Origin of the sequence: Empedobacter sp. UBA7248 (assembly GCF_002472945.1) — a bacterium.
Taxonomy (GTDB): domain Bacteria; phylum Bacteroidota; class Bacteroidia; order Flavobacteriales; family Weeksellaceae; genus Empedobacter; species Empedobacter falsenii_C.
Window position 1 is genome coordinate 25,903 of record NZ_DKSU01000015.1, and the last position, 115,343, is coordinate 141,245.

At 31.1% G+C, this 115,343-nt stretch carries 112 protein-coding genes (1 of these 112 running past the window's edge); 78 read left to right on the forward strand and 34 right to left on the reverse strand.

Annotation, left to right across the window (positions count from 1 at the left end; genetic code table 11):
- The first annotated feature begins 17 nt into the window (after window positions 1-17).
- From B4A23_RS14000 to B4A23_RS14060, 13 genes are all read left to right on the forward strand, one after another.
- The gene (locus B4A23_RS14000) at window positions 18-1,880 is read left to right on the forward strand and encodes a type VI secretion system Vgr family protein (protein ID WP_414647097.1); all 1,863 of its coding nucleotides are present in this window, start codon (window positions 18-20) and stop codon (window positions 1,878-1,880) included.
- Window positions 1,881-1,882: 2 nt separating this feature from the next.
- Window positions 1,883-3,436: a hypothetical protein gene (locus B4A23_RS14005; RefSeq protein ID WP_291120884.1), complete on the forward strand. Its 1,554-nt coding sequence runs from the start codon at window positions 1,883-1,885 to the stop codon at window positions 3,434-3,436.
- Window positions 3,433-3,942, forward strand: a complete 510-nt coding sequence (locus B4A23_RS14010) for a hypothetical protein (RefSeq protein ID WP_286486230.1) — start codon at window positions 3,433-3,435, stop codon at window positions 3,940-3,942. The genes B4A23_RS14005 and B4A23_RS14010 overlap by 4 nt, the downstream gene beginning before the upstream one ends.
- Window positions 3,942-4,451 carry a hypothetical protein gene (locus tag B4A23_RS14015; RefSeq protein WP_291120886.1) on the forward strand — a complete coding sequence of 170 codons (510 nt, stop codon included), beginning with the start codon at window positions 3,942-3,944 and terminating at the stop codon, window positions 4,449-4,451. Before B4A23_RS14010 ends, B4A23_RS14015 begins: the two co-directional genes overlap by 1 nt.
- Complete coding sequence (locus B4A23_RS14020; protein WP_291120888.1) at window positions 4,451-4,837, forward strand: hypothetical protein; 387 nt, start codon at window positions 4,451-4,453, stop codon at window positions 4,835-4,837. The genes B4A23_RS14015 and B4A23_RS14020 overlap by 1 nt, the downstream gene beginning before the upstream one ends.
- A 124-nt stretch (window positions 4,838-4,961) precedes the next feature.
- Entirely contained in the window at window positions 4,962-5,477 is a 516-nt protein-coding gene (locus tag B4A23_RS14025; protein WP_291120890.1) for a hypothetical protein, read from the forward strand.
- Between the two features lie 179 nt (window positions 5,478-5,656).
- On the forward strand, window positions 5,657-5,992 hold the full coding sequence (locus B4A23_RS14030) for a hypothetical protein (RefSeq protein WP_291120892.1): 336 nt from the start codon (window positions 5,657-5,659) through the stop codon (window positions 5,990-5,992).
- Window positions 5,992-6,507 carry a hypothetical protein gene (locus B4A23_RS14035; protein ID WP_291120894.1) on the forward strand — a complete coding sequence of 172 codons (516 nt, stop codon included), beginning with the start codon at window positions 5,992-5,994 and terminating at the stop codon, window positions 6,505-6,507. Before B4A23_RS14030 ends, B4A23_RS14035 begins: the two co-directional genes overlap by 1 nt.
- Window positions 6,508-6,565: 58 nt before the next feature.
- The gene (locus B4A23_RS14040) at window positions 6,566-6,766 is read left to right on the forward strand and encodes a hypothetical protein (RefSeq protein ID WP_280046056.1); all 201 of its coding nucleotides are present in this window, start codon (window positions 6,566-6,568) and stop codon (window positions 6,764-6,766) included.
- A 2-nt stretch (window positions 6,767-6,768) separates the two neighbouring features.
- Complete coding sequence (locus B4A23_RS14045) at window positions 6,769-7,353, forward strand: hypothetical protein (RefSeq protein ID WP_280046055.1); 585 nt, start codon at window positions 6,769-6,771, stop codon at window positions 7,351-7,353.
- A gap of 92 nt (window positions 7,354-7,445) precedes the next feature.
- Window positions 7,446-8,018, forward strand: coding sequence for a hypothetical protein (locus B4A23_RS14050; RefSeq protein WP_291120896.1), 573 nt, complete (start codon window positions 7,446-7,448; stop codon window positions 8,016-8,018).
- Window positions 8,019-8,021: 3 nt separating this feature from the next.
- A complete protein-coding gene (locus tag B4A23_RS14055) occupies window positions 8,022-8,597 on the forward strand; it encodes a hypothetical protein (RefSeq protein WP_291120898.1) in 576 nt (191 codons plus the stop codon).
- 123 nt (window positions 8,598-8,720) lie between these two features.
- Window positions 8,721-9,341, forward strand: a complete 621-nt coding sequence (locus tag B4A23_RS14060) for a methyltransferase domain-containing protein (RefSeq protein ID WP_291120900.1) — start codon at window positions 8,721-8,723, stop codon at window positions 9,339-9,341.
- Window positions 9,342-9,390: 49 nt separating this feature from the next.
- Here the strand turns inward: B4A23_RS14060 and B4A23_RS14065 are convergent, their stop codons facing one another.
- A complete protein-coding gene (locus B4A23_RS14065; protein WP_291120902.1) occupies window positions 9,391-9,825 on the reverse strand; it encodes a hypothetical protein in 435 nt (144 codons plus the stop codon).
- 145 nt (window positions 9,826-9,970) lie between these two features.
- Between B4A23_RS14065 and ccoG the strand changes: the two genes are divergently transcribed.
- On the forward strand, window positions 9,971-11,425 hold the full coding sequence (gene ccoG, locus B4A23_RS14070) for a cytochrome c oxidase accessory protein CcoG (RefSeq protein ID WP_407932835.1): 1,455 nt from the start codon (window positions 9,971-9,973) through the stop codon (window positions 11,423-11,425).
- A gap of 66 nt (window positions 11,426-11,491) precedes the next feature.
- On the opposite strand, the gene B4A23_RS14075 is transcribed toward ccoG, so the two are convergent.
- Window positions 11,492-11,815, reverse strand: a complete 324-nt coding sequence (locus tag B4A23_RS14075; protein WP_291120904.1) for a HopJ type III effector protein — start codon at window positions 11,813-11,815, stop codon at window positions 11,492-11,494.
- Between the two features lie 157 nt (window positions 11,816-11,972).
- On the opposite strand from B4A23_RS14075, the gene B4A23_RS14080 reads away from it, so the two are divergent.
- Window positions 11,973-12,293 (forward strand): hypothetical protein, encoded by a 321-nt coding sequence (locus B4A23_RS14080; RefSeq protein WP_180906118.1) that lies wholly within the window; start codon window positions 11,973-11,975, stop codon window positions 12,291-12,293.
- A gap of 327 nt (window positions 12,294-12,620) precedes the next feature.
- On the opposite strand, the gene B4A23_RS14085 is transcribed toward B4A23_RS14080, so the two are convergent.
- Entirely contained in the window at window positions 12,621-13,109 is a 489-nt protein-coding gene (locus tag B4A23_RS14085) for an SPOR domain-containing protein (RefSeq protein WP_286496029.1), read from the reverse strand.
- A 414-nt stretch (window positions 13,110-13,523) separates the two neighbouring features.
- Between B4A23_RS14085 and B4A23_RS14090 the strand changes: the two genes are divergently transcribed.
- From B4A23_RS14090 to B4A23_RS14115, 6 genes are read left to right on the forward strand one after another with little or no spacing between them, the layout of a single operon-like run.
- The gene (locus B4A23_RS14090; RefSeq protein WP_180906121.1) at window positions 13,524-14,942 is read left to right on the forward strand and encodes a c-type cytochrome; all 1,419 of its coding nucleotides are present in this window, start codon (window positions 13,524-13,526) and stop codon (window positions 14,940-14,942) included.
- A gap of 22 nt (window positions 14,943-14,964) precedes the next feature.
- Window positions 14,965-18,126 carry a TAT-variant-translocated molybdopterin oxidoreductase gene (locus tag B4A23_RS14095; RefSeq protein WP_291120907.1) on the forward strand — a complete coding sequence of 1,054 codons (3,162 nt, stop codon included), beginning with the start codon at window positions 14,965-14,967 and terminating at the stop codon, window positions 18,124-18,126.
- Between the two features lie 34 nt (window positions 18,127-18,160).
- Complete coding sequence (gene nrfD / locus B4A23_RS14100; protein WP_038336919.1) at window positions 18,161-19,564, forward strand: NrfD/PsrC family molybdoenzyme membrane anchor subunit; 1,404 nt, start codon at window positions 18,161-18,163, stop codon at window positions 19,562-19,564.
- Window positions 19,545-20,114 (forward strand): DUF3341 domain-containing protein, encoded by a 570-nt coding sequence (locus tag B4A23_RS14105; RefSeq protein WP_221627898.1) that lies wholly within the window; start codon window positions 19,545-19,547, stop codon window positions 20,112-20,114. The genes nrfD and B4A23_RS14105 overlap by 20 nt, the downstream gene beginning before the upstream one ends.
- Window positions 20,114-20,794 (forward strand): c-type cytochrome, encoded by a 681-nt coding sequence (locus B4A23_RS14110; RefSeq protein ID WP_286486256.1) that lies wholly within the window; start codon window positions 20,114-20,116, stop codon window positions 20,792-20,794. Before B4A23_RS14105 ends, B4A23_RS14110 begins: the two co-directional genes overlap by 1 nt.
- An 18-nt stretch (window positions 20,795-20,812) precedes the next feature.
- Window positions 20,813-22,150 (forward strand): hypothetical protein, encoded by a 1,338-nt coding sequence (locus B4A23_RS14115; protein WP_114999477.1) that lies wholly within the window; start codon window positions 20,813-20,815, stop codon window positions 22,148-22,150.
- Window positions 22,151-22,226: 76 nt separating this feature from the next.
- Here B4A23_RS14115 and B4A23_RS14120 read toward each other — a convergent pair whose 3' ends face one another.
- Window positions 22,227-22,538, reverse strand: coding sequence for a hypothetical protein (locus tag B4A23_RS14120; protein WP_291120909.1), 312 nt, complete (start codon window positions 22,536-22,538; stop codon window positions 22,227-22,229).
- Window positions 22,539-22,662: 124 nt separating this feature from the next.
- On the opposite strand from B4A23_RS14120, the gene B4A23_RS14125 reads away from it, so the two are divergent.
- A complete protein-coding gene (locus tag B4A23_RS14125) occupies window positions 22,663-22,968 on the forward strand; it encodes a hypothetical protein (RefSeq protein ID WP_291120912.1) in 306 nt (101 codons plus the stop codon).
- A gap of 57 nt (window positions 22,969-23,025) precedes the next feature.
- On the opposite strand, the gene B4A23_RS14130 is transcribed toward B4A23_RS14125, so the two are convergent.
- Both B4A23_RS14130 and dnaG read right to left on the reverse strand, forming a co-directional pair.
- Window positions 23,026-23,517, reverse strand: coding sequence for a septal ring lytic transglycosylase RlpA family protein (locus B4A23_RS14130; RefSeq protein WP_286479718.1), 492 nt, complete (start codon window positions 23,515-23,517; stop codon window positions 23,026-23,028).
- A 247-nt stretch (window positions 23,518-23,764) separates the two neighbouring features.
- On the reverse strand, window positions 23,765-25,711 hold the full coding sequence (gene dnaG / locus B4A23_RS14135; protein WP_291120914.1) for a DNA primase: 1,947 nt from the start codon (window positions 25,709-25,711) through the stop codon (window positions 23,765-23,767).
- 165 nt (window positions 25,712-25,876) lie between these two features.
- Between dnaG and B4A23_RS14140 the strand changes: the two genes are divergently transcribed.
- From B4A23_RS14140 to sucD, 3 genes are all read left to right on the forward strand, one after another.
- Entirely contained in the window at window positions 25,877-26,659 is a 783-nt protein-coding gene (locus tag B4A23_RS14140) for an META domain-containing protein (RefSeq protein ID WP_114999482.1), read from the forward strand.
- Window positions 26,660-26,747: 88 nt separating this feature from the next.
- Window positions 26,748-27,674 (forward strand): UDP-3-O-(3-hydroxymyristoyl)glucosamine N-acyltransferase, encoded by a 927-nt coding sequence (locus B4A23_RS14145; protein WP_114999484.1) that lies wholly within the window; start codon window positions 26,748-26,750, stop codon window positions 27,672-27,674.
- Window positions 27,675-27,840: 166 nt separating this feature from the next.
- A complete protein-coding gene (gene sucD, locus B4A23_RS14150; protein ID WP_038337297.1) occupies window positions 27,841-28,710 on the forward strand; it encodes a succinate--CoA ligase subunit alpha in 870 nt (289 codons plus the stop codon).
- A gap of 225 nt (window positions 28,711-28,935) precedes the next feature.
- Here sucD and B4A23_RS14155 read toward each other — a convergent pair whose 3' ends face one another.
- From B4A23_RS14155 to B4A23_RS14175, 5 genes are all read right to left on the reverse strand, one after another.
- On the reverse strand, window positions 28,936-29,595 hold the full coding sequence (locus tag B4A23_RS14155; RefSeq protein ID WP_286501943.1) for a DUF4240 domain-containing protein: 660 nt from the start codon (window positions 29,593-29,595) through the stop codon (window positions 28,936-28,938).
- 640 nt (window positions 29,596-30,235) lie between these two features.
- Window positions 30,236-31,372, reverse strand: a complete 1,137-nt coding sequence (locus B4A23_RS14160; protein WP_291120916.1) for a glutathionylspermidine synthase family protein — start codon at window positions 31,370-31,372, stop codon at window positions 30,236-30,238.
- Window positions 31,373-31,381: 9 nt separating this feature from the next.
- Window positions 31,382-31,771: a hypothetical protein gene (locus tag B4A23_RS14165; RefSeq protein WP_125349731.1), complete on the reverse strand. Its 390-nt coding sequence runs from the start codon at window positions 31,769-31,771 to the stop codon at window positions 31,382-31,384.
- 6 nt (window positions 31,772-31,777) lie between these two features.
- Window positions 31,778-32,056, reverse strand: a complete 279-nt coding sequence (locus tag B4A23_RS14170; RefSeq protein ID WP_038337307.1) for a hypothetical protein — start codon at window positions 32,054-32,056, stop codon at window positions 31,778-31,780.
- 104 nt (window positions 32,057-32,160) lie between these two features.
- Window positions 32,161-33,672 carry a succinate CoA transferase gene (locus B4A23_RS14175; protein WP_286513982.1) on the reverse strand — a complete coding sequence of 504 codons (1,512 nt, stop codon included), beginning with the start codon at window positions 33,670-33,672 and terminating at the stop codon, window positions 32,161-32,163.
- A 195-nt stretch (window positions 33,673-33,867) separates the two neighbouring features.
- Between B4A23_RS14175 and B4A23_RS14180 the strand changes: the two genes are divergently transcribed.
- Complete coding sequence (locus tag B4A23_RS14180) at window positions 33,868-34,689, forward strand: AraC family transcriptional regulator (protein ID WP_180906175.1); 822 nt, start codon at window positions 33,868-33,870, stop codon at window positions 34,687-34,689.
- 8 nt (window positions 34,690-34,697) lie between these two features.
- A complete protein-coding gene (locus tag B4A23_RS14185; RefSeq protein WP_291120918.1) occupies window positions 34,698-35,360 on the forward strand; it encodes an alpha/beta fold hydrolase in 663 nt (220 codons plus the stop codon).
- Between the two features lie 39 nt (window positions 35,361-35,399).
- On the opposite strand, the gene truB is transcribed toward B4A23_RS14185, so the two are convergent.
- The 4 genes from truB to B4A23_RS14205 are packed head-to-tail and all read right to left on the reverse strand — an operon-like array spanning window position 35,400 to window position 38,191.
- Window positions 35,400-36,110, reverse strand: a complete 711-nt coding sequence (gene truB, locus B4A23_RS14190; protein WP_291120920.1) for a tRNA pseudouridine(55) synthase TruB — start codon at window positions 36,108-36,110, stop codon at window positions 35,400-35,402.
- A gap of 1 nt (window position 36,111) precedes the next feature.
- Window positions 36,112-36,996 (reverse strand): undecaprenyl-diphosphate phosphatase, encoded by an 885-nt coding sequence (locus B4A23_RS14195; RefSeq protein ID WP_286501935.1) that lies wholly within the window; start codon window positions 36,994-36,996, stop codon window positions 36,112-36,114.
- Window positions 36,996-37,298 (reverse strand): DUF3098 domain-containing protein, encoded by a 303-nt coding sequence (locus tag B4A23_RS14200; protein ID WP_291120922.1) that lies wholly within the window; start codon window positions 37,296-37,298, stop codon window positions 36,996-36,998. The genes B4A23_RS14195 and B4A23_RS14200 overlap by 1 nt, the downstream gene beginning before the upstream one ends.
- On the reverse strand, window positions 37,298-38,191 hold the full coding sequence (locus tag B4A23_RS14205) for a cell division protein FtsX (RefSeq protein ID WP_221855311.1): 894 nt from the start codon (window positions 38,189-38,191) through the stop codon (window positions 37,298-37,300). The genes B4A23_RS14200 and B4A23_RS14205 overlap by 1 nt, the downstream gene beginning before the upstream one ends.
- Window positions 38,192-38,297: 106 nt before the next feature.
- On the opposite strand from B4A23_RS14205, the gene rsmA reads away from it, so the two are divergent.
- The 3 genes from rsmA to B4A23_RS14220 are packed head-to-tail and all read left to right on the forward strand — an operon-like array spanning window position 38,298 to window position 40,885.
- A complete protein-coding gene (gene rsmA, locus B4A23_RS14210) occupies window positions 38,298-39,065 on the forward strand; it encodes a 16S rRNA (adenine(1518)-N(6)/adenine(1519)-N(6))-dimethyltransferase RsmA (protein WP_291120924.1) in 768 nt (255 codons plus the stop codon).
- A 3-nt stretch (window positions 39,066-39,068) separates the two neighbouring features.
- A complete protein-coding gene (gene mgtE, locus B4A23_RS14215; protein ID WP_038332427.1) occupies window positions 39,069-40,424 on the forward strand; it encodes a magnesium transporter in 1,356 nt (451 codons plus the stop codon).
- Window positions 40,425-40,435: 11 nt separating this feature from the next.
- A complete protein-coding gene (locus tag B4A23_RS14220; protein WP_291120926.1) occupies window positions 40,436-40,885 on the forward strand; it encodes a GyrI-like domain-containing protein in 450 nt (149 codons plus the stop codon).
- Between the two features lie 189 nt (window positions 40,886-41,074).
- Here B4A23_RS14220 and B4A23_RS14225 read toward each other — a convergent pair whose 3' ends face one another.
- The 3 genes from B4A23_RS14225 to B4A23_RS14235 all read right to left on the reverse strand — a co-directional run bounded on the left by B4A23_RS14225 (window position 41,075) and on the right by B4A23_RS14235 (window position 42,732).
- The gene (locus B4A23_RS14225) at window positions 41,075-41,263 is read right to left on the reverse strand and encodes a type II toxin-antitoxin system RelE/ParE family toxin (RefSeq protein WP_291120928.1); all 189 of its coding nucleotides are present in this window, start codon (window positions 41,261-41,263) and stop codon (window positions 41,075-41,077) included.
- The gene (locus B4A23_RS14230) at window positions 41,253-41,489 is read right to left on the reverse strand and encodes a DUF2281 domain-containing protein (protein ID WP_286513965.1); all 237 of its coding nucleotides are present in this window, start codon (window positions 41,487-41,489) and stop codon (window positions 41,253-41,255) included. Before B4A23_RS14230 ends, B4A23_RS14225 begins: the two co-directional genes overlap by 11 nt.
- Before the next feature lie 91 nt (window positions 41,490-41,580).
- Window positions 41,581-42,732 (reverse strand): sensor histidine kinase, encoded by a 1,152-nt coding sequence (locus tag B4A23_RS14235; RefSeq protein ID WP_280046027.1) that lies wholly within the window; start codon window positions 42,730-42,732, stop codon window positions 41,581-41,583.
- 157 nt (window positions 42,733-42,889) lie between these two features.
- Between B4A23_RS14235 and B4A23_RS14240 the strand changes: the two genes are divergently transcribed.
- Window positions 42,890-45,679 carry a 2-oxoglutarate dehydrogenase E1 component gene (locus tag B4A23_RS14240; RefSeq protein ID WP_291120932.1) on the forward strand — a complete coding sequence of 930 codons (2,790 nt, stop codon included), beginning with the start codon at window positions 42,890-42,892 and terminating at the stop codon, window positions 45,677-45,679.
- Window positions 45,680-45,697: 18 nt separating this feature from the next.
- The gene (gene odhB / locus B4A23_RS14245) at window positions 45,698-46,930 is read left to right on the forward strand and encodes a 2-oxoglutarate dehydrogenase complex dihydrolipoyllysine-residue succinyltransferase (RefSeq protein ID WP_185096030.1); all 1,233 of its coding nucleotides are present in this window, start codon (window positions 45,698-45,700) and stop codon (window positions 46,928-46,930) included.
- A 77-nt stretch (window positions 46,931-47,007) separates the two neighbouring features.
- On the opposite strand, the gene B4A23_RS14250 is transcribed toward odhB, so the two are convergent.
- Window positions 47,008-49,320: an outer membrane beta-barrel family protein gene (locus B4A23_RS14250; protein ID WP_291120934.1), complete on the reverse strand. Its 2,313-nt coding sequence runs from the start codon at window positions 49,318-49,320 to the stop codon at window positions 47,008-47,010.
- A 229-nt stretch (window positions 49,321-49,549) separates the two neighbouring features.
- On the opposite strand from B4A23_RS14250, the gene B4A23_RS14255 reads away from it, so the two are divergent.
- The 3 genes from B4A23_RS14255 (at window position 49,550) to B4A23_RS14265 (ending at window position 53,785) form a co-directional block, all read left to right on the forward strand.
- Entirely contained in the window at window positions 49,550-51,019 is a 1,470-nt protein-coding gene (locus B4A23_RS14255) for a helix-turn-helix domain-containing protein (RefSeq protein WP_291120936.1), read from the forward strand.
- Between the two features lie 138 nt (window positions 51,020-51,157).
- Window positions 51,158-52,945: an alpha-1,3-galactosidase-related protein gene (locus B4A23_RS14260; RefSeq protein WP_291120937.1), complete on the forward strand. Its 1,788-nt coding sequence runs from the start codon at window positions 51,158-51,160 to the stop codon at window positions 52,943-52,945.
- A gap of 108 nt (window positions 52,946-53,053) precedes the next feature.
- Window positions 53,054-53,785, forward strand: coding sequence for a hypothetical protein (locus B4A23_RS14265; protein WP_286501926.1), 732 nt, complete (start codon window positions 53,054-53,056; stop codon window positions 53,783-53,785).
- A gap of 73 nt (window positions 53,786-53,858) precedes the next feature.
- On the opposite strand, the gene B4A23_RS14270 is transcribed toward B4A23_RS14265, so the two are convergent.
- Complete coding sequence (locus B4A23_RS14270) at window positions 53,859-55,442, reverse strand: FMN-binding glutamate synthase family protein (protein ID WP_221855006.1); 1,584 nt, start codon at window positions 55,440-55,442, stop codon at window positions 53,859-53,861.
- A 232-nt stretch (window positions 55,443-55,674) separates the two neighbouring features.
- Window positions 55,675-57,258 (reverse strand): ABC transporter substrate-binding protein, encoded by a 1,584-nt coding sequence (locus tag B4A23_RS14275; RefSeq protein ID WP_291120940.1) that lies wholly within the window; start codon window positions 57,256-57,258, stop codon window positions 55,675-55,677.
- 59 nt (window positions 57,259-57,317) lie between these two features.
- Between B4A23_RS14275 and mtaB the strand changes: the two genes are divergently transcribed.
- From mtaB to B4A23_RS14295, 4 genes are all read left to right on the forward strand, one after another.
- The gene (gene mtaB, locus B4A23_RS14280) at window positions 57,318-58,655 is read left to right on the forward strand and encodes a tRNA (N(6)-L-threonylcarbamoyladenosine(37)-C(2))-methylthiotransferase MtaB (RefSeq protein WP_291120942.1); all 1,338 of its coding nucleotides are present in this window, start codon (window positions 57,318-57,320) and stop codon (window positions 58,653-58,655) included.
- Between the two features lie 109 nt (window positions 58,656-58,764).
- Complete coding sequence (locus B4A23_RS14285) at window positions 58,765-59,295, forward strand: DUF4136 domain-containing protein (RefSeq protein ID WP_291120944.1); 531 nt, start codon at window positions 58,765-58,767, stop codon at window positions 59,293-59,295.
- Between the two features lie 105 nt (window positions 59,296-59,400).
- Window positions 59,401-60,003: a porin family protein gene (locus B4A23_RS14290; RefSeq protein WP_286501922.1), complete on the forward strand. Its 603-nt coding sequence runs from the start codon at window positions 59,401-59,403 to the stop codon at window positions 60,001-60,003.
- 54 nt (window positions 60,004-60,057) lie between these two features.
- Complete coding sequence (locus tag B4A23_RS14295) at window positions 60,058-61,188, forward strand: carboxypeptidase-like regulatory domain-containing protein (protein ID WP_291120947.1); 1,131 nt, start codon at window positions 60,058-60,060, stop codon at window positions 61,186-61,188.
- A 10-nt stretch (window positions 61,189-61,198) separates the two neighbouring features.
- Here B4A23_RS14295 and B4A23_RS14300 read toward each other — a convergent pair whose 3' ends face one another.
- Window positions 61,199-62,065 carry a cupin-like domain-containing protein gene (locus B4A23_RS14300; protein WP_291120949.1) on the reverse strand — a complete coding sequence of 289 codons (867 nt, stop codon included), beginning with the start codon at window positions 62,063-62,065 and terminating at the stop codon, window positions 61,199-61,201.
- 84 nt (window positions 62,066-62,149) lie between these two features.
- Entirely contained in the window at window positions 62,150-63,391 is a 1,242-nt protein-coding gene (locus tag B4A23_RS14305; RefSeq protein ID WP_291120951.1) for an NAD(P)/FAD-dependent oxidoreductase, read from the reverse strand.
- A gap of 88 nt (window positions 63,392-63,479) precedes the next feature.
- Between B4A23_RS14305 and B4A23_RS14310 the strand changes: the two genes are divergently transcribed.
- The 30 genes from B4A23_RS14310 to B4A23_RS14455 are packed head-to-tail and all read left to right on the forward strand — an operon-like array spanning window position 63,480 to window position 92,565.
- Window positions 63,480-64,994 carry an HAL/PAL/TAL family ammonia-lyase gene (locus tag B4A23_RS14310; protein WP_291120953.1) on the forward strand — a complete coding sequence of 505 codons (1,515 nt, stop codon included), beginning with the start codon at window positions 63,480-63,482 and terminating at the stop codon, window positions 64,992-64,994.
- Between the two features lie 3 nt (window positions 64,995-64,997).
- Window positions 64,998-65,729 (forward strand): 3-oxoacyl-ACP reductase FabG, encoded by a 732-nt coding sequence (gene fabG, locus B4A23_RS14315; RefSeq protein WP_291120955.1) that lies wholly within the window; start codon window positions 64,998-65,000, stop codon window positions 65,727-65,729.
- Window positions 65,730-65,734: 5 nt separating this feature from the next.
- Window positions 65,735-66,961, forward strand: a complete 1,227-nt coding sequence (locus tag B4A23_RS14320; protein ID WP_286486286.1) for a beta-ketoacyl-[acyl-carrier-protein] synthase family protein — start codon at window positions 65,735-65,737, stop codon at window positions 66,959-66,961.
- Window position 66,962: 1 nt separating this feature from the next.
- Window positions 66,963-67,211 (forward strand): phosphopantetheine-binding protein, encoded by a 249-nt coding sequence (locus tag B4A23_RS14325; RefSeq protein WP_114999643.1) that lies wholly within the window; start codon window positions 66,963-66,965, stop codon window positions 67,209-67,211.
- Window positions 67,212-67,216: 5 nt separating this feature from the next.
- Complete coding sequence (locus B4A23_RS14330) at window positions 67,217-68,086, forward strand: lipid A biosynthesis acyltransferase (protein WP_291120957.1); 870 nt, start codon at window positions 67,217-67,219, stop codon at window positions 68,084-68,086.
- 50 nt (window positions 68,087-68,136) lie between these two features.
- Window positions 68,137-69,048 (forward strand): dialkylrecorsinol condensing enzyme DarA, encoded by a 912-nt coding sequence (locus tag B4A23_RS14335; RefSeq protein WP_291120959.1) that lies wholly within the window; start codon window positions 68,137-68,139, stop codon window positions 69,046-69,048.
- Window position 69,049: 1 nt separating this feature from the next.
- Entirely contained in the window at window positions 69,050-70,189 is a 1,140-nt protein-coding gene (locus B4A23_RS14340; protein ID WP_291120961.1) for a beta-ketoacyl-ACP synthase III, read from the forward strand.
- Window positions 70,190-70,191: 2 nt separating this feature from the next.
- Window positions 70,192-70,632, forward strand: coding sequence for a hypothetical protein (locus tag B4A23_RS14345; RefSeq protein ID WP_291120963.1), 441 nt, complete (start codon window positions 70,192-70,194; stop codon window positions 70,630-70,632).
- A gap of 4 nt (window positions 70,633-70,636) precedes the next feature.
- Window positions 70,637-71,092, forward strand: a complete 456-nt coding sequence (locus B4A23_RS14350; RefSeq protein WP_291120965.1) for a hypothetical protein — start codon at window positions 70,637-70,639, stop codon at window positions 71,090-71,092.
- A complete protein-coding gene (locus B4A23_RS14355) occupies window positions 71,089-71,493 on the forward strand; it encodes a hypothetical protein (protein ID WP_180904822.1) in 405 nt (134 codons plus the stop codon). The genes B4A23_RS14350 and B4A23_RS14355 overlap by 4 nt, the downstream gene beginning before the upstream one ends.
- On the forward strand, window positions 71,477-72,478 hold the full coding sequence (locus B4A23_RS14360) for a BtrH N-terminal domain-containing protein (protein WP_291120967.1): 1,002 nt from the start codon (window positions 71,477-71,479) through the stop codon (window positions 72,476-72,478). Before B4A23_RS14355 ends, B4A23_RS14360 begins: the two co-directional genes overlap by 17 nt.
- A gap of 6 nt (window positions 72,479-72,484) precedes the next feature.
- The gene (locus B4A23_RS14365) at window positions 72,485-73,210 is read left to right on the forward strand and encodes an ABC transporter ATP-binding protein (protein WP_291120969.1); all 726 of its coding nucleotides are present in this window, start codon (window positions 72,485-72,487) and stop codon (window positions 73,208-73,210) included.
- Between the two features lies 1 nt (window position 73,211).
- Window positions 73,212-74,489 (forward strand): ABC transporter permease, encoded by a 1,278-nt coding sequence (locus tag B4A23_RS14370; RefSeq protein WP_291120970.1) that lies wholly within the window; start codon window positions 73,212-73,214, stop codon window positions 74,487-74,489.
- Entirely contained in the window at window positions 74,464-74,901 is a 438-nt protein-coding gene (locus B4A23_RS14375; RefSeq protein WP_286513906.1) for an acyl-CoA thioesterase, read from the forward strand. The genes B4A23_RS14370 and B4A23_RS14375 overlap by 26 nt, the downstream gene beginning before the upstream one ends.
- Complete coding sequence (locus B4A23_RS14380; protein WP_291120973.1) at window positions 74,901-76,022, forward strand: beta-ketoacyl-[acyl-carrier-protein] synthase family protein; 1,122 nt, start codon at window positions 74,901-74,903, stop codon at window positions 76,020-76,022. Before B4A23_RS14375 ends, B4A23_RS14380 begins: the two co-directional genes overlap by 1 nt.
- Window positions 76,015-76,554, forward strand: coding sequence for a 3-oxoacyl-ACP synthase (locus B4A23_RS14385; RefSeq protein WP_286486298.1), 540 nt, complete (start codon window positions 76,015-76,017; stop codon window positions 76,552-76,554). The genes B4A23_RS14380 and B4A23_RS14385 overlap by 8 nt, the downstream gene beginning before the upstream one ends.
- A 30-nt stretch (window positions 76,555-76,584) precedes the next feature.
- Entirely contained in the window at window positions 76,585-76,842 is a 258-nt protein-coding gene (locus B4A23_RS14390; RefSeq protein WP_019975316.1) for a phosphopantetheine-binding protein, read from the forward strand.
- On the forward strand, window positions 76,842-78,038 hold the full coding sequence (locus B4A23_RS14395; RefSeq protein WP_291120976.1) for a beta-ketoacyl-[acyl-carrier-protein] synthase family protein: 1,197 nt from the start codon (window positions 76,842-76,844) through the stop codon (window positions 78,036-78,038). The genes B4A23_RS14390 and B4A23_RS14395 overlap by 1 nt, the downstream gene beginning before the upstream one ends.
- On the forward strand, window positions 78,035-79,024 hold the full coding sequence (locus B4A23_RS14400; protein WP_291120978.1) for a beta-ketoacyl synthase chain length factor: 990 nt from the start codon (window positions 78,035-78,037) through the stop codon (window positions 79,022-79,024). Before B4A23_RS14395 ends, B4A23_RS14400 begins: the two co-directional genes overlap by 4 nt.
- Complete coding sequence (locus B4A23_RS14405; protein WP_291120980.1) at window positions 79,021-79,794, forward strand: polysaccharide deacetylase family protein; 774 nt, start codon at window positions 79,021-79,023, stop codon at window positions 79,792-79,794. The genes B4A23_RS14400 and B4A23_RS14405 overlap by 4 nt, the downstream gene beginning before the upstream one ends.
- Window positions 79,784-80,410: a LolA family protein gene (locus B4A23_RS14410; protein WP_414647095.1), complete on the forward strand. Its 627-nt coding sequence runs from the start codon at window positions 79,784-79,786 to the stop codon at window positions 80,408-80,410. The genes B4A23_RS14405 and B4A23_RS14410 overlap by 11 nt, the downstream gene beginning before the upstream one ends.
- Window positions 80,388-81,011 carry a hypothetical protein gene (locus B4A23_RS14415; RefSeq protein WP_291120982.1) on the forward strand — a complete coding sequence of 208 codons (624 nt, stop codon included), beginning with the start codon at window positions 80,388-80,390 and terminating at the stop codon, window positions 81,009-81,011. Before B4A23_RS14410 ends, B4A23_RS14415 begins: the two co-directional genes overlap by 23 nt.
- Window positions 81,012-81,066: 55 nt before the next feature.
- A complete protein-coding gene (locus B4A23_RS14420) occupies window positions 81,067-81,438 on the forward strand; it encodes a 3-hydroxyacyl-ACP dehydratase (protein WP_286486303.1) in 372 nt (123 codons plus the stop codon).
- Window positions 81,438-81,920 (forward strand): hypothetical protein, encoded by a 483-nt coding sequence (locus B4A23_RS14425; RefSeq protein ID WP_291120984.1) that lies wholly within the window; start codon window positions 81,438-81,440, stop codon window positions 81,918-81,920. Before B4A23_RS14420 ends, B4A23_RS14425 begins: the two co-directional genes overlap by 1 nt.
- Window positions 81,921-81,923: 3 nt before the next feature.
- Window positions 81,924-83,108 carry a DUF2062 domain-containing protein gene (locus B4A23_RS14430; protein ID WP_291120986.1) on the forward strand — a complete coding sequence of 395 codons (1,185 nt, stop codon included), beginning with the start codon at window positions 81,924-81,926 and terminating at the stop codon, window positions 83,106-83,108.
- Entirely contained in the window at window positions 83,101-86,760 is a 3,660-nt protein-coding gene (locus tag B4A23_RS14435; RefSeq protein WP_291120988.1) for a 1-acyl-sn-glycerol-3-phosphate acyltransferase, read from the forward strand. Before B4A23_RS14430 ends, B4A23_RS14435 begins: the two co-directional genes overlap by 8 nt.
- Window positions 86,735-88,306, forward strand: coding sequence for a phytoene desaturase family protein (locus tag B4A23_RS14440; RefSeq protein ID WP_291120990.1), 1,572 nt, complete (start codon window positions 86,735-86,737; stop codon window positions 88,304-88,306). Before B4A23_RS14435 ends, B4A23_RS14440 begins: the two co-directional genes overlap by 26 nt.
- Window positions 88,293-89,954, forward strand: a complete 1,662-nt coding sequence (locus B4A23_RS14445) for a C45 family autoproteolytic acyltransferase/hydolase (RefSeq protein WP_291120992.1) — start codon at window positions 88,293-88,295, stop codon at window positions 89,952-89,954. Before B4A23_RS14440 ends, B4A23_RS14445 begins: the two co-directional genes overlap by 14 nt.
- Complete coding sequence (locus B4A23_RS14450; protein WP_291120994.1) at window positions 89,933-91,237, forward strand: phenylacetate--CoA ligase family protein; 1,305 nt, start codon at window positions 89,933-89,935, stop codon at window positions 91,235-91,237. Before B4A23_RS14445 ends, B4A23_RS14450 begins: the two co-directional genes overlap by 22 nt.
- Before the next feature lie 41 nt (window positions 91,238-91,278).
- Complete coding sequence (locus B4A23_RS14455) at window positions 91,279-92,565, forward strand: Ig-like domain-containing protein (RefSeq protein WP_291120996.1); 1,287 nt, start codon at window positions 91,279-91,281, stop codon at window positions 92,563-92,565.
- Window positions 92,566-92,622: 57 nt separating this feature from the next.
- On the opposite strand, the gene B4A23_RS14460 is transcribed toward B4A23_RS14455, so the two are convergent.
- From B4A23_RS14460 to B4A23_RS14475, 4 genes are all read right to left on the reverse strand, one after another.
- Window positions 92,623-94,185 carry a M20/M25/M40 family metallo-hydrolase gene (locus B4A23_RS14460; protein WP_286486311.1) on the reverse strand — a complete coding sequence of 521 codons (1,563 nt, stop codon included), beginning with the start codon at window positions 94,183-94,185 and terminating at the stop codon, window positions 92,623-92,625.
- 128 nt (window positions 94,186-94,313) lie between these two features.
- Window positions 94,314-95,345 carry a hypothetical protein gene (locus B4A23_RS14465; RefSeq protein WP_291120999.1) on the reverse strand — a complete coding sequence of 344 codons (1,032 nt, stop codon included), beginning with the start codon at window positions 95,343-95,345 and terminating at the stop codon, window positions 94,314-94,316.
- Window positions 95,346-95,587: 242 nt separating this feature from the next.
- The gene (locus B4A23_RS14470) at window positions 95,588-96,013 is read right to left on the reverse strand and encodes an Hsp20/alpha crystallin family protein (protein ID WP_291121001.1); all 426 of its coding nucleotides are present in this window, start codon (window positions 96,011-96,013) and stop codon (window positions 95,588-95,590) included.
- A 205-nt stretch (window positions 96,014-96,218) separates the two neighbouring features.
- On the reverse strand, window positions 96,219-97,010 hold the full coding sequence (locus B4A23_RS14475; protein ID WP_286486313.1) for a S1/P1 nuclease: 792 nt from the start codon (window positions 97,008-97,010) through the stop codon (window positions 96,219-96,221).
- Between the two features lie 305 nt (window positions 97,011-97,315).
- Between B4A23_RS14475 and B4A23_RS14480 the strand changes: the two genes are divergently transcribed.
- The 5 genes from B4A23_RS14480 to B4A23_RS14500 all read left to right on the forward strand — a co-directional run bounded on the left by B4A23_RS14480 (window position 97,316) and on the right by B4A23_RS14500 (window position 101,599).
- Entirely contained in the window at window positions 97,316-97,657 is a 342-nt protein-coding gene (locus tag B4A23_RS14480) for a PadR family transcriptional regulator (RefSeq protein ID WP_038332243.1), read from the forward strand.
- Window positions 97,650-99,449 carry a PspC domain-containing protein gene (locus B4A23_RS14485; RefSeq protein ID WP_291121004.1) on the forward strand — a complete coding sequence of 600 codons (1,800 nt, stop codon included), beginning with the start codon at window positions 97,650-97,652 and terminating at the stop codon, window positions 99,447-99,449. Before B4A23_RS14480 ends, B4A23_RS14485 begins: the two co-directional genes overlap by 8 nt.
- A gap of 145 nt (window positions 99,450-99,594) precedes the next feature.
- A complete protein-coding gene (locus B4A23_RS14490) occupies window positions 99,595-100,155 on the forward strand; it encodes a 1-acyl-sn-glycerol-3-phosphate acyltransferase (protein WP_286474307.1) in 561 nt (186 codons plus the stop codon).
- A gap of 3 nt (window positions 100,156-100,158) precedes the next feature.
- Complete coding sequence (locus tag B4A23_RS14495; RefSeq protein WP_286501883.1) at window positions 100,159-100,581, forward strand: PaaI family thioesterase; 423 nt, start codon at window positions 100,159-100,161, stop codon at window positions 100,579-100,581.
- Window positions 100,574-101,599, forward strand: coding sequence for an isochorismate synthase (locus tag B4A23_RS14500; protein ID WP_291121007.1), 1,026 nt, complete (start codon window positions 100,574-100,576; stop codon window positions 101,597-101,599). The genes B4A23_RS14495 and B4A23_RS14500 overlap by 8 nt, the downstream gene beginning before the upstream one ends.
- Here the strand turns inward: B4A23_RS14500 and B4A23_RS14505 are convergent.
- The 4 genes from B4A23_RS14505 to B4A23_RS14520 form a co-directional block, all read right to left on the reverse strand.
- Window positions 101,596-101,943: an MmcQ/YjbR family DNA-binding protein gene (locus B4A23_RS14505; protein WP_286479778.1), complete on the reverse strand. Its 348-nt coding sequence runs from the start codon at window positions 101,941-101,943 to the stop codon at window positions 101,596-101,598. The genes B4A23_RS14500 and B4A23_RS14505 overlap by 4 nt on opposite strands.
- Window positions 101,944-102,028: 85 nt before the next feature.
- Window positions 102,029-103,480, reverse strand: coding sequence for a SusD/RagB family nutrient-binding outer membrane lipoprotein (locus tag B4A23_RS14510; protein WP_291121010.1), 1,452 nt, complete (start codon window positions 103,478-103,480; stop codon window positions 102,029-102,031).
- A 23-nt stretch (window positions 103,481-103,503) separates the two neighbouring features.
- The gene (locus tag B4A23_RS14515; RefSeq protein WP_291121012.1) at window positions 103,504-106,707 is read right to left on the reverse strand and encodes a SusC/RagA family TonB-linked outer membrane protein; all 3,204 of its coding nucleotides are present in this window, start codon (window positions 106,705-106,707) and stop codon (window positions 103,504-103,506) included.
- A 244-nt stretch (window positions 106,708-106,951) separates the two neighbouring features.
- Window positions 106,952-108,505 (reverse strand): calcineurin-like phosphoesterase C-terminal domain-containing protein, encoded by a 1,554-nt coding sequence (locus B4A23_RS14520; RefSeq protein ID WP_291121014.1) that lies wholly within the window; start codon window positions 108,503-108,505, stop codon window positions 106,952-106,954.
- Between the two features lie 202 nt (window positions 108,506-108,707).
- Here B4A23_RS14520 and B4A23_RS14525 point away from each other — a divergent pair, with 202 nt between their 5' ends.
- Entirely contained in the window at window positions 108,708-109,898 is a 1,191-nt protein-coding gene (locus tag B4A23_RS14525; protein ID WP_291121016.1) for an MFS transporter, read from the forward strand.
- Here B4A23_RS14525 and B4A23_RS14530 read toward each other — a convergent pair.
- Both B4A23_RS14530 and B4A23_RS14535 read right to left on the reverse strand, forming a co-directional pair.
- Window positions 109,879-110,460, reverse strand: coding sequence for a DUF5715 family protein (locus B4A23_RS14530; protein ID WP_180906330.1), 582 nt, complete (start codon window positions 110,458-110,460; stop codon window positions 109,879-109,881). The two genes, B4A23_RS14525 and B4A23_RS14530, sit on opposite strands and share 20 nt — an antisense overlap.
- Window positions 110,461-110,503: 43 nt before the next feature.
- Window positions 110,504-111,148, reverse strand: coding sequence for a DUF5715 family protein (locus B4A23_RS14535; RefSeq protein ID WP_125350533.1), 645 nt, complete (start codon window positions 111,146-111,148; stop codon window positions 110,504-110,506).
- 261 nt (window positions 111,149-111,409) lie between these two features.
- On the opposite strand from B4A23_RS14535, the gene B4A23_RS14540 reads away from it, so the two are divergent.
- The 3 genes from B4A23_RS14540 to B4A23_RS14550 are packed head-to-tail and all read left to right on the forward strand — an operon-like array spanning window position 111,410 to window position 114,056.
- Entirely contained in the window at window positions 111,410-112,285 is an 876-nt protein-coding gene (locus B4A23_RS14540; protein ID WP_291121018.1) for a carbon-nitrogen hydrolase, read from the forward strand.
- Window positions 112,285-112,992, forward strand: a complete 708-nt coding sequence (gene blaEBR, locus B4A23_RS14545) for an EBR family subclass B1 metallo-beta-lactamase (RefSeq protein ID WP_291121020.1) — start codon at window positions 112,285-112,287, stop codon at window positions 112,990-112,992. The genes B4A23_RS14540 and blaEBR overlap by 1 nt, the downstream gene beginning before the upstream one ends.
- 2 nt (window positions 112,993-112,994) lie before the next feature.
- On the forward strand, window positions 112,995-114,056 hold the full coding sequence (locus tag B4A23_RS14550; protein ID WP_291121022.1) for an agmatine deiminase family protein: 1,062 nt from the start codon (window positions 112,995-112,997) through the stop codon (window positions 114,054-114,056).
- 372 nt (window positions 114,057-114,428) lie between these two features.
- On the opposite strand, the gene dinB is transcribed toward B4A23_RS14550, so the two are convergent.
- A protein-coding gene (dinB, locus tag B4A23_RS14555) for a DNA polymerase IV (protein ID WP_291121024.1) crosses the window boundary here: on the reverse strand, window positions 114,429-115,343 show its 3' portion. 165 nt of this gene lie beyond the right edge of the window; the window shows 915 of its 1,080 coding nt (coding positions 166-1,080); its start codon lies beyond the right edge, outside the window — the gene reads right to left on this strand; it ends in the stop codon at window positions 114,429-114,431.

Genomic DNA, 115,343 nt, shown 5'->3' on the forward strand with positions numbered 1-115,343 from the left:
ATAGCCAAGTCGCTGGAATTAATCGTTTAGCCAAATTATTAATCGTAATTGATGGTAAAATTGTTCCGCATTACAAGCATTTTTCTTTAAAACAACATAGCCAAACCCATCATCAATTCGAGTTAGTTTTGGATCATGATACCTTTGGTAATTATGAAAATCACAAACTCGAAACTTCAAATAAATTTTTAGGAAATCGTCTAACAGTTGTTATTCGTTACAAAGATATTGAGGATAGTCCTGAAAGAACTTTTGTCGGAGTTATCACAAAAGTTGGGTATTTACAAGAGCATTCTAGTCTTGGAAATATCGTATTATCAGGGTTTAGTCCAACGATTTTATTGGATGGAGCACCACATACACAGAGTTTCGGAGGTGATAGATCAGTTAACATGAGTATTATTGCGAATAAACTGATTAAAGAAGGTCTTGGAGATTCTAAATTTGATATTCGGGTTGACGCAAAAGATGCTTCGGATATCGTTTACAGCACGCAATACAACGAAACGCATTACAATTATTTGGCTCGAATGGCTTCTGCTTATGGTGAACAATTTTTTTATGATGGTGAGGTCTTGCATTTTGGACAATTGCCACCGCAAAATAAACCGCTTAATTTGGTTTACGGACGAAATGTAAACGACATCAGTATTGAGCTGAATGCGGTGCATACTAAACCTCAATTTTATGGTTATAATAGTAGTGATAATGCAAAATTAACTTCTGGTCAAACACCGCTTAAACACAGAAGTGATTTGGCTCAAACAGCTTATAAAAACAACGAGAATATTTTTAAAACTAAAGCTTTACAAGTTGCACCAATCAAAGCAAATACGGATAAAGATGTAGTAAATGCGCAAGAAAGCGAATCGGGACAAAAAGGTGTTGAAGTCTTTACGGTAAGTGGTTCTACAACGATTCCATTTTTGTATCCTGGTTGTGTGGCTGACTTAGAAATGCGCAAACAAGATAGCAACAAAACATCGTACTTCACTCGAATTATGATTACGGATGTGGAGCATGATATTGATACTTTAGGACATTATACTGGACGTTTCAAGGCGATTGCTTCGGATACTGGATTTTTACCAAAACCTGAGTTTACAATCCCAAAAGCAGAACCACAGATTGCAACTGTTATTTCAAATACTGACCCTAAAGGACAAGGTCGTGTGACCGTAAAATTTGATTGGCAATTGCATGATACAACAAATTTTATCCGCATGATGTCGCCTGATGCTGGAGGTACAGATCAAGTGACGCAAAATCGTGGGTATGTTGCAATTCCTGAAGTTGGAGACCAAGTAATGGTTGGCTTTGTACACAATCATCCCGACAGACCTTTTGTGATGGGTGGTATGTTCCACGGAAAAGTTGGACTCGGTGGTGGTGCGAATAATAGTGTGAAATCTATACAGACAAGAAGTGGACATCGTATTGTTTTTACAGAAGACGAAAGCATCATCATCACTGACAAATCAGGTAATGAAATTCATCTCGATACTATTGGTAGTAATATCAATATTACCGCTCCTGAAACGATTAATATAAAATGTAAGAATTTTAATATCGATGTTCAAGAGAATATGAATACAAGTGTTGGGATTAACCAAATGAATTCTATAGGCATGAATTTTACAAATAGTGTAGGTGTAAATTATATAGCAACTGCTGGAGGAATGATGACTAATAATGCAATTTTAGATTATAGTTTGATGGCTGCTAATATTATGGAAATTGCCAATGGTAATAAAACGTCTAAATCAAAAGAAGTTTTAGACCAATCAAGTGATAAAAAGATTATTTCTGAAAATAAAAATGAAATACATAGTCAGGGTTCATTTGATAATAATGGAGGTGAAGGAACAAAAATGCATTAATTATGGCAGGAGGAAAAATTACACGAATTGTTAAAGGAACTAACTCTATAGAATGCGAAAAATGGGAAGTTTATACAAATGATTTTTCTGCATATGCTAATAACGGAAGTTACTTTACAGCAGATGGAGGTACTAATTTTGGAACTCCAAAAGATCCACCACCGCCAAATAAATATTTTGTAAAAGGTTGGTGGACAGATAAAGAAGATAAACCTATTAAAGAAGCTAAAATACTAAATGTAGTTCGTTTTCATGTACAAACACAAAATATAGAAAAACCTGAAGGAAAAAATATTACGATAGCCTTGTATGAACATGATTATTCTATTCCTATTCCTTTGACTTTTGGATTAGCTAATTATTCTACAGACGATCATATCCGAATAATGCGAGGAAACAATGAAATAACAACTATGCAGTTGGATAAAGAAGGAAAAGGATATATAGAAATTTCTTTAGATTGGGGTTTGAATAATTTGTTTAACGAAGAAACATTGTATTTTAATGAAGAAGGGGGTGATTTGGAATTACATTTTAAATGTGGTTACGATGACCAAGAGAATGTTCATTTACCTAATAGTTTTGGAGATTATCTGAAGGTAAAACGTTCTGAACAAAATTTGTTTATAAAACCATTTTCAGTGGAAAATCAATACAATTTTCCAGAAATATTTAATCATTTAGGCGAGTTTATACTTTTTGCAATTGATAAAGATGATATATCATTTAAAAAGTTTGCAGCTGTTAAAATAAAAACAACCACATTTTTTAATTCAATAGAAGGAGTTAATTTATTTAAGAAACAAGTATTTACAGAAGGAATAGACTTTAGTACAAGAGCACATAATTTTAAAAATTTCACAGTCAATGAAGTAGAACATTTTTATAAAACAACAAAGCCAATCAAAATGGTTTACATAGAAGAAACTTTAAAGACAATAAAACTTGATCAATCTTATAAAGGGATAATTTCATATAATTCTATCAATAAAGTTTTGAAATACGGAAGAGATGCTAATTTAGTATATGGCTCTTATCAATTGCTTACAGAAATGAAAGAAATGATACCTGTAATCAGTGAAAATGGAGAGTTCAATAAACCAAGCCTTTCTTCTTTTGTAGGCATGATTCCTATGGCTGCTCCTTTGGCATTTGGTTTTGCTGTACTAGAATGGATATCGATGGATATTGTAAAAGAGTTCGACGATATGTACGAAGAACTGAAAATAATAAAACTAGAAAATGCCAAAAGAAGTGGACTAACACAAGTAAGGAATTTGTTGCATTTTGGTAGAGAAACAGATTATAAAGATTATGAGTTTATAAAAGATGTTCCGCAGATAACTATTGATAAATTGTTGAAAGGAGAAATAAAGAATATTATTGATTTAGAAAAAATTAGAATAAATGATGACTATGCCATTTATGAAAAAAAAATTCAAGGTCAAGAAATTAACGAAACAAAGTATTCTCTAATCATAAGAAAACAAAGAGATGAATTAATTAATGATGATATTTTTATAATAGAAAGTATTATAATACAACCTGAAAAATGAAACAAATAGCATTACTCCTGATTTTAATTCTTTTTAGTTGTAAAGGGCAAAGTGTAGATACATTAGAAGAAGTAAAAAATTCAGAATTAATAAAGATAGAAGTAATAGGATTAAAACCTAAAACAGATAGTCTGTTTACATCCTTTACTATACCTAAAACATATTTATTAAAAAGTAGTAAAAAAATAAAATTTATTGATATTAATTATTATAATCATCCTCATAATAATAATCAAACAGGTTATATAATTTATGATAAAATTATTAATCCAGAGGACAGTATTAATATTAATCTTTTTTATTATAAATTAATATCTATTGAAGATTTTAAAAAAATAACGAATCAAACTGATTTTAAAAATAACGAAATTTATAAAGTAATTGATAATAAAGAAATTTATAACATTTTGGAAGGATATAAAAAAGACGATATTAGATTTAGATATTATCATAAAAATGATTTAAATAATACAATAGCAAAATCCATATCAGTTAACTTAGAATAATGAGACAAATAGTATTATTTCTGGTATTAATTCTTTTTAGTTGTAAAGGACAAAGTGTAGACACTTTAGAGGAAATCAAAAATGAAGAGCCTATTACGATAGAAGTGTTAGGGCAGAAACCTAATACAGATAGTTTATCAGTAATTATAGTTCTGCCGAAAAAATATATTTTAAAAAGTAATAAAAAATTAAAATTATTAAGTATAGATTATTATAAATTAATATATGATAAAAATAATAATGCAATTATTAATTTAAAAAATGATATCAATTTGAAGGATACTATTCAATTTAATATTGAATATTTTAAATTAATTCATCTTAATCAGCTTAATAGTATAAAGGATAATAATAATTTAAAAAAAAATATAGTATATAAAACATCAAATACAAAAGAAGTTTATAAACTATTAACTGAATTTAAAAAAGATGATATTAGATTTAGATATTATCATGAAAATGATTTGAAAAATATAATAGCAAAATCCATATCAGTTAACTTAGAATAATGAAACAAATAGCATTATTCCTCATGTTAATTCTTTTTAGTTGTAAAGGTCAAGATGTAGATGCTTTAATAGAAATAAAAAGAAATACTCCAAATCAGATAGAAATAGTAGCTAAAAAATTTAATTCAGAAGAATTAGCTGTTTTTTTTATTCTGCCAAAAAGATATAAAATAAAAAGTAATCAAAATCTAAAATTAGTTGATATTAATTATCATAAAAATCCGCAAACGACTTTTGGAACAAGTGGTCTTGTGATAGGAAAGGAATTTGTTAATTTAAATGATACAATACAATTTAATATTGTTTATGATGGAGTATTGAAGGTAAGAGATTTTAATAAAATAATTGATAATCAAGTTATTGTTGAAAAAAAACTTATACGATAACCAATAATCAGGCATTATATCAATTATTGAACGTATTTAAAAAAGATGAAATTTTATTTAAATACAGATATGAAGATAATCCGAAAGAGTTACAAGTATTGTCGATTCCTGTTAACTTAGAATAATGAAACAAATAGTATTATTTCTGGTATTAATCTTTATTAGTTGTAAAGGGCAATCAATAGATACTTTAGAAGAAATAAAAAATCAAGATCCTATTAAAATTGAAACAATAGGCTTAAAACCAAAAACAGATAGTTTATTTACTACTATTACTTTTCCAAAAAGATATGTATTAAAAAGTGATAAAACCTTAAAATTGGAGAGTGTAAGTTATCATAAACATCCAAATAATAATTTTGGGACAAGTGGTAGTATATTTAGAGAAGATGAACTTAACTTAAATGATACAATAAACTTTGATATTATATATATTACACGATTGATAGCAAAAGATTTTAGGCACTTAATTAATAATAATATTGCCATTAAAGAAAAAGAACGTTTTACTATAACCAATAATCAGGCATTATATCAATTATTGAACGTATTTAAAAATGATGAAATATTGTTTAAATATGAATATTTAGCTAATCCTAAAGAGTTACAAGTATTGTCGATTCCTGTTAACTTAGAATAATGAAACAAACACTCATTTTATATCTAATATCTTTAATATTTTTTAGTTGTAAAGGATAAGAAATAGACAAAGTTGAAATACTGAAGAGTTCTGAGCATAACACACTTGAAATATTACCTACAAAAAATAATTCAGATAGCTTAAGAGTCAAAATTAGCATTCCTAAAAAGAATATATTATTGATTAATAAAAAAAACGTACCTGTAAATATAGAATACTATAAGGATATTTTGAATCTAGATATTAGTGGACGAATACATTTTAATGACGATTTAAATTTTAATGATACAATAAAATATGACATCATTTATTTTACATTTATTCATAAAAAAACACTTGAAAATTTGATTAATAATGTAGAATTAGAAGAAAAGATAAATTTTAAAATATCAAATAATCACCAATTATATAAAGTTTTAAAGAATTACAAAAAAGATGAAATTTTATTTAAATATAGATATGTAGATGATCTAGAAGAATTGCATGTACTATCCATACCAGTTAACTTAGAATAATGAAACAAGTAGTATTATTTCTAGTATTAATTCTTTTTAGTTGTAAAGGACAAAGTGTAGACACTTTAGAGGAAATAAAAAATCAAGAACCTATTAAAATTGAAACAATAGGCTTAAAACCAAAAACAGATAGTTTATTTACTACTATTACTTTTCCAAAAAGATATGTATTAAAAAGTGATAAAACCTTAAAATTGGAGAGTGTAAGTTATCATAAACATCCAAATAATAATTTTGGGACAAGTGGTAGTATATTTAGAGAAGATGAACTTAACTTAAATGATACAATAAACTTTGATATTATATATATTACACGATTGATAGCAAAAGATTTTAGGCACTTAATTAATAATAATATTGCCATTAAAGAAAAAGAACGTTTTACTATAACCAATAATCAGGCATTATATCAATTATTGAACGTATTTAAAAAAGATGAAATATTATTTAAATATGAATATTTAGATAATCCAGAAGAATTACATATACTATCCATACCAGTTAACTTAGAATAATGATGATGAAAAGATTTATGATTTCATAGAAATAACTCAAGAAACATATAATAAATTGATGATGGGAGAATTTAAAACTATACTAGATTTGCAAAAATCAGAGTATAATGAAGAGAATATAAGAAGTCAAAAATTTCATTCTGGAGAAATCAAAATATTTAATAATGTCAAACCATTTACAATCCTATATAAAAAAGAATTTGATTCTTCAATAAAAGATGATATTATTTTAATAGAAACAATATTTACCAATTATTAATCATGAAAAAAATCATAATATATTTCGTATTTAGTTTATTAATTTTCATTTGCTGTGGTTCTAAATTTAATCAATCAAGAATAAATTATCATCAAGATTATTCAAATGAAAGAATATTTCTTTTATCTAATCCATATTATGAAGATAGTGTGAGAGTATATTTACCTAAGAATATAAAATTAGAGTTTGAAAAAGAAATTTCATCTGCAGATATACAGTATTTTGAGAACAAAAAAATTATAGGATTGTTAACAGATTATACTTTTTTTACTAAAGCAAATAAAGAATTTTTCCCTACATCAGGAATTAGATTTGAAAAAGATTCTGATTATAATTTAGATTTATTATTATATAAAAATATCAATATATCTTATAACGAATTAACTCAAGTTTTGAAAAAAATGAATATGGAATCAAAGCAAAAACGTTTTAGAGATACTGTATTTGTTGGAGGTATAAAAGATTTTAAAATTATTAAACCAGATTTATTTAATAAACTAAATTCAAAAAATGATACTCTTCTTATTTATTATTCAAAAAAAGGTGATAGAAAATTTAAATTTGAAAAGTTTAGAATTGATTGGTAAATTCTTTAGAAATGGCAAAATGATGATTCAATACAAGATGATATAGCTTTGATAGAAACAATATTTTTTCCTACAAATTAATGATTTTTTATATGAATAAATTTTTTATTGCAACACTTTTCTTAATTAGTTGCATACCTAATAAAGAAGTTATTTTTAATCAAGAAAACACAATTCAAAAAATTACAATTTCATGTAATATTCAAGGTGAATATAAAGATAGTGTTAGATTAAATATCCCTATAGAAATTAGAGTGAGTAATTTAAATGAAACTACATTTTTAGAATTTGATTTTAAATATGATAATAATATTTTGATATATCCAACAAATTATATTATATATAATGATGATTTCAAAACTAAATATTTAAGACCATTAAAACCTAAAAAAGATAATTATAATCAAATCAAATTATTATTGGTAAATAGAAAAATAAATATTTCGAATCTAAAAGCAAAAAATATTCTAGAAAAATATAATTATTCAAAAGAATTAGGGAATATTTTTAAAGATACTATTCAATTAACTACTTATCAGCAATTCAAGAAAGATTTTCCAGAAGTATTTAATGAATTAAACGCTGATGGAGATTCATTGATAATTACCACAAGAGAAGGAGATTCTAAAACATATCATTCAAAAGCTTATCCTATAAAATGGTAAAATATGAAAATTATTAATCTCCCAAGTAATATCAACTATGATGAAATAGAATATATAGAAGAACCTATCGAGCAATTAGAGACAAGAGATGTGTTTATTGTTTATAAAGTGCTAAGATGGATTGGTTATTTCTTTTTATCAATTATTTTATTTTTAGGTATTATGTTTATTGCTGTGGGAATTGGTGGAAAACATCGAAAATTAGAAATGAATCCTGGTTTTGCTTTATTAGGAGTTATCTTATGTTTGCCCTTTGTTTTATACGTTGTTATTAACAATTATATGGATAAAAGTCCTAAAATTGATAATCAAGTAACCTCTGTAAGGAAAAGTAGTCAGATAGCTTTAAAAGTCGATTTAAAAAATATTAAATTAGTTCAAAATTCTTTTAATTATATAGATGTAATTTTTATTATTCCATATCCTCAAAAAAATGCCGTAATTCATTATAAACAAAAAATTGAAATGGAGTACGATAATATTTTATTATGGTTTATTCAACAAAAAGAAACAATATTTTACATAAATCCAGAAGACATAAATCATCATTATCTTGATTTAAAATTTATGAATACCTAATCAATCTTAATGAAAATAACAAAACTTGTCATTCTATTCAATTACAAAAAAATCCTTTTAGGAGTAATCGTTTCAATTCTTCTATTTGTATTATCATTTTTTATAGTTTCTACATTTATCAAGATGCTATTTAATATTGTGGGAGGATTAATATTGCTAAATATTATTGCTTCAATTCTCGCGTCTTATATACTTTACGATAAATCAGATTTATATGAGATAAATAAATTGAATGAAATTGCTGATTTTAATAATGTTGAGAATGTCGTTTTAATTCACGCAAGTTTTGATCCTTTGTCTATAAATTTAGAAGAAAAATATCCGACTATCAATTTGACCGTCTGTGATATTTATGGAAATAGACATGAGCACGAAAGTGGAATTAAAATTTCGAAAAAAGTATTTCCACCCAATCCAAAAGAAATAATAATTCATACGAATAAATTACCTTTTGAAGATAATTCTCAAGATGTAATTCTTGCAATTACGGCTATTCATGAAGTTTTGGAGCATACAGAAAGAGTTTTGTTTTTTAAAGATGCCAAAAGGATTTTGAAAAAAGATGGAATAATTATCCTTTCAGAACAATTTCGTGATACAACTAACTTTTTGTTTTTTAATATTGGAGCATTTCATTTTCTAAGCGAAAAACAATGGAAAAAGGCAATTTCAGAAGCAGGATTAAAAATAGTTGATAATAAAAGAATCACGCCTTTTGCAAATATGTTGATTTTAAAAGGTTAATGATTTCCTTCTTCAGAAAACAATATTATTTTTAACTTTTGACATTCTTTTATTTGTTGGTATAGTGAACTGAAATATTAAAATACACTTTTACGGGATTTCCATTAACCAAAGCAGGTTTTATCTTTGTTGACTTTTCTTCTTGTTCTCTGTTTATTCTATAAAGGATTTGAGTAGAAATTCGAGCTAATGTTTCGTTTCCTTGGGACGTTATATTGGTAAAATATCCATTTTCGTCAATAACAATATTCAATTTTGCAAAATAATCACTAGATCCACGTAATATTTTATCCAATGTCATTTTTGATAATTTATCAGAAACCTCTTCGTTAAGTTTATTTTTAAAGCATTCTAAATAACTATCTGATTCATCTTTACAATCTGGATAAACAGCAAATTTATCTACATTATTAGAATTGTAGATGTTTTGAGAAAAAGTGAAAACAGTAATCAATAAAGCAAAGAAGGTTAATAATTTTTTCATAAGTAGGTAGTTTAGATGTATATTAGTAAATCTTTATGAATTAATGATTTATATCAATCCGTAAATACTACCATAAATACCATAAATAGTGCCAGATTCTAGAGGTGTTCTGGTGGTAAATTTGTATACTAATATCAAGAGTAATATGAACGAGTTGAACAAAACTGATTTTGAGAATAATTTAGCTGCCGAAAATGAGAAATTTAGAACTGAAGTAGCGACGTTTACAAAATCAGGAACCCGAAAATGGGTGTATGCAAAGAAACCATCGGGAAAATTTACAAATTATAGGACAGTTGTATACTCTATATTGCTGATTCTATTAGTTGTTATTCCTTTTATAAAACTACCAAATGGTAACCCCATCTTTAAATTTGATGTTTTTAATACAAATTTTATCTTATTTGGTTATCCATTTTTTACAACAGATTTTTTCTTGCTTGCTTTTGGTATGATTGTAAGTGTGGTTTTCGTCATACTTTTTACTTCTGTTTATGGACGGCTTTTCTGTGGATGGGTTTGTCCTCAAACTATTTTTTTAGAAGGAGTATTTAGAAGAATAGAATTTTGGATAGAAGGTGATCGAAATAAACAAATACGATTAGATAAACAAGATTGGAATGAAGAGAAAATTCTGAAAAGAGGAGGCAAATGGTTTGTCTTTTATATTGTTTCGTTTTTAGCAACAAACATTCTTTTTTCTTATATAATAGGAATGGATGTCTTGATACAAATGTATAAAGAAGGTCCTACTGAACATGGTGGAAAGTTTTTAGGATTATTTATTTTTAGTGTATTATTTTATTTCGTATTTGCGTGGTTTCGTGAACAAGTATGTACATTGGTTTGTCCTTATGGGCGTTTACAAGGTGTTTTACTTGATAAAAAAACAATGCAGGTCTCTTATGATTATCTTCGAGGAGAAGGAAAAAGTGGTCGAAGCAAATTTAGAAAAGGTGAAGATCGTGTTGCTGTTGGGAAAGGAGATTGTATCGACTGTGGACAATGTATCGCGGTTTGCCCTACAGGAATTGACATCAGAAATGGTTCTCAATTAGAATGTATCAATTGTACAGCTTGTATGGATGCTTGTGATGAAATAATGGTAAAAATTAATTTACCTACAGGTTTAATAAAATATGCATCAGAAGAAAATATTGCACAAGGAAAACCATTTAGAATAAACGGACGATCAATTGTTTTTTCACTCATTTTAGTCGCAATGATTTCTGCTATGACAATTTTTATGTTGAATAGAAGTGATGTTGAAGTGAAATTTCTACAAGTTCCAGGAAAAGATTATGTAGTAGAAGGAGATTATATCATCAATACAATGCAATATAGTTTGATGAATAAAACGAACAAGCCTTATAAATTGGTGGTGAACGTAAATGGTTTTAAAGGTGGAAAAACGGTGTTGTTGGTAGAACCTGATAAATTTATAAAGATAGACGAAGGTGAATTAAAACAAGGTTTAATCGATATTAAAATACCTAAAAGTGAACTTAAATCTTATAAAGTACCAGTTATTTTAGAATTGAAAGATTTAAATGGAGAAACCATCGATCATTATACGATTAGTTTTATGGCGCCTTTTTAGTTAAATAACAAAAAACGTCTTACATTATGTAAGACGTTTTTTTTATTCTAATTATTCTTTTCGAGATTATTTCTTTCTCAACACTTCGTTTTCAAATTTGACACCATTCCAACCGTTCTTCATAAATTGACGAATGTTGTTGTGGTCTGTTCCTTCTGGCGTATCTAAAACCGCTTGATAATGTTCGGCAAATAATTTTAATGTATCATCTCCAGAAAAATTATTCAATTTTGCGAATGCAAAAACTTTAGCACTTCCTTGATTTTGATCCGCAGCATTTTCCTGATTTCCATTTACAAAAGCAGAAGCGCTATAAGTATAATTTTCTTCAATATGCGCGATAACATCCGCAAAATTAGCTTCGTTTTGGTTTAATTTTTCTAAAATCATTGTATCTTTTTGTCAAAAATAAGAACTTATTTTGAATACAATAAATCATTAAGTATGTTAATTTTTTTATGCGCTCAAATACTTAACGAATGTTTAACAACTTTCTGTCTATTAATTAATTAGATTTATAATTATTAACCAAGTAAAAATAAATTTTATGTTTGAAAGAAGGCAATTTAATTATGAAACGTCAAGTGTTGCGCTACGTGAACTTGCGGAAAAAGGATATCAAGAAGATTTTAATTTATTAGAAAGCGATTTGATTGATCATCCGCACGATTTTAGAATTATTTATATCTATCGTTACGAAGGAAATTCGAATCCTGAAGATGAATCAAGTGTTTACGGAATCGAAAAAATATCGACAGGAGAAAAAGGAGTTTTAGTTGCAGGCAATTTGGGATTTGTACAAACAAATTTAGCATCGATACTTATCCAATTAGAAATTGAGGGCAGAGGTAGAATTCTGAACAACTAAAAACAAAAGCATGAATCAACTACTAAATATTACCATTAAAATATAAAAAAGCGTTACCAAGAAAATTGATAACGCTTTTTTTATTTTTTCGAATAAATTTTAACTTTCTAAAGAAAGTTAATCGTTTTCTATTTTTAGTAATAGTCTATATTCAGAAAAACGATGTTCGCGAATAGGTCTTATAAAAGGTTCTGTTTTGAAATATAAAACTAAACATGGAGAAATATTTTTATATTTTTCTACAAACTCAAACGAAACTAATTCACCATTCTTTATTCGCTGTTTTATTTTGTTGTGATAAGGATACATTTTCCTTTTTATAAAATATTACTTCGCTTTTCTACATAAAACCTTGAACGGAATAGAAAATGCACTATTATATTTTGATTTCAAACGACGAATATCTCTCGAAGCAGATGCTCTTGTAAAATAATCTCCAACTAAAACGCGATAGTCTGGTGAGAAATAAGCTGTTTGCGATGATAAGTCAGGATAAGAACGTGCAAATTCATTTCTTACCTTCTCTGCATCTTTTCTATCTTTCGAATAATAAATCTGAATTTTGAAACCATTAACCTGTGGTGTACCTGCGCAAGGATCATTAGATTGTATAACTGTTTTTTTCTCTGTCGGTTTCTTTACAGTAGTGGTATAACTACAAACAGCATCTTCTTTTGCTTTTAATACATTATTTATTCTACTATCAATTTCCATATTCAATGTACCATTATTGATGATTTGAACAGTATCAATTTTATCTTGAGCAAAAACACAAGAAGAAAAAGTAATAAGGAATAAAAAGATAAATTTTTTCATAAGATGAAATTAATTTGTGCAAATATACTTTTTACAATTAAGTTATTAAATTTTATAGACTTTTATTTTCTTACAACGAATATTGTTCCAATTTTTTTTAACAATCAAATATTTGATTGTTGTTTCGTAAAATCGATTGGCAGATTATAATAAAAACAATAATGATTATTTTTTAAATTATGTTAAATAGCAATTTTTCTTGTTCTAAATCTTTTCTATCAAATCAAATAGATAATATTTATACAGCAATATTTTTTAACAATTAATTTAGAAACGTTTTAAATTAAGCTCAATGACAAAGTTCAGTATGTAAACTTTATGATTTTATTAAGTATTGAAGCTATTTTTGCTGTTAGTTAAGTGTTCAAATAAAAACGAGTTAAAAGAAACAACGAACTGAGATTATTTAAGTAAATGAAGGCAAGATTTCTAAAAAGAATACGTTTATGGAGCTGCGCGATAATACTATCGACGTTCTCCTTAGCAAATGCCCAAGATGCAGGTAAAGGTTACGAATTATTCGAAGCCAACTGTACTGCATGTCACCAGATTGATGGTAAATTAATTGGGCCGGAATTACGTAATGTTGAGAAACGCGTACAAGAAGAAGCTGGACTTGGAAAAGAGTGGTTACACTCTTGGATTAAGGACAACAAAGCTTTACGTGCGTCTGGAGATGCGTATGCAAACAAAATTTTCGCTGAGTACAATAACACTGAAATGTTAGCTTTTCCTAACTTATCTGACGGTGATATTGATAATATTCTAGCGTATACTGCCGATCCTGATGGTGGTAAAAAGGCTTTTGATGATGCAAAAGCTGCAAAAAAGAAAGAAGCTGCTGCTGCTAAAGCTGCTGCTGCCGGAAACGGAGGTGGTGCTGGAACAGGAGTTATCGCAGTTGGATTTGTTGTATTAGCAGCATTATTATTGTGGATTTTGGTTCGCGTTAATGCATTAGTTAAAGCAACTGCAACTGATGATTTAGATTCTAAAGAAGAAAAAGCTGCTTTTTCTTTCGCAAACTTCTTCCAAAAATACCAAAAAGTTGGTGGTGTGTTAATCGCAGTATTAGCATTCTTTGCATTGTACAATGTGTATTGGGGATTAATGGGAATTGGTGTTGATAAAGGTTACGAGCCAGAACAACCAATCTATTTCTCTCACAAAGTTCACGCAGGTGTACAAGGTATCGATTGTCAGTACTGTCACAGTTCTGCTAAATACGGTAAAGTGTCTGGAATTCCTTCACCAAACGTATGTATGAACTGTCACAAAACAATCAAAGAATACAAAGGAGATTACTTCGAAGAAGAATTAATCACTTCTGGTAAATTCGCTGATGAGGAAGCTGTTAAGAACTTCTATACAGGAGAAATCCAAAAAATGTATAAAGCTATTGGATGGAATCCAGAAACGAACAAATACGATGGTCCACAAAAACCAATCGAATGGGTACGTATCCACAATATGCCAGATTTCGTATTCTTTAGCCACGCACAACACGTTGTAGCTGGAGAGAAAGCGATTAAGAAAGCAATTAAAGATGGAACTATTCCAAATGCTAAAGAATTGAACATTGGATCAGGAGACCAAGTTTGTTTCGCATGTCACGGACGTGTTGATGAAATGAACGAAGTAAAAATGGCGAATGATTTCACAATGGGATGGTGTATCGAGTGTCACAGAACTACTGAGGTAGATATGGACAACGAGTATAACAAAGAATATTACGCAGAACTACACGAAAAACTGAAAAAACAGTACGGTGACGCAACTAAGATTACAGTTGATGCTATCGGAGGTTTAGAGTGTGGTAAATGTCATTATTAATATAAAAAAGAGAGGAGTATAAATGGCTTCGAAGAAAAATTACTGGAAAAGTTTTGAGGAGTTAACTGACAATACATTAAATGAAAAGTTAACTACCAACGAATTTGCAGAAGAAATTCCTGTAGATAATTTCTTAGGGAATGATAACGCCATGGAGAATAGTCAAACTTCACGACGTGACTTTTTGAAGATTTTAGGGTTCAGTACAGCTGCTGTTACTTTAGCAGCCTGTGAAGCTCCAATCGTAAAATCTGTTCCTTATGTAGTGAAACCAGAAAACATTATGCCTGGTGTACCTACTTATTATGCATCTACAATTTTTGATGGATACGATTACGCGAACGTATTAGTACGTACAAGAGAAGGTCGTCCAATTAGAATTGATGCAAACAAAGGCGCAAAATATTATGGTTCTACAAATGCACGTGTTCAAGCATCTGTATTATCATTATACGATTCTGATAAAATAAAATCACCTTTAACAAACGCAGGTGAAAACTTCAAAGCAACATCTTGGAAAGAGCTTGATGCACGTGTAACAAAAGCATTAGCATCAGTAGGAGGGAAAAAAGTAGTTATTTTAACTTCTTCTTTACCTTCACCAACAACTAAAAAGTTGATTGCTGAGTTTGCAACAAAATATCCAACAACTCAACATGTTGTTTATGATGCAATTTCTTCTACGAATGCATTAGACGCAGCGCAAGAAGTTTACGGAAAAAGAGAAATCCCATTCTACGATCTTAAGAATGCTGAATTAGTTGTTTCTTTCAACGCAGATTTCTTAGGTGATTACAATGGTGGTGGAATGGAAGGTGATTATGGTGTTGCTCGTAAACCAGGAGCAAACATGATGCGTCACATCCAAGTAGAATCTGTTTTATCTTTAACAGGTGCAAATGCTGATACACGTTATCCATTAAAACCAACTGATACTGAAAAAGTATTGGCTGAAGTTTATAATAAATTAGCAGGTGGTTCAGCTTCTTCTAAAGAAGCGTTAGCTATTGCTGCTGAATTAACAGCAAAAGGTTCTAAAGCTGTTGTTATGGCAGATGGTTCGAAAGAAGCATACGCAATTGCATACGCAATTAACCAATTGTTAGGATCAGCTGCAGTTTCTGATAAAGCTGTTTTATTAAAAGAGTCTAACGATGCTGTATTTAATCAATTTGTTGCAGAAGCTAAAGCTGGACAAGTTGGGGTTTTATTAAACTTCCAAACAAATCCAATTTACAATGCTAAAAATGCAAAAGAAATTGAAGCAGCTTTCAAAAACATTGGACTTAAAGTTGGTTTAGTTGAAAAATTAGACGAAACTGCATCAGTAATGGACGTTATTGCTCCAGTTACTCACGGTTTAGAGTCTTGGAATGATTTCAACCCATTAACAGGTGTATATTCATTACAACAACCAACAATTCCACGTGTATTTGATTCTCGTCAATTCCAAGATTCATTAATCGCATGGATGACAGGAGTAACTAAAGTAACAGAAGTAGAAGATCCAAATGATCCAATTATGGTGATGGCGGTTTCTGCAACAAGACAAAAAGTTTCTCCATATTACTTATATGTAAAACAAAACTGGGAATCAGCTATTTTACCAAAATTAGGTGTAGATTTTAACAAAGCATTATACAATGGTTATAATGAAGCGACTGAAACATCTGCATTTACTGCTAACACTGGTGTTGCTGCAGCGGCTGCTACAAAATTAGCAGGAGCTAAAGCGACAGAATGGGAAATTCAATTCTATTCTAAAGCTGGTTTAGGAGATGGTACACAAGCAAACAATCCTTGGTTACAAGAATTACCAGATCCAATTACACGTAACTCTTGGGATAACTATTTAACAGTTAATCCAAATGATGCGGAAAAATTAGGAATCAAAATTCAAGATAACTACAACGTTACAAACGGAAGAATGCAATTTGACGGTGAGTATGTAAACTTAACTGTTAATGGAGTAGTTTTAGAAAACGTTCCTGTATTCATCCAACCAGGTCAAGCAATCGGAACTGTAGGTTTAGCTTTCGGTTACGGTCGTACAAAAGCTGGTAAAGTTGCAAACAATGTAGGGGTTAATGCTTTCGCATTATACACTGGTAATGTAGGTGCATCTAATGTTAAGATTGAAAAATCTTCTCGTTCAGATAAACACGAATTTGCTAACATGCAACAGCAACCAACATTGATGGGACGTTACGAAATTGCAAGAGAAGTTTCTTTAGCAGATTTCATCAACACAGATCGTCAAGAATGGAATCCAGTTGCGAAGATGCCAACATGGAGAGGAGATTCTCCAGTAGGTGAAGTTGACTTATGGGCTAGTTTTGATCGTTCTACAGGACCTCACTTCAATTTAACAATTGATATGAACTCTTGTACAGGATGTGGAGCGTGTGTGATTGCTTGTCAAGCAGAAAACAACGTACCAACTGTTGGTAAAGAGCAAATGCGTATGTCGAGAGATATGTATTGGTTAAGAATTGACCGTTACTACTCTGATGTTACTTACCAAGATAAAGACGGAAAATTAACTCAAAAAGTTGCGTTAGAATCTGATCCAGATAACGAACCACAACAATATACACGTTTAATTAAGCCAGAGGCTGAAAATCCAGATGTGATTTTCCAACCATTAATGTGTCAACACTGTAACCACGCTCCTTGTGAGACTGTGTGTCCAGTAGGTGCAACATCTCATGGTCGTCAAGGTCAAAACATGATGGCTTATAACCGTTGTGTTGGTACTCGTTACTGTGCAAATAACTGTCCTTACAAAGTACGTCGTTTCAACTGGTTTAACTGGGCGAACAATGACAAATACGACTTCCACATGAACAATGATTTAGGTCGTATGGTACTTAACCCAGACGTTGTTGTACGTACACGAGGAGTAATTGAGAAATGTTCATTCTGTATCCAACAAACTCAAGCTGCAATCTTAAAAGCTAAGAAAGAGAACAGAGTAGTTAAAGACGAAGAGTTTATGGCTGCTGCTGCTTGTGCTGCTGCTTGTGGAACAGGTGCGATGAAATTTGGTGATATCAATGATGATAAATCTGAAGTAAGAGCAGCATCGAAAGATAAACGTTCTTATGTTTTATTAGAAGAAATTGGTACAAAACCAAACGTTATCTATCAAGTAAAAGTTAGAAACAGAAAAGAACAAGCTTAATTAAATTAGTAAAGAATTAATAAGGTAAACAAATATGTCACATTACGAATCACAGGTAAGAGAACCCCTTATTTTAGGACATAAAACCTACCACGATATCACAGTAGACATTGCTCGTCCAATTGAGACGCCAGCAAGTAAATTGTGGTGGACATGTTTCAGTATAGCAATGGTTGCATTCATCTTTGGTGTTGGAGCAATTGCTTATACAGTAGGAACTGGTATTGGTGTATGGGGATTGAATAGAACGATTAACTGGGGTTGGGATATCACCAACTTCGTATGGTGGGTAGGTATCGGTCACGCTGGTACGTTAATCTCAGCCGTTTTATTATTATTCCGTCAAAAATGGAGAATGTCGGTTAACCGTTCTGCGGAAGCCATGACGATCTTCGCCGTTGTACAGGCAGCGTTATTCCCTGTAATTCACATGGGTCGTCCATGGTTAATGTACTGGGTATTCCCAATTCCTAACCAATTTGGATCTTTATGGCCTAACTTTAACTCACCATTATTATGGGACGTATTCGCGATTTCTACGTATTTCTCTGTATCAACAGTTTTCTGGTTGATGGGATTAATTCCTGACTTCGCTATGGTACGTGACCGTGCAACAAAACCATTCGCTAAGAAAATCTACGGAATCTTATCATTCGGATGGGGTGGTGGAGCAAAACACTGGCAACGTTTCGAAGAGTTATCTTTGGTATTAGCTGGTTTATGTACACCGTTAGTATTCTCGGTACACACGATTGTATCTTTTGACTTCGCAACGTCGGTAATCAAAGGATGGCATTCAACAGTATATCCTCCATATTTCGTTGCTGGAGCTATTTTCTCTGGTTTCGCGATGGTACAAACATTATTAAGTGTAATGCGTAAAGTTTTACACTACGAAGATTATATCACACGTAAACACATCGAGTACATGAACATTGTAATCGTTGTAACAGGTGGTATGGTTGCAGTAGCATACTTAACAGAGTTATGGATCGCTTGGTATTCAGGATCTCGTTACGAAGACTTTACATACTTCTCTCCAGGAGCAGCAACAGGACCTTATTGGTGGGCATTCTGGGCGTTAATTATCTGTAACGTTTTAGTACCAGGATTATTATGGATTCGTCCAATCAGAAGAAACTTCTTCTGGACATTCGTTATCTCTATCGTAGTTAACATCGGTATGTGGTTCGAGCGTTTTGATATTATCGTTATCAACTTATCTCGTGACTATTTACCATCGAGCTGGACAATGTTTATGCCTTCATGGGTAGACGTAGGTATCTTCTTAGGTACTATGGGATTCTTTTCTGTGTTATACTTATTGTACGCGCGTACATTCCCAGTTATTTCACAATCTGAATTAAAAACTATTTTGAAATCATCAGGCGAAAGCTATAAAAAACATCATACTGAAGATGAGCATCACGAACACTAAAATCGTTTATGGTCTTTACGGAGACGATGATGATTTATTAAAAGCAGTAAAATCTATTCGTAAACAAGGTATTACGATAGATGAAGTATATACACCTTTCCCTGTACACGGTTTAGATAAAGCCTTAGGATTAAAGAAAACTCGTATTTCTGACCTTGCTTTCTTCTACGGTGCATTTGGTACAACGTTAGCATCTTTGATGACATGGTTTATTATGAACCATGACTGGGCTCAAGATATTGGAGGGAAACCATCTTTTTCTTGGGGTGAGAATATGCCAGCTTTCGTTCCTATTATGTTCGAGTTGACAGTATTCTGTGCAGCGCACTTTATGTCATTAACATACTTAGTGCGTAACAAAATGTACCCAGGAGCTAAAGCTAAAAACCCAGATCCACGTACAACAGATGATAAATTCTTAATCGAAATCAGAACTGCTGATGTTGAGAAAATCAAAAATGTATTTGTAGAAACTGGTGCTGAAGAAGTAACTGTAAAAGGTGATGTAGTCGTAGAACCAAGTGTTAACAATTTAGTACAAGAAGCATAATGAAAAAGATAGCATTACTTATAGGATTAGGAAGTATTATTATCACTTCTTGTTCTGATAAAAAACGTCACGCAAGTATCGTATATATGCCAGATATGTATTATCCTACGGCATATGATCCTTACGAAAAGGCAACTTTTGGTTACCCTCATGACGAAGAAAACTCTGAAGTTCCTGTATTAAGTAAAAATCATAATATGTCTGCATTAGAATCTGTAGAAGGTGCTGTTGCAAGAACAGATGGTGATATTTTACCATGGACTTTCAAAAACAATAACGCTGGTTATGCACAAGCAAAAGCAGTAACTGTTTCTCCTTTGAATGCCGCTAACAAAGCTGCAGACTTAGAAAGAGGTAAGTTATTGTTTGGACAAAACTGTGCAGTTTGTCACGGTGACGCTGGTGATGGACAAGGATCAATCGTAAAATCTAAAGCTTATTCAGGTGTTCCTAATTATAGCGAAAGAGATGTTACAGTAGGTTCTGTTTATCATGTAATTATGTACGGAAAAAATGCGATGGGTTCTTACGCATCTCAATTGACTCCTGCAGACCGTTGGAGAGTTGCTGAATATGTAATGAGTTTGAAAGGTGCTACTACAGCTGCCGCTGCTCCAGCCGGAGAAGCAACTGCTGAAGCAAAACCTGCAACAGAAACTGAAACAGCAACTAATAAATAATAAAATAAGTTAATTATTATGCAATATACATTTTCCCCAAGATTAAAAAATGCATCACTTATCTTAGCTGTTATAGGTGTTGTACTTTACGGGATAGGATTTTTCTTACATCAACAAGATGTTGCTAATTCAACTGAATATATTAACGGTTTGATTGAAGCTCACCCAACTCAATTTTTTGGTGACTACATTTCAGATTCTTATGCATCTATGAACACAGATCATGCTGGACACATGGAGCATTTGACAAATTTATTGAAAAACAGACCTTGGGCTGCTTTCTATGTACCAGCTTATTTATCGTTTGGTATTGCGGCATCTGCGTTGTTTTTCTTATGTATTCAATTCGTAGCTAACGCTGGTTGGTCTATGGTAGTATCTCGTGTTATGGAGGCTATCGCATCATTTTTACCAGTTGGTTCTGTACTTGTAGCTATCATCGTTTTAGGATCTTATTTTCACATGAATCACTTATTCCACTGGATGGATGCTGATTTAATAAATCCTGATAGCGAGAAGTATGATATCTTCATGGCGAACAAAGCTCAACTTTGGTTAAGCCCTAACTTTTGGTTAGTACGTTGTGTTATTTACTTAGTAGTATTATCTTTAATGTTACCAGTAATTAAAAACGCAACACGTAAATTAGATGAGACAAACGGAGACTTAAAAGTGTACGCTCAATTGTACAAAAAATCAGTAATTTACTTAGTGATTTTCGCAATTTGTTCTGCAGCATTTGCTTGGGATTTCGTGATGTCTTTAGATCCACACTGGTTCTCTTCATTATTTATGTGGTACGGAATGGTTTCATACTTAGTTTCTGCGGTTTCTATTATGGCAATTATTTCTATCTACTTAAAAAGAAAGAACGCTTTACCATTATTTAATGATAACCACTTACATGATTTAACAAAATACATGTTCGGTTTCTCATTATTATGGTCATACTTATGGTTCTGTCAATTCATGTTACAATGGTACGCAAACATTCCTGAGGAAGCTCAATACTTCCAACAACGTATGGCGCAATACCCATTATATTTCTGGATGTTGATCATTAACTTAGTAGCTCCATTCTTGATTTTAATTTCATCAAGCATGAAACGTCGTTACCAAATCGTTTTCGCGATGGGATTCGTTATCATCTTTGGACACTACTGGGATTTCTACAACCAAATTATGCCTGCAGCTGTTGGACCATTCCACAACTTTGGTTTAATGGAAATTGGAGCATTAGTTGGAATCGGAGGATTATTTACATTCGTAGTTATGAATGCAGTTTCTAAATTAAACTTAGAAGCAAAAGGTCACCCTTACTTCCACGAATCAAAAATTTATGAATATCCTTTCTAATCAGAAAGATGTTATAAAACCTAAAAGCTCGATGCAAATGCATCGAGCTTTTTTTATTTGATTAATAATTGTTATTTTATTCTTGAATTGTTCTACGTTTTATTTCCAAATCAACCAAGAAATGATCGACATCGTCATCTGTTGATAGATTTCCAACCACGTAAACACCTTTTTCTCCGTTTTGATTATTAATTATACCATAAACTGAAGACTCATCATCAGGATCAGACATTCCTTCGTAACGATAAATGCATACGATATCAAAGATTTCAGGAGCTTGTTTTAATTGATCTTTTTCGATATTATAGTCAATAGTAAAACCATTTTCTTTTAGTTCGTCTAAAGCTTCGTTCGTTGTTTTGTAGCGGTATTGGATTTTTTCTTTCATAATTTTAATAGTTTAATTATTGATTCTCAAATACTATTCCAATCAGTATATTCATTAAAATATTGTAAAGTCTTTTTTGGTAAGGTTATTGTCTTATCTCAAAATGAATATAATGAATATGATTATGAAACTAACAGTATTAAAAAAAATCAACTTGATTGCCGTTTTTGCTTTCGCTGCTTTATTTTTGGTATCGTGTGATGGTTCTACAACTATATATGGGTTAGAGCATCAGCATAAACACAAAAAGAAGTATAAGAAATATCCGAAATACGAAGTGAGATATGACGACCATCGTAGCTTACCACCAGGTCAACACAAAAAAGTACATGGTGATAAATCTGCAAAACGATATGCACCAGGTCAACAAAAGAAAAATAATGGAAATTATTATAAAAAGAAAGGAAATCATAAACATTATGATGACTAAAATAAAAAAGGATTGAACATTGTTCAATCCTTTTCTTTTTAATATCTAAAAATTGTTTTACTCTACAACTTCCATTTCTACGTTCAATGTTCCCGCATTAGTAGAACCTATAGAAGTAAACGCTGCTTTACTCAAATCCAATAAACGAGATTTTGTATGTGGTCCTCTATCGTTTATTTTTACAACAACAGATTTTCCGTTATTTGTATTAGTTACTTTGACTTTTGTACCGAATGGTAAAGTTTTGTGTGCTGCAGTTAAATTGTTTTTGTTATATAACTCGCCACTAGAAGTTTTTTTACCGTGAAATTTATCAGCATACCATGATACAATTCCACTTACTTTTTTTCCAGCTTTTTCAACAATTTCCGAAATCGCAGTATTATCTGTTTTATTAAAATCTGAAAATTTATTGATTAAATTAAGTTTCAAATTTTTAGTTATAGCAACTGGTAACGGATTTTCTATTGAAAAGTTTGATTTTCCTTTAGCTTGAGCCATTGGGATAATCATCAGCATTACTAATAATGTTAAAATATTCTTTGTCATTCTTTAGTTCTTTCTGAATCTTTATCTAAAATAAGCATAATAGATTTTGTTTGTACATGCATAGTTTTTTCTAATGTTTTTTAGAAAAGAAAAGATACCTAAATGTCTATGTTTAGTAGCTTTAGAAAGAATTGTTAACTATAAGTTAAAAATATAGTTACTTATTAAAATTTTTAAGAATTATTTACAATTATTGCGTAAATATTTATTAATCAATCTATTAACATTTTAACAAGTAAATGTTAAATTAAATGACGCGATTAAGATGTTGATTTAAGATATTTTTTAATCCAGTAAAATGCATAATTTGTTGAAGAATTTGACTTGTTTCTTCGATTGATAATTCAGGATTTTTTGTTTGATGCATCAATTCTTTAATCATATTATCTATGTAAATAATTTTGAAGCGAAGTAAAACATCAAATAAATCTTTGTGCACAAATTCTTCTTTTTTCTTAATGTTGATGCCTTGCTTTACTGTCCAGTTTTCGCTTAAACTATGTTTTTCTAACATCATTTCTGAAGCAAGCTGTACAATTTCTGGATTGGTTAATCGAGAAAAATAAGTTCCTGTTCGCAATTCATCATTTCCCAAACCAACTTTCACTTCTTCTAGAATAGATTGATAAAGAGGATTACTTAAACTTAACTCGTTTTCATCAAATTGAGAAATGATTTCTTGGTTAACTGTTGTTTTATATAGCTCGTTGTTCTCATTCTTCAAATCAACTTCTAAATCACCAAATTGCATAATCAACTTAATGATTTCATTTTCTACAGTTTGCTGAACATTGATGACTTCTTTTGTAGACGGAACAACCGAAATAGCAGGTTTTTTAGTTCGCGCATTATCGGTAATATGAGAAGACGAAGAAGTCGATTTATCGCCAGAATTTTGCAATTGAGCCAATTCTTTGAACAAAACTTCTTCTCGAATTTCCATTATTTTAGAAGTTTCTGCAATGTAAACTTCTTGCTTGATAATATTCGGAATAAGTGAAATCGATTTTACAATTTCTCTGATTAATTCAGCTTTTTTGATAGGATCATTCTTCGCATCTTCCAACAAAACATTTGCTTTGAAACGAATAAAATCAGATGCGTTTTCTTTTATATACGCTTCGATTTCAGTTGTCGAATGTTTTTTCGCAAACGAATCTGGATCTTCGCCTTCTGGTAACAAAAGAATTTTGACATTCATTTCTTGTTCCAAGATCATATCAATTCCACGGAAAGACGCTTTGATACCAGCATTGTCACCATCGTACATCACAATGATGTTCTCTGTCAAACGTTTTATCAAACGAATTTGTTCATTTGTAAGTGCTGTTCCAGAACTCGCTACTACATTTTGAATTCCGGCTTGATGCAACGACAAAACATCTGTATAACCTTCGACCAAGAAACATTGATCAGCTTTTGTAATGTGTTGTTTCGCCTGAAATAATCCGTAAAGCGTTTTACTTTTATGGTAAATTTTATTTTCGGGAGAATTTAAATATTTAGCAGCTTTGGCATCATTTCGCAAAATTCGTCCACCAAAACCTAATGTTCTACCTGAAAAACTATAAATAGGAAACATAACACGCTCGCGAAACTTGTCATATTTCTTATTATCTTCTTTGAAAGTTGCTAAACCAGCTTCTTCAATCAATTCTTTCGAATAACCATTTTTTAAGGCATATTCAGCAAAAGCATCCCATTGTTTTGGCGAATAACCAAGTTCAAATATATCGATGGTTTCTTTGGTAAAGCCACGTTCGCGGAAATAACTTAATCCAATCAAATTCCCTTCTTCCGAATTATGCAATTGATTAGTGAAGAATTTCTTCGCAAAATCAGTCAAGATATATAAACTTTCGCGATCTTTTTCCTCTTGTTGTTGCTCAAAAGTGTATTCACCATCTTCTTCAATCTCGATGTTATAACGTTTTGCCAACCATCGCAAGGCTTCTGGATAAGTAAATTGTTCAACTTCCATCAAAAAAGTCACAACATTTCCACCTCTTCCAGAAGAAAAATCTTTCCAGATTTGTTTGGCAGGTGAAACAACAAAAGAAGGCGTTTTTTCGTTCCCAAAAGGCGAGAGTCCTTTTAAGCTAGAACCTGCACGTTTTAAGGTTACAAAATCACCAACAACTTCTTCTACACGAGCTGTTTCGAAAATTATATCTATCGTTCTTTGAGAAATCAAATTGAATTATTTTTTGAGAATTGTGTAAACAAATTATTTCTCAAAATTAAAACAAATTCTTTACTTGGCTTCATCTTTTCAAAACCTTTGTAGAAACGAATTTTAACATTTTTGAGATTTTGGTATGATATTCGTATATTAGACTGAAACTTGAAATTAAATTTTATGAAATCAACAATTTTAAAAATATCTTTTGCAGCAATTTTAGCAACAGGATTTTTAACATCTTGTTCTACTGTTAATAACGTGATAGGTAATACTGAAAACACAAATAACAACTCTATTTTAGGAAAATGGGAGTTGAGCCAAATCAATTTTATGAAGGCAGGTTCTATTGCAGAAGCTTATCCAATGGGAACTCCTTACCTTAATTTTATTTCGAATAGTATGTTAAATGCTTCGGATGGTTGTAACACTTTGAATGGAGGAGTTACAATTTCTGGAAATGAAATTACATTTGGTAATATGATGTCTACGATGAAAGCTTGTCAAAATGTAGAAGATTCTAATTTCAGTTCAAAATTAAATGGAAAATTAAAATACTCTATTTCAGATAATAAATTATTATTAATTCAAGGAGATATTGTCATCATGACTTTTGTTCGTCCTGGTACTTTAGCAGGTTCTTGGGAATTAGAAGAATTTATTGGTAAAGATAGAAGTGCAAAATCAGTAGACGATCGTTTCCCAAATCAAAAACCTACATTAACATTCCAAAATAACAAGGTTTCTGGTAATGATGGATGTAATAATTTGACAGGAGCTTATGTAGCAGTAGGCAATTCATTGACAGTAAAAAACATCGCAACAACGCGTATGGCTTGTCAAGGTGTAGATTCTGATGCTTTTGGAGAGCGTTTTAATAATGTAAATAAATACGAAATTGTAGACGGAAAATTAGTTTTGTTTGCAAATGATGTTAAAACAATGGTTTTCAAGAAAAAATAATGAAATTCAATTCATAAATCATTAAAGCTGTCATTTTTTGACAGCTTTTTTATTTTTATATTTGTATACTTTTTAAAAGGAGAGAAAGATGAAATTTCCACAAACACATCAATTAAAAGATATAGCATCAATTATCGATGCGAAATTTATTGGAGACGAAAATTTTCCAGTCGAAGGAATCAATGAAATTCACCGTGTAGAAGCGGGAGATATTGTTTTTGTTGATCATCCAAAATATTATGATAAAGCGCTACAATCGAATGCAACAATTGTTTTGATTAACAAAGAAGTTGATTGTCCAGAAGGAAAAGCTTTGTTGATTTCTGATGATCCTTTTCGTGATTTTGTAAAAATTGGACAACATTTTATGGCGTTTGAAGCTGCTACAAAACAAATTTCTGATTCTGCAGAAATAGGTGAAGGAACAATTATTCAGCCAGGGGCATTTATTGGAAATCATGTTAAAATTGGAAAAAATTGTGTGATTCATTCTAATGTATCAATCAATGATTATGCAATTATCGGAGATAATGTAATTATTCGTTCAGGAACAGTTTTAGGAGCTGATGCATTTTATTACAAAAACCGCGAAACAGGTTTTGATCGTTTAAAATCTGTCGGAAATGTTATCATCGAAAATAATGTAGAAATTGGTGCGAATTGTACGATAGATAGAGGAGTTTCTGCGTCTACAATTATTGGAGAAGGAACAATTATGGATAACTTAATTCAGATTGGTCATGATACAATTATTGGTAAAAAATGTTTGATTGCTTCGCAAGTCGGAATTGCTGGTTGTGTAAATGTAGAAGACGAAGTTTCTATTTGGGGACAAGTTGGGATTACAAGTGGTGTAACAATCGGTACAAAAGCGGTGTTATTAGCACAAGCAGGGGTTAGTAAATCTTTGGAAGGAGGAAAAACATATTTTGGTTATCCGGCAGAAGAGGCTCGTGGCTTGTATAAAAAAATGGCTGTCACAGAGATAATGGTTCGCGATTACAAGAGAAAATAAAATTCTTTATAGAATATATTTGCAGCCGACCGTTTGGTCGGCTTTTTTTATGATAAATATCTTATACTTTTTTGTCCTGTTCCAATAAAGACTTAGTGTATTTTTTACATTGAATATTTTTTAAAATGCAAAACTCCTTTTATATTTGTGTAAATTAAAAATCACAATGTCTGTATTAGTAAACAAAGATTCAAAAATAATCGTTCAAGGTTTCACAGGGAAAGAAGGAACTTTTCATGCTGAGCAAATGATTGAATATGGAACACAAGTAGTAGGTGGTGTAACTCCAGGAAAAGGAGGACAAACTCACTTAGGGTTACCAATTTTTAACACAGTAAAAGATGCTGTTGATCAAGCAGGAGCAGACGTTTCTATTATTTTCGTTCCACCAGCATTCGCTGCTGACGCTGTAATGGAAGCTGCAGAAGCAGGTATCAAAGTAATTATCTGTATTACAGAAGGTATTCCAGTAGAAGATATGGTAAAAGTACAAGCGTATGTTGACCAAAGAGATGTAACATTAATCGGACCTAACTGTCCTGGTGTTATCACTTCTGAGGAAGCTAAAGTTGGTATTATGCCAGGTTTCATTTTCAAAAAAGGTAAAGTTGGTATCGTTTCTAAATCAGGAACTTTAACTTACGAAGCTGCTGATCAAGTTGTAAAAGCTGGTTACGGAATTTCTACAGCAATCGGAATTGGTGGAGATCCAATTATTGGAACAACAACAAAAGAAGCTGTTGAATTATTTATGAATGATCCAGAAACTGAATGTATCGTAATGATTGGTGAAATTGGTGGACAATTAGAAGCTGAAGCTGCTCGTTGGATTAAAGCAAATGGAACTAAACCAGTTGTAGGATTTATCGCAGGTCAAACTGCACCGAAAGGTCGTACAATGGGACACGCTGGAGCTATCGTAGGTGGAGCTGATGATACAGCACAAGCTAAAATGGCAATTATGGAAGAATGTGGAATCCACGTTGTTGCATCTCCTGCTGATATCGGAGCTACAGTAGCAAAAGTTTTAGGATAAGAATTATTCTTAATCAAAATAGTAAAGGAACTCAAATTTGAGTTCCTTTTTTTATTTTAAAATATTTTTGAAGTATGTTCTTGAAACGAGTTCAGAATGACTGATTAGTTTACTGGTTGTTGTCATTCAGAATATAGCGTTAACGCAATGAAGAATCTTAGATTCCTCGACAAGCTCGGAATGACAATTATACCAAATTTAATAAGGCTTATATTCTAATAAAAACTACAAAAACTCGTCTTCATCATCAAAATCATCTTCCATTTCGTCGTCGTCTGGAGAATAATCTTCGATAAAAACTTTGAATAATCTTGGGCAAATGATTTGCAAATTGGTTAAATTTTCGTCATCCCAATCAAACTCAGGTTTTGGAGATTTTTCGGTATAAAATTTAAAACACTCTTTGTCTACAAAGTCAATAATCTTGTGTTCGAATTTTTCGTAGAAAACATCATCAGCGATTAAATGAAAATCTTCAAATTCATATAAATCATCTTCGTTAAAGCCTTCGTTAAAATAATCGGCTAAATTATCAGGATTCAAAATTGCTTTTTCAAACAATTCTTGTCCTTGAGAAATAATCCAATTTTTGAAATAATAGAAATGCGTAGGATCTGTATCGTCATTCATAATGCAAGCTGCACACCATATTTCAGGCGAATGCAACGAATACGAATAGAACTCTAATCGAAGTTGAAACCCAATAATGTCCTCGGCAGTTAGATCTTCTAATTCTTGCTCCAAAGCCTTTTCTTGATCTTGCAAATTATTGGCATTGAGCAAAGAATTTTCTATAATTTGCCAAAACAAATCTTCTTCGAGCATACGCGAAATGCGCTCTGTAGGAAGGGTTGAAGAGTTAAACAAATCATCTAAAAAATCCATATTTCTACTTTTTGGTTTGTATTTAGTTGGTTTTGATTCGTGAAAAAATTATCTAACGTTTTATTTCTTAAACCTTTAATTGATAAAAACATTTTAACAAAATCTTTTTATAATTTATAAAATAAATACGATGAAACCTACGAATTTTTAAACTATTTGCAATTTTAGAGCTAATTATTTGATTTTGTTTAAAGTAAAAAGTCTAATTCGGAGTGAAATTAGACTTTTTTGGTATTATTTATTCTTTTGAAAGTTTTACAAACTTTACCATAGAAAAATTATAATCAGTGAAAGAATTTGGACGAATAAATGTTATGATATTTTTTCCAAGAATTCCGTAAGAAGTTTTATTATTTATTTTAATAACAATATTTTCTTTTCGATTTTCTATTATTTCATAATACCATATTCCACTTGTTTTATTACCATTATTGATTATCTCGCAGTAATTCTCATCCGCAAGAAATATTATTGTGTTTTAATATTTTTCGCTTTGACTTTTTGAATTAATTTTATTGGTATTCAAAATAAACTTATCAATTTTATATTGACCATAATAATCCAAGTTATTCTCTTTACAATTGATTAATAGTAAAACTGAGGTAATAAATATGATAAATTTATTTTTCATAATTTATAACTACTCAATAATATGCGGGATAAAACGACTTTTATCAGTTGTAATAAATTGGTCACTTTCGCGGAACGTAATTCCGCATGATTCTTGTCCAATAATCCAACTTCCGATAATAGTATAACCCGTTTCTTCTTGGTGTAAATTAGCTAAAGCTTGATAAATAAAACCTTCTTCACCATATTCGCCCGAAGTTTGCTCCGAAATAGTTCCGTTTTTTATAACTTCTACATTTGCTCCTTCACGTGATAACAATGGTTTTTTGACATAATTCTTCATCTCTTTTGGCGAATCTGCATAAGCTTCTAACAACAACGGATGATTTGGATATAATTCCCATAAAATAGGCAAAATAGCTTTGTTTGAAAGAATCATTTTCCAAGCTGGTTCTATCCAATTTGCGTTGATTTCATCATTTTTGATGTTGTACGCAAACAACTCGTTCATCATCCATTCCCACGGATAAAGTTTGAAAATATCTGTAATTGGTTCTTCTTCTAAATCAACAAAATTGACATTATTCCAACCGATTTCATCGACATAAATTAATTTGGTATTAATTCCAGCTTGTATCGCGCAATCTCTGATATATTCGATATTTGTCAAATCTTCTAACGATTCTCTCACACAAGAAAAATGCAAGGTTTCACCTTTCAAATAAGGTTTTAACATTTTCCACGTTTCAATTAATTTATCATGAACAGAATTGAATTGATCTTTCGTTTCTCCAAAATAATTTTCCATCCAAAGCCATTGTACAACACCACATTCGAACAACGAAGTTGGCGTATCAGCATTGAATTCTAACATTTTTAATTGATCATTATCATAAGCAAAATCAAAACGTCCATAAATACTTGGCGCATCATTTTCCCATGTATCAATCAAATAAGGTTGAATAAATTTTGGAATTTTAAATTCGTCCAAACGATTATTTTGAATCACATGTTCGACAGCATTCAAACACATTTCCCACAATTCGTTTGTCGCTTCAAAGATTTTATCCGCTTCTTTTTCCGAAATCGAATAGTAATAATCTTCTACCCAATAGGTTTGTTTATTTTCGTCTGTATGATAGCCAAAGCCGATATTTTCTAACCTTTCTTGCCAGTTTTCGTCCGCTTTTATTCTTTTTAATTGCATAAAATTAGTTTAAGATGAAACTGAACGAGAAGAAGCAGATTTTCCGAATCCACCACGAACAGTTTGACTTTTATACGCTTGTGCTTTTGCCGCGTTTGTTCCGACATTAGATTGTTGATGCAAACCTTGACTTGCATAGCCCATTCCACCACCAGTTAAGCTCCGAAAAGCCATAAACCAAAGCAACGAACTCCCCATTCCGCCGTGATGTGAACCACCAGAATGCGACGAATAATTTGACGTAACATCTGTGTAAGGCGCAGTAGAATCTGCACGCATATATACCTTTTGCGCATTGTTCGTAACGGGTGCTTCTTCACGATTCATACATGAACTAAGAACCGAAGAAATTAACACTAAAGTCACAACTTTACTTGCTCTTTTTTCTCTTTTATTCATGATAGATTATTGAATGGTTACGTAAATAGGAATTTTGGTAGAATCGGTAGGTGTATATTGTTTGTGAGTAATCAACGTATCTACTTTTTCTGCAATCATCAAATCGTTTGACCAAATTTTTTGTTTAGTAATATGTAAAACAGAATCGCCTTTTGTTTCGGTTGTTAAAACAACTTCACGAGCCGATTTTTTATCAATTTGTTCTAAATTCTGATTTTCGTTTTGATTAGATTGACACGCAAAAAAAGTTGTCAATGGCAGTGTTATTAAAAGTATTTTTTTCATGTTTCTTAGACTTCTAACAAAGTTACATTATTTCACAAAAAAAGCACAATCCAGAAATTCTGAATTATGCTTTTTGAAAAAGTATAGTTTTATTATTTATTATTCTAATGATTCAAAACTAATAATTCTTCTTTTTTCATAGAACCTGTTTGTTTCAATCTTGTGTGCCAAGAGAACGCTTCTTCTAAGATATGTGGTGTTTGACCACCTCTTTCTGCACAAGCTCTTTCGAAGTAAGATAATAATTCTGCTTTATAATCTGGGTGAACACAGTTATTGATGATTTCGATGGCTCTTTCGCGTGGCGCTAAACCTCTCAAATCGGCTAAACCTTGCTCTGTTACAATAATATCTACATCATGTTCTGTGTGATCTGTGTGAGAAACCATAGGAACGATAGACGAAATATTACCACCTTTTGCGATAGAAGCTGTAACGAAGATTGAGATAAATGCATTACGAGCAAAATCTCCAGAACCTCCAATACCGTTCATCATGTGAGTACCAGAAACGTGAGTTGAGTTTACGTTACCATAAATATCACACTCTAAAGATGTATTGATTCCGATAATTCCTAAACGACGAATAACTTCGGCAGAGTTAGAAATAGATTGTGGACGTAAAACAATTTTATCTTTATAATTGTCGATGTTTCCAATTACACGATCGTAACATTCTTGTGAAACTGTCATAGAAGATGCTGAAGCAAATTTCATTTTTCCAGAATCGATTAAATCAAATGTAGAATCTTGTAAAACTTCTGAATACATGACTAAATCTTCGAAATCTGAATGCTCTAAACCACCTAAAACGGCGTTTGCAACTTTACCAATACCACATTGTAATGGCATTAATGATTTTGTAAGACGACCTTCTTCAACTTCATTTTCGAAGAATTTTACAATGTTTTGAGCGATTGCAGCAGTCGCTTCATCAGCTGGTTGAATGTCTCCAGGAGCATCTTGAATGTCGTGAAAAACAATTCCAACAATTTTAGAAGGATCTACTTTTATTGTTTCTGTTCCAATTTTTGTATCACAAGCAGTGATGTTAATTGGAGTACGTTTTCCATATTCTTCTACACTATAAATATCGTGAATACCTTTTATATTTGTAGGAATAGACGTGTTAATCTCGATGATTAATTTGTCTGCATTTGCAGCAATTTCTGCATTATTACCGATAGAAGTAGTAGGTACTAAAGAACCATCTTCTAAAATTTCAGCAACTTCTAAAACACCTAAATTAATTTTAAATTGTCCATCTAAAATATGTTCGGCAGTTTCTCCTAAATGTTGATCGATAAATAAAACATTACCTGCATTTATATTTTTACGCATTACAGTGTCTACTTGGAATGGTAAACGTTTTTTTAATGCTCCACTTTCTACTAAAGCCGCGTCTGTACCATGTCCTAATGAAGCTCCTGTTACTAAAGTGATTTTTAAATTTTCAGATTTGGCGCGCTCCGCAACAGCTTTTAATACAACTTTTGTATCGCCTCCTCTTGTAAAACCACTAGAACCAACAGTCATTCCATCTTCAAAAAATTTGGCAGACTCCTCTGCTGTCATTACTTTTGACTGTAAGTCAGTTAATTTTATTCTTTCCAACATAATGCAACTTTTTCTTTCTAATACTATTCAATAATTGTTCCCTTCTGAACGGAGGGAATTACAAATATTGGACTAATTAATAAAAAGTTAATATCAAAAATAGTCAAATAATTATTCATTTCAGACACTTTTATTTGTGTACATTATACATTATATCAAATAAATTATTATATTAGTTCGCAGATTAAAGAAACTATGAATATACATTTGGATAATAAGTTCGAAACACGATATTACCTAACCGAAATTGACAAATTACCAACCTCAATTTTCTGTTACCATAAGGAAATTTCGGAAGCATACGTGGTAGAACATAAACATAACAAAGCGCAATTTCTTTATTGTGAGGGAGGAATAGTTTATGTAAAAATAGGAAAAGATACCTTTTATTTACCTGCAAGACACTATATGTGGATACCGCCTCATGTGGAACATAGTATACACCCAAATACACCAGAGGTGATTATGAGAAATTTATATTTCCCTATTAATGAAAGTGATAATTCGTTTTATAAAAAAGTAGGAATCTATCCTGCTGATGGATTATTGTTAGAACTTTTATTATTTTCTAACCAATGGAAAGGAGACATTGTTCCAGAAAATAGAAGCGAATATGTAATTGCACAAGCTTTCAAAGAAATATTACCTAAAGTAAGCAAAAGTAGTTTACGATTGGCTTTACCACTTCCTCACGACGAACGTCTGAAAAAAATCGTTCAATTCTTAGATGATAATATGGATTCTTCGATTACAATGAAGAAAATTACGGCCGAATTCGGTTTCTCTGAACGATCATTATCACGATTATTTCAAAAAGATTTGAATATGACATTTGTTCAATATTTTACAATTTTGAGAATGTTACGCGCTTTACAATTGTTAATTGATAATACGTATTCAATCAGTGAAATTTCGACAATGGTTGGTTACAATAGTTTGCCAACGTTTAGTAATACATTCCAAAAAGTAATTGGGGTTCGTCCAACAGATTACTCAAAGAAAAAAGATATATTATAAATTAAGGTATGAAAATTTATCAAGTAAGTGGATTAGGTGCAAATGCGAATGCTTTTCGAAATCTACGCTTGGAACAAGATTTTGAGCAAGTTTATATTCCTTGGTTAGATCCAGAGAAGGATGAAACTTTGGCTCATTATACCGAAAGATTATTAGATAAAATAAATCCCACAGAAGATTTTCTTTTGATGGGATTATCTTTTGGTGGAATAATTGTGCAGGAAATGAATCGTTTTATCAATCCAAAACATACATTTCTGATTTCGACAGTGAAGAGTAGGGCAGAGCTTCCGAAGTTATTTCGATTTTCGGCTACTATTAATGCACATAAAATAATTCCGATGAGTTTTTTAACTTCAGATCGAACATTTTCGTACATGATGATGCGAAAATTGTATTATACGGATCGTGATAAAGATAATATTGACGATATTTTTGAGTTTCGAAACAAAGAATATTTAAGTTGGTCGATTCATAAGATTGTAAATTGGGAACATTCTACAGCTTATCACGAAGAAAATATTACACATATTCATGGTACAAAAGATATTGTTTTTCCGATTGAATATATTAAAGATGCAATACAAATAGAAGGCGGAACACATATTATGGTGATGCAAAAGCCAAAATTAGTGAGTGACGAAATAAATAAAGTATTAATCACTTTATAACTAAAAAAAGCTTGAACATTTGTCCAAGCTTTTCTAATTTTATACTTCTTCTGTTGTATTTTCTTCTTCGAAATAACTTTTTTCTAAAGCGAAATTTTCAGCATTGATGACATCAAATTCGCCAATTTTTGTACGACGAAGTGCTGTTAAATATCCTCCAGAATTGATTGCTTTTCCAAAATCAAAAGCCAAAGAACGAATATAGGTTCCTTTGCTACAATTCACTTCAAAATCAACAAAAGGTAAATTGATAGTTGTAATTTTAAAATCGTGAATGGTAATTTTACGTGCTTTACGTTCTATTTCTTGACCTTCGCGAGCCAGTTCATACAAACGTTTTCCATCCACTTTTACAGCTGAATGCATTGGTGGAAATTGTTCAATTTCTCCAATAAATTGCTTCGTTGCTTCGTGAATGATTTCTTTTGTGATATGTTCAGTAGGAAAAGTTTGATCTTCTTCCGATTCCAAATCATATGTTGGTGTTGTAACTCCTAATTTGATTGTACCAGTATAGGTCTTTTCTTGCGCCTGAAATTCATCAATGCGTTTTGTCCATTTTCCTGTACAAACCAATAAAAGTCCAGTCGCTTTAGGATCTAGAGTTCCAGCGTGCCCAACTTTTATTTTCTTTAAATTATATGCTTTTCTAATGTTCCACCGAATCTTGTTCACGACATCAAAAGACGTCCAATCAAGTGGTTTATCAATCAAAAAAACGTGACCTTCTTGTATTTTTTCTACGTTCATCTTATTTGTGCTGAATCATTGTAGTTTCTACTGAAGCGGCATTATCTTTTTCTGCTTGTGTTGGAGAATTGTAAGAGAAATAAATCAGTAAAATAATTCCGATGATAATTCTGTACCAACCCCAAAATTTGAAACCGTATTTTGTTAAAACTGCGATAAATGTTTTTACTGCGATTAACGCCACAATAAATGCGACAACATTTCCAATTACAAATAACATAATATGGTTTTGATCTTGCAAAATCATTTCGTAACCTTTCATAGGTGTTGCAGTATCTTCTCCCCAAGTTTTCACAAAAACAGAATAAACTGTAACCGCTAACATTGTCGGAACCGCTAAAAAGAATGAAAATTCTGCAGCTGCTTTACGTGATAAGCCTTGCGTCATACCACCAATAATAGAAGCGGCAGAACGAGACGTTCCAGGCATCATCGCCAAACATTGCCAAAAACCAATAATAATTGCTTGTTTTAATGTAATGTCTTTTTCATCATTAATTTTAGGATTTTTGAACCATTTGTCTACAAATAATAAAATGATTCCACCAAAAACTAACATTCCAGAAATAGCAACTTGATTTCCTAAAACAGCTTCGATTTTATCATCAAATAATTTTCCTAATATAAGGGCAGGAATAACCGCACAAGCTAATTTGATGTAAAAATTGAAATTGAAATTTTTGAAGTCAAAGAATTTTTTCCAATATAAAACGACGATTGATAAAATTGCTCCAAATTGTATCGAAACTTGAAACATTTTTAAGAATTCACTTTCTGGCATTCCCATCAAAGCTGCTGTGAATCCCATGTGTGCTGTAGAAGAAATTGGTAAATATTCGGTAAGACCTTCTATAATAGCAATAATTATTGCTTGTAAAGTATTCATTATTTTTCTTTATTCGGATTGATTGAAATGGCATAAATCTCGACGATGAAACCAACAACAACTAAAAATGGCGCTAATCTAATTCTACGAAAAGAATAGATTTCATCGTTCCAATAATTTGCATCCCACGTTCCATCTGGCCTTGTGTTGGCGTCGTGTCCCGTCATTAATAAAAATCCAAGACCAATTAGTGCAACACCAATTGCCATGAAAATGTAATTTCTTTTTCCGAATAAAAAAGTAAAACCAGCATCATTTGTAGATGCTGATTTTTTTGTTGTATCGATAGAATTTGATTTCATTAATAAAGTTGATCAGTTTTTAATCTTAAATAACGCCATGCAGCAAACAATGTACTGAAAACGGCAATGACAACTCCAATTCCAATTAAGATAATAATAAGTGGAGTGAAGCTTGGATTCCAAAGTACTAAACCAACTTTTGTTGCTAAAATGTACCATAAGAAACCTAATCCTACAGCTGCAATAAATGCTGCTAAGAAACCTAAAACTGCGGCTTCTATCAAGAAAGGTTTTACAATAAAACGTCTACGCGCACCAACTAATTGCATTGTTTTGATGCTGAAACGTTTTGCATAAATTTTCAGACGAATAGAGTTGTTGATTAATACAACAACGATTACTAAGAAGATAACAGCAAAAATCATAATCCAGAATGTAATTTTGTTGATGCTGTGGTAAATTGTTACCATCGCTTCTTTGTCACTTTTTACTTCGTCTACAATAGGATTTTTTGCCAATACCTTATTAATAGAATCAATTTGTTCAACTGATTGTATTAATGCAGGGTTCAATGTAATTTGAACTGATGCAGGGAAAATACTTTCTTCGAAGAAATCACTACCATCCGTACCCAAATCTTTTTTCGCAATTTTAGCTGCGTCCTCTTTGCTGATATACTGTGTAGCTTCAACAAAAGGATACTTCACTTTCAACGAATCGATATAAGATTTCTGTAAATCAAGCTCCTTATCTTTTAATTTTGGATCTTCGACATCTTTAAAATATGCCTCGATTTTTAACTCTCTTTTTAGATGTTCTGCGTAACTTTGTGCATTAATGACAATTAAGCCGAAAATACCTAATAGAAATAAAACAAGCGAAATACTAATCACAACAGTGATGTTTGAAGATCGCAGTCTTTTTTTCTCAAATTTATCGTTCGTTTTTGACATTTGGGTTAATTTTGGGGCTAAGATAAAAAAAACTTATTTCGCAAGAAAGATATTCCGTATATATTCTACGGTAAGTTGGTTAAAGAAAACTTAAAATTTAGAATTTTTGAAAGTAAAAGCTAAAAAACATTTAGGTCAGCATTTTTTGAATGACGAAAATATTGCACGAGACATCGCCGAAGGATTAACTTGGGAAGGCTATGATCGTGTCTTAGAAATTGGTCCAGGAATGGGCGTGTTGACAAAATATATTTTACAAGCAAAGAAAAATATAGAGGTTGTGGAGATTGATACAGAATCAGTCGAATATTTAAAAGAATATTATCAACCATTTTATCCAGGATTTAAAATTCATTCCGAAGATTTCTTGAAAATGGACTTTTCATCAAAGTTTGATGAACAAATTGCTATTTTAGGAAATTTTCCGTATAATATATCTTCGCAAATTATTTTTAAAGCTTTAGAAGAGCGTTACACTGTTCCCGAAGTTTGTGGAATGTTTCAGAAAGAAGTAGCCGAACGTATCGCTTCTAAAAAAGGAACAAAAGATTATGGTATACTTTCTGTATTAGCGCAAGCTTATTATCATTGCGAGTATTTGTTCACAGTTCCAGAGCACGTTTTTACACCACCACCAAAAGTAAAATCGGGCGTTATTATTATGAAACGCTACCGAACAGAAATTGAAGGAGTCGAACAAAAACGATTTTTTCAAGTGGTAAAAGCTGGTTTTGGACAAAGAAGAAAAACGCTTCGTAATTCGTTGAAAGCTATGGGGATTCCTGAGGATCTAAACGATCACGAGTTTTTAAACATGCGCGCAGAACAATTATCTGTCGAAGATTTTATTGAGTTAACGAAAAGAATGAAATAGATTATGGAGGTAAAAATTACAAAAGATTTTATTGAACATTTAAATGAAAGTATTAATCAGCAAAATGCTAAAGCGGTTAAGGAGATGTTGCAAGATTTGCACCCCGCTGATATTGCTGAATTGTTTGATGAGCTTTCGACCAAAGAACAATCTTTTGTAATTGATTTACTCGATAATGAAATTTCTGCAGATATCCTTCTTGAATTAGAGGAAGATGATCGACGCAAATTCCTGAAAACGCTTACTGCAAAAGAAATTGCTGAAGATGTCATCAATGAGATGGATACCGATGATGCTGTTGACGTCATTAATGAGCTTTCTGATGAAAAGAAAGATGAGGTAATTGCGCAATTAGAAGACCAAGAACACGCCCGCGAAATTGTAGATCTTTTACGCTACGACGAAGATACGGCTGGAGGGTTGATGGGAAAAGAGTTGATAAAAGTCAACAAAGATTGGTCGGTAATCACAGCAGTAAAACAAATGCGAAAACAAGCTGAGGATTTAGAAGAGGTTTTCTCAATTTATGTTGTTGATGAAGATGAAAAATTACTTGGAACATTGAGTTTGAAGCGTTTGTTGACGACTTCTGCAAATACAAAAGTTGCAGATGTTTACAATGAAAAGATTCAATATGTAAAGACCTATACAAAAGATATGGAGGTTGCGAAAGTAATCGAAAAATATGATTTGTACGAAGTGCCTGTTGTAGACGAATTAATGCGTTTGGTTGGTGTAATTACGGTGGATGATGTGATTGATGTGATTCGTGAAGAAGCTGAAGAAAATTATCAATTAGCAGCCGGGATTACGCAAAATGTCGACTCTGATGATAATATCTTGAAATTAACCCGCGCTCGTTTGCCCTGGCTTTTATTGGCTTTGGTAGGTAGTTTTGTGGCAGTTAATGTGTCGCAAAGTTTTAGTGATGCGATGAATTTGTATCCGCAATTATTCTTTTTTACGCCGCTTGTTGCTGCCATGGCAGGAAATGTAGGTGTGCAATCTTCCGCGATTATTGTGCAAGGTTTGGCGAATAGTAATATTTCGGGTTCTATTTGGAAAAGATTAGGAAAAGAAATGTTATTGGCTTTATTAAACAGTACATTATTAGCTTTTGTACTTTTATTGGCGACGCATTTTTTAATGAGTACGAGTTACGAAATTTCCTCAACCATTGTATTAGCTTTAGTTATTGTGATGATTTTAGCAAGTTTGATTGGGACATTTATTCCAATTATGTTGCATAAATATGGTGTTGATCCTGCGATTGCGACAGGTCCATTTATCACAACAAGTAATGATATATTTGGTTTGTTGATTTACTTTTCGATTGCGAAAATGATTTTAGGATTTTAAAAACTTAAAAAATGAATAAGTTAAAAATTATAGGAATAGCAACTCAAACGTCTAATAATGATAGTCAAGCGACTGAAGATTTAGGAAAATTGTGGCATCAATTTTTTGGCGAGAATATAATGACTAAAATTCCAAATGCAATTAGTTCTAATGTTTATTCTGTTTACACAGATTACGAAAGTGATTTTACAGGAAAATATACAACGATAATTGGTTTAGAAGTTTCTTCATTAGATGAAATTCCAGAAGGGATGGTTGGGCGTGAATTTGAGCCACAAACATTCAAAAAGTATATTACCAAAGGAGAATTGCACGAAGCAGTTGGTAAAACATGGACAGAAATTTGGAATGATGATGCAAACCTAAATCGCACGTATAAATATGATTACGAATTGTATACCGAAAAAGCTCAAAATCCTGCTGATGCAGAAATTGAGATTTATATTGGTGTGAAAGAATAGCAATTAGTACTGAGATGCTAGAATTTAGATATTAGAAAATGATATTTAAAAAATGAGTTGAAGTTTTACTTTCAGCTCATTTTTTATTTTGGATATTTTGTAGGATTTCTATGTGTATTAAAAACTGCATAAATAAAAACAGTTTTTTCTTCTTCATTAGTTTCAAATAAAACCAAATAAGGAAAAGATTTAAAAGGTTTTTGCACGCAAATTTCTATATTTTACTTGATAAAAAGGATTTATTTCCAAAGCTTCCAAAACTTTTGTCAATTCAGTTAAATATGATTTTGCAGTAGATGTAGAAAAGTTTGAATAATAAGAAATAGCTTGTTCAATATCTTGGGCAGCTTCGGAAGAAATTCTAATCTTATAAATCATATTTACCATGCAATTCTTTCAATACATCTTTTGCATTCAAGAAATTTTCTTTTGGTTCGTTAAGTCGATTATCCAAAATTTCCTTTTGTTCGTCACTTAACTCAAATTCAGTTTCTTGATTGTGTTTATAAGTCAAAAAATCAATATAACGCTCAACTTCTTCCAAAAGTGATTCAGGAAGTTGTTTCAATTTAGAATTCACTTGTTCAATAGTCGTTGCATTCATAATTATTAATTTTACAAAACAGTTGTCGTTCTAACAAAGTCACAAAAAGTATACCTTATTATATAATCAAGATTTTGTGTAATATTTCTGATTATTTTTTCAATAAAATCTTAAACTCAGTTCCGATTTCTTTGGATGATTTGGCAACAAATATTTTTCCTTTGTGATAATCTTCGATAATTCGTTTGGCTAATGATAATCCCAATCCCCAACCGCGTTTTTTGGTTGTAAAGCCAGGTTGAAAAATCTTTTTTTGCAATTTGGTCGGAATTCCAGAACCTGTATCAGCAATAGAAATTTCGACAAATTTACCCTTCGTTTTTATATCGATATCCAAAACGCCCTTATTTTGCATGGCGTCAGCTGCATTTTTCATCAAATTTTCGATAACCCAACTATATAAAGAAGAATTAAGATTAATATTAAATTCTTCTACATCTGTAACAAAATTTACTTCAATTCCTTTGGAAATGCGTTGAGAAATATAATCCACTGTTTGTTTGGAAGTTGAAATAATATCAGTTTGTTTGAGTTCAGAAGTTGAACCAATTTTCGAGAAACGTTCGGCAATATGTTTCAATCGATCCACATCTTTTTCAATTTCTATAACCGAAGTTTGATCGATTTCTTCCAATTTCAATAATTCGACCCAACCCATTAAAGAAGAAAGTGGAGTTCCAATTTGATGCGCTGTTTCTTTTGCCATTCCGGCCCATAAATAACTTTTTTCGGTGTCACGAATTGTTTTGAAATACCAATACGAAAATCCAAAAAACAATAAAATCAATAAAATAATGATGAGTGGATAATATTGTAATTGATTGAGAAGTTTTGAATTTTTGAAATAAACATAATTTTTAGTTCCGATTAATTCAACATCGATTGTTTGTTCGGACGATTTCATTTTGTTGACATATTTTTTTAATTGAACCGAATCTTTTACGATCGATTCATCAATATTTTTGGTGTCTACAATAATGCCTTTTTCGTCTACAAGTGCAACAGGAATTGATTTGTTGTCTTCAATTAATTTGAATAGAAAATCTTGCGTTTTCGGATCTAAAAATTCGGATGAGCTTATCAACTCTAACGATCGCGCATAATTCTCTACACGTTTGTGTTCTTCACGCTTTAGCTCTTGTACAATTTTGTTACTCGACCATATTGTAATAGCGAAAATCACAAATATTATAAAGAATCCAATCCAACGTTTGTTTATTTTTTTTGTTAGAAAATTTCTCATCTAAATGTAAAATCTTTCTTAAATTTATATCAAATGTAATGATTATTTGATTATAATATATTTTTATGGCGAGATAAGATAAATATGATGAAAGTAATTTTTTTTAAAGCCTTAAATAGTTTATTTTTGTAGCTAAATCTCATAGAGAGTAAAATTTATGGATCGTTTTTCGTTTTTAAATGCCGCTCATTTAGAGTTTATAGGCGACTTATATGATCAATACGTCCAATATCCGGATAGTATTGAACCAAGTTGGAAAGCTTTTTTCCAAGGGTATGACTTTGCGAATGCAACATATGATGGAGAGCCATTATTTGCACCAGCAACACAAACAGCTCCTAACAGAGCTAGTCAAACAACGCAAGCAGTAGTTAATCCTGCAGTAGTATCTCAAGTTCCAGACAACGTACAGAAAGAATTTAAAGTCATCAATTTGATTGATGCTTACCGTACGCGTGGACACTTATTTACAAAGACTAACCCGGTTAGAGCGCGTAGAACTTTTGAACCTACTTTAGACATCAAAAACTTTGGTTTATCTGATGCTGATTTAGATTTGACATTCAACGCTGGTGAAATTTTAGGTATTGGTGGACCAATCACTTTACGTGAAATCATTGGACACTTAGAAAACATGTACTGCGAATCTATCGGAATCGAGTATATGTATGTAAGAGAACCTCAAAGAATTAATTGGATTCAGAATTGGTTAAACCAAAACTTGAATCAACCAAAATTATCTAAGGAGGAGAAAGAACGTGTTTTAGAAAAGTTGAATGAAGCAACTGCTTTTGAAAACTTTATGCACACGAAATATGTTGGACAAAAACGTTTCTCGGTAGAAGGAAATGAATCTTTGATTCCTGCTTTGGATACATTGATTAATCGTTCTGCAGATCACGGCGTACAAGAGGTTATCGTAGGGATGGCTCACCGTGGACGTTTGAATGTTTTGGCTAACATTTTTGGAAAATCATATTCTCAAATCTTTTCAGAATTCGAAGGAAAAGCTTTTGATACAGATTTAATGGCTGGTGATGTTAAATATCACATGGGATCATCTAATCAAATCAAAGCATTGAATGGAAAAGATATCCGAATCAATTTAGCACCAAATCCATCTCACTTAGAGACTGTAGATGCAGTTGTAGAAGGGATTACACGTGCAAAAGTTGAGGAAGATTATAAAGATGATTATTCTAAAATTATTCCAATCTTAATTCATGGTGATGCTGCTGTAGCTGGACAAGGAATCGTTTACGAGGTTGTTCAAATGGCAGGATTAGACGGATACAAAACAGGTGGTACAGTACACGTTGTGGTAAATAACCAAATTGGGTTTACAACAAACTATTTAGATGCGCGTACATCTACATATTGTACAGATGTTGCAAAAGTAACATTGTCTCCTGTAATGCATGTAAATTCTGATGATGTAGAAGCGGTAGTTCACGCTTTCCGTTTTGCAGCAGATTATCGTGCAGAATTCGGTTCTGATGTATTCATCGATTTATTAGGATACCGTAAATATGGACATAACGAAGGTGATGAACCAAAATTCACTCAACCTAAATTATATAACTTAATCGCTAAACACCCAAATCCTCGTGAAATTTACAAGGATAAATTATTAAAAGAAGGTGTAATTGGTGAAGAAATCGTTAAACAAAAAGAAGCTGAATTTAAAGCTTTATTAGAAACGAATTTCGAAGCTTCTAAAGAAATTGAGCGTAATCACATTTTTCCTTTCATGCCAGAAGAGTGGGAAGGATTTGAAATTGCTGATGATGCAAAAGTTTTTGAACAAGCAAATACTGCTTACGATGAAGCAAAATTAAAAGAAATTGCAAAAGCTGTTTCTACCGTTCCAGAAGGTAAAAAATTAATCAAAAAAGTTTCTCGTTTAATTGAAGGACGAGGAAAAATGATTGAGGAAGATAAAATCGACTGGGGATTAGGAGAAGCTTTAGCTTTCGGTTCTATCTTAACAGACGGACGTAACGTGCGTGTTTCTGGTGAAGATGTAGAACGCGGAACGTTCTCTCACCGTCATGCAGTTGTAAAAACTGAAGACACAGAAGAAGAAATTATCTTATTAAACCATATTAATGATGAGCAAGGTCAATTAAGAATCTACAACTCATTATTATCTGAATATGCAGTTTTAGGTTTCGATTATGGATATGCTATGGCAAACCCTAAAGCGTTAACTATTTGGGAAGCTCAATTTGGAGATTTCGTGAATGGAGCACAAATCGTAATCGACCAATATATTTCTGCAGCAGAAGATAAATGGAAATTACAAAACGGTTTAGTAATGTTATTGCCTCATGGATACGAAGGGCAAGGAGCAGAGCACTCTTCAGCACGTTTAGAGCGTTTCTTACAAATGTGTGCTGGTAACAATATGTTTGTTGCTAATATCACAACTCCAGCTAACTTCTTCCACGCATTAAGAAGACAGGTTGTAACAGATTACCGCAAACCGTTGGTTGTAATGTCACCAAAATCATTATTACGTCATCCATCAGCAGTATCATCATTAGCAGATTTCACAAATGGAGGTTTCCAAGAAATCATTGAAGATGTAACAGTAGATGCGAAAAAAGTGAAAAAAGTAGTTTTCTGTTCAGGAAAAATCTACTACGATTTAGACAAAAAACGTCAAGAATTAGGAGATAAAGAAACTGCAATTATTCGTTTAGAGCAATTATATCCTTTAAATGAAGAAAAAGTAGATGCTATCATCTCTAAATTTGGTAATGCTAAATTGATTTGGGCACAAGAAGAACCAGAAAATATGGGAGCTTGGATGTACATTTTACGTAAATTAAGAAAATATCCATTCGACGTAGTTTCTCCAGCAGAAAGTGCTGCAACAGCGCCAGGTTCAAGCAAACGTTGGGCTGAAATTTACGAAGAGGTAATTAATAAAGTATTCAATTAAAAAATAAAGCTAATAGATATGTTAGAAATGAAAGTCCCATCACCAGGGGAATCAATCACAGAAGTAGAGATCGCTACGTGGTTAGTAAAAGACGGTGATTACGTAGAAAAAGACCAAGCAATTGCAGAGGTTGACTCAGATAAAGCAACATTAGAATTACCAGCAGAAGAAAGTGGAATTATCACTTTGAAAGCGGAAGAAGGTGATGTTGTAGAAGTAGGACAAGTTGTTTGTCTTATTGATACATCAGCTGCTAAACCAGAAGGAGGAAGCGCTCCAGCTGCAGAAGCACCAAAAGCTGAGGTTAAAGAAGAAGTAAAAGCTGCTCCAGCTCCAGTTGCTACACCAGCACCTGCTGCTCCAGCTGCAACTTACGCTACGGGAACTCCATCTCCAGCGGCTAAAAAAGTTTTAGACGAAAAAGGTATCGATGCTTCTCAAGTAAAAGGTTCAGGACGTGACGGACGTATCACTCAAGATGATGCAGCTCGTTTTACACCAGCAATGGGAACTTCTACTCAAGGAACTCGTGCTCAATCAGAGAAAAAATTATCATCATTACGTCGTAAAATTGCGCAACGTTTAGTTTCTGTTAAAAATGAAACTGCAATGTTAACTACATTCAACGAAGTTGATATGTCTGCAATTTTTGCTTTACGTAACCAATATAAAGACGAATTCAAAGCTAAACACGGTGTTGGTTTAGGATTTATGTCTTTCTTTACAAAAGCAGTTACACGTGCATTAGAGTTATACCCAGACGTAAACTCTATGATTGACGGTGACTACCAAGTAAAATTTGACTTTGCTGACGTTTCTGTTGCAGTATCAGGACCAAAAGGTTTGATGGTACCAGTAGTACGTAATGCAGAAAACTTAACTTTCCGTGGTGTTGAGCAATCTATCAAAGATTTAGCAATCAAAGTACGTGACGGAAAAATTTCTGTTGATGAAATGACAGGAGGTACATTTACAATCACTAACGGTGGTGTATTTGGATCTATGATGTCTACACCAATCATCAACCCACCTCAATCAGGTATCTTAGGAATGCACAATATTGTTGAGCGTCCAGTTGTTAAAAACGGACAAATCGTTATCGCTCCAATGATGTATGTTGCTTTATCTTATGACCACCGTATCATCGACGGACGCGAATCTGTAGGATTCTTAGTTGCAGTTAAAGAAGCGGTAGAAGATCCATTAAACGTATTAATGGGAGGTGACGCTAAGAGAGCTTTAGAATTGTAATACATAAAAACATTCTAACAATCCATAAATTGAAAGCCGTTCGTAAGAACGGCTTTTTTGGGTTTTATAAGTCGAGATTATCTAATTCTCCCTTCCTCTTCATTTACTTTATTCTCTTTTGAGATAGTTTTATTTAAACGACCAAAATTATATTTAACACCAACTGATAGTTCTTGATAGTCGACTAAAAATAGGTTTTTAGAACTAATTTTATCATAATTTAATGTTTCGCTAAATTTCATTTGCTTGAATAAATCATTGAAACGAATAGAAAAATCAAAGTTTTTGTATGACTTTGTCAATCCAAGATTGAAGATAATTTGAGAATTTCGATCATAAATTCCTTCTGTTCGTTTACTTAACCAATATCCATCAACCATAAAATTGAAATCTTTTCCCAATTTGAAATTGTGATTAGAGTATAAATAGATATACGGAACAGATTTTTTAAGAACAGCTTTTTCATCAATTATTTTACTATAAATCATAGCTAAACTAATTTGTGTTGACCAAAATTTATATTCGAACGGAACATCTAAACCAACAGAAAAATTCTTTTCTTTTTCGAAATTAACCGTTGTAAATGTTGAAATATTTCTCACATCATCATAAATTAATGTATAATTCATCGGATTTTTACTTTGATAATACGTCACATTCATGTTCCATTTTTTTAATGAATAATTCGCAGAAAACGTGTCTGTGTAAGTTGGTAAAATATCAAAATTTCCGCTGTATTCGATATAAGGACTTCCATACAAATTCCCAGAAGAAAGAGTGCTGTAATTCGGTCTATCAATCGTGCGTTTATAATAAATTGTCAATGCATTTTTATTCTCAAAAGTGTAATTAAATTCTGCATTTGGAAACCAATCAATGTATTTTTTATCAATATCCGAAAGTTGTTTTATTTCATCAAAACCTTTAGAATTGGTCGTTTCTGTTCTTAATCCAACTTTATAATTCCATTTTTCATAGTTTTTTATGTATTGTAAATAGGCTGCAAGATTCAGTTCTTTGAAGTTGTAAAGAAATTTTTCTGATGATTTTTGAGGAAAAAACGTTTGATTAGTTGTTTCTGATTTTGCATGCGTAAAGCGTCCTCCAAATTCAATTTTTTGATCAGATTCAAATTTTTTCTCTACATCAAATTTTCCAGCAAAAACCTTAAGACGATATTTTTGATAGCGCGATTGATTGTATTCGATATCATTTTCATTTATCTTATTGTAAAAATCGTATGTCGTTCCTGTATTATAAATCGTGTATTGCAAACCTGTTAAAATACTTACGTCAATTGATTGAATATTTTTATTGTAATTCACCAAAGTATTCACAAAATTTCGATGATTTTCATTATCATTTAACGTTAAAATAGATTGATTTTCATTATTTTCTGTATATTCTGTTTTGGTATCAATCAAACCTTTATCTTTTCTGAAATTCGAATTAATAGCAAATGAAAGATAATCTCCAGTTTCATTTAATTCCTGAAAAAAGCTTGTGTTTACAATAAAATGTGGACGTTTAGTTTGCGATTTTATGAAATAATTGGACTGAATATTTTTGTCTTTTACGCGATAATCAAATCCGTTTCCTTCCCAAGGATTTAGTTGATTATAAGATGCGTTCAGTTTAAATTCGCTTTTATTTTTTCGAATTTGAAAAGTTGAATTGAAATAATTATTAAACTTTCTTTTGAACGATAATGTTTCCTGTAAAGTGAATTTTAAACCCTCTTTTTTACTTTTTTTAAGGTTAATTTTTACAACAGATTTTCCATTTGCTTCATATTTAGCAGAAGGATTTTTAATAATTTCAATCGATTTTATGTCCTCAATTGCTAAACTCGAAATGGTAGAAAAATCAACTTGTTGATCGTCCAAATACAGCAAAGGATTTCCTTTTCCAATAATTGTCAATGTTTCTTGTTCTGCACCCAGCATGACGCTTGGTAATTTTGAAAATAATTCTTTGGTTGTAGCAAGTTTATTAAAATTTGAATTGGCTACATCAATATTATAATTGCCATTTTCTATTTTGAAAGTTTCCTTTTTTCCATTGATTACAACTTCATTAATTTGTACAGTTTCATCAATATTTAAGTGAAATGTTTTATTTTCGTTCAAATAAAAAGGTTCTTCATCTTGAATATTATTATCATAAATAACTGAAATTGAATATATTTTTTGTTCTAAATTTTCAAAGTTAAATTTAGAGTTTTCAGTTTCAATTGTTTGAATAACATTTTGAAATTCATCGTGTAAAATAACTTTTGCGTGAATTGTTTTTGACTCATTTTCTGATGAAATATATCCTGTAATCGAAAATTTTTCTTGTGCAAAAGCAAAAGAGCTAATCAAAATGAGCATTAATTGTAGAAGCTTCATAATAAAATTGTGTTGATTATTGTTTTACTTACATTTAGAGGAAGTAAAATTTTTGTTTGAACAATTTTAATTTATATTTTTAAATGTTTTTTATCAACTTGGTATCAAATGATAATTGTTTACAATGTTATTCAAATTAAAGAAATACAATATGTTACGTTTTATAATTTCGGGAAATAGGTTTCTTAAATTTATCACAGTTATTCTATTCATATTCAGTTCAATAAATATGTTTGGAAAAACGCAAAACGATAAAGCTGAATTTTTACGTCAAAAAAATAATGATTTGGTTGAAGAAAATCTTCGAATTATTGATTCTACAATTTCAACAGCTTATCGGTTGAATGATAAAGTTGTGTTGAGTGAAGCTTATATTGAAAAAGGAAATTATTTTTTGGAGCAACGTAATTACAATAATGCTTTGAAAAATTTTACCATTTCGAAACAACTCTCAACCGAAATAAAAGATGATTTTACATTTTATTCTTCGCTTGTCGGAATTGCAAAAACAAAAGAAAACTTGCATGAAATCAAGGAATCTATAGCGTTGTACGAAACTTCTTTACCTTATTTCGAAAAGCATAAACAGCAACCAAAATCGTTCAGCATTTATCTTTCTATTCTTGGGAAATTGTCTTATTTATATAGCAAAACAAATCATCTGAACAAAAGTGATTATTACAATAAAATTGAATTATCTGAAACGGTTGATACGGTAAATTATCAATATGCATTGAAGAACAAGGGAATTATTGATTTTTACAAAAAAGATTATAATTCGGCATTTAATACATTGAAAAAAGCACAACAAGTTTTCTGGAAGCAAAATGACATCAAATGGTATGTGATTTCGGAGCAATTTTTAGGTGAAATTTTATATCAACAAAACCGAAATAAAGAAGCAATCCAATATTTTGAAAATGTTGTCGAATTCTCAAAACAATATAAAATTCTTGATGAAGAATTACGACTTTCCTATGAACGAGTGGTTGAATATAATGAGAAGTATGGAAATAATCGAGATAAATTATTATCTGTAAATAATTTATTGTCTTTTGATAGTTTGTTTTATGTGGCTGATCATACTGTTTTGAAACCAAATCTCGAAAAATATGAAAATACATTCTTGAAAACAGAACGAAATTTATTGAAAGAAAAGAATCAATACTTTAAAAGAACTTCATTTCTTGGTTTAGTTGCAATTCTAATTTTTGGTGGAATTGTTTTTTATAAAATGAATCAAAAACATCAAAAAAAGAAGAATTATTTACAAAAATGTCTTGATGAAATTTCAATAATTGAAGCAGATATTAAGGAAGAAAATCAAGTAGAAAAAACAAAATTTGAAGTTGAAATTGATGAAGATTTCGAACAAAGTTTGCAATTGTTTGAAGAACAAAAGTTGTTTCTAAATCCAAAATTTTCGTTGAATGACTTGGTTCTAGAATTGAACGCTAATCGAACAATTGTGTCAAATTATATTAATCGTTCGAGATCGAAAAATTTTAATCAATATATCAACGAATTAAGAATTAATCATCTTTTGAAACGATTTGCAGATGAACCAAATCTCAAAAAATATACAATTGATGCTTTAGCAGAAGAAACAGGTTTTAATTCGAGAAAGACTTTTTCGGATGCATTCTTAGAACACACAGGTTTTCGACCTTCAAATTATATCAAGAAAAATACTTTTTAACAAATACATTGTTGTGTAATATAAATTATTGAAGTATTTTAGATTATTAATGATATGAATAATTCAGGAAATTCTCCTGACACTAAACTCTATTTATTAATGATTTTAAATTCTTTAAAAAAGCAAGCGTTTTTTCTTATGTTAACGCTTTTTTTTGTGCATGCTCATGCAAGTTCTTCCAAAGTTTATGATTTGTCCAACTATGGTATTCAGCCCAATACAGGTGAAAATATTAGTTTAACAATCAATCAAACGATTCAAAAAATTATTTCTGAAGTAGGGAAAGATATTCCTGTAACTATCAAGTTTAAGAAAGGACGTTATGATTTTCATACTGAAGGAACGCAATCCAAACAGTATTATATTTCGAATCACGATCAAGATAATCCGAAGAAAGTTGGTATTGCTTTAGAAGGTTATAACAATATTACCTTAGATGGTCAAGGTTCAGATTTTATTTTTCATGGGCGTATTTTACCGATTTCATTGATTAGTAATCGAAATTTAACCCTAAAAAATATCAATATAGATTTTGAGCAACCACAAATTTGTCAAGTCAAAATTTTAGAAAATGATGTAGAAGCAGGAACTATAACTTACCAAACAGCTCCTTGGGTGAATTATAAAATAAAAGATGGCACATTTTATAACACTGGGGAAGATTGGGAAATGCAGCCAACAGCGGGAATTGCTTTTGAAGCGGATACAAAACATATTGTTTACAATACAAGTGATATTGGAGTTGGAACTAAAAATGTTGAAGAAATTTCGAAAGGAATTATCAAAGCAAAAAATTGGAAGAATCCAAAGTTAATTCCGGGAACTGTGATTGCTATGCGCAGTTGGTATCGCCCAAATCCTGGGATTTTTGTACACAAAGGGAAGGATATTAGATTAGAAAATGTAACCGTTCATTATTCTGAAGGAATGGGTTTGTTGGCGCAGTTGACGGAGAATATTTATTTAGATAATTTCAATGTTTCCTTAAGAGGAAAAGATGATCCGAGATATTTTACGGCTCAAGCAGATGCTACGCATTTCTCGGGTTGTAAAGGAGTTATTGTTTCTAAAAATGGACTGTACGAAAATATGATGGATGACGCGATTAATATTCACGGAACTTATCTAAAAATCCTTAAAAAATTAGATGATAAAACGCTTATTGCGAAATATATGCATGAGCAAGCTTATGGATTTGATTGGGGTTACAAAGGAGATTTGGTTCAATTTATTCAAGCAAAAACGATGGAGCTTTGGAATGACAATAATTCAATAGAATCGATTGAAGTGATTCGTAATGATAATTCAGATCCAATTCGTGAGTTTAAAATTGTATTGACGAAACCATTGGATAAATCTATTGATCCAGCAACAATGGATATTGGAATAGAAAATTTGACTTGGACGCCAAAAGTTGAATTTAAAGGAAATACAATTCGAAATAATCGTGCAAGAGGAGCGTTATTCAGTACGCCGCAAAAGACTATTGTAGAAGATAATCTTTTTGATCATACCTCTGGTACAGCGATTCTTTTGTGTGGAGATAGTAATGGTTGGTACGAAACAGGTTCTACGAGAGATATTACGATTCGAAATAATAAATTTATCAATTCGCTTACCAATATGTTTCAGTTTACAAATGCTGTGATTTCCATTTATCCTGAAATTCCTGACTTGAAAAATCAAAAGAAATATTTTCATAGTGGAATTAAAATTGAGAAAAACTATTTCGAAACGTTTGATAAACCAATTTTATATGCAAAATCTGTAGACGGAATTATTTTTTCGAACAATAAAATAAAAACAAATTCAGATTATCCAGCTTTTCATTGGAATAAGAAAGAAATCTTGTTTGAACGAGTGATAAACGAAACGATCAAAAACAATACAATAGATGGAAAACCGATGGTTTATCCTTCAAAATAATCTCAAAAACCATTCGAAAGAGTGGTTTTTTTGTGTCTTACTTTAACAATTATTTAAAATTTTATTCTGGATTAAAATAATATCTTTAGAATACAATAATTATTAACTATGAAAAAGACATATACTCTCATAGCATTTACAGCGTTTCTTGTAAACTCTTATAGCCAAAAAGGACCGAATATATCTTCAGAAATTGAGAATTCAATATCGTTGAATGATTACAACGTGACGATTCAACAACGATTAAGAACTATAGAACTGAATCATCAAGAAGTTGTTTTTTCTGAAAAATTTATCAATTCTACGAATGGTAAAGAATATATTTTTACAATAAAAAGTGATAAAAATGATGAGTTGTATAACGAATTTACTAAGATTAATATAAGTAAATCTTTACAGAAAATAGATTATGCGCCATTTAATATCACAACTATTACAAAGAATGAGACGGAAAAGAAAAGAGTTTTTTATAACGAAGATTTAGAGAATTTTTTCAATAAAATTAAGAATCAATATTCACAAGATATTTACAATTTTATGACAGAACTTCCATCAGGAAAATATTCATTTGATTTTAAGATTAATCAACGAATAAAAGATGAATCTCAGAAGACAAATCTTGTAAAACAGGTTGAAAAAGTATTGGCAGAACAAAATGCTTTGAATGATAATCCATTTGAACAACCGCTAATATTAGTGAATAAGAAAGAAAAATTCTATAATCAGCTTGAAGAATTGGATGCTTCAATACAACCAACAATCAACTATCTTGATCAAAAAGCAGCTAAATCTACATATTTTGGCTATTTCAAAAACGGTGTTGTATTGATTACTTATTAATAAAATAGTTACAATTAAAGCATAAAAAAAGCAATCCAATTGGATTGCTTTTTTTATTATTATATGAAATTGATTAATTCACTTTACTTAATGTACGAACTCTAATTTCTTGTAAAACGTCTTCTACAGACATTCCTACATAAGCACCTTCTTCTACAATTGGGTACAATTGATCATAAGACATAATACGTGTATTGTCGATACGTAAATTTACGTGAGAACGATTGAAATCTCTGTGAGATTTAACACCTGTTGCAGAAATTAATTCAGATAATATATGCATTGTTTTCTTGTGGAAATTATACATACGAGTTGCTTTATCTTCTACATCTAATCCTTTCATCAATTCACGATCTTGCGTCGCAACACCAACTGGACATGTATTTGTATTACATTGTAAAGCTTGGATACATCCTACAGCCATCATCATTGCACGAGCCGAATAAACTAAATCTGCACCAATCGCCATTGCACGAGCAATGTGGAAAGAAGAAATAATTTTTCCAGAAGCTACAACACGAATATCTTTTTTAAGACCATAACCACGTAATGTATCAACAGCGAAAGCTAAACCATCTAATAAAGGCATACCCAAAGAGTTTGAGAACTCTACAGGAGCAGCTCCAGTCCCTCCTTCACCACCGTCAATTGCGATATAATCTGGTTTGATACCAGTTTTAATCATTGCTTCACAAATCTCAATAAACTCGCGTTTAATCCCAATACACAATTTGAAACCAACTGGTTTTCCACCTGATAATTCTCTTAATTGTTTGATGAAATGTAACATTCCTTCTGCATCAGAGAAAGCAGAGTGAGATGGAGGAGAATCAACAGTTGTATATGGTTCTACAGCACGAATCTTAGCGATTTCTGGAGTATTTTTATTTGCTGGTAAAATTCCTCCGTGACCTGGTTTTGCACCTTGAGAAATTTTTAACTCAATCATTTTTACATTTGGTAAAGTAGCGCGTTCAACGTACTTATCTGGATCGAAACCACCATCAGTAGCACGACAACCAAAATATCCTGTACCAATTTGCCAAATCAAATCTCCACCTGGCTGTAAGTGATATGGAGAAATTCCTCCTTCACCTGTATTGTGAGCAAAGTTTCCTAATTTAGCTCCTTTATTCATAGCTAATACAGCATTTTCACTTAACGAACCGAAAGACATTGCAGAAATGTTTAATAAACTTGCTAAATAAGGTTGTTTACATTCACTTCCACCAACTTTTACACGTGGATCATCAGCATGTTTGATTTTTCCAGCATACATCGAATGATTTAACCACTCATATCCTGGTTCATAAACATCTAATTGCGTCCCAAAAGGAACTGTGTCAATTACATTTTTTGCACGACGATACACCATACTACGCATCAAACGGTCAATAGGTTTTCCTTCAGTATCCGTTTCAACAAAGTATTGCATAATTTCTGGACGAATACTTTCTAACAAATAACGTCCATGTCCAATAATTGGAAAGTTTCTTCTGATAGCGTGTTTTGTTTGCGAGATATCTGCAAATCCTAAAGCAATCAAAGGAAGAATAATTATTAAAGACCATAAGATACCTGGCCAAAAATAAGAGATTACTCCAATTGCAACAAGAGTAACGATAGATCCTACTACGAAAAGTTGTCTTACTTTCATAAGTAAAAATTTAAATGATTTTGATTAAAAATTTGGTGTCAAATATATCTAAAAAAACTCGGTTTAACGCCTATATTTCTGAAATAATTTCTTTTAAATTGTTGATTTCAAACGTTAGAGAAAACCCATTATTTCAAATAAGTTAACAATTATCTAATGTCGTGAAATAAAATGAAATATTATTTAGATTTTTTTAAAAGATGTTCAAACTTTTTGAGAAATGTCAAAGGAATTATTCTTTGTAAACTCTCGTTAAATCTAATAATTTGATAGGTCCCATCGAAAAATTCTTAACTTTTTTATTCAAAAATAACGTTGTTTGATCATAAAATAAAGGCAAAATTGGAGCGTTTTGCATCATCAATGCATCCATTTTTTGATAAATTTTGGCACGTTCGTCTGGATTATTGGTCAAAAATGCTTGTTCGTACATTTTATCAAATTCACCATTTTTGTAATGTGAATAATTTGGACCTTCTGGCGCAAAGTTTTTCGAATAATATAAAGACAAAAAGTTTTCGGCATCTGGATAATCTGCTCCCCAATTTGCGCGGAACAACGTAAATTTTCCCGTTGCTTTTCCATCACGCATCGTTGGTCCAGGCACAACATTCACTTTTATTGGTAAACCTAATTTTACCATTTCTGCCGCAATATATTCGCAAACATCTACATATTCTTGCACAGTTGTCAGCTCGATTGGTACAATTTTTTCGTTCGTTTTTTTATAGCTATTGATTAGTTCACGTGCTTTTTCGGGAGAATATTTGTAACCACTTTCTGGCGAATAACCTGGTAAACCTTTCGGAATGAAACCTCCATCTGCTTCAAAAGCTTGACCTTTCATCATATATTTGATGATTTTGTTTTTATCAACTCCATAATTTAATGCTTGACGCAATTTCAAATCAACTGCATTAGGTGCATCAAGATAAAAACATAAATAAACGGTACTTAAATAAGGAACTTTTTGAATCGTTAAAATATTTGAATATTTTGGATTCAAATCTCCGATTGGATTTAAAATTTCATCTTTATAAGAAGGATCCAAATCTGCCATCATATCCAAATTACCTTTGATTAATTCTAAAAATTCTGAATTTTTCTCTGGTAAAAATGATAAATTAACCGCTTCTAAATATGGTAAACGTTGTCCTTTTTCATCAAACTCGAAATACTTTGGATTTTTTCTAAAAACCATTTTCACGTTATCTTCCCAAATCTTAAATTGAAAAGGACCTGTACCAATTGGATGTTTCAAGAATTCATCGTTTCCATTTTTGAATAATTCTTTCGGAACAACCGAAGCATATTTCATCGAAATTAATCCCAAAAATGCAGGATAAGCTTCTTTCAATTTAATTTCAAAAAGTGTATCATTTATTGCTTTATACGAATCAATATTATTCATAATCCAACCACCAGAACCGCCAGCTTTTGGATCTTTAAGACGATTAAAACTAAATTCAAAATCAGAAGCAGTTACAATTCGAGTCGAATCTTTTCCGAAAGCTTCATGTTTATGAAAAAAAACATCATTTCTCAAAGTAAAAGAATACGTTTTTCCATCTTCTGAAATTGTCCAAGATTTTGCAATATCGGGCTGAATTTCTAATTCATTATCAATCTTCACTAAACTGTTGTACATCAAATTACAAGCCCACGTATTGGCTTGTGTTCGCGCATTAATCGGATCTAAAGAAGAAATATTATCGTAACGATTTAGTTTAAATACTTTGTTTTCATCGATTTCAATTTTCTTAGAACACGAAAATATTGAAACGAATAACATAATGTAGATAAAGTATTTAGTCATTTTGAATAGCTGATTTATTTATGTTTCAAAACTATGGATAATTTCTTAAATTTGCAGCTATGAATAATCAAACTAAAACAGTTGCATTTCATACATTGGGATGTAAACTTAATTTTTCTGAAACTTCGACGATCGCAAGAAACTTGAAAGATAATGGATATCAGAAGGTTGAGTTTACAGATTCTGCGAATGTGTACGTAATCAATACATGTTCGGTAACCGCAAATGCAGACAAAGAGTGCAGAACGATTGTGAAAAATGCAATGAAAGCAAATCCAGAAGGTTTTGTTGTCGTTGTAGGTTGTTATGCGCAGTTGAAACCGCAAGAAATTGCGGAAATGGAAGGTGTTGATTTGGTTTTAGGAGCTGCAGAGAAATTCAATATTGCTGAATATTTAGACGATATCAATAAAAAAGAAGAAACAATTGTACATTCTTGTGAGATTGAAGAAGCCGACTTTTACGTTGGTTCTTATTCAATTGGTGATCGTACGCGTGCTTTTTTGAAAGTGCAAGATGGTTGCGATTATAAATGTACGTATTGTACAATTCCTTTGGCTCGTGGAATTTCGCGTTCGGATACAGTTGAAAATGTTATCAAAAATGCGAATGAGATTGCACAAAAAGGAATCAAAGAAATCGTGTTAACGGGTGTAAATATTGGTGATTACGGGAAAGGTGAATTCGGGAATAAAAAACACGAACATACTTTCTTGGAATTGGTGCAAGAATTGGATCAAGTTGATGCGATAGAACGAATCAGAATTTCTTCGATTGAACCAAATTTATTGAAAAATGAAACAATCGATTTTGTTTCAAAAAGCAATCGATTTGTTCCACATTTCCATATTCCATTACAATCTGGTAGCGATGAGATTTTGAAAAAAATGAAACGTCGTTACTTATCTAATCTTTATTTAGATCGTGTAACAAAAATTCGCGAAGTGATGCCAAATGCATGTATTGGTGTAGATGTAATTGTTGGTTTTCCTGGAGAAACAGAAGAATTGTTTATGGAAACATATAATTTCTTAAACGAATTACAAATTAGCTATTTACATGTATTTACTTATTCGGAAAGAGATAATACAGAAGCAATCGAATTTGAAGGAGTTGTTGATCAAGGAGAACGTAAACGTCGTAATAAAATGTTACGTATTTTATCGGAGAAAAAACGTCAAGCTTTTTATCAATCTCAATTAAATTCGACTCAGAAAGTATTGTGGGAACATGATAATAAAGACGGAAAAATGTTTGGTTTTACAGAGAATTATGTGAAAGTTCAGACAGATTTTAATCCTGAATTAGTCAACGAAACACAAATTGTAGATTTGGTTAGAATCAATCACAATGGAATTGTTGAAGTAAAAATTCAAGAGTTAGAATTAGCAAAATAAAATTGTAAATATTAGTTAAAAAGAAGTTCAAGTATTTTGAGCTTCTTTTTTTTGATTTACCTTTACATTTAGGAATAATAATTGTAGTTTTAAATAAAAAATCAAGGTCATGAAAATTATACACTTTACTTTTATAATTTTGTTGTCATTATTTGTAACAAGCTGTGGAACAGTTCAAGTAAGTACAGATTACGACAGATCAACAAATTTTGCTTCATATAATACTTATACTTTTCACCAAAAAGGATTAGATAAGTTAAAGGTTAACGATTTGGACAAGAACCGATTAATTAAAGCAATTGACGCACAAATGGCTACAAAAGGATTTACAAAAGTAAGTTCTGATGCAGACTTAGTCATTAACTTATTGACAAGTTCTAAAGAACAAGTTTCTGTAAATAATAACAATTGGGGTTACGGTCCTTATGGTTACTATGGCGGATATTACGGCGGAAATAGCGTTTCTTCTTATCAAGCGGGAACAATTGTAATAGACATTATTGATGATAAACGTAATATATTGGTTTGGCAAGGTGTTGGTTCTGATCTTAATTTGAGTAATATCAGTGCTAAAGCAGAAAGAATCCCGAAAGCAATTGAAGAAATTCTAGCTAAATTTCCTCCTCAACCAAAGAAATAAATTTTCGAAAATAATATAATAAGCTCTTCATTTGAAGAGCTTATTTTATGAAATGAAGTTTGTATTAAAAAAAGCTTTAATTTTGTTAAAATTATACAATAACTTATGAAAAATTTAAAAACCAATCTATTAAGTTTATTTCTTTTAAGTTTATCTACTTTTTCTTTTGCTCAAATCGAATTTGGAGTTAAAGGTGGTGTTGGACTTAGTAACACAACTATTGTTCATGGAGTTTCTAAAGAGAGAGTTGGATTTTTAGCTGGGGGAGTTGCGAAATATCAATTAACTACTCGAAACGAGAATCATTATTTACAAGCAGAAGTTTTATATACTACTCAAGGTGAATATTCGTTATATAAAGAAGGCGGAGAGAAATACAAAGCGTTCTTAAATTACATCAATATTCCAATTATGTACAAATACTATTTTGATGATCAAGGAAAAGATTTCTTTGTAGAAGGTGGTCCTCAATTGGGTTTCAAAGTATCAGAAAAATTTGATGAAGATGAGCCAGAAAGAGAAAATAATGTTCCAAAATCATTTGATTTAGCATTTAATATTGGTGGTGGATATTCTATTGATAGAAAATACGAAATTAATTTAAGATATCAATATGGATTAATAGATACCTACGACTATAAACGTTGGGATAATGGAACAAATCGTTCATCATTTTTAACTTTAGGAATTACATATTTCTTCAAATAAATTCAAAACCGCTTTATAGCGGTTTTTTTATTATCTTGTTTTAAAATTTAGTCAATGAATTTTAAACAATTTTTTATTTTAGGTTTTCTATTGATTAGTAGTAATCTATTTGCTCAGAATATGATAAAAGGAAAAGTGATTGATGAAAAATCGCTTCCAATTATTAATGCTGAAATCTATGTCGATAATTCTACGATTAAATCAAAAACAAACGAAAAAGGTGAATTTGAACTAAATCTTCCTAATGGACAATATAATTTAATCGTTCGTGCAAGTTTGTTTGAGAATTATATTTTGAATGTCAATACAAATCAAACCAATTTTTATAAAGTTATATTAGAGCCTGAAGTGGTTGCATTACAAGAAACAGTTGTTCAAGCAATATCTAAAGAAGATTGGTTGTATTATTATCAGACTTTTCTGAGATTGTTTTTAGGAAGTAATGAAGCTGCTAAAAAATGTAAAATCGAAAATTCGAAAGATTTAAGGTTTAAATATGATAAAAATACACGACAATTATCTGCTACTTCCCGAAATCCTTTAATCATTACAAACAATTACTTAGGTTATAAAATAGAATATGATTTGGTTGATTTTAATATTAATTTCAAGTCAAATTATGTTTTAACACTTGGAACAGCTCTTTTTACTGAATTAAAATCCTCTGCCTCAATAGAGAAAAAATGGCAAGAAAATCGTCGTAAATCTTATTTAGGAAGTGTGACTCATTTTATGAAAGCAGTATATGAGAATAGAATTAATGAAGAAGGATATGATATAAAACGATTGGTTCGTAAGGATGATGAAGAATATTATAGATTGAAAGAGAGAAAACTTTTAGGAGATAGGGTTGATATTAATGTTCCAATAAAAACTATTACATATATAGTTAATCAAAAAGTACCGTATGATAGTTTAAAAATGGTTGAAAGTGATAGGCAATACCTTAATTTTAAAGGTTTGTATTCTGTAGAATATAAAAATGAAAAAGAGGATTTAGATTACGCCAAACAAAATGGATTAAATTATGTTACAACTCAAAGATCTATTTTTACATTAAAAGATGATGTATTAAAAATTGAAGAAAATGGAACGTATTATCATCCTACTAATTTGGTTGTTGAAGGATATTGGAGCTGGGAAAAAATAGCAAACATGGTTCCTATGGATTATAAAATTGAGTAATATTTAAATCCTATTCCTCAATTCCATAATAACGATGACTTTTCTTTATTGCCCATTTTTCTTTAAAATTAATCCATTTTGATTGAAATAATTTACGCATTAATTTATCGGTATAACGCATAATAAAAACATGATAAACGGTATTCATCACTTGAAAAAACTCATTAGGGAAAGCGCGTAAAGACATTGAAAATCCTGCTTCTAAATAGCGATTATAATGCCAATAACCTCGCGGAATAAATAGCGCATCACCATGATTCATGACAAAATCAAAACCTTTTGCGTGTTTCAAAGCTGGGAATTTTTCGTAATCGGGATGATCGTAATCGATTTCGTAAATCGTATGTACCGAAAGAGGGACTTTATATAAAGCTTTGGATTGTTTTGGATCAAACAACAAAATTCGTTTATCTCCTTGAAATTGAAAATGAATAAAATCCGTCATATCGACATCATAATGCATCAAAACTTTAGCTTCACTTCCTCCAAAAAATAAGGTAGGTAAACGTTCAAAATATTTTAAACCAAGATCAGGGTAAGTAAAATTTTTGAGTAATTCGGGAATTTTATCTTTGATAATAAAAAAGAAAATTCTCAAATCAGAGGGCTCTTTTTTGATCAAATCCACATACTCATTAAACTTCATGTGCGTTGCAGGAGTGTCCGAACTTTTATTAGCATCAGCAGGTTTGCTATCGTATAAAGGCACAATTTGTTCGCCAGCTTTTTCTTTGATATAATCGAGATTCCATTTGTTAAAATCCTTCCAATTCTTTGCATAACCTTTCAATAATAAAGGTTTTCTTTTTTTGAGATAATTTTTGATAAAATCTTCTTTCGAAATTGATTCAATTGTATCAATAGCTTGAAATTGCATACGTTTTAAAGTATTGGATTACTCAAAAATAGAGAATCTATCTGAATTAAAAACAAAAAAGCCAACATATTGTTGACTTTTCATTTATTCTGTTTCTTTAACCATTCGAATCAGATGCGCCATATTCCGGATGACGCTATAATGTTTTTTAACAAATGGATTTTCTTTGTTCCAAACATATCCTGCTAAAACAGCACAAATTTTTTCTTTGACATCAGGATTTTCAGGTTGATGGAAAAATAATTCTTGCAAATTTCCGGTATACCATTCTTGTACATAAGTGGTGAAAACATCGATTCCTTCTTTCATATAATCTTCGTAATCGGTTTGCCAATCAACTTTTTCACCATTTATTTCTTTAATAGCAAGTTTCGCAGCTTTCAAACCACTTTCTGTTGCGAAACAAACGCCAGAAGAGAAAACAGGATCTAAAAACTCGGTACTATTTCCTGTCAAAACATAACCATCACCAAACATTTTAGTTACCGCAGCAGAATAATTTTTTAACCAAATTGGATTAAATTCAAATGGTAAATTACCAAAACGATTGACGTAAAAATCGGATTTTTGAATTGCATTTTGCAAAGCTTCCGTTGTATCTTGATTGGTTGATAATTGATTAATATAATCTGTTGGGCCAACGATTCCGACACTTGTTTTTCCATTCGAAAAAGGAATTACCCACAACCAAACTTTTGTTTCGATAATATCAAATGAAATCTGCGTTCCCTCTCGACCTTCAGGGCGACGAACATCATCAATATGCGTGAAAATTGCTGAATGAGGATTTAGTTTTGATGGGCTATCAATATTTAATAATCGTGGTAAAACACGACCATATCCACTCGCATCAATTAAAAATTTTGCATTGATTTGATAAGTTTCTCTATTTTGTTTTTTAACGGTTGTAATCGAATTTTTTCCTTCAAATTGAACATTAATTACCTCTTCATTAAAACGTAAATCTGCGCCTTTGTCTATAATTGCATCAGCTAAAGTCATGTCAAAATCAGCGCGTGGAACTTGCCAAGTCCAATCTTTTCCTTTACCAAATTTTTTACTGAAATCGAAAATACAAATCTGTTCACCTCGAATAAATCTCGCACCAGGTTTTACTTCGAAATTTTGTTTCTCTAAATATGGTAACAATCCAGCTTCTTCGAAATGATCCATAGAGCGAGGGATTAAACTTTCACCTACAACAATTCTCGGAAATTGAGTTTTTTCTAAAACAATAACTTTAATGTTTTTTTCTCTTAAATAGGCTGCTGTAACCGATCCCGAAGGTCCTGCACCGATGATTAAAACATCTGTATTTTCAATCATGACTTTTTGTATAGTTTTTTAATTATTTTTGCAACTGATTGAGGGAGTAAATAACCAAAATCGATAAATCTTTTACCTAATCAATAACATGACAAAATTAACAATTGACACTATAGAAAACATACTTTTTGAGAATAAAAAATTATTGCTCGATAAATCAACATTTGATCGTGTAGAGAATAGTTTTAAATTCCTGAAAGAATTTTCAAAAAATAAAATAATTTACGGCGTAAATACAGGTTTTGGACCAATGGCACAATATCGTATTGAGGATGAAAATACAATTCAGCTTCAATATAATTTAATCAGAAGTCACTGTACAGGAATTGGAGAACCGTTGACGTTAGATCAAACAAAAGCTGCGGTTATTGCACGTTTTAATACGCTTTCGTTGGGATATTCTGGGATACATCCTTCAGTTTTAGTATTGATGCAAGAATTAGTGAACCGTGATATTTTACCTGTCATTTATCAACATGGAAGTGTAGGAGCGAGTGGAGATTTGGTTCAATTGGCGCATTTAGCTTTGACATTAATTGGAGAAGGTGAAGTTTTTTATAAAGGTGAAATCAAATCGACGAAAGAAGTTTTTGAACTTGAAAATCTTCAACCAATAGAAGTTCATATTCGCGAAGGTTTATCAATTATGAATGGAACTTCGGTAATGACGGGAATTGGAATGGTAAATTTGATAAAGGTTAATCAATTAATCAATCTTTCGATTACGTTAAGCTCGATGATGAATGAGATTGTACAATCTTTTGATGATCATTATTCAAAACCATTGAATGAAGCTAAACAACATGCTGGTCAACGTTATGTGGCGAATAAAATGATCGATTTTTTGAATGATAGCAAATTAGTCAAAAAACGTGCAGATGAACTATATCAAGAACGTACCGAGAAAATTTTTGAAGAAAAAGTACAAGAATATTATTCTCTGCGTTGTGTTCCTCAGATTTTAGGACCAATTTATGATACGTGGAATGCTGCGAAAGAAGTGTTAGAAAATGAAATAAATTCGGCAAGTGATAATCCAATTATCGATGTAGAAAATCAAACTGTTCATCATGGTGGAAATTTTCATGGTGATTATGTTTCCTTGGAATTGGATAAATTAAAATTAGCTGTAACACGTCTATCAATGCTGAGTGAACGTCAATTGAATTATTTAGTCAATCCAAAAATCAATAATATTTTACCTCCTTTCGTTAATTTGGGAACGCTTGGTTTTAACTTTGGTTTGCAAGCTGCTCAATTTACAGCGACTTCTACAACGGCTGAAAATCAAACACTTTCTACGTCGATGTATGTGCATAGTATTCCAAACAATAATGATAATCAAGATATTGTGAGTATGGGGACAAACGCAGCGACGATTTGTGCAAAAGTGATTGATAATACGTTCGAAGTGTTGACGGTTCAGAGTTTGGCTGTAACGCAAGCGATAGAATTTTTACAAATACAAGATAAACTATCTTCGAAAGGAAAAGCTTTTTATGATTCGATTCGTAAAATTGTTCCTGCGTTTAAAGAAGATGAGGTGATTTATCCTTATCTTAAGGAAGTGAAAAATTATTTACTAAATAATAAAGTAAACTAAAGCATGAAATGTGCAATTGTAACAGGTGGTTCTCGTGGAATTGGAAAAGCAATTTGTCTTAAAATTGCCGAAGAACACGATTATCATCTTTTAATAAATTATAATTCGAATGAAGCTGCTGCGTTAGAGACTTTGAAAGAAGTGGAAGCATTAGGTGGTACAGGAGAAATTTTAAAATTTGATGTGGCTGATGCAAATCAAACACAACAAGTTTTAACAGAATGGACAGAAAAAAATACAGATGCAATTGTAGAAGTTATTGTTAACAATGCAGGGATTACGAAAGACAATTTGTTTATGTGGATTTCGCAAGATGATTGGTCGAATGTGATTAATACAAGCTTGAATGGTTTTTACAACGTAACTCACTTTTTTATTAATCCATTATTGAGAAATAGATTCGGAAGAGTTGTCAATATAGTTTCTGTTTCTGGTTTGAAAGGAACGCCAGGACAAACCAATTATTCTGCTGCAAAAGCTGCTGTGATAGGAGCAACGAAAGCATTGGCACAAGAAATAGCAAAACGTAATGTAACTGTGAATGCTGTTGCACCAGGTTTTATCGAAACGGATATGACAGATGAATTGGATCAACAAGAATTAAAAAAGCTGATTCCAGCAAATCGTTTTGGAAAAGCCGAAGAAGTTGCCGATTTGGTAAGCTTTTTGGTTTCTAAAAAATCGAGTTATATCACAGGAGAAGTTATTAATATAAATGGAGGAATTTATTCTTAGATAAAATGAGCCAAAGAGTCGTAATAACAGGAATGGGCATCTATTCTTGCTTAGGAACATCATTAGAAGAAGTAACAGAATCTTTGCGTCAAGGAAAATCAGGGATTATTTTTGATGAAGAACGCAAAGAATTTGGCTTTAAATCTGCTTTGACGGGAACTGTTTCAGCACCAGATTTGAAACCTTTTTTGAATCGTAGACAACGAATTACAATTGGTCAAGAAACAGAGTTTGCTTATATGGCAACTTTAGAAGCATTGAAAAATGCTAATTTGACGGAAGAATATATCAAGACTAACGAGGTCGGAATTATATATGGAAACGATAGTGTTTCGAAAGCAATTATTGATGCAATAGATATTGTTCGCGAGAAAAAAGATACTGAATTAATTGGTTCTGGAGCTATTTTCAAATCAATGAATTCTACTGTAACGATGAATCTTGCAACGATTTTTGAGTTGACTGGAATCAATTTTACAATCAGTGCAGCTTGTGCGAGTGGTTCGCATTCGATTGGTTTAGGTTATATGATGATCAAAGATGGTCTGCAAGATATGATTATTTGTGGAGGAGCGCAGGAAATTAATAAATATGCAATGGCAAGTTTTGATGGTTTAGGTGTCTTTTCAGAAAATGAAGAGCATCCTGAAAAAGCTTGTCGTCCTTTCGACAAAAACCGTGATGGTTTGGTACCGAGCGGAGGTGGAGCAACATTGATTTTAGAAAGTTATGAATCTGCTGTAAAACGTGGTGCGCCAATTATTGCTGAGGTTTTGGGTTATGGTTTTTCATCTAACGGTGGACACATTTCTACGCCAAATGTAGATGGACCAGCAATTGCGATGAACAGAGCGCTGAAACAAGCAAAAATTTCGGCTGATGAAATTCAGTATATCAATGCACATGCGACTTCTACGCCAGTTGGTGATGCAAACGAAGCAAAAGCGATTGACCAAGTTTTTGGAAAAACGAAACCTTTTGTAAGTTCTACAAAATCGATGACAGGACATGAATGTTGGATGGCAGGAGCGAGTGAGATTATTTATTCTAACTTAATGATGATGAATAACTTTATTGCGCCAAATATTAATTTCGAAGAAGCAGACGAAGATTCAGCTAAATTAAACATTGTTAAAGAAACCTTAAATAAAGAATTTGATGTATATTTGTCGAATTCTTTTGGATTTGGTGGAACAAATTCTGCCTTAGTAATTAAAAAATTTAACTCCTAATATGGTGAAAAGTCAAATCGCTGAAAAATTAAACGCTATCTTAATTGATGAATTTGAGGTTGATCCTTCTGTGATTTCAGAGGAAAAAAATATTAAAGAATCTTTAGATTTAGATAGTTTAGACTATGTTGATTTAGTGGTAATCATTGAATCTAATTTCGGTGTGAAATTAATTAAAGAAGATTTTCAAAATATGATAACTTTTGAAGATTTCTACGCAATTGTAGAACAAAAGTTAGAAAATAAATAACAGATATGAAACAATGGGATGGTCGCTCTAAAGGAACGGTCCTGGGATACAAAATATTTGTCAATGTTATGAAAAAGCTCGGAATTAAGGCTGCTTACTCAGTCTTAATTTTTGTAGCTTTTTATTATTTTATAACGGCTTATAGCAGTAATAAATCTATTTACGAATACTTTCGTTATCGACTAAATTTTTCGGTTTTCAAATCAATTTTAAGTGTTTACAAAAGTTACTATACTTTTGGACAAACTTTGATTGATAAAACAGCAATTAATGCAGGTTTGCGTAACAAATATTCGTACGAATTTGATGGAATAGAATTATTGAAAAATCTATTGGATCAAAAACAAGGTGGAATCTTAATTAGTGCGCATGTTGGTAATTTCGAAGTTGCTGAACATTTTTTTGCTGATATTGATTTTGATTGTCAAATTAATTTAGTTACAACAGATTTAGAACGAAATGTTATTAAAGAATATTTAGAAAGTATTTCGATGAAACCTTCGGTAAATTTTATCTTGATTCAAGAAGATTTATCACATATTTTCGAAATTAATAATGCGCTTAGTCGAAACGAATTAATTTGTTTTACAGGAGATCGTTATTTTGAAGGAAATAAAACGATGTCAGAAGTGCTTCTTGGAAAAGAAGCAAATTTTCCTGCAGGACCATTTTCTATTGCTTCTCGCTTGAAAGTGCCCGTTGCTTTTGTGTATGTAATGAAGGAAAAGAATCTACATTATCATTTATATGCACGTCAAGCAAATTTCGAACATCGTGATGCAAATGCACTTTTGAAAGAATTTTGCGTCAATCTCGAAACTATTGTAAAAAAATATCCTTACCAATGGTTTAATTATTTCGATTTTTGGAAGTAAATTAGACCACAATATGAATTTTCAAACCACTAAAAAACCTATACTTTTACATGAAATGCAACGTATTAGTTGTTTATTACTCGCAGTCAGGACAGTTAAAAGAGATTGTTGATCAAACAACTTATGATTTAGTTCAAAACCAAGATATTAATTTAACGAAATGCAAGATAGAAATGGAAGAGGAATTTCCTTTTCCGTGGGATTTTTATTCTTTTTTCAATGCTTTTCCAGATAGTTTTCTTCAAAAAGAAAAAAAGATTAAACCAATTTCGACAGAAATCTTGAATCAGGAATATGATTTGATTTTACTGTATTATCAAGTTTGGTTTTTATCGCCATCTATTCCAATCAATTCTTTTTTAAAGGATAAACAAACGCAGCGACTTTTAGAAAATTCTAAAATAATTACAATTAGTGGTTCGCGAAATATATGGTTCTTGGCACAAGAAAAAATCAAAACAATCTTGAAAGAACGCAAAGCAAATTTAGTTGGAAACATCGCATTGGTCGATCATACCCCAAATTTAGTAAGTGCCATGACAATTGTAAATTGGATGTTTTCGGGCGTTAAAAAACGAATGTTTAATTTGTTGCCTTTGCCAGGAATTAGTGAAAAAACTATTCAGGAAAGTAGAAGATTTGGTAAAATTATTCTAAATTCAATCCAAAATAATAATTACTCTAATCTACAAGAAAACTTAATTCAATCTGGAGCCGTTGAGGTTAAACCTTTTTTAGTTTCTGTGGATACAAAAGGGAATCGAATGTTTAAAGTTTGGTCTAAAATTATTGATTCTAAACAAGGTAAACAGCGAGAAAAGTATTTGAAATTCTTTTATTATTATTTAATTTTAGCTATTTGGATAATATCTCCACTAGTAAATTTGTTATATATTATATTTTATCCGTTCAACTATTTTAAATACAAAAAACAGGTAAAATATTTTCAAGGAATAGAATAATATGCAAAATGTATATATAACGAAAACGTCGAAGTTTTTGCCAAATCAACCAATTTCGAATGATGAAATGGAAGATTTTTTAGGAAAAATTAATCAAATTCCTTCAAAAGCTCGAAGAATCGTTTTAAGAAATAATGGAATCAAAACGCGTTATTACGCTCTCGATAAAACTGGAAATGTCACACATTCTAATGCCGAATTGACGAATAATGCAATTACAAATTTATTTGATGCACAGTTCACAAAAAATGAGGTAGAAGTGTTGTCGTGTGGGACTTCAACGCCAGATTTGTTGTTGCCTTCTCATGCCGCGATGGTACATGGTTTATTGCAAAATAATGTTTCGGTGGAGTTAAATTCTTCTTCGGGAGTTTGTAATTCGGGAATGAATGCGTTGAAATTTGGCTATCTTTCGGTAAAGTCAGGAAATTCTAAAAATGCAGTTTGTTCAGGATCTGAGCGAGTTTCGACGTGGATGAAAGCAGAAAAATTTGAGCATGAAGTTGACAATTTAAAAGAATTAGAAGAACAACCAATTATAGCATTCAAAAAAGATTTTTTACGTTGGATGTTATCGGATGGTGCTGCAGCTTTTTTATTGCAAAATCAACCAAACGAAAATGCAATTTCGCTTAAAATAGAGTGGATGGAATCTTATTCTTACGCACATGAATTGGAAACGTGTATGTATGCCGGAGGCGATAAATTATCGAATGGAGAAATGAAACCTTGGAGCGATTTTTCTTCGGAAGAATGGTTAAAAGAATCCGTTTTTTCATTGAAACAAGATGTCAAAATTCTGAATGATAATATTTTGATAAAAGGTGTAGAAAGCATGAAAGCTGCAATGGATAAATATCAATTATCGTCAAATGAAATAGATTATTTGTTGCCACATGTGTCGTCAAATTATTTTGTTCAAGGTTTATATGACGAATTTTGTAAGAAAGACATTCATATTCCGTTAGAAAAATGGTTTATGAATTTAAGCAAAGTTGGAAATGTGGGTTCAGCGTCTGTTTTTTTGATGCTTGACGAACTTTTTCAAGACGGAAACCTTAAAAAAGGAGATCGTATTATGCTTTGTGTACCAGAAAGTGGGCGTTTTTCGTATTCGTACGCTTATTTAACAGTCGTTTAAAAATGAATAAAATACAATTACCCAATCATACGATAGAATTTATCAAACAATTGATTCCACAACGCGAACCAATTATAATGGTAAATGCTATTTTTGAATATGAAGAGGGAAAAGTTGTTGGAGGCTTAACAGTCAAAAACGATTCAATTTTTGTCGAAAATAATCAATTGAAAGAATCTGGAATATTAGAACACATGGCTCAAACAGTTGCTTTGTATACAGGTTATCAATTTTATATTCGAAATGAATCGGCTCCAACTGGATATATTGGCTCGATGAAATCAATAGAGATTAATCGTTTGCCAAAAGTGAATGAAAATTTAACAACAACAGCAACTATTTTGCACGAAGTAATGGGAGTGACTTTGGTTTCGATTGAAACAAAGATAGAAGGAGAAGTAATTGCAAAAGGAGAGATGAAAACAGTGATTGCAGAAACATAATTTTATGAAAGTAAATCAGCAAATTGATATTCAACAATTTCTTCCGCATCGTGAACCAATGCTTTTTGTAGACACGATTTCTTGGATTGAGAAAACCTATGTTGAAGCTTTATTTACGATAAAATCGGATCAATTATTTATTCAGAACGAATATTTTACTGAAGTCGGTTTATTGGAAAATATGGCGCAAGTTTGTTCGACAATTATCGGACAAAACTATTTTATCAATTTTTCTGATGTACACAAAGGCGATGTAATCGGCTTTATTAGCACGATTAAACAAGCAGAAATTATGCAATTGCCGAAAGTTAATCAAACCATTACAACAAAAGCAACGTTGTTAGAAGTTTTTGATTACGATGAATTTACAATTAGTTTGATGCAAGCAAAAGTTATCTTGAATGACGAAATAATTGCGATAGCTACAATGAATTTGATGCTTCAAAACCATAAAAAATGAAACAATCAGAAGTACCGCAAGATAAAGGACATCTCAAGGATTTCAACGAAGTTTATTATGCAATTGATGAACAAGGAGAATTTTCTCAAACATTGAGTGCAGGTTGGGAAGCGAAAAATATTGTTCAATCCGAAACTTTAAAAATTTTGGATGAACGCACAGAGGAAGCAAGACAAAAAGTAATGGATGGAAAAGCAAGTCCAATTTTATATTTCATGGAATTGAAACGTATGGATTGGGAAATTTTGTCTAATTATGTCGGAATTTGGAAGATTTTTGTCAAAAGACATGCAAAACCAACTGTTTTCTCAAAATTAAAAGAATCAACACTAAAAAAATATGCCGAAGCTTTTGAAATTTCGGTTGATGAATTAAAAAACTTTGATGGAAACCATAACTGATTTTAAACATTTTCAATCAGCACATTGCGAAAATGGAGTTGCCTCCAACTTATTAAAAAATAAAGGAATTGATATTTCAGAACCGATGATTTTTGGGATTGGTTCTGGTCTTTTTTTTGTGTTTTTACCTTTCTTAAAAGTTAATCATGCACCAGCAATTAGTTATCGTCCAATGCCAGGAATGATTTTTAATCGTGCAGCGAAGAATCTTGGTATAAAGGTGAAACGTCATAAATTTCGCTCTACAAAATCAGCTCAGACTTTCTTAGATGAGCAACTTTTAGTCAATCGACCTTGCGGTTTACAAGTTGGTGTGTACAATTTAACATACTTTCCCGAAGAATATAAGTTTCATTTTAACGGACATAATTTAGTTGTTTTCGGAAAGCAAGATCAATCGTATTTAATCAGCGATCCTGTGATGCAAGAAACGACAAAATTGACTGAAAATGAGTTAGAAAAAGTTCGTTTTTCGAAAGGAGTTTTAGCTCCAAAAGGGCATTTGTATTATCCTGAATTTATTCCAGAAAATATTGATTTTGAGAAAGCAATCAAAAAAGGAATTAAGAAAACGTGTCGTGAAATGTTAGCGCCAGTTCCGATTGTTGGTGTTCGTGGAATTAGAATGGTAGCGAAACGAATCAAAAAAATGCCAAAGAAAATTGGGAACGCAAAGACAAATTATTTTTTGGCGCAAATGATTCGAATGCAAGAAGAAATTGGAACTGGTGGTGGTGGTTTTCGATATATTTATGCTGCTTTTTTACAAGAAGCTTCACAAAAGTTGAATCAATCAAATTTGAATGATTTTGCCATAGAAATTTCTGAAATAGGAGATAAATGGCGAGATTTTGCTCTAAATGCATCAAGAGTTTATAAAAAACGAAATAATTCGCAAGATATTTACGATGTGATTTCGGATCAATTATTGGAATTAGCAGATTTGGAAGAATCGTTTTTTAAACGTTTAAGAAAAGAAATTTAGTCACAGATGATTGAAATTGAAAAACTATATAAAAAATATAAAAATTCTGATGTTTTTGCGTTAGAAGATTTTTTTTTGACGATAAAACAGAACGAAATTCACGGTTTACTTGGTCCAAACGGAGCAGGAAAAACAACCTTGATGTCGATACTTTCTGGATTGATTAAACCAACTTCTGGTAATGTTGTGATTCAGAATTTAAATCAAAAAACAAATTTAAAAAAGATTCAGAAAATCATTGGAATTGTTCCGCAAGAATATGCATTGTATCCAACTTTGACGGCAAGAGAAAATTTAGAATTTTTTGGGAAAATTTATAAAGTTCCTTCAAAAGAATTACACGAAAAGATTCATCTTTTGACTGAAAAAGTAGGAATGAGTAAGTTTTTAGATAAAAAAATTGATTCTTTTTCGGGAGGAATGAAACGCCGTATTAATTTATTGGCAGGAATTCTTCATCAGCCAGAAATTCTCTTTTTAGATGAACCAACTGTTGGCGTTGATATTCAATCAAAAATTGCGTTATTGGATTATTTACAAGAATTGCATCAGCAAGGAATGTCGATCGTTTATACATCTCATCATATGGCAGAAGCCGAAGATTTTTGTACACAAGTTACGATTATGAATCAAGGAAAATCGATTGTAACAGCCGAACCGAAAGAATTAATCAAGCAAGTAAATGCGTACAATTTGGAGGAAGCTTTTGTTAATCTAACTAAATTATCGTGATATGTTGAGTCAACTTTTAGCATGCATTAAGAAAGAAATTTTATTACTCATTCGCGATATTGGCGGATTGGTGATTCTTTTTATTATGCCTTTGATTTTGGTTATTACGGTGACTAAAATTCAGAAAAGTACTTACGATTCTTTTGCAGAAGCGAGTATTCCGGTGCTATTTATTGATCATGATCAAGATAGTATTTCCGCACTTGTAAAAAAACATATTTCACATTCAGGAAATTTAAAAATTGTAACTGAATTAAATGGAAAAAAATTAACGGAAGATGAACTGAAATCCGAAGTTTTTAAAGGTAAATACCAAGTTGGAATTGTAATTCCTGCGAAATTATCAAAGGATTTGAATTATAAAATCAATCAAAATGTTGAGAAAATTCTGAACGAATTTGCTTTTGATAGCACGCAAGTGAAATATAATCAACAAGTCAATCCAAAGACGATTAAATTATACTTTGATCCTGCTACTTCGCTGGCTTTCAAAGAAAATGTGTCGAATGTTTTGGATAAATTAATTACTGATACTGAGAATAAAAGTATTTACAAAGCATTTCAACAAGAAATGGGATCAGATGATTTAGGATTTCAAAATGAGAAGTTTATTCATTTTCAAGAGATTGTTCCTGAGGACTCTAAATCAGTTTTGAAACCAAATGTAACACAACATAATGTGCCTGCATGGACATTATTTGCGATATTTTTTATCGTAGTTCCGCTGTCAATCAATATTGTAAAAGAGAAAAGTTTAGGCACACATATTCGATTATTAACAAGTCCAATGCCTTATTCTGTTCAAATTATCGGTAAAACGATTACGTATTTAATTATAAGTTTACTACAATTTACTATGATTTTATGTATCGCTAAATTAGTTTTTCCATTAATTGATTTACCAGGTTTCAAAACGGATGGCATATTATTTTCGATTTACGGATTAACTGTATTCGCTTCTTTAGCAGCAATTGGATTAGGACTTTTAATTGGTACAATTGCGAAAACTCAAGAACAATCTGCACCTTTTGGAGCGACTTTGGTGGTTATTTTAGCTGCAATAGGCGGTGTTTGGATTCCAGTTTTTGCGATGTCAGATTTTATGCAACATTTCGCGAAAATATCACCGATGAATTGGGCACTTGATGGCTATTATAGTTTAATCCTGAGAAATCAATCTTTTCTTCAGATAGTTCCGAATATTATTTTGTTAACTTTGTTCTATATTATTACCTTGTTTGCCGCTATATATTATGATAAGTTCAGAAGAGAAGATTAAAACATTAGTACATAATTCCAATTTCGCAGTACGATTTAATGAAACCGATCCGTTGGGAATCGTGTGGCATGGGAATTATATTACGTATTTTGAAGATGGAAGGGAAGCTTTTGGGCGTCATTTTGGGATTAGTTATTTGGATATTCAGAAAAGTGGATTTGTAACACCAATTATTAAGTCGGTTTGTGAACACAAATTTCCGTTGAAATATGGTGATATATGTAGAATAGAAACGACTTTTGAAGATACTTTGGCAGCAAAAATGATTTTTAAATTCAAGATTTTTAATCAAGATGAAAAGTTAGTTTGTATTGGAGAAACAATTCAAGTTTTTTTAGACAACGAAGGAGATTTAATGTTAACATTACCACCATTTTTTGAAGAATGGAAGAAAAAAGTAGGATTGTTGTAATGGAAAAAGTTTACATTAATCGTGCGAATATTTTAACGCCTTTCGGAAATTCTATTCAAGCGAATTGGAATGAATTAGTGAAAGGAAATTCTGCTGTTTCTAAAATTGATTCTTTTGGACATTTAAAGAATTTTTATGCTGGAAAAATTGATGATGAAATTTTCTTAAATTTAAAAGATCAAGTTGAAGATAATCAGATTTATACGCGATTAGAATTATTTGGGATTTTAGCTCTTCAATCTATTATTGATAAATCGAAAATTTCACAACGAACTGCTTTTATAATTTCAACAACAAAAGGTAATATAGATCAACTTTCTGATTCGTTAGAAAAAGTGTCTATTCCAAATTTTGCCAAGAAAATTGCAGATTATTATGGATTTAAAACTGAACCAATTATCATTTCAAATGCTTGTGTTTCTGGAGTTTTAGTAGTTAATGTTGCAAAACGTTTCATTGAAATTGATGAGTTTGATGACGTGTATGTTTTGGCTTTGGATGAGTTGACAGATTTTGTTTTGACTGGTTTCAATTCATTTCAAGCAATGGATTTCGAGTTGTGTAAACCATTTGACAAAGATAGAATAGGTGTGAATTTAGGTGAAGCTGCCGCTTGCGTTTATCTTTCTAAAAATCAAGAAAAGAATAGTTTTCAGATTTTGGGTGAAGCTTCAATCAACGATGCAAATCATATTTCTGGACCATCTCGCACGGGTGAAGGCTTGGTGTTGAGTATAGAATCGGCGATGAAAGAAGCCAATATTTCATCAAATGAAATAGATTATATTTCGGCTCATGGAACGGCAACATTGTATAATGATGAAATGGAAGCAATTGCTTTTAATCGTTTACAAATGGAATCGATTCCGACAAATAGTTTAAAAGCTTTTTACGGACATACATTGGGTGCTTCTGGATTGTTAGAATTGATTATTTCGATGAAGCAAGCACAAGAAAATTTGATTTTGAAAAGTCATAATTTCAATGAATTAGGAGTTTCAGTTCCATTAAATATTTTAAAAGAAAATCTTCAAAAAGAAGTCAATATTATTTTGAAAACTTCATCTGGTTTTGGAGGAAGTAATGCTGTAATTATTTTAAAAAAAGTTCAGAATGACTAAAGTTGAGATTAAAAACGAACAAGTTTGGTTGAATGATGAACTTTATTTTGAAGATTCTTCAGGAGATTTTGGTATATTTTCGAAAAATTTCTTCAAATCTTTCGAGATTGATTATCCAAAATTTTATAAAATGGATCATCAGAGTAAATTAGCTTTTTTAGCTGCCGAAATTTTATTGAAAGATGAAAATACATTGAACGAAAATCAAGATATTGCATTGGTTTTTGCAAATCGAAATTCGAGTTTAGAATCAGATTTGAAACATCAACAAAGTATTCAATCTACGGATGAAATTTTTCCGAGTCCAGCAGTTTTTGTTTACACATTAGCAAATATTTGTTTGGGTGAGGTGAGTATTCGTCATCGATTGAAAACCGAAAATGCTTTTTTTATTTCGGAAAATTTTAATGAAGAACAATTAAAAAAGTATGCGAATTATTTAATTCAAAAAAATAAAGCAAAGAAAGTTGTTTTGGCTTGGATAGATTATTTACAAGGTGATTACGAAGCGAAAATGTACTTAATAGATTAAAAACAATATTAGTTAACAATAAAAAATACTATGGAAAATTTAATTAACGATTTGAAAGTTAAAATCATTGAAATTTTAAATCTTGAAGATGTATCAGTAGAGGATATCAAAAATGATGATCCTTTATTTGGTGATGGTTTGGGATTAGATTCAATCGATGCTTTGGAGTTGATTGTTTTATTGGATAAAGAATATGGAATCAAAATTACAGATCCAAAAGAAGGAAAAACGATCTTTCAATCGGTAGAAGTAATGGCAGATTATATTGAGAAAAATAGAACAAAATAATGCATAAAAAAGTTGCAATAACAGGAATGGGAATTATTTCGGCAATTGGTAAAAATGTCGAAGAGAATTTCGATTCATTAATTCATCAAAAGCATGGCTTATCACGCCTCGAAAATTTTGATTCTATTCATAAAAATGAAATTTTTGTAGGTGAAATTAAATTATCGAACGATGAATTGGCAACTTTTTTAAATTTATCTCCAGAGAATAATTTCTCTCGAACAGCGATGTTAGGACTAATTGCTGTGAAAGAAGCTCTGCAAAATGCAGGAATCGAAAACGTAAATGAAGTCAGAACTGGACTGATTTCTTCGACAAGTGTGGGAGGAATGGACAGGACGGAAAATTACTTTTTGCATTATGAAAATTTGCCTGAAAAACAAAAGTACATTTCGAGTCATGATGCTGGCGCTTCTTCCAATCAAATTTCAAATGAAATCGGTTTGAAAGGCTTTGTTTCGACAATTAGTACTGCTTGTTCTTCGGCTGCGAATGCGATTATGTATGGCGCGCGCTTGATTAATTCAGGAAAATTGGATCGAGTAATTGTTGGTGGAACGGATGCATTGTCAAAGTTTACCATTAATGGATTCAAAAGTTTGATGATTTTGAGTGATGAATTTAATCAACCTTTTGATGAAAATAGAAAAGGTTTGAATCTTGGTGAAGCAGCTGCTTATTTGGTTTTAGAATCAGAAGAATCTGTTCAAAGATCAAATAAAAAAATCCTTGCTTATATAGTTGGAGCGGGAAATGCAAACGATGCGTTTCATCAAACAGCTTCGTCTGAAAATGGACAAGGAGCGTATTTGGCGATGAAAAAAGCTTTTGATGTTGCAGCTATTCAGCCATCAGAAATCGATTATATTAATGTCCACGGAACTGCTACGAACAATAATGATTTAACAGAAGGACGAGCGTTGAAGAGAATTTACGGAGAAAATGTTTCAAATTTTAGTTCAACAAAACCATTTACAGGTCATACGTTGGCTGCTGCTGCGAGTGTAGAAGCGGTATTCAGTTTGTTGAGTCTTCAACATAATCTTGTTTATCCAAATCTTAATTTTCAATCTCCGATTGAAGAGTTGAAAATCTTTCCGACCACAAAACTGGTAAAGAAAAATATTAAATATGTGTTATCAAATTCGTTTGGTTTTGGAGGAAATTGTTCAACTTTAATTTTTTCTAAATCATGAAAGAAGTATTTGTAAACGGATTAGGTTTTGTAAATGCACAATTTATAGATGAGATTACGAATGATTTTTTTCCTTTAGAAACATCCATTACTAAGGCAAAATCTCCTTCTCTTAAAGATATTATTTCTCCTGCGATGAGCCGTAGAATGGCTTCTGGAGTTAAAATGGGAATTTATTCTTCTCTAAAAGCATTGAATGAAGCAGAAATTCAACAACCAGAAGCGATAATTACAGGAACAGCGCTAGGTTGTTTGGTTGATTCTGAAAAGTTTTTGACAAATATTATTCAAAATAAAGAAGAGTTTTTAACACCAACGGCTTTTATTCAATCTACACATAATACGGTTGGCTCTCAAATTGCTCTGCATCTTGGTTGTAATGCATACAATTTTACATATACAAATGGTTTTAATTCCTTTGAAAATACGCTTTTAGATGGTTTTTTACAAGTAGAAAATCAAGAAGTAAATAATGTTTTGGTTGGTGGAATTGATGAAATTGGAGAAAGAACATATCAATTGTTACAATTAATTGGTGAAATAGAATCAAAAGATAATCAAGGAATTAAATATAGTGAAGGCGCACATTTTTGTGTTTTATCTAATAAGAGAAATGAAAACTCTTATGCGAAAGTTTTAGATGTTTTTATTTTAAATCAATATGAAGATTTGTATTCCGAAATTCTAAAATTTATTCAATTGAATCATATGAATTTAACCGATATTGATGCGATTTTTTCTGGTGTAAATTTATTGAATATTAATGATTTAAATAAAATAGAGTTATTTGAATACAAAGAATTTATAGGAGAATTTGGAACTTCTTCTGCTTTCGGATTTGTGTTAGGATGTGAATTGCTGAAAAATCAAACTTTACCAAATCAATTCAAAATGAATGATGTAAAAGCTGAAAGTTATAAAAATGTACTTTTGGTGAATGGGCATAAAGCCCAGGATTTAAGTTTAGTATTGCTTCAATCAATATGAAATTCAGAGTTGCTACAATCCTTTTTGTAATTATACTAATCTGTTTATCAATTGGTTGTTTTACAAAAGGTTTGTCTTTTTTTTATTTATTGATACCTTTTTTTGTTTGGTTAACATTGACAATTTTTGGTGCTTTTGAAATTCGATTCAACTATTTTTTGAAAGCTTATCATCGAGGGAATAATCATACAGAGAAAATAATTTCTCTAACTTTTGATGATGGACCAACTGAATTCACGCCAAGAATTCTTGAGATTTTAGAAAAAAATAATGCAAAAGCAACTTTTTTTTGCATTGGAAAACAAATCGAAAATTATCCTGAAATTCTTCAAAAAACTCATCAGTCAGGGCATTTGATAGGAAATCATACATTTCATCATTCTTCTAAAAACGGTTTTTATTCAACAGAAAAAATCATTGATGAAATCGTTTCCGCCAATCAACTTATTAAAGAAAAAATAAACGTTACAACGAAAATTTTTAGACCACCTTTTGGTGTAACGAATCCACATATAGCAAAGGCTTTAAATAAAACACAACATAATGTAATTGGTTGGAATATTCGTTCTTTGGATACGGTTATCAATGATGAAAAAAAATTATTGAACCGAATTACTCGTCAAATAAAGCCTGGTTCGATTATTTTGATGCATGATACTTCGGACAAAACGACGAATGTTTTAGAGCAATTATTTGTATTTTTACAAAAGGAAAATTATAAAGTAGTTCCGTTAAATGAACTCTTGAAAATTGATGTATATGAAAACTAAAATCTTTATTTTATTTACTTTTTTTCACTTGACAATTTTTGCGCAAGAAAGTAAAATGAGTAATGCTGAAATTGAAAATTTCAAAAAAGATATTATAGCTGATTCTAAGAAAATACAGACGTTGACGGCTGATTTTACACAATATAAAGTGATGAGTTTCTTGGATAAACCAATCGTTTCGAAAGGAAAATTGTATTTACAAAATCCGAAAGCGATGCGTTGGAATTATACTCAACCAATTGATTATAATGTGATTTTTAACAATGGAAAAATCTATATTAATGACGAAGGAAAAAAATCGAGTGTAGATTTGCAAGGAAATAAAAAATTTGAAAAATTAAATCAATTAATCGTAGGAAGTGTAAGTGGAAATTTGTTTGATACAAACGATTTCATCATAACTTTTGCGAAAACTGATAAATCTCGAATTGCGAAATTACAACCGAAAATAAAGGATGTAAAAAAGTACATTAAAGAAATTCAGTTGACGTTTTATTCGGGTCAATCAACTGTTACAGAAGTCAAATTAATTGAACCTTCGGATGATTACACAAAAATTTTATTTACCAACAAATCTTTAAATAAAACAATCAATGCGTCTGTTTTTAATCCTTAGTTTTTTCATTTTAACTTCTTGTGGTACGGCTTACAAAATTGCTGATATACAAGAACAACAAAAGGATGAAAGGGAGTTTTTGAACCCATATTTTAGTTCAATTGATAAAGAATATAGTTACCGTTTCAAGATTACGTTCATGAAAAAGGAAATGAAAGGTAATTTTGTTGTGAAAAAATTGGGTTATAATTCGCATCGTGTGGTAATGACGTCTGATTTTGGGAATACGTTATTTGATTTGTCAGTCACAGACCACGATTATACCTTGAATTATGCGATGCCAGATTTGAATAAAAAAGTGGTTATAAAAACTCTTGCAGAAGATTTACAAGCGATTTTTAAAAATGATTTTCAAGTTGATGAGCGTATAAAAACGACAAATCAAACGATTTTAAAATCAAAAGAAGTGAGTTTAATTTTTGCTAAGAATGAATCAAATTATTTTCAAGAATTGGTTCATTTAAAGAATAATAAAATAAAAACAATTAACCAATTTTTGACAGATTTAACAGATTTTCCAGACAAAATTCTAATCAAACATAATAACTTTAATTTGAGTATAGAGCTTTCAAAAGTAAATATGCAATTAGAGGAAGAGTAAACAAAACTATAATCATCTTTTTTTAGATTATATTTGTAACTCAAAACTATTACAAATGCTTATTCCTAATCTATATACCATTAAAAATACTGAAAAAATTGATGAAAATAATTTTAAAGTTCAAATTGAATTGAATCCAAATCATCAAGTTTTCGAAGGTCATTTTCCAAATAATCCAATTACACCTGGTGTTTGCATGATGCAGATTATAAAGGAGATAACAGAAGGTTTTGTTTTAAAAGATTTGTTTTTGTCCAAAGTTTCGAATGTGAAATTTATGGCGACAATAAATCCGTTTATCAATCCTATTTTGGATTTGAGTTTGAATGTTGTTTGTGAAAATAATGAAGTGAAAGTGAAAAATTCTTCATTTTTTGAAACGACAAATGCGTTGAAATTTAGTGCAATTTATAAAGTTCTGGATTAATGAAAACTCTATTATCTATCTTTTTATCGGTTTCATTTTTCTTTGGATTAACCTTACCCGAATTGAGAATAGATTTTGAAAACGCTTCGAAATCATCAAATAATGTATCTATTTTGTATAATAAATTAGATGATTATTCAGGTGATAATCAAACAATTATTGCGTATAAAGGAGCGTCTAAAATTCTGAAAGCAAGGTATATAAAAGATAAGGAAACTAAGAAACAATATTTTACAGATGGTGCAACTTTGATCAATAATTCGATAAAAAAAGACTCGAAAGATGTTGAAAATCGTTTAATTCGATTGATTGTGCAAGAGAATATTCCAAAATTTATCAAGTACAATCAAAATATACAAGAAGATAAAGCATTTATTGTCGAAAATTATAGTTCTGCGCCAAAAGAAGTAAAAACTTTGGTGAAATCTTACGCTAAAAAATACAATACTTTTACAGCGCAGCAGCTGAAAAAACTAAATTAATCAATGGATTTTTCGATTATTCGACATAAAATAGACGAACAAAAAGTTTGTGTACTTATTCCGACTTACAACAATCATAAAACATTGAAACGTGTGATTGATGGAGTTTTGGAGTACACGAATCAAATTATTGTTATAAATGATGGATCGACGGATTCTACTTCCGAAATTTTAAAAGATTATCAGAATCAGTTTATTGTAGTTGAACTTCCAGAGAACAAAGGAAAAGGAAATGCACTACGTATTGGTTTTAAAACTGCACGAGAAAAAGGCTACCATTATGCATTGACAATCGATTCGGATGGTCAACATTTTCCGCATGATATTCCAAATTTTATTACAGAATTAGAGCAAAAAAATAAGCCTGTTTTAATTATTGGAAGTCGTCAAATGGAGCAAGATGGCATTCCGAAGAAAAGTAGTTTTGGAAATAAGTTTTCTAATTTTTGGTTTTGGTTTGAGACAGGAATTAAGCTGAATGATACACAATCTGGTTATCGTTTGTATCCATTGAAATTTATTCCGAAAAAGTTTTGGACAAATAAATTCGAATTCGAAATTGAAATCATTGTACGAACAGCTTGGAAAGGAATTGAGGTAACGAATATTCCGATTGATATTTTGTATGATCCAAATGAACGCGTTTCGCATTTTCGTCCATTTCAAGATTTTACGCGAATTAGTATTTTGAATACTTTTCTGGTTTTTTTGACAATTTTTTACATCAAACCACGTAATTTTTTCTTCAGTTTCAAAAAAAAAAATATACGAACATTCATTAAAGAAGATATCCTAGGAAGTAATGATAGCAATAAAGTAAAAGCGCTTTCAATTGCTTTGGGGATTTTTCTTGGAATCGCGCCATTTTGGGGCTTTCAAACTTTTTTATCCATTTTTTTAGCGTCGATGTTTCGTCTAAATAAAGTCATCAGTTTCTTTTGTTCCAATATTAGTATTCCGCCAATGATTCCGATAATTATTTATCTTTCTTTGTTGACAGGTGGATTTATTTTGCAGGACAATTTTCATTTAGATTTGAGTTTGGTTTCTTTCGAAATTATCAAAAAAAATCTGCTTCATTATATTGTCGGAAGCTTTGTTTTAGCAACTTTTTGTAGTATTGTTAGTGGAATTGTAAGTTATTTTTTATTAACTTATTTCAGTCAAAAGAAGGTTAAGAATGCATAAATTTTTCTATAACATATTTTTACAAATCAAAGCGAATAAATGGTTGAGTGTATTCTTTTTTGTTCTCTTTTTAGTTGGTTGTGCATTTTTTGCAAATCGACTAAAATTTGAAGAAGATATTACGCGAATCATTCCGAAAGATGAGAAAAATGATGCAATGGCAAAGGTTATTGCTCAATTGAAATTTACGGATAAAGTTGCGGTGATTATCGAAAAAGAAAAAGCTGGAACATTGGATGATATGACGGCTCAGGCAACTGATTTTTTAGATAGTATTCAACCGTTAAATAACTATTATAATGATATTCAAGGGCAATATGATTTAGATAATTTTGCTTCAACTTTTGATTTTGTTCATCAAAATTTACCGCTTTTTTTAGAGAAAGAAGATTATAAAACGTTAGAGCAAAAATTGTCTAAAGATTCGATAGCTTCTATTGTTGAAAGTAATTACAAAAGCTTGATTACCCCGACTGGAATTGTTTCGAAAGAGTTTATGTTGAAAGATCCGCTTGGATTGACTTTTGTTGCGTTAAATCGTTTAAAAGAAAAGAATTTGACGGATGATTTCGAGGTTTACAATGGATTTATTGTAACGAAAGATCATTCGAAATTATTTCTTTTTATCAATCCTAAATTTTCAGGAAGTGAAACAGAACATAATACTGAATTTGTCAATCGATTAGAGGAAATTCAACAACATTTAAATCCTGAATATAGCGGAAAATCAATATTAAGTTATTTTGGTTCAAGCTTTATTGCAGTTGCGAATGCAAAGCAAATTAAGCAAGATATTATTACAACTGTTTTGATTTCGATGATTACATTAATGGTGATTTTAATGGTTTTTTATCGAAAAATTTACATTCCAATAATTATTTTTATTCCTTCCGTTTTTGGTTTTTTCTTTGCTTTGGCACTTTTGTATTTTATTCAAGGTACAATTTCTGCAATTTCATTGAGTATTGGAGCAGTTTTATTAGGAATAACGATTGATTATTCGCTACATATCATGACGCATTATAAGCACAATAGTGATTCTAAAACATTGTTTAAGGAGATTACAAAACCGCTTATAATGAGTTGTACAACTACAGCGATTGCATTTTTGTGTTTACTTTTTGTGAAATCGGATGTGTTGAAAGATTTAGGGATTTTTGCTGGAATAACAGTTATTGTTTCTGGTGTTTTTTCTTTATTGATTATTCCACATTTATATCATCCAAAACAAGATGCTGTTGAAAATAATTCTTCAATAATAGAGAAGTTAGCGTTCTTTTCATTTCATAATAACAAGATATTGATTGGTGCTTGTGTTCTTTTGATTATAGTGAGTTGTTTTACGTTTAATAATGTCAATTTTGACAAAGATTTATCTAAATTAAATTACGTTCCAACCGATCAAAAAATAGCGGAACAAAAGTTAGAGACTTCGTCTAATTCTATCTCAAAATCGTTGTATGTAGTTAATTATGGAAATAATGTAGAAGATGTTTTAAATCAAAATATTGCGTTAACAAATAAGCTTGAGCAAGCAGAAAATAAGAATCAGATTTTAAGTTATAATTCCATTCAATCGTTAGTTTTGCCAACTTCTGTTCAACAAGAAAAAATAAAAGACTGGGAAAATTTCTGGAATTCAGAGAAAGTGAATTTTGTGAAGAATGAATTTATCAAGGATGGAAAAAAATATGGTTTCAAAGAAGAAATTTATAATCAATTTTTCTCAATTTTTGATAAAGCATATCAACCTTTAAAATTAGAAGATTATCGCGCGTTTAATCCATCGCTTTTTGAAGAATTTGTTTCGCAAAAAAATGGTTTTTATACGATTTCTACTTTAGTCAAATTAAAGGAAGAAAGCCGAGAAAATTTCATCAAACAATATCATAATAAAGAAACAATTGTAATTGATCGTAAACAGTTAAACGAAAACTTTTTAGGAAACCTAGTAACAGATTTTAATAATCTTGTCAACTATTCGTTTATTGCTGTTTTATTAATATTGTGGTATTTTTTCCGACGTATCGAATTGGTGATTATTAGTGCGATTCCTATCGCATTATCAGGTTTGGTTACAGCTGGATTGATGGGACTTTTTGATATTAAACTTAATATTTTTAGTAGTATTGTTTGTACGTTGGTTTTTGGTCATGGTGTCGATTTTAGTATTTTTATGACGAGTGCTTTACAAAAAGAATATACGACTGGAAAAGATGAAATGCCTACTTATCGAACTTCGATTTTGTTAGCAGTTATCACGACAATTTTAGCAATTGGAGCGTTAATTTTTGCTAAACATCCAGCTTTAAAATCAATCGCATCAGTTTCTTTGGTTGGAGTTGTAGCAGCACTAGTGATTACATTTATTTTCTACCCAATTTTATTTCGATTTTTTATTTCGAATCGACCAAAACAAGGTAAAAGTCCAATGACGTTGTGGTTGGCAATACAAAGTGGAATTTTCTTTATTTATTTTGGATTATTTGGTACAATAACGTCTTTGATCCTTCGATTTTTGATGCTTATTTTACCAATCACGAAAGAAAAAAAATATAAACTTTTTGGTTGGGGAATGTCAACTTTTATGAAATCTGTGTTGATGTTAAAACCAACGGTTGTCAAGAAAATTATTAATCCAAATCAAGAAGATTTTAAGAAACAGTCAATCATAATTGCGAATCACACTTCGTTCTTGGATACGTTGGCGATTGGAATGTGTACGCCTAAAATTGTTTTTTTGGTAAATGATTGGGTTTATAAATCGCCGATTTTTGGTGAAGCTGTGAAAATGGCTGGTTTTTATCCCGTTTCAAATGGTGTTGAAAATAATATTGAAGAGATTAAAACTCGAATTGGGAATGAGTTTTCGTTGATGATTTTTCCTGAAGGAACGCGTTCTCGAACAAATAATATCAATCGTTTTCACAAAGGTGCATTTTATTTGGCGGAGAAATTGCAACTTGATATTTTACCAATTTATATTCATGGGAATTCTGAGATTATTCCGAAAGGAGAATTTTTAATTTTTGATGGACATATTTATTCAATAATTGGTAAAAGAATTGCTTGGAATGATGAAAATTATGGATCAAATTATTCGGAGCGAACGAAAAAAATCAGTAAAGAATTTAAAGTTAATTTTCAAGAAATTCGAAATCAACATGAAGATGAAAATTATTGGAAACAGAAATTATTTTTAAGTTTTTTGTACAAAGAATCTGAAATAATTCAAGTTGTAAAAAAGGATTTTAGTTTGAGTAAATCTGTTTATCATCAACTGAATAATACATTTACGAAAGATGAAAAAATAGTTCATTTTTCGAATGATTTTGGACAAATTGATTTTCTATTATTGATGCAACAAGCCAACCGAAAAATAATAACGTTTGTAAAAGAGGAAGAAAAGCGAGAGGTTGCTGCAACAAATTATATTACAAAAATCCGTTCGTTAGAATATCGTTCTAATTTTAACGTTATAGATGAATATACGACGCTTTTAATTTCAACTGATATTGAGAATATTTATCAAGAAACAATAAATCAATTTGAGAAAATTGTTGTTTTAAAGAATAGAAATATTGACGAATCACTTTTTACAAGTTTTGTCCAACAAACAGAAACAAATGAATACACAGTTTACACAAAATAATTTTGAACCTCATTACGATGTAGTAGTGATTGGTAGTGGTTTGGGTGGACTTGTTTCTGCGCTTATTTTGGCAAAAGAAGGGAAGAAAGTTGTGGTATTGGAAAAGAATAATCAGTTTGGAGGAAATTTGCAAACTTTTGTTCGAAATAAAACAATTTTTGATACTGGCGTTCATTATATTGGAGGTTTAGATAAAGGAGAAAACTTGTATAACTATTTCAGTTATTTGAATATATCCGACAAATTGAAACTACGTCAGTTGGATAAAAATGGTTTTGATATGATTTCGTTTGATGATGATTCTCAAGAATATCCAATAGCGCAAACGTATCAGAATTTTGTTGATCAATTAGCTCATCTTTTTCCTAAAGAACAAGAAAATTTAATCCAATATAGTAATAAATTAGAAGAAATATGTTCTGCTTTTCCAATGTATAATTTGAATATCGGAACCTTTGCTGATGAAGAAGATTTTTTGTCGATTAATGCGAAAGAATATATTGATTCTGTTTTTACAGATGAGCGTTTGAAAGCGGTTTTAGTAGGAAATAATTTTCTTTATGTAGGACAAGCAGAGAAAACGCCTTTGTACATACATGCGCTTTCGGTTAACTCTTATATACATTCAGCTTGGCGATGTGTAAATGGAGGAAGTCAAATTGCGAAACTTTTGATCAAAGAATTGAAGAAATATGGCGGTGAAATTTATAAATACCAAGAAATAAAATCATTTGTTCAGAACGAAAATGAAGAAGTAATTGGTTGTGAAACAACAAAAGGAAAACGTTTCTTTGGCGATTTATTCATTTCGAATATTGACATTAAAAAAACAATAGACATGTTAGGCGAGCGTAAGTTTGGTAAACCATTTTCTCGACGTGTCAAAAGCTTGGAAGTAACGCCATCTGCATTTACTATTTATATTGTTTTTAAGCCTAAAAGTTTTTCCTATATCAATCATAATATTTATCATTTTAACTCAATAAATGATGTATGGGATAGCTACGAAAAATCTACAAACGATTGGCCAAATACATACATTGCAACATTTAGTATGGATCAAAAAGATGAAGAATATTCGGAAAGTATGACGGTTATGACATATATGACGTTTGATGAAGTACAAAAATGGGAAGAATCGTATAATGTTGAGACTAACGATAATTATGGGAAAAGAGGAGAAGAATATGAAGAATTTAAACGTCAGAAAACGGAATTAATCATTCGTAAATTAGAGAAAAAATTTCCTGATATTAGAGAAAAAATTTCTTCAATTCATACTTCTACGCCTTTATCTTATCGCGATTTTATTGGTTCTGAAAAAGGAAATATGTATGGGTATTTGAAAGATAGTAATCATCCGATGAAAACATTTATTTCACCAAGATCTAAAGTGAAAAATGTGTTTTTTACTGGCCAAAATGTCCGTGTTCATGGAGTTTTGGGTGTAACGGTTGGTGCATTTGTAACCTGTTGCGAAATCCTTGGTGCTGATTATTTAATGAACAAAGTTCATCGTGAAATAAAATTAAATGCGAATGAATAAAACCATTTACTTTTTTACGTTTATTTTTTTTACGCTTATATCTTGTGGTGTTAGAAAAAGTTTAGAAAATCGTCCTGATTTTTCTACTTTTCAATCAAAGGAATACAGTAGAAATGAAATCAATGATTCACTTTTTTATATTGATAATAATTTTTTAAAGAAAAATAAAACGCAGAATTGGGAACTTTTTGTTTCCGGAGATCCGTTAGAAATTGGTCAAAAAACAGGCGTTTTAACGAAAGAATTATATGCTTTTCAAGAGCAATCTTTTATGAATTTGATAACTGATTTTATTCCTTCTGAAAAACGCAGAAAATTTCTTTTTAAAGTACTCAAATATTATAATCGAGATTTACATAAATATGTCAACAATGAATATAAAGCACAAATTTATGGACTTTCTGAGTCTGCAAATAGCCGCTACGATTCGTTAATAGACAAATATAATCGTAATCTTTTTTTACATGGGGCGCACGATATAGGACATGCTATGCATGATTTGATGTTGGTTGGTTGTTCATCTTTGGCTGTTTGGGATAATAAATCTGAAGATGGAGGCTTGTTGATTGGTCGCAATTTTGATTTTTATGCAAATGATGATTTTGCGAAGAATAAAATAGTTTCGTTTGTCAAGCCAAATTCTGGTTATCCCTATATGTCGGTGACTTGGGGCGGAATGATAGGTGTTTCGTCTGGAATGAATTTGGAAGGGCTTACAGTAACGATAAATGCTGGAAAATCTTCTATTCCACTTAAAGCAAAAACGCCCATTTCTCTCGTTGCTTTAGAAGTTTTACAATATGCCTCAACGATTGATGAAGCGGTTGAAATAGCAAAAACTAAAAAGGTTTTCGTCTCTGAAAGTATGATGATTGGTAGTGCAAAAGATCATCGTGTGGTGTTGATAGAAATTTCTCCTAAAAAGTTTGGTGTTTATGAAGTCTCAAATCAGCCTTATTTAGCTTGTACGAATCATTTTCAGAGTGATGTTTATTCGGATGATAAGCGAAATAATACGCAGAAAGAGGAAAGTCATTCGGTTTATCGTTTTGAAAAAATTGAAGAGCATCTTTCGAATGAAAATAAACTGAATCCAACTAAAATGGTTGGATTATTGCGTGATACAAATGGTTTGAAAAACACCAAATTAGGTTATGGAAATGAAAAGGCTTTGAATCAATTATTAGCGCATCACGCAGTTGTTTTTCAGCCAGATAAACGATTGGTTTGGGTTTCATCAAATCCATATCAATTAGGCGAATTTACAGCTTATGATTTGAATAAAATTTTTAATGATTCTATTTCAAATTATACGTTAAATGTAGATAGTTTGAGAATTGAAAAAGATACGTTTGTCTTATCTGATGATTATTCTAATTATGAAAAATATCGTAAGCAAACACATGAAATTAACAAGTTGATAAAAGAAAATAAGAAGATTGATGAAACTTTTTTAACAAGTTACATTCAGAATAATCCTGATTTTTGGTTGGTTTATGACAAAGTTGGTGATTATTATTTTCAGCAGAAAGATTATCAACAAGCGAGTTTTTATTATAAATTAGCATTGACAAAGGAGGTGACTACAGTTCCTGATCGAAATAAAATTCAGAAAAAATTATCCAAATGTTCTCGAAAAACGCGTTAACATCCATAGAACTTCAATCTATAGAAGAGATTAAAGAATTTCAAAATCAGAAACTTCAAGAACAGATTAAATATCTTGCGACGCATTCCAAATTTTATCAAGATTTATTCAAAAAACATCAAATCGATTGGCAATCTATTCAAACAACAGAAGATTTAAAATTAATTCCTGTTACAACAAAGAATGATTTGCAACAATATAATTTTGATTTTTTATGTGTTCCGTCAACTGAAATCATTGATTATTCCACTACTTCTGGAACGTTAGGTGATCCTGTAACCTTTGGTTTGACGGATAAGGATTTGGATCGTTTAGCAACAAATGAAATGAATTCTTTTCAACGAATTGGTGTTCAAAAAGGTGATGTTGTACAGTTGATGACAACGATTGATCGTCGTTTTATGGCTGGTTTGGCGTATTTTCTTGGTTTGAGAAAAATAGGTGCGGGCGTTATTCGTGTTGGCGCTGGTGTTCCGCAATTGCAATGGGATTCTATTCTAAAATATCAACCCAAATTTTTGGTTGCTGTTCCATCTTTTTTGCTGAAAATGTTAGATTACGCAGAGAAAAATAACATCGATTATCAAAATTCATCCGTAAAATCGGTTTTGTGTATTGGTGAATCGTTACGTGATAAAGATTTGAATCCGTCTTTGTTAACTCAAAAAATAAATTCGAAATGGGATATTCAACTTTTTTCGACTTATGCTTCAACTGAGATGGGAACTGCGTTTACAGAATGTAATGAATCGGTAGGAGGACATCATCAGCCAGATTTGATTATCACAGAAATTTTAGATGAAAATAATGAAGTTGTACAAGATGGTGAATTAGGCGAATTGACAATTACAACTTTAGGAATAGAAGGAATGCCTTTATTACGTTTCAAAACAGGTGATTTGTTACGAAAACATTCCGATAAATGTAAATGCGGGAGTAATTCGTATCGATTAGGACCAGTTGAAGGTAGAAAACAACATATGATAAAGTACAAAGGGACAACTTTGTATCCACCAGCTTTACATGATATTTTAAATCATTTTGATGAAATCAAATTACATTTAATCGAAATTTACTCGAACGAATTCGGAACTGATGAAATCTTAATTCGTTTAGTTTCGACAGACGAAACCGATGATTTTTTAGCAAAAATAAAAGATTATTTCAGAGCAAAATTACGCGTAACGCCTTCAATTAAATTTGAAACTTTTGAAGAATTACAATCAATTGTTTTCAAACCAGAAAGTAGAAAGCCAATTACATTTGTTGATTATAGAGAGTAATTATTTTAATATATTTCTCTTCCTTAATAATTAAAACATACATGAATAAATTACTAAAAATAACTTTGTTGATTGTTTTATCGATAAAGATAAATGCTCAACAAATTATTACAACTGATATTGATAATTTTTGGAAAGCTTATGATAGCATCAATAAAATGAGTAATGAAAAAGCTTCAACGTTTAAAAAAATGTATTTAGATAATGGTACAATAGGATTGAAAGATTTTGCGAAAAACAAAGATTTTAATGAAACTAATTATGTAACAGCTTTTGAGAAATATCCTGAATTTTGGAAAAGTATTCGAAAAAATACACTTGTTTCAAGTGAACAAATTCAAAAAACGAAGAAAGCTCTAAAAGAATTTAGAAAACTTTATCCTAACCAATCGAAAGGAAATATTTATTATACAATTGGAGCTTTACGTTCTGGAGGAATGCCAAATGGAGCGGATTTAATTGTAGGTTTAGAGAAAGTCGTTGGAGATAAAACAACTAATACATCTGAGTTTGAGAATAAGACTTTACAGAATATGTTTCAGTTTTCTAATCCTTCGTTATTAGGTTTTGTAAGTGTACACGAGTTTATCCATACTTTTCAGAAAGGTAGTGAAGTAAATGTGCTTGCGAAAGCTATAAAAGAAGGTTCGGCAGATTTTATAGCAGAATTAGCTCTTAAAGAAAAGTATAATTCACATTATTTAGATTATGGTTTTAAGAATTATGATTTAGTAAGAAATCAATTCAAAAATCAACTATTTAGTCAAAATTTTCAAAATTGGTTTTATAATAGCGAAACAAACGAACATCCTGATTTGGGATATTTTGTAGGTTATGCAATTTCTAAGAATTATTATGCAAACTCGAAGAATAAAAAGCAAGCAATAAAAGACTTGATTGAACTGAATTATGAAGATGAAAAAGCTGTATTTGAAGTATTAAATCAATCAAAATATTATTCAGAAGTATTGAATATAGAAGAATTGAAATTAAACTATGAAAAGAATCAACCTCGTGTAGTAAAAATTATTGAGTTTGAAAATGGAGCGCAAAATGTTGATACAATATTAAAGCAAATACAAATTGTTTTCTCAAAGCCTTTGAATGATAAAGTTTCAATCAATTTTTCTAAAAATGGTAAGGATCATTTTCCATTAAATAAAATTGTTGGTTTAAATGCTGATAAGACAGTTTTATTATTAGAAACAGCAAATTTACAAGCAAATACTTTGTATGATTTTTATATCACTAATCGTTCGACTAGATCATTAGATGGTTATCCTTTTATAGAAGAAGAATATAAAATTGAGTTTAAAACAAAAGAATAAGTTTAGAATAAAATCAAAAAAGTCCACTGAAAAGTGGACTTTTTATTTGAAAATATCTTATTTTAAATAAGTGTCAGAATTTCTTGCAGGGCTTTTAACCTCTGGCCATTCTTGTTGTTTTCCATCTCTACCAGTAGGTAAAACACGACGCTCACGACTTACTAAATCTTTTTCTTGATCTGCCATCATTGTTAAAGTTGCACTCAAAATTGCATTTGTTTGTACTTCTTCAAAAACGATTTTATCATACGTATCTTTGTTTGTGTGCCAAGTATACGTACCGTAACCCCAATTTAACGAACTAAGTCCGAAAGCTGGCGCTCCTGCAGCGATAAAAGATGCATGATCCGATCCACCACCACTTGGCATTCCAGGGAAATCTGTCTTGATTTCTTTTGTAATAAAATTAGGAACAGCTTGTAACCAACGCGTCATGTATTCATATGATTTTTCGAAACCAGATCCATTGATATTTACTACACGCCCTGTTCCGTTATCTTGGTTAAATACAGCTTGAGTGTTTTTAATAATTTCTGGATGATCTTCCACAAAAGCACGAGAACCATTCAATCCTTGCTCTTCACTTCCCCATAAACAAATCAAAATTGTACGTTTGTTATTTGGGTATAATTTTTTAATTGTACGAATCGTTTCCATCATCGTAATAGTTCCAGTTCCGTTATCTGTAGCACCTTGCGCACCATCCCAAGAATCGAAGTGAGCAGAAAGAATAATGTACTCGTTTGGTTTTTCTTTTCCTTTAATTTCTCCAATAATATTGAATGTTTTCGCAACTCCATTGTGTTTAGATTGAGCATTAACAGTCAATTTTGGAGCAGTTCCATTTTCGGCTAAACGATATAACATTCCGTAATCTTCATTAGAAATATCCAACATTGGGATAGTTTTCGTTTTTGCACCAAAAATTCTATTTGCACCCATAATTCCTGTCCAATAAGAAATTGCAACTGCTGCAGCTCCATTTTTCTCAAAAACTTCTGGTAGTGTATTGTTGTTGTAACCTGTCACTTTGATAGAATTTGCCCAAGCTTCAGCTTCAGCTTTTCTTGTTTCAGTAACTTTTTTATACAAATCCTCTAAACCAAAATCTTTGTATTGATAATCAGAACGTCCATATGATTGGTTTTGTGACATCAAAACAACTTTTCCTTTTACAGAAGGTAACCACGCATCAAACTCAGCTTTTGTTTTGAAAACTGGCATTGCAATAGCATCTGCATTCACAGCTTTTTTAGTTGCTGGTGACCATGCTAATTGCGTAGCTTCGATAGATTTTGCTCTTGGATACGTCATATCAACATGCGTTATTCCACGCTCCCATGCTTTCCATGTCCCATAATCTTCACGGCGTGCATCAATTCCCCAAGATTTCAACGTTTTAATTGCCCATTCTCCTGCTTGGTCCATTTGTGGAGTTCCTACTAAACGAGGTCCGATTCCGTCTAATAATTCGTGCGAAATTTTCTTCAACTGCGAATTATTTTGAATTTCGGTTACAAAACTTTGTACAGTTGGATCTAATTTCTCTTGTGCTTGCGCATGCACTGCAATAGACGATAATACGATTGTAGAGTAGGTTAATGTGTTAATCAATTTCATAATTAAAGTAATTTCGTGTGATAAATTTTACAAATTAGGTCTAAAATAGAATATTTTGTGAAATAAAAAAAGACATCTGTAGATGTCTTTCATGTATTTATGTTTTTTTGAAAATATAATATTGTTTTTTAATTATCTTTCATCTTAATGAATCGATTATTTTGCAGTACAAATATTTTATCAGGGTTATACGCATGACTCTTTTTTGACTCTTCATTTAATGGAAAAACCGTAATTGCTAAAACAGGAAAATCATTGAAACTAAATATTTGTAAATTAATATTTTTATACAAATATTCGTCCTGAGAGAAATTTGCATCAAGTAAATTGTAATAATTAATTAATTCGACATCGCTCATAATACTTTCGGTTAAATTTTCTGGATGATAACCAATAAATAGTAAACCTCCCTGACCATGCAGCATTGCATAAATATTTTTTTCAATTTCTTTCGGACAATTTTTTTCTAAAAACTGAACATAATCAAAATCTTGATAATGAAAAAGATGATCGTAAAGACAATCTAGAATAAATTCGCGGTTCGAAATATTATTTATAAAAAATTGTCTTGTTGGGTTATTCCACAAAAAAGGTGTGTCTAAAATTTCAAAATGATCAGCATTAATATCAAAATTTGAGAATAGATTTTTATTTAATTTTATTGCATTTATTTGTTCTTCAAAACCTAAGTTTTTCAGTAATTTATATTCATTTATTAAACTGTTGAGTTGTTCAGAATAATTAATTTGTTCATAATTTTTTAAAGAATAAATCTCATATTCGTTATCTTTTTTTAAAGTATCGAAATCTTCATTTAAAACAAAAGACAAACTAATTCCGTAAGGAAAAATAGTTTCATTTGGAGTGATAAAAATAGCTTCTTGATTAATTAGTTTTAAACGTTTGTAATTATTTCCGTTAGGAAAATTGATTTCAGTATTTATTCGATCAATTGCTTTTGGTTGAATGAAGTTACTTTCAATTTGTAGTAAACCTTCATTTGAAATAATCTCGATGTAATTTTCAAGAAAACTAAAAGCATCCAACCTGTTTTTTAATCCATTATCCGAATTAAATTCAGTTGTTTGAAATTCTTTTGAGCTTGTGCAAAAACGTGTTTTTACAACATAAGTTATTGTAGATAAAATGTTTTTGTGCATAGTTAAGTTTTAGTCTTTTGTAAATGTAAAAGATTAGTTTTTAATAATTTTCACTAAAAAGCACTTTTTTCTAAAAATTATTAAGTGTTTTTGTTAAGAACTTTTTCATTCCGTTTTCGATAAAATAGTTACTTTTTTGAACATTGTTTTTGAGGAAATGATAAAATTATAAATTTGATTTAAACAAAAATCCTCAACTCCGAAGAATTGAGGATTTAATAACCAACTAAAATTAACTATATCTATGAAATTTGTATGCTACGTTTTTCTTTTGGTAAAGCTTCTTTTTTTTTAGGTAAAACTAATTGTAAAATTCCGTTTACATAAGAAGCTTCTATTTTGTCTTCGTTTATGGTTTCTGGCAATGTAAATGCTCTTTTGAAACTTGAAAAATTAAATTCTCTTCTCGAAAATTTTTCATCTTTTACTTCTTCATTTTGTTTAAATTCTGATGAAATTTTCAAAATATTTTCATCAATTTCAATTGAGAAGTCTTCTTTGTTTAAACCTGGTGCAGCTAATAAAATCTCGAAACTATCTTCGTTTTCTTTTATATTTACTGCAGGAAATTGATTTTGAGAATTTACAAAAGTTTCAAATTTTGGACGCATTGCATTTTCAAATCCAAAAGGAAAATAATTTGCTCTGTTTTTTCTAACTGTATTCATGTCTTGTATGTTTAAATTTTTGATTTCATTGTTCATGTTTATTTCTTTTCAAATTACATGCAAAATGATTTTTCAAGACAAAATGACTTGTTTTGTAAAATTAATTATGTCAAAAAGTCCGAATGTTAAATTTAAAGCATAAAAAATCCTGAAAAATTGACTTTTCAGGATTTGAATTTATTTTAGAATGATCTAAAAATCTATTTTATTTGAAAACATCGTCTAAAACTTTTGCTAAACGAATTCCTCCTTTTAACAATTGATCTTCGATGATAAATTTATTATCAAAATGGTAACGGTAACCTAATTTATCGTCCATTTTTACTCCTGCATAAATATTGTTTGCAAGAATGTACGAACCATAAATCCAATCAGCATAAGTACCTTCTTTCATTGCTTTTTGACGTTCTTTTGACGCAATATCCAATAAATTAGAATATTCTGTGTAAGAATAGTTTTCGTAATCTACCAATTTAGAATCCCAAACGGTGTGGATATTTACTTTGTCGCGGAACCATTCAACTTTGATACGATTTCCTCCCAAATCATCTGGGCGACCAACGTGAAGTGGTTGATGTGCATCACCAAGAATGTGAATCAAGAAATATAAATCGTGTTGTTTTTGCTCGATTGTAAGGTTTTTATTGTTTTTTAATTCATTCATTAAAAACAAACCTTTTTTGTACATGTTTTCATCTGAAGTTTGCTCTAAAGCAACGTCAAATTGTTGACGATTTAAATCTCCAGGAATGTTAACATAGTGATAAGAATCTGCATGTTTCCAAGAATCATCAGACTTGATAAAATCTGGCCAGTTTGCCCAATAAGCTAACTTTTGTGGACCAATAATTTTTGTAATTTCTTTACGAGTTTTCTTGCTAATGTGTTGTTCTGCAATTTGAGAAACCACTCGGTGACCTGTTAATCCCCAAGCTAAAGCACTTTCTGAAGCTAAAAATGCACCTAAAAGCATTGCACTTCCTATAATTTTTTTCATTGTGTGAGCTCGATTTTTGACAAAGGTAATAAAACTAATTCAAGTAGAATGAGTGATTTTTGAAGGTGATTTTGAATAATAATTAATAATTTTCAAAAGAAAATAAGGCTCATTTTCATCAAAAAAATATCGATTTTAAAATATTCTTAAAAAACTTTAAAAAAATATTAATTCAACAAACCTTGATAAACAGACCGATTGTTGTTCTTTTTATTTATAATACTAAAAATAATTCAGTACTTTGTTTTGCATAATACTAAAACTTTTATATATATTTGTATAACAAAATAAAACAAGCCGTTCTTATGAATATAGAGAAAACAAAAGTTCAGATGCGAAAAGGTGTACTGGAATATTGTATTCTCAGCATTATCAAAAAAGGAGATGCGTATGCATCTGATATCATAGACGAATTGAAAAAAGCAGAGATGATTGTTGTTGAAGGAACATTATATCCGCTTTTAACAAGACTTAAAAATGATGACCTTTTACAGTATCGCTGGGAAGAATCAACGTCAGGACCACCTCGCAAATATTATGCACTTACAGAGTTAGGTGAAAATTTTTTAAAAGAATTAGCTGAAACTTGGGAACAGTTAATTGAAGCCGTGAATAAAGTAACCACAGAAACGCACAAAAATGGATAAAACAGTATCAATAAGTATAGGAGGATTTTCTTTCGTGTTAGACGAAATCGCCTATAATAAATTAAAGACCTATTTACAAGATGTAAAAACTTCTTTGAGAGGTACGGAAGGTGTAGAAGATATTATTGAAGATGTAGAAATCCGTATTTCTGAATTATTTCGTGAACGATTAAAATTTAGAGAAGTCGTAAATGAAGATGATATCAATTTTGTAATTGCAACAATGGGACATCCAGATCAATACAAAGTTGAAGAAGATGAAGAGAACGAAAAAACGTCTACAAATTCATCATACAATTATTCGTCAAATAATCAATCGTATGGAGGACAACAAACAAGTGCGAAACGTTTGTACCGCGATCCAGATGATACAATTGTAACAGGATTATCTGCTGGTTTGGCTCATTATATGGGCGTTGATCCTTGGTTTGTACGTTCTATTTGGTTAGTTCTAGGAGTTTTAGGAATTTTTACAGCAGGTGTATCGTTTTTCTTAGTAGTGTTCTGTTATTTTATCTTGTTAATTTTTGTTCCAAAAGCAAAAACAACATCAGAAAAGTTACAGATGTACGGACAACCAGCAAACATTGATACATTAAAAAAAAACGTAGAACAAGCCAGTGAAGCTGTTGTAAGTGGAAGTAAAGAATTGAGTAATAAATTAGGAGGAGCCTTTGGTGTTTTTGGTCGAATTCTACTTTGGTTCATCGGGTTTATCATTCTAAGTTCAGGAATTGGATTAATCATTGGAGGATTCTTTTTCTTCTTTACAACTTGGACAGAAATGCCAACAGAATTATTCGGTTACCTTGTTGAAGAGGAATGGATGAGTATGACAGCCAAAATATTTGGAGGAATATTAATGGTAATTCCAGGTGTTTTATTGACAATTTTAGGTGTAAAATGTTTCTGGAATAAAGTTAAAGTAAGTAAAGCTGTCATTTTTGGATCAATCGCTCTTTGGTTTGTTGCATTATTTGCAATCATTGGAATTTCGGTAAGTACAGCAAGTAAATTTAGAAACTCAGTTGAAATGACTCAAGAAAAAAGTTATGTTATTCCTTCTGATACGTTACAAGTTTATTTTAGAGAAAATAATGAAGGCAATTTAAAGTTCAAAACTTTTAACGATTTAGATCAATTAATTGATGCTGATGGAAACTTAATTATTCCAATTGATGATATTTTTGAGATTGAAGAAAGTACAGACGATAAACTTCATGTTCAAGTAACTTATTCTTCTAAAGGAGGAAGCAAAGAAGAAGCAAAACGTAATTTAGAAGCAATTAGATATAATTACGAATTAAATGGAAATAAACTTTATTTAGATGAGTTTATTAAAATTCCTAAAGATGGTAAATTTAGAAATCAAACGGTTGATATCAAATTGTATGTTCCTAAGAACAAATTAATTCACACGAACAACACTGATCGAATGACAATTATTAATAATGATAATGATCGAGATTATTTATATGATTTGAAGAATAAATTTATTGGATATAATGGAAAAAAATTCGTATGTTTGAATTGTCAAAAAGATTCAGATTCTGAGGACGATATCAATCTTGATTCAGAGGATCTAAACATAAATGTAAACGACGGAAACGATTCGGCTAAAGTCATAATCGATAAGAATGGATTAAGAGTTGAAAGTAATGGTAAATCTGCAGGAGTAGGTTACATTGATAACTCGAAATCTAAAAAAGATAAATCAAACCAAGAAATACACTATAAAGATGATACAGATTCTATTAACATTAACTACAGAAATCATTCAAATAATCGTTGATTTCTTTGCGTAGACTTAAGAAGTATTTTAATTAATAATATTAAAAAGAGACATTTCATTTCGGAATGTCTCTTTTTATTTTGACTACATTGTCTAATATCCGTTTCGAGTTTTGTATGTTTGCAAATGCATAAAGCATCATTTTATGAAAAAATTTTTAGGTAAACTTTTGTACTCATTAGGAGGTTGGAAATTAGATAATCATCTCGATTTATCGAAAGTAGATAAATGCGTTTTGGTTTGCGCTCCACACACTTCTAATTGGGATTTTTACTACACTATTTTGGCTTTTTGGCAAATGGGAATTCCAATGAAAATGTTTATCAAAGATGCTTGGACAAAACCTTGGTATGGATATTTTATCAAGAAAATGGGCGGAATCGGAATTGATCGTTCTCAACGACATAATATGGTTGATTTTGCTTCAGATATTTTGAAAAAATCAGATAAATTATATTTAATCAATACGCCAGAAGGGACACGTTCTCGTGCAGAAAAATGGAAAAATGGATTTTTCTATATCGCTCAAAAAGCAGATGTTCCGATTGTTTTGGCTTATTGTGATTTCAAGAAAAAACGAGCTGGAATTTCAAAAATTGTGGATACAGAAAACAGAACTTTAGAAGATGTGATGGATGAAATTCAAGATTTTTACAAAGATGTTACGGCAAAACATCCAGCACTTTATAACCCAAAAATACATTAAATCATGAACGAACAAGATATTTTACAGCAATTCAACGAAATGTCGAAAAATACATTACTTGAAACTTTAGATATAGAATTTACGGCAGTTGGAGAAGATTTTTTATCAGGAAAAATGCCTGTAACGCCTAAAGTTCATCAGCCTTTTGGTTTGTTGCACGGCGGCGCTTCTATCGTTTTAGCAGAAACGTTGGGAAGTACTTTGTCTAATGTTATTCTAAATTCTGATGATTTTGTGGCTGTTGGTCAACATGTTGACGCAAATCATCTTCGTCCAAAAAAGGAAGGAACAATTTTTGGGCATGCAACAGTTGTAAAACAAGGCCGTACTTCGCATTTGATTAAGATTGAAATCAAAGATGAAAACGATAAATTAATCTGTTATACACATTTAACAAACGCCATTATTTCTAAAAAACATGTTTAAAAAATTTCAAGATAAACTTGAAAGATTAATTCAGAATCAAAAACCATTTCTTCTTTTTAGAAAACCAAATTCTACACAAGTGGAGTTGTGGGAAAATAAAGATTCTGAATCGGATAATAAGTTTATTTGTAATAGTTTCGATAATACAAAGTTGGTTGAATTTAATGATGATGAGGTTATAGAAATTTCGATTGATGAATTACCAAATTTCGAACTTTCTCTACCAGAATCTGATCAAAATGAAGCGATTTCGTATGAAAATTATATTGATTTAATTCAAAAAACAGTTCAAGAATTACAAAGTGATTCACCAACTAAAAAAATTGTAATTAGTCGAATTAATTCACTTCCAGAAACGAATATTAATTTAGTTGAAACTTTCAAAAATTTGCATCAACATTATCCAAATGCCTATGTCTATTTGCGATTTGATGCAGAAGAAGGTTGTTGGATTGGAGCTTCGCCAGAGCTTTTACTGAAAGAAAATAATCAATTTATACAAACTGTTTCTTTGGCTGGAACAAAAGCAAAAGAAGATGAATGGACGGAGAAAGAATATCACGAACAACAAGTGGTAACCGATTATATTTCGTCAACTTTAGAACCTTATACTTCTTACATCGATGTTGATGGTCCATTTTCTGTAAATGCTGGCTTTTTTGAACATTTGAAATCATTTATTTCAGCTCAATTAAAAGACAAATCGCAGCTATATGATTTGTTGAAAGCCTTGCATCCAACGCCTGCTGTAGGAGGAATGCCAAAAGATCTTTCAAAAGATTTTATCTTAAAAAATGAAGGATATGATCGTACTTTTTATGCTGGTTTTATGGGCTTTCAAAATAAAACAGAATCAGAATATTTCGTTAATCTTCGATGTGCGAAAATCTTTTCTAATAAAGTCAATTTATATGTTGGAGGAGGTATAATGCCTGATTCTATTCCTGAAAATGAATGGCGAGAAACAGAACTGAAATCAAAAACAATAGGAGAGTTGTTGGTAAAAACTGAGAATTAAATCAACTCAGGACGTTTGGATTTTGGTAAAGTTAAGATGACTAAATTGTAAGAATCTTTTATCCATTCTTTGATTTGAACGTCTTTTACATCTTGATGAATTTTAACGGTATTCCAATGCTTTTTGTTCATGTGATAACCAGGAATTACAGCTTCGAAAGTTGCACGTAATTCGATTGCGTTATCTGGATCACATTTGATATTTACAGAATCAAAATCGTCAATATCGCAAAGGCAAAACATTTTTCCAGCGATATAAAAAACCAAAGTAGTTTGATCAAAAGGAAATTTTTCTTCGACCAATGGAAGTCCTAAACAAAACTCTCTTAATTCTTCGATATGCATAAAGATATTTTTAGTGAAGATACAAATAAAACGAAAACGACCTTAATTACAAGGTCGTTTTCTATTAAATGTGGAATGTATGCAATTAATTTACATCCCACCAAACACGCGTGTTGATGTTATCTGGTCCCATTTGTTGAAGTGCATTTTGATAGCCTTCTGGATTATAATTTCTAACACTTGTTGGATAAAGCATACGACGAGGCATTTTTTTATCATTCAACATGGTAGAAGTTGTCGGTAATTTTGGAAAACCAGTTCTTTTATATTCAAACCATTGTTGGTAATCTGTAAAGAATAAAGCAAAATATTTTTGATCGATGATACGTTCTAACGTGTTGTTGTATTTAATTTTTTCTTGCTCCATAAATTCAGCAGTTGGCTCGATATTTGTCCATAATTGTACAGCAGCTTTTACAGCTTTATCATAATGAGTTTTTGCATCACCACCTAAACCTTTTTGAGCCATTTCAGCTTTTATAAACTCAACCTCTGCATAAGTCATTAATGGAATTTTCATCGGAGTGACAACAATTGCATTGTTAGGAGATGACGGATTGAATTTGTAATCAGAACTATTTCCTTCGTAAGCTGCAGGAACTCCTTTGTAACCTAATGAAGAACCATCCAAATTAGAAGCTTTATTGACTAAAATTGGTAAACGAGGATCATTCGTTTCATTCATTTTATCAATAAAAAAAGTTGTGAATGTTCGGCTATCTCTATAATCTTGTGCTCTTGGCCAAGGAGATAAACTTGGTGCTAAACCAGAAATTTGTAAAATAGCAGATTCTGATTCACTTTCGAAAATTGGATAAGTTGTGGGATTATCAATTATTTTTTTAAGTTCTGTTAAGGCAGATGCATCACGATTCGAAATTCTTAATAATAATCTCATTTTAAGAGAATTTGTGAATTTTTTCCAACGTGTTATATTGATGTTTTTTTCACTACTTGGGAATAAAATATCTGTACCATATTTCAGACCTAAATTAGTTACATATAATTGATTTGCTTTTTCTAAATCATTTAATAATTGCTTATAAATATCTTGTTGCGTATCAAATTTTGGTTTTGTAATTCCTTCTTCTGCTTTGGCTGCTTGAGAAAAAGGAACATCGCCAAACATATCAGTCAAATTTGAAATAACTAAAGAACGAAGTGTTAATGCAATTGCTTGATAATTGACATCTCCAGCTTTTTGCGAAACTTTTAGCATTTCCTCCAAATTAACAAGATTTGTGTAGGCATTATTCCAAGTAGAATTTCCTGTTCCAGTTGTTACATCATAACGATGAAGTCCCATTGCATTGCTTGGATAAGGAATATGAACTTGCATCAATTGAGCTGTAATATCATAGTTTTTTAAAACATTATTTTCAGCCAAATCATAAAGAACTGGATTTAAAACAGAGCCTGAATTAATTTCTGTGATTAAGTTTGGATCTTCATTCGCTTTCTCAAAATCGTTTGTACAAGAAAAAACAGTTGAAATTATAGTGAAGGCAAAAAATAGTTGAATTGAAATCTTTTTCATTTTAATAAATTGAATGTTGTAAATTATAATGAAGCTTTTAAGGTTACTCCATACGTTGCTGTTGACGGCATTTGTCCCATTTCAACTCCAGGTACATAAGTGTTTCCATTTAATGATGCTGTTTCTGGATCGTATAAAGGAAAATCACTAATCGTGAATAAATCGCGTCCGTAAACTGTTAATGACAATGCTTGTAAACCTGTCTTTGATAATAATCTTTTAGGAAAATCAAATGTTAAACTCACATCTCTTAATTTTAAATATGAAGCTTCGAATGAGTTAGATTCTACATTAGCACGACGATTATATTCAGCATAATAAGTTGCCACATCAGCTTTTGTTGTGTTTGGAGAATAAGTTCCGTCAGCATTCAACACAACACCATTTCCAATGATATAACCATCTTCTCGGCCAGGTAAAGAATCTGCCAATTTTCCTTGCTCCATCATTTTGTGATAAGTTTGTGAATAGACAATTCCACCATATTGTCCATCTAATGTAAAACTGAAACGCAATGTTTTGAATTTGATTTCATTTGTGAAACCTGCTCTCCATTTAGGTGTTGCGTCTCCAACATATTCTATTAATCCATTTTTAAGTGGAACACCTGTTTTTGCATCATAAATGATTTGTCCCGCATCGTTTCTTACAAATTTTTCACCATATAGAGCTGTAGAAGAACCGCCAACTTTAGCAATTTGATAAACTGTTCCAGATTGGCCAAGAATCATTTGATCACCTTCTATTCCTTCGACTAAAGATTTTACTTTGTTTTCATTTTTAGACCAAGTTCCTATCATTTTCCATTCAAAATCTTTATTTTTAATTGGAGAATACGTAGCTGCTATTTCAATTCCACGGTTTTCAATTTCTCCTCCATTTACCACTCTTCTTGAATAGCCAGTTGTGATATCATTTGGTAATTCGAAGATTTGATTTTTTGTACTTTGTTGATAAACTGTAAAATCTAAGCTTAATCTTTTCTTGAATAATAAAGCCTCGAAACCAGTTTCCCATGATGTTGTAGATTCAGGTTTAATATCAGGATTAAATAATCTTCCAGGTACTACTGCAGATGCTGTAAAATCGCTTTGATCGTAATATCTATTTGTCCAACCTGTTGTACCTCCGTTACCAACTTTTGCAAATGATAAACGGTATTTTAAGTAATTAATAGGTCCTTTTATTTTGAATAAATCTGACAGAATAAAACTTGAAGAGACTGAAGGATAAAAGAATGAGCTATATTTTACTGCAACAGAAGAATTCCAGTCGTTACGACCTGTAAAATCAACGAAAATCATGTCTTTCCAACCAAATGAAGCCATTCCATATAATGAATTTTCTTTTAAATTAGAATCATACGTTCTTGCAAAAGGAGAAGTTAATCCATTAGAAAGTTTATAAACTCCAGGCGACGCTAAACCATTTACCCAAGCCGTTAAATTTCTGTATTCATAATTTTTTCTATTACCTCCAACATTTGCATTGAAACCAAAATCTCCCCATTTATCTGTATAAGTCAATAAGAAATCGATATTTGTTTCAGTTTTAGATATGTCTTGTCTTTTGTAATATCCATTCGGCGTACGATTCATATCAAATGGACGTTTTTGTTCGCGCAATTGGGTATAGGTATTAATTGCAGGACGTAACATTAAGCTTAATTTATTGCTTAATTTAAAATCTGCTCTAATATTTCCAACAATTTGATTACTACTCATTGGATTAACAGCTTCGTAAGCAATAGCATAAGGATTGTCCATGTATGAACTAAATGGGCGAATCATTTTTACTCCATCGAAATCCTTTTTCCAAATTGGTTTGTACCAATTTAAATCTACGTTAGGATTTTGGAAGATCATAAAATAAGCAATAGATCCGTTATTGTAACCAGTTCCTGGTAAATTATCACTTGTTTTGCGAGTATAGTTTAAGGCAGTCGAAACTTTGATGCGATCACTCACTTGATAGTTTCCATTAATAGCTGCTGTATAATTTTCGTAGCCTGTATTTGGCATAATCCAGCTATTTTTCTGATGTCCAATAGAAGCTCTCACACTTCCTTTGTCATTTCCACCAGAAAGTGTAACGGCATTACTGAAAGTGAAACCAGTTTGCCAAAATCCTTTTCTATTATCTTTATAGGCACGCCATAAAGTTCTTTCAGCCCCTTGTTTTTCTAAAGTTGGATCATATTGAAAAAATGATTGTCCGTCAAATTTTGGTCCGAATGCAGATGAAGTACTTCCTGTATTTGGTCCATCTGCTGAAGTTTGATATGAGTAATAAGGATTGCCATTTTTATCGAAACTTTTTCCAGTTCCTTGACCATATTCATATTGAAAATCTGGCCAATTGTTAATAACGTCAATAGCTACAGTTGATTTATATTCTAAACCTAATTGTTTACCTTTTTTACCTGATTTTGTTGTTATAATTAAAGCTCCATTTGCAGCTTTATTTCCATAAAGTGCCGCTGCCGAAGGACCTTTTAAAACGGTTACACTTTCGATGTCAGCTTGATTGATATCAGAAATACCATTACCAAAATCGATAGGCGAATCATCGCCCATGTAAGCAGTATTGTTTCCAGAAGAAGTCATTTCTGTGCTCATTGGAACACCATCGATGACAATTAAAGCGTAATTTTTTGATTGGTCGATTGAATTTGCTCCGCGCAAAATAATTTGTTGAGAATTGATTGGTCCATTTCCTCCAGAAATAATATTAAGACCAGCTACTTTTCCTTTCAATCCCGAAGACCAGTTATTCGCTTCTGCTGTTGCAAGTTCTTCCGAACCTATATTTTGTTGAGCAAATCCTAATTTTTTCTGCTCTCGCTTTATCCCCAAAGCAGTTACAATTACCTCATTCAGTTGGTTAGATTCTTCTTGTAAAGTAATTTTTACTTGAGAAATATCTTTCGGTGTGTATTCAATAAATTTGTGTTGAGATGAATTTACCAATAATGTAGGATGAGCAACATTTACTGAAACAAATTCGAAAAAACCATCTCCGTCTGTAAATGTTTTAAAAGAAGTTCCCTTGATGATGATTTCTACATCTGCAACTCCTAATCCGTTTTGATCTACGATTTGACCTTTGATTGGATTTTGATCTTGAGAAATCGATTGATGGTAATCTGTTTCGGTATAAGTTTTAGCATTGGTGTGTAAACTTAAAAATCCACCTAGTAGAAGTAGTGGTAATTTTAATTGCTTCATGACTGTAAAAATGAAATGTTTATGTGTTAAAAATTTTAACAAAACTAGAACTTTTGTTTATGAAGTTGTTTAAATCAGGGTTAAGAGATTTTAAAGTAAACATTACTAAAATAGAGGTCTTGATGTTATTTTTACATCCGATTAATGGTTTATTGATTTTTATTTAACATGAATAAATTGTAAAATATTTTATTAAAAAAAGCCACTTCGAAAGAAGTGGCTTATCAAGATGTGTATAAAACGGTTATTTAATAACTTCGAAAGAAGATTTTTCTGTAAAAGTGTTTCCGTACAAATCGGTTGCGCGAACTTCAATTGGATAAGTTCCAGCTTTTAACTTATTCGGTAAACGAACTGACCAAATATGTTTCGAAATTTCTGGAGCAGAAGGTCTGTTTCCAATATTTGTAATTTCTGCATTATCAATTTTCATTATGGTTTCCATATAATTGTAATCAACTGTTGGATCCCAATTCATCTCTTTCCATTCACCATTATTTACACGATATTCCACTTTATTTGATTCATGTCCCATAAAGAAATTAGCATATAAAAAAGCACGATTGCGTTTACCTTCTTTTACTTTTTTTGTGTGGTACAGATCGATTTGTTTTTCTTTTGGTGAATTTGCAACTTTATAATCAAATTTATATTGATTACCATCTACATGTAAAAAAGCATAACCTTTTGGTGTACCATCGCGCATCGTAGAAGCTGGAACTCCTTTTGCATCTTTCGGTCCCGAATACCAATCACCAGAAGTTGTTCCAACATTGTACTCGTGATGAGGTTTTTGTTGTTGCCAACCATCTTGATTTGCATAAAAAATCTGTTCTTGGAAATGTGTATGAGCAGACATTGAAATTGTATTTGGGTAATCCTTTAACAATTCGAATAATTGATTTCTATCTTCTGGACGTGTGTCACGCAACGGGATATGAAATGCTAAAACGATTAAATGATCTTTTGGAACAAATTTTAAATCATTTTTAATAAATTCTAATTGATCAGGACGGAAACCTCCCCAGTATCCTTTTCCATCGCGAGGATCAGGATATAAAATATCATCTAAAACAATAAAATGTGCTTTACCGATATTATATGAATAATTATTTGGTCCGAAATTTTTCTCGAACGTTTCATCCGAATATTGATCTTCTTTTGCATCATAATTCATATCGTGATTTCCCATTACATTGTACCAAGGCAAACCAACTTTTGAAACAGCTTTTATATAAGATGGATGCAAATTCAAATCATCACCAACCAAATCTCCTAAAGAAAGTCCGAATTCCATTCCTTTAATTCCTTTAACATCATCAATTACACCTTTAGAGAAATATTCTATTTCTTCTTCTGTATAAGCTTGAGGATCACCAAAAATTAAAGCAGAAAATTTTTCGTTTTCCTTTGTAGGAATTAAAGCAAAATCAATACTCTTTGGAGTGTTTCCAGTCGGATCAGAACCTGCATATTCTAATTTTGGAGAACCATTAGGTTTGTTGATGTAGTAGAATTGTGGCTGATTGAATTCGTTTGTCGGAACTTTGTAATTTGTTGGTTTAATAACAAACAAAATAGTTTCGTTGTCAATCTCGATTTGATATTCTCCTTTATCATTTGTCGAAACAACTTGTTTTCCGTTACTAACTTGTACATTCGATAAACGTTTTTCCGATTTATCGAATTTGTTGTTTTGATTTTTATCTTCAAAAATAATTCCTTTAGCAAGTTGTTGAGCGTTGACAGAAGTATAAAAACTTCCAAATAATACCAGCGATAATACGATTTTTTTCATTGTGTGAATCTCTTGTTTTGTAGATGCTAAAATTCTACATTTTATGCGGTTTTCGGATTAACACAACAATAAGTAAAGATTAAATTTAAGTAAATAAGAATAACATATTTTCAAAGTTAATAATGGATGAATAATTGTCTTTCATTATTAAATAGTCTAAATTTGCAACCGATTGCATTATATTATGGAAGAGAAATTAAGCATGAGTTCACGACAAATTTTCATGCAAATTATAGGTTATGTAAGTTTTTCATTTATAGGTTATTTACTGATAGGCTTGCCATTGGCTATTTTACCTATTTTTATTACAAAAACATTAGGTTTTACTGAGCTTGTAGCGGGTATTGTAATTAGTTTGCAATATGTGACAACTTTTATTTTGAGAGGTTATGCGGGAAAAATTGTAGATACAAAAGGTCCTAAACCAGCCGTTTTATTAAGTATGAGTTTGTTTATTTTAGCTGGAGTTTTATTATACTTTTGTTACTTTACAAGAAACAATCATTTTCTGTCATTAGCTATTCTTGTACTTGCGAGATTGGTTACTGGAGCAGCAGAAGGAATGGTAGGTGGAAGTCCGATAAACTGGGCAATTTTAAAAATCGGACAACAACATACAGCGAAAGCGATTTCTTATAACGGTGTTGCTAGTTATGGTGCATTGGCAATTGGAGCGCCATTGGGAGTAATCTTAAATCAATATTTTGGACTTGGTTTTATTGGTTTGTTTAGTATTGTTTGTGCGATTATAGGTTTTTTTTTAGCTAGAAATAAAGAAAATATATTAACTGCAGTTTCAAAAGTTCCGCAACCATTTATAAGGGTATTAAAAACAGTTGCTCCTTTTGGAATTTGTTTAGCACTTGCAGGTCTTGGATTTGGAGGGATTTCCAATTTTATAACACTTTACTACGACTTTTATAATTGGACGAATGCAGCTTTATGTTTAAGTGTTTTCAGCTTATTATTTATCGTAGGACGATTATTTTTTAATAGTTCAATTAATACATTAGGAGGATTAAAAGTTGGAATTATTTGCATGATAGTCGAAACGGTAGGTTTGTTAATTCTTTTTAGTGCGCCAAATTCTTTTATCGCTCTTATTGGTGCAGGTATTACAGGAATTGGCTTTTCGTTGGTTTTTCCTGCGATGGGAGTAGAGGCAGTTGCTTTGGTTTCGGATAATAGTAAGGGAGCTGCTTTAGCTGCGTACGGCTTATTTATTGATATTTCATTGGGAATTACAGGTCCTCTAATTGGTGGTGTAATCAGTTTATTTGGAATGTCAAACTTATTTGGTTTTTGTAGTTTGTTTGTGTTTATAGGGTTATTGTATAGTTATTATTTACAAACAAAAAAAAATCGTTCAGAATTTAATAATTCCGAACGATAATATGAAAACATCTAATTTTAGATTCTTTTACGTAGTAAATTTTGCCTGTTCTGACATAATTTTTTAGCACTTGTTCTAATTCTTTTTCTAGTTTAGAATCAGGTCTAATTTTATGATTAAATCTAACATAAGAAATATCAAAAGCAGCACCAAAATTATGCGAACTATCGTTAGAAGATGCATTTTTATTAATTCCTCTCAAACGATTTTGATCATGTAGCGTTCGTGTCATCGATGTAACAACGAAAAAATTTTGACCTGTTGCTTTTACAAAATCACTTGCAATACTTGTCAAAATATCTCGACCTTTTGGAATAAGATATGAATGACTATGTGTTAAATCTCCAACTCGCCAACCATAACCACGCTGTTTTATTTTAACCAATTTACCTTGATTAATGTACTTGTTCAACTTTTTATCACCATCAATTAGCTCAAGTTTATGAGATTTTGCGGCATTCAAATGCTGAACATATTCTTTAGAAGGTTCTATAACAACTCGCGATTGAGCGTAACCGAATAAAGAAGAGCAAATAAAAAACGTTGTTAAAAATTGTTTCATGATTCAATTCTCTTCTGCAAAAATAGAAAAGAACTTTTATATATTACATTGTTGTTGATTTAAATTGATCAGGATTACGAACCGTTACATGAAAACAGTGTTGTCTATATTCTTTGATATAGTAAATTTTGCCATCATCTTGTAATTGTTTTAAAATTGCTTCTAAATTATCACGATGAGTTTTGCTATACGAATATTTATTATTGAATTTTGTATAAGACAAATCAAAAGAAGCTCCATAGTTATGAGAACTTTCACCTTTTGCAGCATTGCTATTTACTCGTCTTAAACTTGCTTGACTTTCCTCTGAACGAGTAAGCGAAGTTACAGTAATTGTAGCATTATTTTCGTCCAAAAATTTTGAAGCAATTCGTTCTAAAACAGTTTTAGCTCTGTTGTTTAAGAAAGCTTTACTATGTGTTAATTTCTCAATTGTGTACCCATTTCCTTCCTCAGGAATAGCAACTAATTTTTTTGTAGCAACTAAACCTTCAATATCATCAAAACTCTTCACGATTGGAACGTTGAATGATTCTGCTGCCATTAAATGGTCGTCATAAGTTACTTTTTTTGTAGAGATAGAAGTGGATGAAGAGGCAGAATTTTCTGCTAAAATGTAGCTTTCTTGACTTTGAGCTGAAATAAATATTCCGCTAAAAAGACAAGAAAGGGCAATTAATTTTTTCATTTTTTAAATTATTACGCGACAAAATTAGAAGTTACAATTTAATAATGACTTGTTAAAAATTATAATATTTAGGTAAACTTTTTTTAAAATTTTCTTAAATCTGTTCTCAAAATAGCATTGTTAGATAGATTGATAGAATTTTAAATTTCATCTCATTTGAACATAAAATATTCTTAAATATCATTTCTAATAGATTATGTCATACTAAATTTCTTAATTTTGTAATTATTATTCATTTTTATTTTTAGACCTATTTATAAAATGGCAAAAGTTAAAGTTGGAATGGTACAAATGACTTGTACTAATAACAAACAAGAAAATTTAAACAAAGCAATCGAACAAGTGAAAGTAGCAGCTGCAAAAGGTGCTCAAATTGTATGTTTGCAAGAATTGTTTACCTCATTATATTTCTGTGATGTCGAAGATTACGACAATTTCGATTTAGCAGAATCAATTCCTGGACCATCAACAGATGCGTTATCAGCTGTAGCAAAAGAATTAGGAGTTGTAATTATTGCTTCTTTATTCGAGAAACGTGCGCAAGGTTTATACCACAATACAACAGCTATTTTAGATGCTGATGGACAATATTTAGGAAAATATCGTAAAATGCATATCCCAGATGATCCTGCGTTTTATGAAAAATTCTATTTTACACCAGGCGATTTAGGTTACAAAGTTTTTGATACTAAATTTGGAAAAATTGGTGTATTAATTTGTTGGGATCAATGGTATCCAGAAGCCTCTCGTATTACAGCATTGATGGGTGCGGAAATTTTATTTTATCCTACTGCGATTGGTTGGGATACGACGCAAGACGAAGAAACAAATCAAGATCAATACAATGCTTGGCAAACAATTCAGCGTTCACATGCTGTTGCGAATGGAGTTCCAGTTATTTCTGTAAATCGTGTTGGTTTTGAGCAAGATGGAGCGATGAAATTCTGGGGAGGTTCTTTTGCGACAAATGCACAAGGAAAATTGTTGTATTTGGCAACGCATGATCAAGAGGAAACAGAAGTGGTTGAATTGGATTTGAACGAATCAGATTTCTTCCGTAAACACTGGCCTTTCTTAAGAGATCGCCGAATCGATTCTTATCAACCAATTACAAAACGTTTTATAGACGAGGATTAATGAAGAAATTATTTTCACTTATTGCATTGATAGGAAGTTTTGCATTTGGTCAAATAAAACCAATTCAAATTGATTCGATTAATAATAATCTATTTGTTTATCAAACATTTAATTCGTTTAATGGTGTTGAGTATAATGCAAATGGAATGTATTTGGTAACGAATAAAGGAATTGTTTTGTTTGATGTTCCTTGGCAGAAATCGCAGTATCAAGAGTTAAATGATATGTTGCAAGAAAAGTATAATTTGCCAGTTATCGCTGTCTTTGCAACACATTCGCATGATGATAGAGCAGGAGATTTGAGTTTTTATAATGATTTGAATATTCCTACTTATGCAACTTCTTTAACCAATTCTAAATTAAAAAAAGAAGGAAAAGCAACTTCTAAATTTGAGATTGAATTAGGTAAAACATACAAATTTGGTAATGAAAAGTTTGTTGTTGAATATTTTGGAGAAGGACATACTTCTGATAATGTTGTGATTTGGTTTCCGAAATATAAAGTGTTGAACGGAGGTTGTTTGATAAAAGGTGCTGATGCTGTAAATTTAGGTTACACAGGCGAAGCTAATGTTGTTGAATGGCCAAAAACAGTACACAAATTAGTTGCAAAGCATCCAACGATTAGACAAGTTATTCCAGGCCATGATAATTGGAAAGCTACTGGACATATCGAAAATACGTTTAAACTTTTAGAAAAGAAATAAAATTGAACACTATAGATACATCAAAATTCCCAAAAGATTTAGGATATAGATTTCCTGCCGAATGGGAAGAACACGAAGCAACTTGGTTGTCTTGGCCGCACAAAGAGGAATCTTGGCCAGATCGTATTCAGTTAATTTATCCAGCTTATGCTGAATTTATTGCTGAATTATCAAAAGGTGAAAAAGTTCGTATTAATGTAAAAGACGAGGAAATGAAAGCGTTTGCTTTGTCTTTTATCGAAAAAACGAATGCAGATTTGTCACAAGTTGAGTTCTATTTTAACGAAACAAACGATGCTTGGTGCCGAGATCATGGTCCTGCATTTTTGTTGAATAAAAATAATCTTGATAACCCAAAAGTTATTGTCGATTGGGGATTCAATGCGTGGGGAGGAAAATATCCACCTTTCGAAAATGATGATGTTGTGCCAACAAGAATTGGTGCAGAATTTAATCTTCCTGTTTTTCATCCTGGAATTATTATGGAAGGAGGTTCAGTCGAATTCAATGGAAAAGATACGTTGATGACATCAAAATCTTGTTTATTGAATGAAAATCGTAATCCAGATTATTCGCAAGAACAAATCGAAGAATTTTTAAGAAATTATTACGGAGTTTCGCAAATTCTATGGGTAGAAGACGGAATTGTTGGTGATGATACGGATGGACACATTGATGATACAATTCGTTTTGTGAATGAAGATACAGTTTTGACAGTTATTGAAACTGATGAATCGGATGATAACTACGAATTGTTACAAGTGAATCTTCGTCAATTACAAGAAATGAAATTGGAAGATGGACGTCCATTAAACATTATCGAATTGCCAATGCCAAATGCAGTTTATTGCGAAGGTGAGCGTTTACCTGCTTCTTATGCAAATTTTTATATCGCGAATAAATCTGTCATTGTTCCAACCTATCGTTGTGCAAAAGATGCGATTGCTTTAGATATAATTCAGAAATGTTTTCCAGATCGTAAAGTTGTAGGAATTGATTCTACAGATATTATTTGGGGATTAGGATCTTTCCATTGTTTAAGTCAACAAGAGCCTAAGATATAGGTTTTGTGAAAATATAAAACAACAAAAAAGCTGAGTAGGTTGCTCAGCTTTTTTAATTTGGTTTAGATAAGTAATATTGGTTTAGGTTGTTTTGATAAACTGGTTAGATTTATCAAAATAGCTTTTTAGTTTGGTTGTTGGTTAGTAATCTTAAAAGCGTTACAAACGATGTTGTTTGTTGGTACAAATGTCATAAATAAATATAGAATGAAAAACATTTATGTATCTTCAAAGTGTCTACAACTAAGAAAAAAAACAATTTAATAGATCTAATAAGAAAATAAAATGTATCGATTTAAAACATTGTTAAAAATATGTAAATCAATTTTTTGTATTTTATTATTTCGGAATTGTTAAATTATATTGAAGAATTTATATAATTTCTCTAAATGGAATTTCGAGTTGAGTTCCGAATTTTTTTTGATTATTGGATAAATTAGAGATAGCAACACCTAATAGTCGAACTGGTTTTTCTGAGGAGTAACCTTCGCATAATAAATCATAACAGATAAGATCAAAAAGTTCTCTATTTTTAACGGGAAATGATGCTGATTTACTTTTCGTAGTTACCGAAAAATCATTGTGTTTTATTTTTACTGTAATTGTTCTTCCGTAAATTGATGTTTTTAAGGAAAAGTTCCAAACATCTTCCATTAGTGGAAATAAAGCGATTTGCATTTCTTCTAATGTTTCTAAATCTTTGCTAAAAGTTGTTTCAGAACCAGATGATTTTCGCAATCGAGTAGGATTGACTTCTCTAAAATCTAATCCTCTAACAATATTGTAATAGTATTTACCAGATTTTCCGAATTCGCGTAAGAGTTTTTCTAATTCTAGGTTCTTCAAGTCTAAACCTGTATGAATACCCATCATTTGCATACGTTCGGCAGTTACTTTTCCAATCCCATGAAATTTTTTGATTGGTAATTGATCAATAAAACTTTCAGACATTTTAGGTGTAATTACATAAAGTCCATCAGGTTTGTTATAGTCCGAAGCAATTTTAGCTAAGAATTTATTGAAAGAAACGCCTGCAGAAGCAGTCAAATTTGTTCGTTCTTTTATTTTTTGTTTTATTTCATTTGCAATATCTGTGGCAATTTCAATGTTTTTATGGTTAATTGTTACATCCAAAAAAGCTTCATCCAAAGATAAAGGTTCAACCAAATCAGTATATTCAAGAAATATTTCACGAATTTGATTCGAAACTTCTTTATAAACTTGAAATCGAGGTTTTACAAATATTAAATGCGGACATTTGCGTTTTGCAACAACAGAAGACATTGC

What these genes read in the sequence shown, in the direction of transcription:
- B4A23_RS14005 (WP_291120884.1), top strand. Translation starts at nt 1,883, where the DNA reads ATGGCAGGAGGAAAAATTACACGAATTGTTAAAGGAACTAACTCTATA.
- B4A23_RS14010 (WP_286486230.1), top strand. Translation starts at nt 3,433, where the DNA reads ATGAAACAAATAGCATTACTCCTGATTTTAATTCTTTTTAGTTGTAAA.
- B4A23_RS14015 (WP_291120886.1), top strand. Translation starts at nt 3,942, where the DNA reads ATGAGACAAATAGTATTATTTCTGGTATTAATTCTTTTTAGTTGTAAA.
- B4A23_RS14020 (WP_291120888.1), top strand. Translation starts at nt 4,451, where the DNA reads ATGAAACAAATAGCATTATTCCTCATGTTAATTCTTTTTAGTTGTAAA.
- B4A23_RS14025 (WP_291120890.1), top strand. Translation starts at nt 4,962, where the DNA reads ATGAAACAAATAGTATTATTTCTGGTATTAATCTTTATTAGTTGTAAA.
- B4A23_RS14035 (WP_291120894.1), top strand. Translation starts at nt 5,992, where the DNA reads ATGAAACAAGTAGTATTATTTCTAGTATTAATTCTTTTTAGTTGTAAA.
- B4A23_RS14040 (WP_280046056.1), top strand. Translation starts at nt 6,566, where the DNA reads ATGATGGGAGAATTTAAAACTATACTAGATTTGCAAAAATCAGAGTAT.
- B4A23_RS14045 (WP_280046055.1), top strand. Translation starts at nt 6,769, where the DNA reads ATGAAAAAAATCATAATATATTTCGTATTTAGTTTATTAATTTTCATT.
- B4A23_RS14050 (WP_291120896.1), top strand. Translation starts at nt 7,446, where the DNA reads ATGAATAAATTTTTTATTGCAACACTTTTCTTAATTAGTTGCATACCT.
- B4A23_RS14055 (WP_291120898.1), top strand. Translation starts at nt 8,022, where the DNA reads ATGAAAATTATTAATCTCCCAAGTAATATCAACTATGATGAAATAGAA.
- B4A23_RS14060 (WP_291120900.1), top strand. Translation starts at nt 8,721, where the DNA reads ATGCTATTTAATATTGTGGGAGGATTAATATTGCTAAATATTATTGCT.
- B4A23_RS14065 (WP_291120902.1), bottom strand. Translation starts at nt 9,825, where the DNA reads ATGAAAAAATTATTAACCTTCTTTGCTTTATTGATTACTGTTTTCACT.
- ccoG (WP_407932835.1), top strand. Translation starts at nt 9,971, where the DNA reads ATGAACGAGTTGAACAAAACTGATTTTGAGAATAATTTAGCTGCCGAA.
- B4A23_RS14075 (WP_291120904.1), bottom strand. Translation starts at nt 11,815, where the DNA reads ATGATTTTAGAAAAATTAAACCAAAACGAAGCTAATTTTGCGGATGTT.
- B4A23_RS14080 (WP_180906118.1), top strand. Translation starts at nt 11,973, where the DNA reads ATGTTTGAAAGAAGGCAATTTAATTATGAAACGTCAAGTGTTGCGCTA.
- B4A23_RS14085 (WP_286496029.1), bottom strand. Translation starts at nt 13,109, where the DNA reads ATGAAAAAATTTATCTTTTTATTCCTTATTACTTTTTCTTCTTGTGTT.
- B4A23_RS14090 (WP_180906121.1), top strand. Translation starts at nt 13,524, where the DNA reads ATGAAGGCAAGATTTCTAAAAAGAATACGTTTATGGAGCTGCGCGATA.
- B4A23_RS14095 (WP_291120907.1), top strand. Translation starts at nt 14,965, where the DNA reads ATGGCTTCGAAGAAAAATTACTGGAAAAGTTTTGAGGAGTTAACTGAC.
- nrfD (WP_038336919.1), top strand. Translation starts at nt 18,161, where the DNA reads ATGTCACATTACGAATCACAGGTAAGAGAACCCCTTATTTTAGGACAT.
- B4A23_RS14105 (WP_221627898.1), top strand. Translation starts at nt 19,545, where the DNA reads ATGAGCATCACGAACACTAAAATCGTTTATGGTCTTTACGGAGACGAT.
- B4A23_RS14110 (WP_286486256.1), top strand. Translation starts at nt 20,114, where the DNA reads ATGAAAAAGATAGCATTACTTATAGGATTAGGAAGTATTATTATCACT.
- B4A23_RS14115 (WP_114999477.1), top strand. Translation starts at nt 20,813, where the DNA reads ATGCAATATACATTTTCCCCAAGATTAAAAAATGCATCACTTATCTTA.
- B4A23_RS14120 (WP_291120909.1), bottom strand. Translation starts at nt 22,538, where the DNA reads ATGAAAGAAAAAATCCAATACCGCTACAAAACAACGAACGAAGCTTTA.
- B4A23_RS14125 (WP_291120912.1), top strand. Translation starts at nt 22,663, where the DNA reads ATGAAACTAACAGTATTAAAAAAAATCAACTTGATTGCCGTTTTTGCT.
- B4A23_RS14130 (WP_286479718.1), bottom strand. Translation starts at nt 23,517, where the DNA reads ATGACAAAGAATATTTTAACATTATTAGTAATGCTGATGATTATCCCA.
- B4A23_RS14140 (WP_114999482.1), top strand. Translation starts at nt 25,877, where the DNA reads ATGAAATCAACAATTTTAAAAATATCTTTTGCAGCAATTTTAGCAACA.
- B4A23_RS14145 (WP_114999484.1), top strand. Translation starts at nt 26,748, where the DNA reads ATGAAATTTCCACAAACACATCAATTAAAAGATATAGCATCAATTATC.
- sucD (WP_038337297.1), top strand. Translation starts at nt 27,841, where the DNA reads ATGTCTGTATTAGTAAACAAAGATTCAAAAATAATCGTTCAAGGTTTC.
- B4A23_RS14155 (WP_286501943.1), bottom strand. Translation starts at nt 29,595, where the DNA reads ATGGATTTTTTAGATGATTTGTTTAACTCTTCAACCCTTCCTACAGAG.
- B4A23_RS14160 (WP_291120916.1), bottom strand. Translation starts at nt 31,372, where the DNA reads ATGCAATTAAAAAGAATAAAAGCGGACGAAAACTGGCAAGAAAGGTTA.
- B4A23_RS14165 (WP_125349731.1), bottom strand. Translation starts at nt 31,771, where the DNA reads ATGAATAAAAGAGAAAAAAGAGCAAGTAAAGTTGTGACTTTAGTGTTA.
- B4A23_RS14170 (WP_038337307.1), bottom strand. Translation starts at nt 32,056, where the DNA reads ATGAAAAAAATACTTTTAATAACACTGCCATTGACAACTTTTTTTGCG.
- B4A23_RS14175 (WP_286513982.1), bottom strand. Translation starts at nt 33,672, where the DNA reads ATGTTGGAAAGAATAAAATTAACTGACTTACAGTCAAAAGTAATGACA.
- B4A23_RS14180 (WP_180906175.1), top strand. Translation starts at nt 33,868, where the DNA reads ATGAATATACATTTGGATAATAAGTTCGAAACACGATATTACCTAACC.
- B4A23_RS14185 (WP_291120918.1), top strand. Translation starts at nt 34,698, where the DNA reads ATGAAAATTTATCAAGTAAGTGGATTAGGTGCAAATGCGAATGCTTTT.
- truB (WP_291120920.1), bottom strand. Translation starts at nt 36,110, where the DNA reads ATGAACGTAGAAAAAATACAAGAAGGTCACGTTTTTTTGATTGATAAA.
- B4A23_RS14195 (WP_286501935.1), bottom strand. Translation starts at nt 36,996, where the DNA reads ATGAATACTTTACAAGCAATAATTATTGCTATTATAGAAGGTCTTACC.
- B4A23_RS14200 (WP_291120922.1), bottom strand. Translation starts at nt 37,298, where the DNA reads ATGAAATCAAATTCTATCGATACAACAAAAAAATCAGCATCTACAAAT.
- B4A23_RS14205 (WP_221855311.1), bottom strand. Translation starts at nt 38,191, where the DNA reads ATGTCAAAAACGAACGATAAATTTGAGAAAAAAAGACTGCGATCTTCA.
- mgtE (WP_038332427.1), top strand. Translation starts at nt 39,069, where the DNA reads ATGGAGGTAAAAATTACAAAAGATTTTATTGAACATTTAAATGAAAGT.
- B4A23_RS14220 (WP_291120926.1), top strand. Translation starts at nt 40,436, where the DNA reads ATGAATAAGTTAAAAATTATAGGAATAGCAACTCAAACGTCTAATAAT.
- B4A23_RS14225 (WP_291120928.1), bottom strand. Translation starts at nt 41,263, where the DNA reads ATGATTTATAAGATTAGAATTTCTTCCGAAGCTGCCCAAGATATTGAA.
- B4A23_RS14230 (WP_286513965.1), bottom strand. Translation starts at nt 41,489, where the DNA reads ATGAATGCAACGACTATTGAACAAGTGAATTCTAAATTGAAACAACTT.
- B4A23_RS14235 (WP_280046027.1), bottom strand. Translation starts at nt 42,732, where the DNA reads ATGAGAAATTTTCTAACAAAAAAAATAAACAAACGTTGGATTGGATTC.
- B4A23_RS14240 (WP_291120932.1), top strand. Translation starts at nt 42,890, where the DNA reads ATGGATCGTTTTTCGTTTTTAAATGCCGCTCATTTAGAGTTTATAGGC.
- odhB (WP_185096030.1), top strand. Translation starts at nt 45,698, where the DNA reads ATGTTAGAAATGAAAGTCCCATCACCAGGGGAATCAATCACAGAAGTA.
- B4A23_RS14250 (WP_291120934.1), bottom strand. Translation starts at nt 49,320, where the DNA reads ATGAAGCTTCTACAATTAATGCTCATTTTGATTAGCTCTTTTGCTTTT.
- B4A23_RS14255 (WP_291120936.1), top strand. Translation starts at nt 49,550, where the DNA reads ATGTTTGGAAAAACGCAAAACGATAAAGCTGAATTTTTACGTCAAAAA.
- B4A23_RS14260 (WP_291120937.1), top strand. Translation starts at nt 51,158, where the DNA reads ATGTTAACGCTTTTTTTTGTGCATGCTCATGCAAGTTCTTCCAAAGTT.
- B4A23_RS14265 (WP_286501926.1), top strand. Translation starts at nt 53,054, where the DNA reads ATGAAAAAGACATATACTCTCATAGCATTTACAGCGTTTCTTGTAAAC.
- B4A23_RS14270 (WP_221855006.1), bottom strand. Translation starts at nt 55,442, where the DNA reads ATGAAAGTAAGACAACTTTTCGTAGTAGGATCTATCGTTACTCTTGTT.
- B4A23_RS14275 (WP_291120940.1), bottom strand. Translation starts at nt 57,258, where the DNA reads ATGACTAAATACTTTATCTACATTATGTTATTCGTTTCAATATTTTCG.
- mtaB (WP_291120942.1), top strand. Translation starts at nt 57,318, where the DNA reads ATGAATAATCAAACTAAAACAGTTGCATTTCATACATTGGGATGTAAA.
- B4A23_RS14285 (WP_291120944.1), top strand. Translation starts at nt 58,765, where the DNA reads ATGAAAATTATACACTTTACTTTTATAATTTTGTTGTCATTATTTGTA.
- B4A23_RS14290 (WP_286501922.1), top strand. Translation starts at nt 59,401, where the DNA reads ATGAAAAATTTAAAAACCAATCTATTAAGTTTATTTCTTTTAAGTTTA.
- B4A23_RS14295 (WP_291120947.1), top strand. Translation starts at nt 60,058, where the DNA reads ATGAATTTTAAACAATTTTTTATTTTAGGTTTTCTATTGATTAGTAGT.
- B4A23_RS14300 (WP_291120949.1), bottom strand. Translation starts at nt 62,065, where the DNA reads ATGCAATTTCAAGCTATTGATACAATTGAATCAATTTCGAAAGAAGAT.
- B4A23_RS14305 (WP_291120951.1), bottom strand. Translation starts at nt 63,391, where the DNA reads ATGATTGAAAATACAGATGTTTTAATCATCGGTGCAGGACCTTCGGGA.
- B4A23_RS14310 (WP_291120953.1), top strand. Translation starts at nt 63,480, where the DNA reads ATGACAAAATTAACAATTGACACTATAGAAAACATACTTTTTGAGAAT.
- fabG (WP_291120955.1), top strand. Translation starts at nt 64,998, where the DNA reads ATGAAATGTGCAATTGTAACAGGTGGTTCTCGTGGAATTGGAAAAGCA.
- B4A23_RS14320 (WP_286486286.1), top strand. Translation starts at nt 65,735, where the DNA reads ATGAGCCAAAGAGTCGTAATAACAGGAATGGGCATCTATTCTTGCTTA.
- B4A23_RS14325 (WP_114999643.1), top strand. Translation starts at nt 66,963, where the DNA reads ATGGTGAAAAGTCAAATCGCTGAAAAATTAAACGCTATCTTAATTGAT.
- B4A23_RS14330 (WP_291120957.1), top strand. Translation starts at nt 67,217, where the DNA reads ATGAAACAATGGGATGGTCGCTCTAAAGGAACGGTCCTGGGATACAAA.
- B4A23_RS14335 (WP_291120959.1), top strand. Translation starts at nt 68,137, where the DNA reads ATGAAATGCAACGTATTAGTTGTTTATTACTCGCAGTCAGGACAGTTA.
- B4A23_RS14340 (WP_291120961.1), top strand. Translation starts at nt 69,050, where the DNA reads ATGCAAAATGTATATATAACGAAAACGTCGAAGTTTTTGCCAAATCAA.
- B4A23_RS14345 (WP_291120963.1), top strand. Translation starts at nt 70,192, where the DNA reads ATGAATAAAATACAATTACCCAATCATACGATAGAATTTATCAAACAA.
- B4A23_RS14350 (WP_291120965.1), top strand. Translation starts at nt 70,637, where the DNA reads ATGAAAGTAAATCAGCAAATTGATATTCAACAATTTCTTCCGCATCGT.
- B4A23_RS14355 (WP_180904822.1), top strand. Translation starts at nt 71,089, where the DNA reads ATGAAACAATCAGAAGTACCGCAAGATAAAGGACATCTCAAGGATTTC.
- B4A23_RS14360 (WP_291120967.1), top strand. Translation starts at nt 71,477, where the DNA reads ATGGAAACCATAACTGATTTTAAACATTTTCAATCAGCACATTGCGAA.
- B4A23_RS14365 (WP_291120969.1), top strand. Translation starts at nt 72,485, where the DNA reads ATGATTGAAATTGAAAAACTATATAAAAAATATAAAAATTCTGATGTT.
- B4A23_RS14370 (WP_291120970.1), top strand. Translation starts at nt 73,212, where the DNA reads ATGTTGAGTCAACTTTTAGCATGCATTAAGAAAGAAATTTTATTACTC.
- B4A23_RS14375 (WP_286513906.1), top strand. Translation starts at nt 74,464, where the DNA reads ATGATAAGTTCAGAAGAGAAGATTAAAACATTAGTACATAATTCCAAT.
- B4A23_RS14380 (WP_291120973.1), top strand. Translation starts at nt 74,901, where the DNA reads ATGGAAAAAGTTTACATTAATCGTGCGAATATTTTAACGCCTTTCGGA.
- B4A23_RS14385 (WP_286486298.1), top strand. Translation starts at nt 76,015, where the DNA reads ATGACTAAAGTTGAGATTAAAAACGAACAAGTTTGGTTGAATGATGAA.
- B4A23_RS14390 (WP_019975316.1), top strand. Translation starts at nt 76,585, where the DNA reads ATGGAAAATTTAATTAACGATTTGAAAGTTAAAATCATTGAAATTTTA.
- B4A23_RS14395 (WP_291120976.1), top strand. Translation starts at nt 76,842, where the DNA reads ATGCATAAAAAAGTTGCAATAACAGGAATGGGAATTATTTCGGCAATT.
- B4A23_RS14400 (WP_291120978.1), top strand. Translation starts at nt 78,035, where the DNA reads ATGAAAGAAGTATTTGTAAACGGATTAGGTTTTGTAAATGCACAATTT.
- B4A23_RS14405 (WP_291120980.1), top strand. Translation starts at nt 79,021, where the DNA reads ATGAAATTCAGAGTTGCTACAATCCTTTTTGTAATTATACTAATCTGT.
- B4A23_RS14410 (WP_414647095.1), top strand. Translation starts at nt 79,784, where the DNA reads ATGAAAACTAAAATCTTTATTTTATTTACTTTTTTTCACTTGACAATT.
- B4A23_RS14415 (WP_291120982.1), top strand. Translation starts at nt 80,388, where the DNA reads ATGCGTCTGTTTTTAATCCTTAGTTTTTTCATTTTAACTTCTTGTGGT.
- B4A23_RS14420 (WP_286486303.1), top strand. Translation starts at nt 81,067, where the DNA reads ATGCTTATTCCTAATCTATATACCATTAAAAATACTGAAAAAATTGAT.
- B4A23_RS14425 (WP_291120984.1), top strand. Translation starts at nt 81,438, where the DNA reads ATGAAAACTCTATTATCTATCTTTTTATCGGTTTCATTTTTCTTTGGA.
- B4A23_RS14430 (WP_291120986.1), top strand. Translation starts at nt 81,924, where the DNA reads ATGGATTTTTCGATTATTCGACATAAAATAGACGAACAAAAAGTTTGT.
- B4A23_RS14435 (WP_291120988.1), top strand. Translation starts at nt 83,101, where the DNA reads ATGCATAAATTTTTCTATAACATATTTTTACAAATCAAAGCGAATAAA.
- B4A23_RS14440 (WP_291120990.1), top strand. Translation starts at nt 86,735, where the DNA reads ATGAATACACAGTTTACACAAAATAATTTTGAACCTCATTACGATGTA.
- B4A23_RS14445 (WP_291120992.1), top strand. Translation starts at nt 88,293, where the DNA reads ATGCGAATGAATAAAACCATTTACTTTTTTACGTTTATTTTTTTTACG.
- B4A23_RS14450 (WP_291120994.1), top strand. Translation starts at nt 89,933, where the DNA reads ATGTTCTCGAAAAACGCGTTAACATCCATAGAACTTCAATCTATAGAA.
- B4A23_RS14455 (WP_291120996.1), top strand. Translation starts at nt 91,279, where the DNA reads ATGAATAAATTACTAAAAATAACTTTGTTGATTGTTTTATCGATAAAG.
- B4A23_RS14460 (WP_286486311.1), bottom strand. Translation starts at nt 94,185, where the DNA reads ATGAAATTGATTAACACATTAACCTACTCTACAATCGTATTATCGTCT.
- B4A23_RS14465 (WP_291120999.1), bottom strand. Translation starts at nt 95,345, where the DNA reads ATGCACAAAAACATTTTATCTACAATAACTTATGTTGTAAAAACACGT.
- B4A23_RS14470 (WP_291121001.1), bottom strand. Translation starts at nt 96,013, where the DNA reads ATGAATACAGTTAGAAAAAACAGAGCAAATTATTTTCCTTTTGGATTT.
- B4A23_RS14475 (WP_286486313.1), bottom strand. Translation starts at nt 97,010, where the DNA reads ATGAAAAAAATTATAGGAAGTGCAATGCTTTTAGGTGCATTTTTAGCT.
- B4A23_RS14480 (WP_038332243.1), top strand. Translation starts at nt 97,316, where the DNA reads ATGAATATAGAGAAAACAAAAGTTCAGATGCGAAAAGGTGTACTGGAA.
- B4A23_RS14485 (WP_291121004.1), top strand. Translation starts at nt 97,650, where the DNA reads ATGGATAAAACAGTATCAATAAGTATAGGAGGATTTTCTTTCGTGTTA.
- B4A23_RS14490 (WP_286474307.1), top strand. Translation starts at nt 99,595, where the DNA reads ATGAAAAAATTTTTAGGTAAACTTTTGTACTCATTAGGAGGTTGGAAA.
- B4A23_RS14495 (WP_286501883.1), top strand. Translation starts at nt 100,159, where the DNA reads ATGAACGAACAAGATATTTTACAGCAATTCAACGAAATGTCGAAAAAT.
- B4A23_RS14500 (WP_291121007.1), top strand. Translation starts at nt 100,574, where the DNA reads ATGTTTAAAAAATTTCAAGATAAACTTGAAAGATTAATTCAGAATCAA.
- B4A23_RS14505 (WP_286479778.1), bottom strand. Translation starts at nt 101,943, where the DNA reads ATGCATATCGAAGAATTAAGAGAGTTTTGTTTAGGACTTCCATTGGTC.
- B4A23_RS14510 (WP_291121010.1), bottom strand. Translation starts at nt 103,480, where the DNA reads ATGAAAAAGATTTCAATTCAACTATTTTTTGCCTTCACTATAATTTCA.
- B4A23_RS14515 (WP_291121012.1), bottom strand. Translation starts at nt 106,707, where the DNA reads ATGAAGCAATTAAAATTACCACTACTTCTACTAGGTGGATTTTTAAGT.
- B4A23_RS14520 (WP_291121014.1), bottom strand. Translation starts at nt 108,505, where the DNA reads ATGAAAAAAATCGTATTATCGCTGGTATTATTTGGAAGTTTTTATACT.
- B4A23_RS14525 (WP_291121016.1), top strand. Translation starts at nt 108,708, where the DNA reads ATGAGTTCACGACAAATTTTCATGCAAATTATAGGTTATGTAAGTTTT.
- B4A23_RS14530 (WP_180906330.1), bottom strand. Translation starts at nt 110,460, where the DNA reads ATGAAACAATTTTTAACAACGTTTTTTATTTGCTCTTCTTTATTCGGT.
- B4A23_RS14535 (WP_125350533.1), bottom strand. Translation starts at nt 111,148, where the DNA reads ATGAAAAAATTAATTGCCCTTTCTTGTCTTTTTAGCGGAATATTTATT.
- B4A23_RS14540 (WP_291121018.1), top strand. Translation starts at nt 111,410, where the DNA reads ATGGCAAAAGTTAAAGTTGGAATGGTACAAATGACTTGTACTAATAAC.
- blaEBR (WP_291121020.1), top strand. Translation starts at nt 112,285, where the DNA reads ATGAAGAAATTATTTTCACTTATTGCATTGATAGGAAGTTTTGCATTT.